Annotated in this window: 113 protein-coding genes, 2 tRNA genes and 1 pseudogene (2 of these 116 running past the window's edge); 57 read left to right on the forward strand and 59 right to left on the reverse strand. The window is 70.6% G+C overall.

The window, feature by feature from the left end; genetic code table 11:
- On the forward strand, window positions 1-799 hold the 3' end of the coding sequence (locus DV20_RS01895; protein WP_043775814.1) for an ABC transporter ATP-binding protein. The gene continues 800 nt to the left of window position 1, outside the view; 799 of the gene's 1,599 nt are visible here — the last part of the coding sequence; the start codon falls outside the window, past its left edge; it ends in the stop codon at window positions 797-799.
- Between the two features lie 417 nt (window positions 800-1,216).
- A complete protein-coding gene (locus DV20_RS01900) occupies window positions 1,217-2,038 on the forward strand; it encodes an ECF transporter S component (RefSeq protein ID WP_043775817.1) in 822 nt (273 codons plus the stop codon).
- On the opposite strand, the gene DV20_RS01905 is transcribed toward DV20_RS01900, so the two are convergent.
- Window positions 2,029-2,883 (reverse strand): 3-hydroxybutyryl-CoA dehydrogenase, encoded by an 855-nt coding sequence (locus DV20_RS01905; RefSeq protein ID WP_268747379.1) that lies wholly within the window; start codon window positions 2,881-2,883, stop codon window positions 2,029-2,031. The two genes, DV20_RS01900 and DV20_RS01905, sit on opposite strands and share 10 nt — an antisense overlap.
- A 121-nt stretch (window positions 2,884-3,004) precedes the next feature.
- On the reverse strand, window positions 3,005-3,199 hold the full coding sequence (locus DV20_RS01910) for a DUF3073 domain-containing protein (RefSeq protein ID WP_043775821.1): 195 nt from the start codon (window positions 3,197-3,199) through the stop codon (window positions 3,005-3,007).
- Between the two features lie 207 nt (window positions 3,200-3,406).
- On the opposite strand from DV20_RS01910, the gene DV20_RS01915 reads away from it, so the two are divergent.
- A complete protein-coding gene (locus tag DV20_RS01915) occupies window positions 3,407-4,303 on the forward strand; it encodes a hypothetical protein (RefSeq protein WP_043775822.1) in 897 nt (298 codons plus the stop codon).
- 133 nt (window positions 4,304-4,436) lie between these two features.
- Here the strand turns inward: DV20_RS01915 and DV20_RS01920 are convergent, their stop codons facing one another.
- Genes DV20_RS01920 through ygfZ form a run of 3 tightly spaced genes read right to left on the reverse strand, consistent with a single transcriptional unit; the run spans window position 4,437 to window position 7,106 of the window.
- Window positions 4,437-5,369 (reverse strand): asparaginase, encoded by a 933-nt coding sequence (locus tag DV20_RS01920; protein WP_043775824.1) that lies wholly within the window; start codon window positions 5,367-5,369, stop codon window positions 4,437-4,439.
- Complete coding sequence (locus DV20_RS01925) at window positions 5,366-5,926, reverse strand: RsiG family protein (protein ID WP_043775825.1); 561 nt, start codon at window positions 5,924-5,926, stop codon at window positions 5,366-5,368. Before DV20_RS01925 ends, DV20_RS01920 begins: the two co-directional genes overlap by 4 nt.
- A gap of 49 nt (window positions 5,927-5,975) precedes the next feature.
- Window positions 5,976-7,106: a CAF17-like 4Fe-4S cluster assembly/insertion protein YgfZ gene (gene ygfZ, locus DV20_RS01930; RefSeq protein ID WP_043775828.1), complete on the reverse strand. Its 1,131-nt coding sequence runs from the start codon at window positions 7,104-7,106 to the stop codon at window positions 5,976-5,978.
- A gap of 32 nt (window positions 7,107-7,138) precedes the next feature.
- Between ygfZ and DV20_RS01935 the strand changes: the two genes are divergently transcribed.
- Complete coding sequence (locus DV20_RS01935; protein WP_043775829.1) at window positions 7,139-7,987, forward strand: aminodeoxychorismate lyase; 849 nt, start codon at window positions 7,139-7,141, stop codon at window positions 7,985-7,987.
- Here the strand turns inward: DV20_RS01935 and DV20_RS01940 are convergent.
- The 9 genes from DV20_RS01940 to DV20_RS01980 form a co-directional block, all read right to left on the reverse strand.
- Window positions 7,966-8,391, reverse strand: coding sequence for a hypothetical protein (locus tag DV20_RS01940; RefSeq protein WP_200876334.1), 426 nt, complete (start codon window positions 8,389-8,391; stop codon window positions 7,966-7,968). The genes DV20_RS01935 and DV20_RS01940 overlap by 22 nt on opposite strands.
- A gap of 98 nt (window positions 8,392-8,489) precedes the next feature.
- The gene (locus tag DV20_RS01945) at window positions 8,490-9,335 is read right to left on the reverse strand and encodes a 5-oxoprolinase subunit C family protein (RefSeq protein WP_407638310.1); all 846 of its coding nucleotides are present in this window, start codon (window positions 9,333-9,335) and stop codon (window positions 8,490-8,492) included.
- A complete protein-coding gene (locus tag DV20_RS01950) occupies window positions 9,332-9,928 on the reverse strand; it encodes a 5-oxoprolinase subunit B family protein (protein WP_043775835.1) in 597 nt (198 codons plus the stop codon). The genes DV20_RS01945 and DV20_RS01950 overlap by 4 nt, the downstream gene beginning before the upstream one ends.
- 4 nt (window positions 9,929-9,932) lie before the next feature.
- On the reverse strand, window positions 9,933-10,547 hold the full coding sequence (locus DV20_RS01955; protein WP_043775837.1) for an FABP family protein: 615 nt from the start codon (window positions 10,545-10,547) through the stop codon (window positions 9,933-9,935).
- Between the two features lie 230 nt (window positions 10,548-10,777).
- Window positions 10,778-11,089 (reverse strand): DUF1416 domain-containing protein, encoded by a 312-nt coding sequence (locus tag DV20_RS01960; RefSeq protein WP_043775841.1) that lies wholly within the window; start codon window positions 11,087-11,089, stop codon window positions 10,778-10,780.
- The gene (locus DV20_RS01965) at window positions 11,089-11,925 is read right to left on the reverse strand and encodes a sulfurtransferase (protein ID WP_043775843.1); all 837 of its coding nucleotides are present in this window, start codon (window positions 11,923-11,925) and stop codon (window positions 11,089-11,091) included. Before DV20_RS01965 ends, DV20_RS01960 begins: the two co-directional genes overlap by 1 nt.
- Before the next feature lie 28 nt (window positions 11,926-11,953).
- Window positions 11,954-12,385 (reverse strand): DUF4395 domain-containing protein, encoded by a 432-nt coding sequence (locus DV20_RS01970; RefSeq protein ID WP_043775846.1) that lies wholly within the window; start codon window positions 12,383-12,385, stop codon window positions 11,954-11,956.
- A 269-nt stretch (window positions 12,386-12,654) separates the two neighbouring features.
- The gene (locus DV20_RS01975) at window positions 12,655-13,083 is read right to left on the reverse strand and encodes a TlpA family protein disulfide reductase (protein ID WP_043775849.1); all 429 of its coding nucleotides are present in this window, start codon (window positions 13,081-13,083) and stop codon (window positions 12,655-12,657) included.
- A gap of 10 nt (window positions 13,084-13,093) precedes the next feature.
- On the reverse strand, window positions 13,094-13,993 hold the full coding sequence (locus DV20_RS01980) for an LmeA family phospholipid-binding protein (RefSeq protein ID WP_084093272.1): 900 nt from the start codon (window positions 13,991-13,993) through the stop codon (window positions 13,094-13,096).
- A gap of 152 nt (window positions 13,994-14,145) precedes the next feature.
- On the opposite strand from DV20_RS01980, the gene DV20_RS01985 reads away from it, so the two are divergent.
- From DV20_RS01985 to pstB, 6 genes are all read left to right on the forward strand, one after another.
- Complete coding sequence (locus tag DV20_RS01985; protein WP_043776054.1) at window positions 14,146-14,895, forward strand: winged helix-turn-helix transcriptional regulator; 750 nt, start codon at window positions 14,146-14,148, stop codon at window positions 14,893-14,895.
- 70 nt (window positions 14,896-14,965) lie between these two features.
- A complete protein-coding gene (gene mshD / locus DV20_RS01990) occupies window positions 14,966-15,895 on the forward strand; it encodes a mycothiol synthase (RefSeq protein WP_043775853.1) in 930 nt (309 codons plus the stop codon).
- 226 nt (window positions 15,896-16,121) lie between these two features.
- Window positions 16,122-17,252, forward strand: coding sequence for a phosphate ABC transporter substrate-binding protein PstS (gene pstS / locus DV20_RS01995; RefSeq protein WP_043775855.1), 1,131 nt, complete (start codon window positions 16,122-16,124; stop codon window positions 17,250-17,252).
- 198 nt (window positions 17,253-17,450) lie between these two features.
- Window positions 17,451-18,374: a phosphate ABC transporter permease subunit PstC gene (pstC, locus tag DV20_RS02000; RefSeq protein WP_043775857.1), complete on the forward strand. Its 924-nt coding sequence runs from the start codon at window positions 17,451-17,453 to the stop codon at window positions 18,372-18,374.
- 2 nt (window positions 18,375-18,376) lie between these two features.
- Window positions 18,377-19,297 carry a phosphate ABC transporter permease PstA gene (gene pstA, locus DV20_RS02005; RefSeq protein ID WP_043775859.1) on the forward strand — a complete coding sequence of 307 codons (921 nt, stop codon included), beginning with the start codon at window positions 18,377-18,379 and terminating at the stop codon, window positions 19,295-19,297.
- Window positions 19,298-19,307: 10 nt separating this feature from the next.
- A complete protein-coding gene (pstB, locus tag DV20_RS02010) occupies window positions 19,308-20,084 on the forward strand; it encodes a phosphate ABC transporter ATP-binding protein PstB (protein WP_043775860.1) in 777 nt (258 codons plus the stop codon).
- 77 nt (window positions 20,085-20,161) lie between these two features.
- Here pstB and phoU read toward each other — a convergent pair whose 3' ends face one another.
- The 13 genes from phoU to dusB form a co-directional block, all read right to left on the reverse strand.
- A complete protein-coding gene (phoU, locus tag DV20_RS02015; RefSeq protein ID WP_043775863.1) occupies window positions 20,162-20,827 on the reverse strand; it encodes a phosphate signaling complex protein PhoU in 666 nt (221 codons plus the stop codon).
- An 83-nt stretch (window positions 20,828-20,910) separates the two neighbouring features.
- Window positions 20,911-22,293: an LCP family protein gene (locus tag DV20_RS02020; protein WP_043775864.1), complete on the reverse strand. Its 1,383-nt coding sequence runs from the start codon at window positions 22,291-22,293 to the stop codon at window positions 20,911-20,913.
- Window positions 22,294-23,967: 1,674 nt separating this feature from the next.
- The gene (locus DV20_RS02030) at window positions 23,968-24,642 is read right to left on the reverse strand and encodes a GGDEF domain-containing protein (RefSeq protein WP_043775865.1); all 675 of its coding nucleotides are present in this window, start codon (window positions 24,640-24,642) and stop codon (window positions 23,968-23,970) included.
- Between the two features lie 120 nt (window positions 24,643-24,762).
- Entirely contained in the window at window positions 24,763-25,326 is a 564-nt protein-coding gene (gene idi / locus DV20_RS02035; RefSeq protein WP_043775867.1) for an isopentenyl-diphosphate Delta-isomerase, read from the reverse strand.
- 87 nt (window positions 25,327-25,413) lie between these two features.
- Window positions 25,414-26,247, reverse strand: a complete 834-nt coding sequence (locus DV20_RS02040; protein WP_043775868.1) for an alpha/beta fold hydrolase — start codon at window positions 26,245-26,247, stop codon at window positions 25,414-25,416.
- Between the two features lie 10 nt (window positions 26,248-26,257).
- Window positions 26,258-26,788, reverse strand: a complete 531-nt coding sequence (locus DV20_RS02045; RefSeq protein WP_043775869.1) for a cysteine hydrolase family protein — start codon at window positions 26,786-26,788, stop codon at window positions 26,258-26,260.
- Window positions 26,785-28,218 carry a purine-cytosine permease family protein gene (locus DV20_RS02050; RefSeq protein ID WP_043775872.1) on the reverse strand — a complete coding sequence of 478 codons (1,434 nt, stop codon included), beginning with the start codon at window positions 28,216-28,218 and terminating at the stop codon, window positions 26,785-26,787. The genes DV20_RS02045 and DV20_RS02050 overlap by 4 nt, the downstream gene beginning before the upstream one ends.
- Window positions 28,215-29,090, reverse strand: a complete 876-nt coding sequence (locus tag DV20_RS02055; protein WP_043775875.1) for a PfkB family carbohydrate kinase — start codon at window positions 29,088-29,090, stop codon at window positions 28,215-28,217. Before DV20_RS02055 ends, DV20_RS02050 begins: the two co-directional genes overlap by 4 nt.
- Entirely contained in the window at window positions 29,087-30,082 is a 996-nt protein-coding gene (locus DV20_RS02060) for an ADP-ribosylglycohydrolase family protein (protein ID WP_043775877.1), read from the reverse strand. The genes DV20_RS02055 and DV20_RS02060 overlap by 4 nt, the downstream gene beginning before the upstream one ends.
- The gene (locus DV20_RS02065; protein ID WP_043776059.1) at window positions 30,079-30,771 is read right to left on the reverse strand and encodes a GntR family transcriptional regulator; all 693 of its coding nucleotides are present in this window, start codon (window positions 30,769-30,771) and stop codon (window positions 30,079-30,081) included. Before DV20_RS02065 ends, DV20_RS02060 begins: the two co-directional genes overlap by 4 nt.
- A gap of 32 nt (window positions 30,772-30,803) precedes the next feature.
- A complete protein-coding gene (locus tag DV20_RS02070; RefSeq protein ID WP_043775880.1) occupies window positions 30,804-31,451 on the reverse strand; it encodes a VC0807 family protein in 648 nt (215 codons plus the stop codon).
- A gap of 99 nt (window positions 31,452-31,550) precedes the next feature.
- Window positions 31,551-33,170 carry a glycoside hydrolase family 27 protein gene (locus tag DV20_RS02075; protein ID WP_043775883.1) on the reverse strand — a complete coding sequence of 540 codons (1,620 nt, stop codon included), beginning with the start codon at window positions 33,168-33,170 and terminating at the stop codon, window positions 31,551-31,553.
- Window positions 33,171-33,566: 396 nt separating this feature from the next.
- Window positions 33,567-34,706, reverse strand: a complete 1,140-nt coding sequence (gene dusB, locus DV20_RS02080; RefSeq protein WP_043775886.1) for a tRNA dihydrouridine synthase DusB — start codon at window positions 34,704-34,706, stop codon at window positions 33,567-33,569.
- Window positions 34,707-34,786: 80 nt separating this feature from the next.
- Here dusB and DV20_RS02085 point away from each other — a divergent pair, with 80 nt between their 5' ends.
- The 3 genes and pseudogenes from DV20_RS02085 (at window position 34,787) to DV20_RS02095 (ending at window position 38,110) form a co-directional block, all read left to right on the forward strand.
- Entirely contained in the window at window positions 34,787-35,752 is a 966-nt protein-coding gene (locus DV20_RS02085; RefSeq protein ID WP_084093275.1) for a Gfo/Idh/MocA family protein, read from the forward strand.
- A gap of 44 nt (window positions 35,753-35,796) precedes the next feature.
- A pseudogene (locus DV20_RS02090) lies at window positions 35,797-37,654 on the forward strand (DUF2339 domain-containing protein).
- Between the two features lie 66 nt (window positions 37,655-37,720).
- Complete coding sequence (locus DV20_RS02095) at window positions 37,721-38,110, forward strand: TIGR03667 family PPOX class F420-dependent oxidoreductase (RefSeq protein ID WP_043775888.1); 390 nt, start codon at window positions 37,721-37,723, stop codon at window positions 38,108-38,110.
- A gap of 1 nt (window position 38,111) precedes the next feature.
- Here the strand turns inward: DV20_RS02095 and DV20_RS02100 are convergent, their stop codons facing one another.
- A complete protein-coding gene (locus DV20_RS02100) occupies window positions 38,112-38,669 on the reverse strand; it encodes a superoxide dismutase family protein (protein ID WP_043775890.1) in 558 nt (185 codons plus the stop codon).
- A gap of 125 nt (window positions 38,670-38,794) precedes the next feature.
- Between DV20_RS02100 and DV20_RS02105 the strand changes: the two genes are divergently transcribed.
- Window positions 38,795-39,283 carry a DUF6328 family protein gene (locus DV20_RS02105; RefSeq protein ID WP_043775893.1) on the forward strand — a complete coding sequence of 163 codons (489 nt, stop codon included), beginning with the start codon at window positions 38,795-38,797 and terminating at the stop codon, window positions 39,281-39,283.
- On the opposite strand, the gene DV20_RS02110 is transcribed toward DV20_RS02105, so the two are convergent.
- A complete protein-coding gene (locus tag DV20_RS02110; RefSeq protein WP_043775895.1) occupies window positions 39,259-39,642 on the reverse strand; it encodes a VOC family protein in 384 nt (127 codons plus the stop codon). The genes DV20_RS02105 and DV20_RS02110 overlap by 25 nt on opposite strands.
- A gap of 80 nt (window positions 39,643-39,722) precedes the next feature.
- On the opposite strand from DV20_RS02110, the gene DV20_RS02115 reads away from it, so the two are divergent.
- On the forward strand, window positions 39,723-41,540 hold the full coding sequence (locus tag DV20_RS02115) for a LamG-like jellyroll fold domain-containing protein (protein ID WP_043775896.1): 1,818 nt from the start codon (window positions 39,723-39,725) through the stop codon (window positions 41,538-41,540).
- Between the two features lie 98 nt (window positions 41,541-41,638).
- On the forward strand, window positions 41,639-43,843 hold the full coding sequence (gene helR / locus DV20_RS02120) for an RNA polymerase recycling motor ATPase HelR (protein WP_084093276.1): 2,205 nt from the start codon (window positions 41,639-41,641) through the stop codon (window positions 43,841-43,843).
- 44 nt (window positions 43,844-43,887) lie between these two features.
- On the opposite strand, the gene DV20_RS02125 is transcribed toward helR, so the two are convergent.
- Window positions 43,888-44,364 carry an Lrp/AsnC family transcriptional regulator gene (locus tag DV20_RS02125; protein WP_043775902.1) on the reverse strand — a complete coding sequence of 159 codons (477 nt, stop codon included), beginning with the start codon at window positions 44,362-44,364 and terminating at the stop codon, window positions 43,888-43,890.
- Between the two features lie 279 nt (window positions 44,365-44,643).
- Between DV20_RS02125 and DV20_RS02130 the strand changes: the two genes are divergently transcribed.
- Window positions 44,644-46,194 carry an APC family permease gene (locus DV20_RS02130; protein WP_043775904.1) on the forward strand — a complete coding sequence of 517 codons (1,551 nt, stop codon included), beginning with the start codon at window positions 44,644-44,646 and terminating at the stop codon, window positions 46,192-46,194.
- On the opposite strand, the gene lysA is transcribed toward DV20_RS02130, so the two are convergent.
- The 5 genes from lysA to DV20_RS02155 form a co-directional block, all read right to left on the reverse strand.
- Window positions 46,172-47,515 (reverse strand): diaminopimelate decarboxylase, encoded by a 1,344-nt coding sequence (gene lysA, locus DV20_RS02135; protein ID WP_043775907.1) that lies wholly within the window; start codon window positions 47,513-47,515, stop codon window positions 46,172-46,174. The genes DV20_RS02130 and lysA overlap by 23 nt on opposite strands.
- A gap of 231 nt (window positions 47,516-47,746) precedes the next feature.
- Window positions 47,747-47,929: an RGCVC family protein gene (locus tag DV20_RS02140; RefSeq protein WP_043775909.1), complete on the reverse strand. Its 183-nt coding sequence runs from the start codon at window positions 47,927-47,929 to the stop codon at window positions 47,747-47,749.
- Window positions 47,926-48,924 carry a fatty acid desaturase family protein gene (locus DV20_RS02145; protein ID WP_043775912.1) on the reverse strand — a complete coding sequence of 333 codons (999 nt, stop codon included), beginning with the start codon at window positions 48,922-48,924 and terminating at the stop codon, window positions 47,926-47,928. Before DV20_RS02145 ends, DV20_RS02140 begins: the two co-directional genes overlap by 4 nt.
- A gap of 507 nt (window positions 48,925-49,431) precedes the next feature.
- Window positions 49,432-50,337 carry a dihydrodipicolinate synthase family protein gene (locus DV20_RS02150; protein ID WP_043775915.1) on the reverse strand — a complete coding sequence of 302 codons (906 nt, stop codon included), beginning with the start codon at window positions 50,335-50,337 and terminating at the stop codon, window positions 49,432-49,434.
- Complete coding sequence (locus DV20_RS02155; protein ID WP_152603609.1) at window positions 50,334-50,969, reverse strand: GntR family transcriptional regulator; 636 nt, start codon at window positions 50,967-50,969, stop codon at window positions 50,334-50,336. Before DV20_RS02155 ends, DV20_RS02150 begins: the two co-directional genes overlap by 4 nt.
- Window positions 50,970-51,037: 68 nt before the next feature.
- Between DV20_RS02155 and DV20_RS02160 the strand changes: the two genes are divergently transcribed.
- The 5 genes from DV20_RS02160 to DV20_RS02180 all read left to right on the forward strand — a co-directional run bounded on the left by DV20_RS02160 (window position 51,038) and on the right by DV20_RS02180 (window position 55,973).
- Window positions 51,038-52,264 carry an extracellular solute-binding protein gene (locus tag DV20_RS02160; RefSeq protein ID WP_200876335.1) on the forward strand — a complete coding sequence of 409 codons (1,227 nt, stop codon included), beginning with the start codon at window positions 51,038-51,040 and terminating at the stop codon, window positions 52,262-52,264.
- Window positions 52,261-53,310: an ABC transporter ATP-binding protein gene (locus DV20_RS02165; protein ID WP_043775921.1), complete on the forward strand. Its 1,050-nt coding sequence runs from the start codon at window positions 52,261-52,263 to the stop codon at window positions 53,308-53,310. Before DV20_RS02160 ends, DV20_RS02165 begins: the two co-directional genes overlap by 4 nt.
- The gene (locus tag DV20_RS02170) at window positions 53,307-54,200 is read left to right on the forward strand and encodes an ABC transporter permease (RefSeq protein WP_013230680.1); all 894 of its coding nucleotides are present in this window, start codon (window positions 53,307-53,309) and stop codon (window positions 54,198-54,200) included. Before DV20_RS02165 ends, DV20_RS02170 begins: the two co-directional genes overlap by 4 nt.
- Window positions 54,197-55,024, forward strand: a complete 828-nt coding sequence (locus DV20_RS02175; protein WP_043775923.1) for an ABC transporter permease — start codon at window positions 54,197-54,199, stop codon at window positions 55,022-55,024. The genes DV20_RS02170 and DV20_RS02175 overlap by 4 nt, the downstream gene beginning before the upstream one ends.
- Before the next feature lie 106 nt (window positions 55,025-55,130).
- Window positions 55,131-55,973, forward strand: a complete 843-nt coding sequence (locus DV20_RS02180; protein WP_043775925.1) for a MerR family transcriptional regulator — start codon at window positions 55,131-55,133, stop codon at window positions 55,971-55,973.
- On the opposite strand, the gene thrS is transcribed toward DV20_RS02180, so the two are convergent.
- From thrS to DV20_RS02195, 3 genes are all read right to left on the reverse strand, one after another.
- Window positions 55,903-57,120: a threonine--tRNA ligase gene (gene thrS / locus DV20_RS02185; protein ID WP_051735756.1), complete on the reverse strand. Its 1,218-nt coding sequence runs from the start codon at window positions 57,118-57,120 to the stop codon at window positions 55,903-55,905. The two genes, DV20_RS02180 and thrS, sit on opposite strands and share 71 nt — an antisense overlap.
- A gap of 159 nt (window positions 57,121-57,279) precedes the next feature.
- On the reverse strand, window positions 57,280-57,903 hold the full coding sequence (locus DV20_RS02190) for a dihydrofolate reductase family protein (RefSeq protein WP_043775926.1): 624 nt from the start codon (window positions 57,901-57,903) through the stop codon (window positions 57,280-57,282).
- Between the two features lie 76 nt (window positions 57,904-57,979).
- Window positions 57,980-58,447 carry a heme-degrading domain-containing protein gene (locus DV20_RS02195; protein WP_043775927.1) on the reverse strand — a complete coding sequence of 156 codons (468 nt, stop codon included), beginning with the start codon at window positions 58,445-58,447 and terminating at the stop codon, window positions 57,980-57,982.
- 86 nt (window positions 58,448-58,533) lie between these two features.
- Here DV20_RS02195 and DV20_RS02200 point away from each other — a divergent pair, with 86 nt between their 5' ends.
- Entirely contained in the window at window positions 58,534-60,480 is a 1,947-nt protein-coding gene (locus DV20_RS02200) for a phosphocholine-specific phospholipase C (protein ID WP_043775929.1), read from the forward strand.
- On the opposite strand, the gene DV20_RS02205 is transcribed toward DV20_RS02200, so the two are convergent.
- Window positions 60,477-61,706 (reverse strand): M20 metallopeptidase family protein, encoded by a 1,230-nt coding sequence (locus DV20_RS02205; RefSeq protein ID WP_043775931.1) that lies wholly within the window; start codon window positions 61,704-61,706, stop codon window positions 60,477-60,479. The two genes, DV20_RS02200 and DV20_RS02205, sit on opposite strands and share 4 nt — an antisense overlap.
- A gap of 77 nt (window positions 61,707-61,783) precedes the next feature.
- Here DV20_RS02205 and DV20_RS02210 point away from each other — a divergent pair, with 77 nt between their 5' ends.
- The 4 genes from DV20_RS02210 (at window position 61,784) to DV20_RS02225 (ending at window position 63,075) form a co-directional block, all read left to right on the forward strand.
- Window positions 61,784-62,266 carry a tRNA adenosine deaminase-associated protein gene (locus DV20_RS02210; protein WP_200876336.1) on the forward strand — a complete coding sequence of 161 codons (483 nt, stop codon included), beginning with the start codon at window positions 61,784-61,786 and terminating at the stop codon, window positions 62,264-62,266.
- A 23-nt stretch (window positions 62,267-62,289) separates the two neighbouring features.
- Window positions 62,290-62,718 carry a nucleoside deaminase gene (locus DV20_RS02215; RefSeq protein WP_043775935.1) on the forward strand — a complete coding sequence of 143 codons (429 nt, stop codon included), beginning with the start codon at window positions 62,290-62,292 and terminating at the stop codon, window positions 62,716-62,718.
- A gap of 26 nt (window positions 62,719-62,744) precedes the next feature.
- Window positions 62,745-62,954 carry a CsbD family protein gene (locus DV20_RS02220; protein WP_235190678.1) on the forward strand — a complete coding sequence of 70 codons (210 nt, stop codon included), beginning with the start codon at window positions 62,745-62,747 and terminating at the stop codon, window positions 62,952-62,954.
- A gap of 33 nt (window positions 62,955-62,987) precedes the next feature.
- Window positions 62,988-63,075 (forward strand) — tRNA-Ser (locus DV20_RS02225).
- An 89-nt stretch (window positions 63,076-63,164) separates the two neighbouring features.
- Here DV20_RS02225 and DV20_RS02230 read toward each other — a convergent pair.
- On the reverse strand, window positions 63,165-64,139 hold the full coding sequence (locus DV20_RS02230) for a tyrosine-type recombinase/integrase (RefSeq protein ID WP_051735757.1): 975 nt from the start codon (window positions 64,137-64,139) through the stop codon (window positions 63,165-63,167).
- 32 nt (window positions 64,140-64,171) lie between these two features.
- Between DV20_RS02230 and DV20_RS02235 the strand changes: the two genes are divergently transcribed.
- The gene (locus DV20_RS02235; RefSeq protein ID WP_152603610.1) at window positions 64,172-64,912 is read left to right on the forward strand and encodes an XRE family transcriptional regulator; all 741 of its coding nucleotides are present in this window, start codon (window positions 64,172-64,174) and stop codon (window positions 64,910-64,912) included.
- Here the strand turns inward: DV20_RS02235 and cutA are convergent.
- A complete protein-coding gene (gene cutA / locus DV20_RS02240) occupies window positions 64,847-65,188 on the reverse strand; it encodes a divalent-cation tolerance protein CutA (protein ID WP_043776068.1) in 342 nt (113 codons plus the stop codon). The genes DV20_RS02235 and cutA overlap by 66 nt on opposite strands.
- Before the next feature lie 70 nt (window positions 65,189-65,258).
- Between cutA and DV20_RS02245 the strand changes: the two genes are divergently transcribed.
- The 3 genes from DV20_RS02245 to DV20_RS02250 all read left to right on the forward strand — a co-directional run bounded on the left by DV20_RS02245 (window position 65,259) and on the right by DV20_RS02250 (window position 67,540).
- Entirely contained in the window at window positions 65,259-65,543 is a 285-nt protein-coding gene (locus DV20_RS02245) for a hypothetical protein (RefSeq protein WP_152603611.1), read from the forward strand.
- A 1,033-nt stretch (window positions 65,544-66,576) separates the two neighbouring features.
- Complete coding sequence (locus DV20_RS46955; protein ID WP_268747380.1) at window positions 66,577-66,702, forward strand: hypothetical protein; 126 nt, start codon at window positions 66,577-66,579, stop codon at window positions 66,700-66,702.
- Between the two features lie 55 nt (window positions 66,703-66,757).
- Entirely contained in the window at window positions 66,758-67,540 is a 783-nt protein-coding gene (locus DV20_RS02250) for an SDR family oxidoreductase (protein ID WP_043776069.1), read from the forward strand.
- On the opposite strand, the gene DV20_RS02255 is transcribed toward DV20_RS02250, so the two are convergent.
- Together DV20_RS02255 and DV20_RS02260 are read right to left on the reverse strand one after the other, a co-directional pair.
- Window positions 67,533-68,105 carry a hypothetical protein gene (locus tag DV20_RS02255; protein WP_043775941.1) on the reverse strand — a complete coding sequence of 191 codons (573 nt, stop codon included), beginning with the start codon at window positions 68,103-68,105 and terminating at the stop codon, window positions 67,533-67,535. The genes DV20_RS02250 and DV20_RS02255 overlap by 8 nt on opposite strands.
- Window positions 68,102-68,470, reverse strand: coding sequence for a hypothetical protein (locus tag DV20_RS02260; protein WP_235190679.1), 369 nt, complete (start codon window positions 68,468-68,470; stop codon window positions 68,102-68,104). Before DV20_RS02260 ends, DV20_RS02255 begins: the two co-directional genes overlap by 4 nt.
- 308 nt (window positions 68,471-68,778) lie before the next feature.
- On the opposite strand from DV20_RS02260, the gene DV20_RS02265 reads away from it, so the two are divergent.
- Together DV20_RS02265 and DV20_RS02270 are read left to right on the forward strand one after the other, a co-directional pair.
- Window positions 68,779-69,699, forward strand: a complete 921-nt coding sequence (locus DV20_RS02265; protein WP_043775945.1) for a TauD/TfdA dioxygenase family protein — start codon at window positions 68,779-68,781, stop codon at window positions 69,697-69,699.
- A 16-nt stretch (window positions 69,700-69,715) separates the two neighbouring features.
- Window positions 69,716-70,162, forward strand: coding sequence for a limonene-1,2-epoxide hydrolase family protein (locus DV20_RS02270; RefSeq protein WP_200876337.1), 447 nt, complete (start codon window positions 69,716-69,718; stop codon window positions 70,160-70,162).
- A gap of 291 nt (window positions 70,163-70,453) precedes the next feature.
- On the opposite strand, the gene DV20_RS02275 is transcribed toward DV20_RS02270, so the two are convergent.
- Window positions 70,454-71,371: a CapA family protein gene (locus DV20_RS02275; RefSeq protein WP_043775949.1), complete on the reverse strand. Its 918-nt coding sequence runs from the start codon at window positions 71,369-71,371 to the stop codon at window positions 70,454-70,456.
- Between the two features lie 126 nt (window positions 71,372-71,497).
- Between DV20_RS02275 and DV20_RS02280 the strand changes: the two genes are divergently transcribed.
- The 6 genes from DV20_RS02280 (at window position 71,498) to DV20_RS02305 (ending at window position 77,177) form a co-directional block, all read left to right on the forward strand.
- Window positions 71,498-73,963: an endonuclease/exonuclease/phosphatase family protein gene (locus DV20_RS02280; protein ID WP_043775951.1), complete on the forward strand. Its 2,466-nt coding sequence runs from the start codon at window positions 71,498-71,500 to the stop codon at window positions 73,961-73,963.
- 134 nt (window positions 73,964-74,097) lie between these two features.
- Window positions 74,098-74,640 carry a hypothetical protein gene (locus DV20_RS02285; RefSeq protein WP_043775952.1) on the forward strand — a complete coding sequence of 181 codons (543 nt, stop codon included), beginning with the start codon at window positions 74,098-74,100 and terminating at the stop codon, window positions 74,638-74,640.
- Complete coding sequence (locus DV20_RS02290) at window positions 74,637-75,839, forward strand: putative T7SS-secreted protein (protein ID WP_043775955.1); 1,203 nt, start codon at window positions 74,637-74,639, stop codon at window positions 75,837-75,839. Before DV20_RS02285 ends, DV20_RS02290 begins: the two co-directional genes overlap by 4 nt.
- Window positions 75,839-76,411: a hypothetical protein gene (locus DV20_RS02295; RefSeq protein ID WP_235190680.1), complete on the forward strand. Its 573-nt coding sequence runs from the start codon at window positions 75,839-75,841 to the stop codon at window positions 76,409-76,411. Before DV20_RS02290 ends, DV20_RS02295 begins: the two co-directional genes overlap by 1 nt.
- Window positions 76,408-76,752 (forward strand): hypothetical protein, encoded by a 345-nt coding sequence (locus DV20_RS02300; protein ID WP_043775958.1) that lies wholly within the window; start codon window positions 76,408-76,410, stop codon window positions 76,750-76,752. Before DV20_RS02295 ends, DV20_RS02300 begins: the two co-directional genes overlap by 4 nt.
- Window positions 76,740-77,177: a YbaB/EbfC family nucleoid-associated protein gene (locus tag DV20_RS02305; RefSeq protein ID WP_235190681.1), complete on the forward strand. Its 438-nt coding sequence runs from the start codon at window positions 76,740-76,742 to the stop codon at window positions 77,175-77,177. Before DV20_RS02300 ends, DV20_RS02305 begins: the two co-directional genes overlap by 13 nt.
- Here the strand turns inward: DV20_RS02305 and DV20_RS02310 are convergent.
- From DV20_RS02310 to DV20_RS02330, 5 genes are all read right to left on the reverse strand, one after another.
- Window positions 77,174-77,578: a hypothetical protein gene (locus tag DV20_RS02310; RefSeq protein ID WP_043775960.1), complete on the reverse strand. Its 405-nt coding sequence runs from the start codon at window positions 77,576-77,578 to the stop codon at window positions 77,174-77,176. The two genes, DV20_RS02305 and DV20_RS02310, sit on opposite strands and share 4 nt — an antisense overlap.
- Window positions 77,575-80,307 carry an FtsK/SpoIIIE domain-containing protein gene (locus DV20_RS02315; RefSeq protein ID WP_043775962.1) on the reverse strand — a complete coding sequence of 911 codons (2,733 nt, stop codon included), beginning with the start codon at window positions 80,305-80,307 and terminating at the stop codon, window positions 77,575-77,577. The genes DV20_RS02310 and DV20_RS02315 overlap by 4 nt, the downstream gene beginning before the upstream one ends.
- A gap of 33 nt (window positions 80,308-80,340) precedes the next feature.
- Entirely contained in the window at window positions 80,341-80,586 is a 246-nt protein-coding gene (locus tag DV20_RS02320) for a hypothetical protein (RefSeq protein ID WP_003056173.1), read from the reverse strand.
- 5 nt (window positions 80,587-80,591) lie between these two features.
- Entirely contained in the window at window positions 80,592-80,852 is a 261-nt protein-coding gene (locus tag DV20_RS02325; RefSeq protein WP_003056176.1) for a hypothetical protein, read from the reverse strand.
- Window positions 80,853-81,301: 449 nt separating this feature from the next.
- Window positions 81,302-82,000, reverse strand: a complete 699-nt coding sequence (locus DV20_RS02330) for a GAF and ANTAR domain-containing protein (protein ID WP_043775967.1) — start codon at window positions 81,998-82,000, stop codon at window positions 81,302-81,304.
- 1,134 nt (window positions 82,001-83,134) lie between these two features.
- Here DV20_RS02330 and DV20_RS43595 point away from each other — a divergent pair.
- The gene (locus tag DV20_RS43595) at window positions 83,135-84,730 is read left to right on the forward strand and encodes a GmrSD restriction endonuclease domain-containing protein (protein ID WP_160169693.1); all 1,596 of its coding nucleotides are present in this window, start codon (window positions 83,135-83,137) and stop codon (window positions 84,728-84,730) included.
- A 1,287-nt stretch (window positions 84,731-86,017) separates the two neighbouring features.
- Here DV20_RS43595 and DV20_RS02335 read toward each other — a convergent pair.
- Together DV20_RS02335 and DV20_RS02340 are read right to left on the reverse strand one after the other, a co-directional pair.
- Window positions 86,018-86,959 carry an NAD(P)-dependent oxidoreductase gene (locus DV20_RS02335; RefSeq protein ID WP_043775969.1) on the reverse strand — a complete coding sequence of 314 codons (942 nt, stop codon included), beginning with the start codon at window positions 86,957-86,959 and terminating at the stop codon, window positions 86,018-86,020.
- Window positions 86,956-87,816, reverse strand: a complete 861-nt coding sequence (locus DV20_RS02340; RefSeq protein ID WP_043775971.1) for a GntR family transcriptional regulator — start codon at window positions 87,814-87,816, stop codon at window positions 86,956-86,958. The genes DV20_RS02335 and DV20_RS02340 overlap by 4 nt, the downstream gene beginning before the upstream one ends.
- Window positions 87,817-88,010: 194 nt before the next feature.
- Between DV20_RS02340 and DV20_RS02345 the strand changes: the two genes are divergently transcribed.
- The 10 genes from DV20_RS02345 to DV20_RS02390 all read left to right on the forward strand — a co-directional run bounded on the left by DV20_RS02345 (window position 88,011) and on the right by DV20_RS02390 (window position 96,159).
- Window positions 88,011-88,304 (forward strand): hypothetical protein, encoded by a 294-nt coding sequence (locus DV20_RS02345; protein ID WP_051735758.1) that lies wholly within the window; start codon window positions 88,011-88,013, stop codon window positions 88,302-88,304.
- Window positions 88,305-88,474: 170 nt separating this feature from the next.
- Entirely contained in the window at window positions 88,475-88,672 is a 198-nt protein-coding gene (locus DV20_RS02350; protein ID WP_235190682.1) for a hypothetical protein, read from the forward strand.
- A 1-nt stretch (window position 88,673) separates the two neighbouring features.
- Window positions 88,674-88,991: a hypothetical protein gene (locus DV20_RS02355; protein WP_043775972.1), complete on the forward strand. Its 318-nt coding sequence runs from the start codon at window positions 88,674-88,676 to the stop codon at window positions 88,989-88,991.
- On the forward strand, window positions 88,991-89,194 hold the full coding sequence (locus tag DV20_RS02360; RefSeq protein WP_043775975.1) for a hypothetical protein: 204 nt from the start codon (window positions 88,991-88,993) through the stop codon (window positions 89,192-89,194). The genes DV20_RS02355 and DV20_RS02360 overlap by 1 nt, the downstream gene beginning before the upstream one ends.
- Window positions 89,194-90,099 carry a hypothetical protein gene (locus tag DV20_RS02365; RefSeq protein WP_051735759.1) on the forward strand — a complete coding sequence of 302 codons (906 nt, stop codon included), beginning with the start codon at window positions 89,194-89,196 and terminating at the stop codon, window positions 90,097-90,099. The genes DV20_RS02360 and DV20_RS02365 overlap by 1 nt, the downstream gene beginning before the upstream one ends.
- The gene (locus tag DV20_RS02370; RefSeq protein WP_051735760.1) at window positions 90,099-92,372 is read left to right on the forward strand and encodes an FtsK/SpoIIIE domain-containing protein; all 2,274 of its coding nucleotides are present in this window, start codon (window positions 90,099-90,101) and stop codon (window positions 92,370-92,372) included. The genes DV20_RS02365 and DV20_RS02370 overlap by 1 nt, the downstream gene beginning before the upstream one ends.
- 233 nt (window positions 92,373-92,605) lie before the next feature.
- On the forward strand, window positions 92,606-92,965 hold the full coding sequence (locus DV20_RS02375) for a hypothetical protein (RefSeq protein WP_043775978.1): 360 nt from the start codon (window positions 92,606-92,608) through the stop codon (window positions 92,963-92,965).
- 35 nt (window positions 92,966-93,000) lie between these two features.
- On the forward strand, window positions 93,001-94,167 hold the full coding sequence (locus tag DV20_RS02380; RefSeq protein ID WP_051735761.1) for a DUF3631 domain-containing protein: 1,167 nt from the start codon (window positions 93,001-93,003) through the stop codon (window positions 94,165-94,167).
- Between the two features lie 320 nt (window positions 94,168-94,487).
- Entirely contained in the window at window positions 94,488-94,787 is a 300-nt protein-coding gene (locus DV20_RS02385; protein WP_043775980.1) for a helix-turn-helix domain-containing protein, read from the forward strand.
- A gap of 13 nt (window positions 94,788-94,800) precedes the next feature.
- A complete protein-coding gene (locus DV20_RS02390; protein WP_043775981.1) occupies window positions 94,801-96,159 on the forward strand; it encodes a tyrosine-type recombinase/integrase in 1,359 nt (452 codons plus the stop codon).
- 91 nt (window positions 96,160-96,250) lie between these two features.
- Here the strand turns inward: DV20_RS02390 and DV20_RS02395 are convergent.
- Together DV20_RS02395 and DV20_RS02400 are read right to left on the reverse strand one after the other, a co-directional pair.
- Window positions 96,251-96,335, reverse strand: a tRNA-Ser gene (locus DV20_RS02395).
- 44 nt (window positions 96,336-96,379) lie between these two features.
- On the reverse strand, window positions 96,380-97,123 hold the full coding sequence (locus DV20_RS02400; RefSeq protein ID WP_043775984.1) for a PP2C family protein-serine/threonine phosphatase: 744 nt from the start codon (window positions 97,121-97,123) through the stop codon (window positions 96,380-96,382).
- A 77-nt stretch (window positions 97,124-97,200) separates the two neighbouring features.
- On the opposite strand from DV20_RS02400, the gene DV20_RS02405 reads away from it, so the two are divergent.
- The 4 genes from DV20_RS02405 (at window position 97,201) to DV20_RS02420 (ending at window position 103,661) form a co-directional block, all read left to right on the forward strand.
- Window positions 97,201-98,895: an HsdM family class I SAM-dependent methyltransferase gene (locus DV20_RS02405; RefSeq protein ID WP_043775986.1), complete on the forward strand. Its 1,695-nt coding sequence runs from the start codon at window positions 97,201-97,203 to the stop codon at window positions 98,893-98,895.
- Between the two features lie 8 nt (window positions 98,896-98,903).
- The gene (locus tag DV20_RS02410; protein WP_043775989.1) at window positions 98,904-99,794 is read left to right on the forward strand and encodes a serine/threonine-protein kinase; all 891 of its coding nucleotides are present in this window, start codon (window positions 98,904-98,906) and stop codon (window positions 99,792-99,794) included.
- A 139-nt stretch (window positions 99,795-99,933) separates the two neighbouring features.
- Window positions 99,934-100,578 carry a L,D-transpeptidase gene (locus DV20_RS02415; RefSeq protein WP_043775990.1) on the forward strand — a complete coding sequence of 215 codons (645 nt, stop codon included), beginning with the start codon at window positions 99,934-99,936 and terminating at the stop codon, window positions 100,576-100,578.
- A gap of 110 nt (window positions 100,579-100,688) precedes the next feature.
- Window positions 100,689-103,661, forward strand: coding sequence for a PQQ-dependent sugar dehydrogenase (locus DV20_RS02420; protein ID WP_043775992.1), 2,973 nt, complete (start codon window positions 100,689-100,691; stop codon window positions 103,659-103,661).
- Between the two features lie 16 nt (window positions 103,662-103,677).
- Here the strand turns inward: DV20_RS02420 and DV20_RS02425 are convergent, their stop codons facing one another.
- Window positions 103,678-105,198: a 3-hydroxyacyl-CoA dehydrogenase gene (locus DV20_RS02425; RefSeq protein WP_043775994.1), complete on the reverse strand. Its 1,521-nt coding sequence runs from the start codon at window positions 105,196-105,198 to the stop codon at window positions 103,678-103,680.
- Between the two features lie 37 nt (window positions 105,199-105,235).
- The gene (locus DV20_RS02430; RefSeq protein ID WP_043775996.1) at window positions 105,236-105,904 is read right to left on the reverse strand and encodes a TetR/AcrR family transcriptional regulator; all 669 of its coding nucleotides are present in this window, start codon (window positions 105,902-105,904) and stop codon (window positions 105,236-105,238) included.
- Between the two features lie 127 nt (window positions 105,905-106,031).
- Here DV20_RS02430 and DV20_RS02435 point away from each other — a divergent pair, with 127 nt between their 5' ends.
- Entirely contained in the window at window positions 106,032-106,478 is a 447-nt protein-coding gene (locus tag DV20_RS02435; protein ID WP_043775999.1) for a nitroreductase family deazaflavin-dependent oxidoreductase, read from the forward strand.
- On the opposite strand, the gene DV20_RS02440 is transcribed toward DV20_RS02435, so the two are convergent.
- The 4 genes from DV20_RS02440 to DV20_RS02455 all read right to left on the reverse strand — a co-directional run bounded on the left by DV20_RS02440 (window position 106,468) and on the right by DV20_RS02455 (window position 109,254).
- On the reverse strand, window positions 106,468-106,665 hold the full coding sequence (locus tag DV20_RS02440) for a hypothetical protein (RefSeq protein WP_043776000.1): 198 nt from the start codon (window positions 106,663-106,665) through the stop codon (window positions 106,468-106,470). The two genes, DV20_RS02435 and DV20_RS02440, sit on opposite strands and share 11 nt — an antisense overlap.
- A gap of 9 nt (window positions 106,666-106,674) precedes the next feature.
- Window positions 106,675-107,340, reverse strand: coding sequence for a response regulator (locus DV20_RS02445; protein WP_043776002.1), 666 nt, complete (start codon window positions 107,338-107,340; stop codon window positions 106,675-106,677).
- Complete coding sequence (locus DV20_RS02450; protein WP_043776003.1) at window positions 107,337-108,491, reverse strand: sensor histidine kinase; 1,155 nt, start codon at window positions 108,489-108,491, stop codon at window positions 107,337-107,339. Before DV20_RS02450 ends, DV20_RS02445 begins: the two co-directional genes overlap by 4 nt.
- A 163-nt stretch (window positions 108,492-108,654) precedes the next feature.
- Window positions 108,655-109,254 carry a hypothetical protein gene (locus DV20_RS02455; protein ID WP_043776005.1) on the reverse strand — a complete coding sequence of 200 codons (600 nt, stop codon included), beginning with the start codon at window positions 109,252-109,254 and terminating at the stop codon, window positions 108,655-108,657.
- A 168-nt stretch (window positions 109,255-109,422) separates the two neighbouring features.
- On the opposite strand from DV20_RS02455, the gene DV20_RS02460 reads away from it, so the two are divergent.
- On the forward strand, window positions 109,423-110,172 hold the full coding sequence (locus DV20_RS02460) for a response regulator transcription factor (RefSeq protein WP_043776006.1): 750 nt from the start codon (window positions 109,423-109,425) through the stop codon (window positions 110,170-110,172).
- Window positions 110,150-111,348, forward strand: the 5' portion of a protein-coding gene (locus DV20_RS02465; protein ID WP_051735762.1) for a sensor histidine kinase. Its footprint extends 310 nt past the window's final position; only the first 1,199 of its 1,509 coding nucleotides appear in the window; it begins with the start codon at window positions 110,150-110,152; the stop codon falls past the right edge of the window. Before DV20_RS02460 ends, DV20_RS02465 begins: the two co-directional genes overlap by 23 nt.

The following is a 111,348-nucleotide window of genomic DNA, read 5'->3' on the forward strand; positions in this document are numbered from 1 at the left end:
TCGTCTCCAGAAATTGTCGGTGGTGGGTCGTAGTCTCTCGGTGACCGGTTCGGCACTGGACGTGAGAGGGGTGGTGGTCCGATACGGAGATGTCCTGGCGGTGCGCGGGGTGGACCTGCGTGCCGGACCGGGCGAGGTGGTCGCGCTGATGGGACGCAACGGCTCCGGCAAGTCGTCGCTTCTCTGGGCGGTGCAGGGCAGCGGCCCGAGGTCGGCGGGGAAGGTCGACGTCGGTGGCGCGGACCCGGCATCACTCAAGCCGAAGGTGGCCCGTCGGCGCGTCGGGCTGGTCCCGCAGACCCCGGCCGACCTGCTGTACCTCGATTCGGTGGACGCCGAGTGCGCACAGGCGGACACCGAGTCGGAGGTCCCGGCAGGAACGGCCCGGGCGCTGCTGGACAGGCTCGCCCCGGGAATCGCCGGTGAAGCGCACCCCGGCGACCTCTCGGAAGGGCAGCGACTGGCGTTGGTGCTGGCGGTCCAGCTGGCGTCGGCCCCGCCGGTCGTGCTGCTCGACGAGCCCACCCGCGGCCTGGACTACCACGCGAAAAGGCGCTTCGCGGCGACCCTGCGAGAGCTGGCCTCGCAGGGCCACGCGGTAGTGCTGGCCACCCACGACGTCGAGTTCGTGGCCACGGTGGCCAACCGCGTGGTGGTCATGGCCGACGGCGAGGTGGTAGCGGACGGCCCGACCAAGGAGGTGATCGTCGCCTCACCGGCCTTCGCCCCGCAGGTGGCGAAGATCCTGGCCCCGCAGCCCTGGCTGACGGTGGACGAGGTAGCGGAGGCCTTGGCATGAGGCAGCAGGCGGAGGGGCGGGGGCGGGGGCGGGGGCGGGGGCCGAGGAAGGGCGAGGTCGCTCCGGCACTGCTCCGCGGCTCCCGGTCGGTGGCCTTTCGCGGGCGTCCGAGTGCGCAGGCGGCGGCCGCCCGTTCGGGCACGGGATCGAGGCTGGCGAGCTCGCTCCCACGCCGCTCCGCGGCTCCCGGTCGGCGGCCTTTCGCGGGTGCCCGGGTGGGGCGGTGGTGGCGTGCGTGCGTTCGGGGGCGGGGGATGGTGAGCTCGTTCCGGCACGGCTCGGCGGCTCCCGGTCGGGAGCCTTCCGCGGGTGCCCGAGTGCGCCGGTGGTGGCATGGGTGCGTTCGGAAGTGGGCATCGAGGCTGGCGAGCGTGCGCTGCGATGGCCGTTCGCCTGTGTGCCGGCGGTGACCCCGGCATGACCGACAGCCCACCGCCCCGCCCCGTCCGCCTGACTCCGCGGCCCGCGCTGGTTCTCACCGTCGCGAGCCTTCTCGGGCTGGCCATGTTCTGCTGGCCGCTCTTCGCGCACCCGCGACCCGCCGCGGCCGCGCACACCGCTGACGCGCCCTTCGTCTTCATGGCGACCCTGCCGGTGCTCATCCTCGTTGTGCTCGCCGAGCTGTCCCGTGGGGGCATCGACGCCAAGGCGCTCGCCCTGCTCGGGGTGCTCTCGGCCGTCAACGCCGGGCTGCGGCCGCTCGGGGCCGGGACCGGGGGGATCGAGCTGGTCTTCTTCCTGCTCGTGCTCGCCGGGCGGGTGTTCGGGCCCGGGTTCGGGTTCGTGCTCGGGTCGACGTCGCTGTTCACCAGTGCGTTGCTCACCGCCGGGGTCGGGCCGTGGCTGCCGTTCCAGATGCTCGCGTCGTCGCTGATCGGGCTCGGGGGTGGGCTGCTTCCGCGGAAGGTGCGCGGCAAAGCGGAAATTGCCCTGCTCGTCGGCTACGGGGTCTTCGCGGCCTACTTCTTCGGGCTGCTGATGAGCCTGTGGTCGTGGCCGTTCCTCGCCGGCGACTCCACGCCGCTCAGCTTCGTTCCCGGTGCGCCGCTGGGCGAGAACCTGCACCGGTTCGCCGTCTACACCGTGCTGACGTCGACCCTCGGGTGGGACACCGGCCGCGCGATCACGAACGCGGTCGCCATCGTCGTGCTCGGGCCGGCCGTCCTGGCGGTGCTGAGGCGCGCCGCCAGGCGGGCCGCCTTCGATGCGCCCGTGACGTTCGACCAGCGTCAGCTGTAGGAGTAGAAGCCCCGGCCGGTCTTCTTGCCGAGGAGGCCCGCGTCCACCATGCGCAGGAGCAGCGGCGGGGACGAGTACAGCGGCTCCTTGAACTCCGCGTACATCGAGTCCGCGATGGCCTTGATCGTGTCCAGGCCGATCAGGTCGGACAGCCGCAGCGGACCCATCGGGTGGGCCGTGCCCAGCTCCATGCCACGGTCGATGTCCTCGGCCGAAGCGAAGCCCGACTCGATCATCCGGATCGCCGACAGCAGGTACGGCACCAGCAGCGAGTTCACGATGAAGCCCGCGCGGTCCTGCGACCGGATGACCGTCTTGCCCAGCGCCGTCGTCGCGTGTTCCTCCGCGCGGCGGGCGGTCTCCTCGCTGGTCAGCAGCGAGGGCACCAGCTCCACCAGCGGCAGCACCGGCACCGGGTTGAAGAAGTGGATGCCGACCACCTGCTGCGGCCGGCTCGTCGCCATGCCCAGCTTCATGATCGGGATCGACGACGTGTTGGACGCGAACAGCGCGTCCTCCGCCTCGACGATCTTGTCCAGCTGGCGGAAGACGTCGACCTTCGCCTGCTCCTGCTCGAGGATCGCCTCGATGACCAGTTCGCGGTCGGCGAACTCGGCGATGTCCGTGGTGAACCGGAGCCTGGCGAATGCCGCGTCGGCGTCCTCGGTGGTCAGCTTGCCGCTCTTGACGCCGCGTTGCAGCGACTTCTCGATGCGCGCCCTGCCCGCGTCGAGCGCCGGCTGGTTCACCTCGGTGATCACGACGTCCAACCCGGACCGCGCGTGCACCTCGGCGATGCCGGACCCCATGAGGCCCGCCCCGACGACTCCAACCCGACTTACCACCGGCTCACTCCTTCATCGCAGACCCGCACGCCCTCGTCCGGACAGCACTGAGGGCAGCATGCAGCGCGCGAGGGCGGTCGCCGGGTGGTGCCCGGCTACGCCCTCGCGCGGTTACGCGTGCTCAACGACGGTACTCGTCGTACCCGTCGTCGTACGGGTCTTCATACCGGCTGTCGACAGGTTCCTCGTGGTGGTTGTCACTGGAGGAGTTACTCGACAGCTCGCGCTGCAAAGCATCGAAGTCGGTCTCGTGCGAGCTGTACTTGAGCTCACGCGCCACCTTCGTCTGCTTGGCCTTAGCCCGGCCGCGCCCCATGGCTCGACCCCCTCGCACAGGGGCGGGGCGGCCGGGGGAATCGGCGGCCCCGCATCGTCTCGACAATTCTTTCCTGCTCACACCGTACCGTGTCCGGGGGGTTGGATGCGACGTGGCACGGTGTGCCGGTCGTGACAGTGTTCGCCGGACACTGGTTACCGGCCGGTCGGTGGCGATCGGTGCAGGTAGACGTGCCACGATCTACCCGTGCTCCGTCCCTTCGTGGCTTACCTGCGGGTGTACGAACCCCTGCTCGCCCTGGGCGAACCGCCGGACGAGCGGCTGCGCGCGGCCGTCGCGGCGGCCAAGCTGCGGCGGACGGACGCGGGGGCGCGCGAGCAGGCCATGTGGCTCAAGTCACAGGTGGCGGCCCCGCGCCGGCTGCTGCCCGCCGAGCTCGCCGACGGCCGTCCGGCGCCGAGCCTGCTGACCGACGTCCTGGTCCTCGACCCCGAAGAGGTGCCGGGCGGCAAGGCCGAGCACGGCCCGCTCGTCTGCCCGCTGGAGCTGCGCGCCCGCTCGGCCGCCGCCCTGGTCACCTTCCTCGGCGACGCGCACCCGGCGCTGAAGAACGTCGTCCTCGACGAGGGCGGCTTCACCCAGGAGACGATCCGCGCCAGGACGAAGTCGGCGATGGCGGACCTGACCACGTCGGCGGCGCACACGTTGTCGACGACCTGGACCGTCCCGCTGCCGTGGTTCGTGCTGATCGAACCGGAGGAGCGGCGCCTGGTCCTCGGCAACGGCCGCACCGACCCCCGGCGCGAACTGTCCTGGCGCGCCACCCTCGCCGACGCCCAGCACCGCGCCCGCGAGGCCGGCGAGCTGCTGGAACAGACCTTCGGCGACTCCGGGCCGGGCCGCGTGCTGTTCGAGACGCGCCGCTGGCTGGACAACTTCCACGCGGACTCGGTGATCGAGCTCGACTACGGCGGCCTGGTGCAGCTGTTCACGGACCCGGTCCTGGAAGCCGACAACACGGCCGACGAGGTCCACGACATCCTGGACGCCCTGCGCTCGGGCAACGTCGAGGAGCTGGCCGAGCTGTTTTCGGACCTGCGCGAGTTCTGGGGCGACGTGGCCGCCCGCGAGCACGCCAACTAGTGGACAACCGCCCCGCCCGCCGCCCCGTCCGGCCCGGAACTGTCGGTGCCCACCGGTAGCGTTGAAACCGGGGGCTGCTCAGCGGCCGCAAACCCGGCTGAACAGCGGAAAGCCCGGCGCGATCGCGTGCCGGTCAGCGCAGTTCGGGCACCCGGATCTCCCCGACCGGCTGCCCGCCACCCGAAACCGCGGGCCGCGCCAGCTCCGCCAGCCCCGACACGTCCGCCCCCAGGTACCGCAGGGCCTCCACCGCGAGCGGCGCACACGCCCGCTTCGCGCCGTCGTCCATCTTGATCGCCACCGCGAACCCGTCCGGCAGCGCGAACGCCTGGACCCCTTCGGCGCCCGCCTTCGCGATCAGACCCTCCACACCGGACATCAGCGCCGTGTCCTCGCGCCCGGTCCCCGCCACCAGCCACGGGTGCGCCCGCATCGCCGACGCCACCTCCGCCGCGGGGCCGTCGGAAGCACCGGCGATCCGGCCGAACGCGCGGGCCAGCCCGGTCAGGGAGAACGCGAACAGCGGCGCGCCGCACCCGTCGACACCCGTGTGGGCGATCGGCTCGCCGGTCAGCTCCGCCACGGCGCCGGCCACGGCCTGCTGCACCGGGTGGCCGGGCGCCGCGTACCCCGCGACCGGCCATCCCGCCCGGACGCACGTCGTCAGCATCGCCGTGTGCTTGCCCGAGCAGTTCATCATCACCCGGCGCGGCTCGGCCGCGTCGCGCATGCTCGGCACGTGCAACGGGAAGTCCGGCGGGCACGCCAGGTCCTCTTCGGTCAGGCCGGCCGCCGTGAGCAGCTCCAGGACCCGCTTCACGTGCCCGGGCTCGCCCGAGTGGGACGCGCACGCCAGCGCCAGCTCCTCGCCCGTGAAGCCCAGCCCCGCGCGCAGCATGCCGACCGCCTGCAGCGGCTTGTTCGACGACCGCGGGTACACCGGCGAGACCACGTCGCCCAGTGCCAGCCGCACGCCGCCTTCCGGGCCGGTGATCACCAACGCCCCGCGGTGGACGCTTTCGACGAAACCGGAGCGGACCACCTCGGCGAGCACGGGGTTGGTCACTCGCCGCGGCCGCCCTCGTTCTCCAGCAGCTCGTCCACAGTGGCCGATCCCTGTTGGTAGCGCTTCGCGATCTCCGCGTTCAACGTGTCCATCACGCCTTGAACCTCGCGGCGGAACGACGACACCGACAGCTCTTCGCGCGCGTACGTGTCCAATGCGGAGGCGAGCTTCTCGTCCGACAGGGACTCGACGTCGGTCAGGTCCGTGTCGCCGATCAGGGCCTCCGCGTGCCGGCGGTGCTCGCCGGCCCGGGACGGCTCCAGCTGCTGGTGACGGCCCGAGCCCGCCGCCGGGCCCAGTGCGTTGTCGGCCAGGATCGTCGCCAGCTGGTCGACGACGCTCGCGCCGCCGGAACTGCGCCGGGCCTGCTCCGCGCGCACGATGTCGATCCGGGCGTGCAGGAGACGGCGCAGGTAGGACAGGTCGGTCTCTTCCTGCGCGGCTTCGTCGCGCCGCTCGCGCAGCACCTTCAGCGGCAGTTCACCCAGGCCGCTGAGGTACCCCGGGCCGAGCACGCGGTCGATCCGCCGCCTGCCGCCGGGCCGCACTTCGATCACAGCGCAGTTTATCCCGGTTGAGCGTGATCTCGCTGTCAGGGGCTTTCGTTCAGCCACGGAGTTGGGCCGCGGCCGCACGCCCCGGCGCGGGCGGTTCCGCGGGCACCGAGTCGGGGTCGATCGCCGCCTGGACGAGGTTGTCCTCCGAGCCCGCCAGCAGCTCCGCGCCCACCGGGGTCGAGCGCTTGACCAGCGCCAACGCGATCGGGCCGAGTTCGTGGTGCTGGATCACCGTGCCGATCCGGCCGACCGTCCGGCCGTCCAGCAGCACCGGGTCGCCGGTCTCCGGGGTGACCTCGGGCGAACCGTCGAGGTGCAGCAGCAGGAGGTTCCGCGGCGGGCGTCCCACATTGTGGACCTTCGACACCGTCTCCTGGCCGCGGTAGCAGCCCTTCGCGACATGCGCGGCCGAGCCGACCCAGCCCACCTCGTGCGGGATCGTGCGGTCGTCGGTGTCGACGCCCAGCCGCGGCCGCACCGACTCGACGCGCAGCGCGTCGAACACCCAGCTGCCCGCCGCCCGCGCGCCGGCGTCGGTCAGCCGCTTCCACCAGTCCGCCAGCGCCGCGCGCGGCACCGCCAGGTCGACGCTCGACCGGCCCGGCCAGGGCATCCGACGCGCGAACCCGCCACCCGGCAGTGCCGCCACGGCGTACGGCTCCGGGCCCACCTCGGCGCCGGCCGCGCTCAGCACGCGCTCGGCGTCCGGGCCGAGGACGGTGAGCAGCGCGAGCTCGTCCGTGGCGTCCCGGATGTCCACCTTGGACCAGAACTTCATCGCCTCGAGGTACTCGCGCAGGGTCTGCGGGCCGCCCTTGGGCAGCGCGCTCGTCACCCGCGAACCCCGGTCGGAGTCGAGGTACACCGTGCCGTCGAGGTGCGCGAGCACCATGTGCGTTTCGACACGGCCCTGGCTGTCGAGCACCAGCGCCTCGGTGCCGGAGCCCTCGGCGAGCCCGGTCACGTGCTGGGAGATGACCAGGTGCAGCCACGACAGCCGCTCTTCGCCGGACACGGCGAGGAATTCGCGGTGCGAGCGGTCGATCACGACCACGCTGCGCGAGGCCGTGCGCTGCTCCGCGAAGGGGTCGCCCCAATGCCAGGGGACGCCGGCTTCGGGGTGGTCGTCGGGCGGGGGGATGGATCCGGGCACGTCCAGCAGCGGCGAGCGGTACGGCATACCGTCCAGCCTAGGCGCAGTACGGTGTCCGCATGCGCGTGCTCGTCTTCCTGGACGGAACCCCGGCCGACCCCGACGTGGCCCAGATCAAGGTCGACGACCTCGGGCTGATGCGCGGCGACGGCGTCTTCGAGACGATCCTCGTCGCCGACGGCCGGCCCCGGGAGCTGCGGCCGCACCTCGAGCGGCTGGCCCGCTCGGCGGCCATGCTCGACCTCCCCGAGCCGGACCTCGCGGCCTGGGAGCGGGTCGTCTCGCTGGTGCTCGAGAAGTGGGCCGGCGGACCGGAAATGGTGCTGAAACTGGTGTACACGCGGGGCTCCGACGGCGATCCGGCCGCGGTGCCGACCGGCTTCGCGCTGGGTTCGGAGGTCGCGCCGTCGATCCTCAAGGCGCGTGCCGAAGGCGTCGCCGCGATCACCCTCGAACGCGGGTTCCCGCCGGATCTGGCCGAGCGGGCGCCGTGGCTGCTGCTGGGCGCGAAGCCGTTGTCGTACGCGATGAACATGGCCGGCGTGCGGGAGGCGGGCCGCCGCGGTGCCGAAGATGTGATTTTCACCGCGGCCGACGGTTCGATCTTCGAAGGCCCGACCTCGACCGTCGTGCTCGCGAAGGGGCGGACGCTCTACACGCCGCCGTCGAGCATCGGGATCCTGCCGGGCACCACCCAGGCCGCGCTGTTCCGCGGCGCCGAGAAGGCCGGCTGGGCGGTCAAGGTGGAGCCGCTGACCGTGCGCGACCTCGTCGAAGGCGACGGCGTGTTCATGGCCTCCAGCGTCCGCAAGCTGACTCGCGTGCACACGCTCGACGGCGAGCGGCTGCCCGATTCCGAAGCTGTGTACGCCGAGCTCGTCGCGGCCTACGAAGGCGAATACGCCTGACCCTGGGTGATCCGGACGACGGCCGGGGCGACCTCTTCGGCGCGGTAGGCGGCGATCTTGTGGTGGCCGTCGATGATCAGCTCGCTCTCGCCGTCGGCCAGCAGCACCGCGACCGGCCGGTGCCCGGTGCGGATGGCCGTGCGGTAGTAGCCGACGCGGGATTCGTCCGACGGCGGCCAGGCGTCGGTCGGCGTCAGCAGCTGGTCGTCCCGCAGCCGTTCCGGGCCGCTCACCCGGTAGTCGCCGTCGACGAGCAGGTCGAGGACCGGCCCCAGCGTGGTGGCCAGCGGACGGCGCAGCTGCCCGGTGGCCAGCGCGATCCGCAGCGACTGCGGCAGCTCCGCCCGCGCCCGGGTGTTCACGTCGAGAAAACCGGTGCCACCGCTGATCGTCACCTGTTCCACACTTATGAGGACGGGTGGCGAAGCGAAAGGGTTCCAGCCCCTACCCGGACGGGTGCACCCCGTGATCCGGGTCTCACCCGCGCGGCGGTACGCCTTGCTCAGGAAGGCCGGAACCGGATTCGGGTACCCGGCCGAGCCTGCGCGAGCGCGCTCAACGCGGCCTTCTCGACGACGGCGGCAACGGGATAGCCGCCGGTGGTCGGGTGGTCGGCGAGGAACACCACCGGCAGCCCGTTCGGCGGCACCTGGATCGCGCCGGTGACGACGCCCTCGCTGGGCAGCTCGCCCTCGACGGCCCGGCGCAACGGCGTCCCGTCGAGGCGCAGGCCGACGCGGTTCGATTCGGCCGTGACCGTCCACCCCGCCGAGAGCCCGCCGGCGGGGTCGTCGAACCAGTCTTCGCGCGGCCCGAGCGTCACCGGCACGACGAGCTCGTCCGGCGCGCGGACGGGCACGACGACGTCCGCGCCCACCGGGATCCCGGGGTCGCCGAGCGGGAGCACGTCCCCGGCGCGCAACGGCGGCGGGCCGATGCCGGACAGGACGTCCCGGGACCGGCTGCCCAGTACCGGCTCCACCGCGACGCCCCCGGACACGGCCAGGTAGCAGCGCAGGCCCGCGGACGGCGTGCCCAGCGTCAGCGCCTGACCGGCGCGCACCGCCAGCGGCGCGTGGGAGCCGACGGGACGGCCGTCGACCCGGACGTCGACCGCCGGGCCGGTCACCGCCGCCGTCACCGCGGCGGTGAACCGCACGGCGAGGCCGCCGAGCAGGGCCTCGATCCCGGCGGCGTCCTCGGCGTTGCCGACGAGCCGGTTCGCCAGCCGCAGCGACGCCGTGTCGAGTGCCCCGGAAGGCGCGACGCCGAGGTGGGCGTAGCCGGGCCGGCCCAGGTCCTCGACCAGCGCGTACCGCCCCGGGTCGAGCACTTCCAGGCGCCTCACCGGACGCTCCGGAAGCGGACGCGGTCGCCCGGCGCGAACAGCGCGGGCGGGTCCGCGCGGGGGTCGAACAGGGTCGCCGACGTGTGCCCGAGCAGCCGCCAGCCGCCCGGCGATTCGCGCGGGTAGACGCCGGTGAACTCGCCGGCGAGCCCGACCGACCCGGCCGGGACGCGGGTCCGCGGGGACTCCAGGCGAGGCTGCCGGAGCGGCGACGGAAGCCCGGTCAGGTAGCCGAAGCCGGGGGCGAACCCGGTGAACGCGACGGTGTAGACGGCCTCGGTGTGCATCGAGACGACGGCGTCCGGCGAGACCCCGGCGTCGGCGGCGATCAGGGCCAGGTCCTCGCCGTCGTAGCGGACTTCGAGGGTCACTTCGCGGGGCTCGTCCGCGGGCGGGTGCGCGAGATCGGCGGCTTCGAGCAGGGCCCGCACGGCCGCGACGGCCCCGACGACGAGCAGGCTGCGCGCGCCCGGCACGAGGTCGACGACCCCGGGCGGCCGGGCGGCGAGCACGGTCGCGTGGGCGGCCCGCATCTGCTCCAGCGAGTCGCAGTCGAGCAGGGCGGCGTCCTCGCCGCACCGCCGCCAGCGCACGGCGTCAGCCGGCGACGCGGTGCAGCAGGGCCGAGGTGTGCGGCTGCATCTCCTGGCCCACCATCGCGCGTTCCTCGACGTAGCCGAGGGAGCCTTCGATCAGGCCGTACAGGCGCTGGGCCGCGGTGACGTCCTTGGCCGTGGCCGTGCGGATCACCGCGTCGGTGCCCAGCTCCCACGACGTCTGGTTGCGCGGCTTGCCGTAGTACAGCTCGACGATGCCGGTGTTGTGGGTGAGCAGCAGCTCGATCGTGTCGTCGGCCTGCGGCCGCCAGAACCCGGACTCGCGGGCGGCGGGGCGGATGACGTTGCCGTCGTCGTCCAGCAGCCACGCCCGTGACTCGTGGATCAGGAACGGGCGGCCGTCGTGCGAGATCGTCAGCTGCTGCGCGAACTTGCGCGGGCCGTCGATGGTCGGGTAGTCGACCTCGCCCTCACCGCGCCAGACGCCGACGAGCGGCAGCAGCGCGAGGCAGGCGTCGTTGAGGTTCGGCCCCTCGCGCAGGTTCGCGGTGTCGTTGGGGATGGGCAGGTCGTCCCACAGCGGGAGGTTGCGCGAGCGGGTGCTCTCCGCGCGCCTTTCCGCTGCCACGATGGCTTCGTCGCCGCTGGCGGTCATGGGTCAGCGCTGGTCCGCGTACAGCCGGTAGACGACGTATACGGCGAACCAGGTGATCGCGATGCCGGCGAGGACCAGCAGAGTCGTAAAGAAGGCTTCCACGCCCCGCAGAATAGTCCGCCCGGTCCCGGACGGCCCTGCGCAGGGTGGCCGCGGTGAGCACAGTCACCCGGCCGGAACGCCGCGAAGGCCTCCCCGCCGGAGCAGGAAGGCCTTCGCGGAAAACGAACTCAGCCGACGGAGATGGCCAGCTGGTGCAGGCCGGGGCCCTCGGCGGTGACCGAGGCTTCGCCGTTGCCGGTGCGGTGCAGCGCGCGGACCGTCCACTCGCCCGGGGCCGCGTAGAAGCGGAAGTCGCCGTCCGCCGAGGAGACCACCTCGCCGGTGAAGTCGCCGCCGCCGTCCAGGAGCCGGACGAACGCGCCGCCGACCGGCCCGTTCGCGCCCGTCACCTTGCCGGCGAGCACGACCTGCCCGCGGGTGTCGAAGTCGGCCGGCGTGGCCTCCTGGACCGGTGCGCCGCAGCTGTCGTCAACCGCCATCACTTGGCTCCCAACTCGACCGGCACGCCGACGAGCGAGCCGTATTCCGTCCACGAACCGTCGTAGTTCTTCACGTCCTCGTAGCCCAGCAGCTCGTGGAGCGCGAACCACGCGATCGAGGAGCGCTCGCCGATGCGGCAGTAGGCGATGGTGCCCTTGCCCTCGTCGATGCCCTCGTCCTTGTACAGCTCCTTGATCTCTTCCTCGGTCTTGAAGGTGCCGTCCTCGTTGGCGACCTTCGCCCACGGCACGTTCAGCGCGCCGGGGATGTGACCGGGCACCTGGGACTGCTCCTGCGGCAGGTGCGCCGGGGCGAGCAGCTTGCCGGAGAACTCGTCGGGCGACCGCACGTCGACGAAGTTCTTCGAGCCGATCGACTGGACGACCTCGTCGCGGAACGCGCGCAGCGAGAGGTCCTGGTCCTTCGCCTGGTACTCGGTGCGGTCGCGCTTGACCTCGTCGGAGTTCAGCTCGCGGCCGTCGAGCTCCCACTTCTTGCGGCCGCCGTCGAGCAGCTTGACCTTCTCGTGGCCGTACAGCTTGAAGTACCAGTACGCGTACGCGGCGAACCAGTTGTTGTTGCCGCCGTAGAGGATCACCAGGTCGTCGTTGGAGATGCCCTTCTCCGAGAGGAGCTTCTCGAAGCCCTCCTTGGAGACGAAGTCGCGGCGCACCCCGTCCTGCAGGTCGTTGCGCCAGTCGAACTTCACCGCGCCCCGGATGTGGCCGGCGTCGTAGGCGGTGGTGTCCTCGTCGACCTCGGCGAACACGACGCCGGGGGTGTCCAGGTTCTCCTCGGCCCACTGGGTGGTGACCAGGACGTCTTCACGGCTCATGAACTGGACTCTCTTTCTGGGTTGATCTTCAGGACGCGCGGGCGGGGCTGAAGCGTTTGATCAGCAAGTACATTTCGCAGCCGAGGCAGAAGTCGAAGGCCGCGTTGAGGAAGGCCGCGAACAGCGCGAACGCCGTCGCGACGATGCCGAGCGGGGTGATCCCCGCGGCGAAGCCGATGGTGCCGACCAGTGCGAACACGAACCCGACGGCCTGGGCGAACCGCAGCGGCGCCGCGTCCTCCCGCTCGTCGGTCGGGCGGAGGCGCGGGGCGACGAGCGCGCGGTAGACGATCGAGTACGGCGCCGGCTTCAGGCCGACGAAGGCGCCGATGGCGAACACGACGGTCTGGATCGCCAGCAGCGGCCACCACTGGGTGATCAGCACGACCGCGAGCACGATCGTGGTCAGGATGGCGGCGAACCGCGGGCCTCGCGGGTCGACGGCCGGTCCGGCGGGCATTCGTTCCTCCGGCTGGAGCTCCAGGGGGTGCGTGCGAACGGCACGCGTCAGCGGTATCAGGGCTGGTGGGGGACCGGATCGAGAGGTTCAGCGCCGGTCGGACCGGCCACGACACAGGCTGCTGCGGACGCGGCAGAGGTCGACTGCGCGTCGCTGCGTCAAGAAGGTGGTCAGCCCGGTCACGGGTGCGAGGGTACCCAGAGCTCCCTCAGGGTGGGAACCACGTTCATTCCTTGGGACGATTCCCGTTTTCTGGGACAACTCCCTGGTCAGGGTGTCCGCGTTGTGAGATGCGGCCGCAGGGCGTCCAGCAGTTCCGGCCCCTTGGGGACGCCGCCGACGCGCAGCAGCTCCCGGCCGTCCGGGGTCAGCGCGATCGTGGTCGGCGTCCGCAGCACGGACAGCGACTGCGCGACCTCAGGGGAGTTCGTGACGTCGAGTTCGACGTGGTGCAGGCCGGCCGTCCGCTCGGCCAGCGGCGCGAGCACGGCCTTCGCGTGCCGGCAGGGCGCGCAGAAGGTGGTGGAGATCTGGACCAGCGTCACCGCGGACGCCGGGTCGAGCACGTCGGTGACGGGGGCGGGCAGCGCGCGCACGGCGGGTTTGGCCTTCCGGACCCGGCCGTTGCGGGCCTTGAGCAGCGCGCCGACGGCCCCGGCGGCCACCAGCGTCGCCACGAGCACCCACAGCCCCGTCACCGCACCGCTCCTACTTGCTCAGGTCCGCGAAGGACACGTTCGCCGCCTTGCCCTTGATCGTCACCGATCCGCTCTGCACCCGCACGCCGGTCGGGGTGACCGACAGCGGCAGGTCCTTCGTGCTGATCGACGCGTTGAAGTTCGGCATCAGCGCCTTCTGCACGGCCGCGGGGACCACGGTGGTCTCCTGGTCGTTGCCGAACTGCAGCCGCTTGGGAAGGAAGTTGATCGTGCCCTTGGCGGCGTCCGCTTCGATCATCGCGAAACAGAAGATTTCCAGATCCTTGCCCGCGAACGGAAGGTGTCCCGAAATGCGGACACCGGTGCTCGACTCGTCCTGGTCGGGCTGGCCCTCGGTCGTCTTCGTCGTGGTCGGCGCGGGCTCGCTCTGGCCGGCGTCGCCGTTTTCGACGTATTCGGTGGTCGACGGCTCGATCCGCAGGTCCTCGATCTTGTCCAGCGGCGCGAGGCGGGCCAGGTCGGCGGCCTTGATGGTGACCGAGCCGGTCAGCTCGCCGATGGTGATCGCCTTCGTGTTGCCGTTGGCGAGGTCCGACAGCGGCGCCGTGACGTTCTCCAGCTCGGCGTTCACCGCGACGTCCTGGAGCTTGCCCGCGACCGGGACGCCGGCGGCGGACACGCTGATGTGACGGTAGTCACCGCCGAGGGCCTGCGTGAGGAACGGGAAGCCGTGGATCGTCACCGACGGGTCGTCGCTCAGCTGCAGCTGCGTGCGGGCCTTCTGCGAAATCATGTGCTCGGCGTACGCGGCGGCCCCGAAATCGGCGCCGACCAGCAGCAGCACCAGCACGACCAGCGCGATCACCCAGCGGCGGGCCCGGCGGCCGCGGCGTCGTGCGTCCGGCCTCGGTGCGGGTCGGTCGTCCCGGGTCACGGGCCTGCTCACCATCGCTTCCGTACTCCTGTTCGTCGGGGACACCCGGATTCCGCCAGGTGTGATCGATCCAGCAAGGGTTAGGTGCCCGGCCGCTCAGCCGCTATTCTCACTTAGCACCGACCACTGCCGCTGTGCGGCGACGACTCGAGAAGGCGGTGCGGCTGATGAGCCTGGACCTTCTGGTACTGACTGCGGAGGCCGACGCCACTTCGGTGCTTCCCGCGCTGGACCTGCTGCCGCACACCGTACGCGTCCGCGCTCCCGAGGTGACGGCCCTGCTCGACGCGGGCCACCGGGACGTGATCCTCCTCGACGCCCGCAGCGACCTGGCCTCGGCGAAGAGCCTCTGCCGCCTGCTCAAGGGCACCGGCGAGGACGAGGCGGCCACCCCGATCATCGCGGTCGTCGGCGAAGGCGGGCTCGTCGCCGTGAGCGCCGAATGGCGCACCGACGACATCCTCCTGCCCACCGCCGGTCCGGCCGAGGTCGACGCCCGGCTGCGGCTGGTGACGACCCGCGACGGCGGTTCCGCGCAGGTCGACGCCGAGCTGCGGGTCGGCGAGCTGGTGATCGACGAGGCGACCTACACCGCCCGTCTCCGCAAGCGCACCCTGGAGCTCACCTACAAGGAGTTCGAGCTGCTCAAGTACCTCGCGCAGCACGCCGGCCGGGTGTTCACCCGCGCCCAGCTGCTGCAGGAGGTCTGGGGCTACGACTTCTTCGGCGGCACCCGCACGGTCGACGTGCACGTCCGGCGGCTGCGCGCCAAGCTCGGCCCCGAGCACGAGCAGATGATCGGCACCGTGCGCAACGTCGGCTACAAGTTCGAGCGGCCGGCCAAGAGCGGCGGCCCGCGGCCGAACGTGCCCGCCCAGGCGGAGGCACCCGCCGACACTGCCGAACTCGCCCACTGATCCCCCTTTCGCGCACAGAAGACGTCTCGCACAGCCGTCGCGTTGCGTCCGCCCCGGGTACGGTCGCAGGGTGAGCGGAGACGGCGAGTGGCGCCAGGAACTGGACGAACGGCAGCTCGAGGACGTGCGGCGGCTGCTGCTGGCCGTGCGCGAAGCGGACGGGCGGCCCGAGGTCGGCCCCGAAGGCCCGCTGCCCGGCGAGTTCGACGGCGGTGAGCACCTCGTCGCCTGCATCGAGGGCGAAGTCGTCGGCTACGCGCACCTCGACACCACCGGCGACTCCTTCGGGCACCAGGTCGCCGAGCTGTTCGTGCACCCCGCCCACCGCAACCGCGGCTACGGCGCCAAGCTGCTCCAGGCACTGGACGAGCGGGCCGCCGTCGGCTTCCGCGTCTGGGCCCACGGTGACCACCCGGCCGCGCAGCGCCTGGCCCGGAAGACCGGCCTGGAGCGCAAGCGCGAGCTGCTGATCCTGCACGTCGACGTCGAGGGCGCGGACTGGCCCGAGCCGGTGCTGCGCGACGGCGTCTCACTGCGGACGTTCGTCACGGGCCAGGACGAGGACGCCGTGGTCCGGGTCAACGCGCGGGCCTTCGACTGGCACCCCGAGCAGGGCGCCCTGACCGCCGACGACGTCCGCGCCGACGAGCGGCGGCCGTGGTTCGACCCCGGCGGCTTCTTCCTCGCCGTGGAAAAGAACACAGCGAACGGCAGCTTGGAAGACACAGTCATCGGCTTCCACTGGACGAAGGTGCACGAGCCCACCCCGGGCCGGTTCGGCGGCGAGCGCGTCGGCGAGGTGTACGTCGTCGGCGTCGACCCGGCCGCGCAAGGCGGCGGGCTGGGACGGGCGCTCACGCTCGCCGGGCTGCGGTACCTCGCGGGCCGCGGGCTGCGGCAGATCATCCTCTACGTCGAGGGCGACAACGCGCCGGCGCTGGCGGTCTACAGCAAGCTCGGGTTCACGCGTCACGAAACCGACGTCCAGTACGGTCGGTGACCACTATGGACACCGCGCGAACACCTCGTCACGGTGCGCGAACGCGCAGGTCACGGCCGGGACACGGCACCCTTTCCGGCTAGTAGCACTGCTCACATCGGCGGCCTTGTTCACTTTGCGTTCATCTGGACAGGGGCGACCGTCCACCAGGGCTGCCTAATGTCCGGATCCGGCGCGGCAGCACAGCCGCGACGACCCGGTCAAGCTCCTGATGGAGGAAACAGCAGTGAAGATCATGCGGCCCCTGAGCGCGGTGGGCATCGTCGCGAGCGCCGCCCTCGTGCTCGCCGCCTGTGGTTCCGACCCCGCGGCGACCAACAGCAGCAGCTCGAACTCGGCTTCGGCCCCCGCTGCGACCGGTACCGCCGATGTGGAGTGCGGTGGCAAGAGCCCGCTCTCCGCCGAAGGTTCGTCGGCCCAGAAGAACGCCATCGACATCTTCACGCAGCAGTACGGCAAGAAGTGCTCCGGCCAGCAGGTCAACTACAACCCGAGCGGCTCGGGCGCCGGCGTCAAGCAGTTCAACGCCAACCAGATCGACTTCGGCGGCTCGGACTCGCCGATCAAGGACGCCGACGCCGAGGCGGCCAAGAAGCGCTGCGCCAGCGACGCCTGGAACATCCCGCTGGTCGTCGGCCCGATCGCGGTCGCCTACAAGCTGTCCGGCGTGGACAAGCTGGTGCTGACCCCGTCGGTCACCGCCAAGATCTTCAGCGGCGGCATCACCAAGTGGAACGACCCGGCCATCAAGGCCGTCAAGGGCAACGAGAGCCTGAACCTGCCGGACAAGCCGATCCAGGTCGTCTCCCGCGCCGACGAGTCGGGCACCACCGACAACTTCCAGAAGTACCTTGGCGCGGCGGCGAAGGCCGACTGGACCAAGGGTGCCGGCAAGAAGTTCAACGGTGGCGTCGGCAACGGGGCGCAGGGCTCCAACGGCGTCGCGACCGCGGTGAAGGCCTCCGACGGCGGCATCACCTACGTCGAGGGCGCGTTCGCCAAGGACGGCCTGACCCCGGCCCTGATCGACAGCGGCTCCGGCGGCGTCGAGCTCTCCGCGGCGAACGTGGCCAAGTCCCTGGACGCGGCGAAGTTCCTCAAGGACGGGTCGAACGACCTCGCGCTCGACCTCAACGGCATCTACGCCAGCAACACCCCGGGTGCCTACCCGCTGCTGCTGACGACCTACGAGATCGTCTGCTCGAAGTACGCGGACCCGAACGTCGCGAAGGCCGTCAAGGCGTTCCTGACGGTGGCGGCCACCGACGGCCAGCAGCCGCTGTCCGCCAAGGGCTACGTGCCGATCCCGCAGTCGCTGCAGACCAAGGTCCTCGCCGCGGTCAAGGCCATTTCCTGAACCGGCGTTGCGACTGATATCCGAGTGATAGAGGCTGGTCAGAAGTAGCTGATGAGCGAGTCATCCTCGACGCGAACGCCCACCGGCGACCCCGGTGGGCGTTCGTCGTCCGTCACGACGCCCCCGGAGGTCCCGATTTCGGAGCAAGCAGCCCCGCCGGCGGAGACACCACCGCCCGCGGCCGAGAAACCGAAGAAGGTGCGGCCCGGTGACCGCATCTTCCAGAACCTGACCACCGGGGCCGGGATCTTCGTCGTCGGCCTGATCGGCCTGATCGGGCTCTTCCTGCTCATCCAGGCGATCCCGGCGCTGCAGGCCAACAAGGCCGGCTTCCTGACGAACCACGGCTGGTCGACCAGCGATCCCGCGAACATGTCGTTCGGCATCCTGGACCTGCTCGAGGTCACGGTGGCGACGTCGCTCGTGGCGCTGGTCATCGCGATGCCGATTTCGCTGGGCATCGCGCTGTTCCTGACCCAGTACGCGCCGCCGCGGCTGGCGCGCCCGTTCGCCTACGTCATCGACCTGCTCGCCGCGGTGCCGTCGATCATCTTCGGCCTCTGGGGCATCCTCGTGTTCGCCCCGGCGATCGAGCCGTTCACGCAGTGGATCAACGAGACCTTCTCGTGGTTCCCGCTGCTGGCGCCCGGCAACGTCGCGCCGAGCGTGCGCGGCACGATCTTCACCGCCGGCATCGTGCTGGCCGTGATGATCCTGCCGATCATCACGTCGCTCTCGCGCGAGGTGTTCGAGCGGACGCCGACGCCGCACATCGAAGGCGCGCTGGCGCTGGGCGCCACCCGCTGGGAGGTCATCCGCACCACGGTGCTGCCGTTCGGCAAGGCCGGCTACGTCGGCGCGTCCATGCTCGGCCTCGGCCGTGCGCTGGGTGAGACGATCGCGCTGGCCGTCATCCTGCTCATCCCGCAGGGCAAGAACTTCGACTGGAGCCTCTTCGACGGCGGCGCGACCTTCGCGTCGAAGATCGCCGCGAACTACAGCGAGTTCAACAACGAGGTCTCGGCCGGTGCCTACATCGCGGCCGGCCTGGTGCTGTTCGTGCTCACCTTCGTCGTGAACTTCGCCGCGCGGTCCATCATCGGCGACAAGAAGGGGGACTGAGCATGTCCGTCACCTCGCTCGAAGCGCCCGCGTCGACTCCGGCGTTCCAGCAGGTCAGCCTGGCCCGCAAAGTCAAGAACGGGCTCGCGACCACCCTGGTCTGGCTGTCGTTCCTGATCGCCGTCGTCCCGCTGGTGTGGGTGCTCGTCACGGTCGTCGTCGACGGCATCACGCGCATCCCCTACAGCAACTGGTGGACCGAAGACTTCGGTGACGTGCTGTCCGACGAAGTCGGCGGTGGTGTCCTGCACGCGATCATCGGCACCCTGCTGCAGGGCCTGGTGTGCGCGATCATCGCGGTGCCCATCGGCATGCTCGTCGCGATCTACCTCGTCGAGTACGGCCGCAACGGCAAGCTCGCCAAGGCGACCACCTTCATGGTGGACATCCTCTCCGGTGTCCCGTCCATCGTGGCCGCGCTGTTCATCTACGCGCTGTGGATCACCACGTTCGGCCTGCCGCGCAGCGGTTTCGCCGTGTCGCTGGCCCTCGTGCTGCTGATGATCCCGGTGGTCGTCCGCTCGTCGGAGGAGATGCTGCGGATCGTCCCGGACGACCTGCGCGAGGCGTCGTACGCGCTGGGCGTGCCGAAGTGGAAGACGATCATGAAGATCGTGCTGCCGACGGCGCTGTCCGGCATCATCGGCGGCGTCATGATGGCGCTGGCCCGCGTCATGGGCGAAACCGCGCCGCTGCTGGTCCTGGTCGGTTATTCGGCCTACACCAACTGGGACATCTTCAGCGGCGAACAGGCCGCCCTGCCGCTGCTGATGAACAACGAGCGCGTCAGCAACCCGATGGAGCCCGGATCGGTCGGCTTCGACCGGATCTGGGGCGCGGCACTGACCCTGGTGCTCATCATCGCCGTCATCAACCTCCTCGCCACCGTGTTCGCGCGCCTCGTCGCCCCGAAGAAGAAGTGAGCTGTTCCTGATGGCCAAGCGAATCGATGTCAAGGACGTCGACATCTACTACGGCAAGTTCCACGCCGTGGACGGCGTCACCCTGTCCGTGCCGCCGCGCAACGTCACCGCCTTCATCGGCCCGTCGGGCTGTGGCAAGTCGACGGTGCTGCGCACCCTCAACCGCATGCACGAAGTCATCCCCGGCGCCCGCGTGGACGGTCAGGTGCTGCTCGACGGCGAGGACATCTACGCGTCGTCGGTCGACCCGGTCCAGGTCCGCCGCACGATCGGCATGGTGTTCCAGCGCCCCAACCCGTTCCCGACGATGTCCATCAAGGACAACGTCGTCGCCGGCCTGAAGCTGGGCGGCACCAAGGGCAAGAAGACCCTCGACGAGATCGCCGAGCGCGCCCTGCGCGGCGCGAACCTGTGGAACGAGGTCAAGGACCGCCTGAACAAGCCGGGCGGCGGCCTCTCGGGTGGCCAGCAGCAGCGGCTCTGCATCGCCCGCGCGATCGCGGTCCAGCCGGACGTGCTGCTGATGGACGAGCCGTGCTCGGCACTGGACCCGATCTCGACGCTCGCGATCGAGGACCTGATCGGTGAGCTGAAGAAGGACTACACGATCGTCATCGTCACGCACAACATGCAGCAGGCGGCCCGGGTTTCCGACCAGACGGCGTTCTTCAACCTCGCCGGCGTCGGCCAGCCGGGCCGGCTGGTGGAGCTGAACGACACGGAGAAGATCTTTTCCAACCCGGACGAAAAAGCCACCGAGGACTACATTTCCGGCCGCTTCGGCTGAGTCCACGTTCGGTTGAGTCCACAGTGGAGCAACAAAAAGCCCCCGGCTGCGGCCGGGGGCTTTTTCGTTGCGGTGGATCAGATGTCGTCGTCGGTGCCGTACCCCGGCATCTTGCCGGTGACGACGAAGATCATCCGCTTCGCCACGGAGACCGCGTGGTCGGCGTAGCGCTCGTAGAAGCGGCCCAGCAGCGTCACGTCGACGGCGGAGGCCACGCCGTACGGCCATTCGCGGTCCATGATGACGGTGAAGAGGTGGCGGTGGATGTCGTCCACCTGGTCGTCGTCGGATTCGAGGCTCTTGGCGGCTTCGACGTCCTTCGACTTGATGACCTGCTCGGTCTGGCGGGCCAGCTTGACCGCGACCTCGCCCATCTCGGCGAAGTACGGGCGCACCGAGTCCGGCAGCACCGGGTCGGGGTGGCGGCGCCGCGCGGCCTTGGCCACGTGCAGCGCCAGGTCGCCCATGCGCTCCAGGCTCTCCGCGGCGTGGATCGCCGCGAGCACCGTGCGCAGGTCGGTCGCCACGGGCGCCTGGAGGGCCAGCAGGGCGTACGCCTGCTCCTCGCACTGGGCGCGGGCGTCGTCGACCTTCGAGTCGTCGCTGATCACCTGCTCGGCGAGACTGAGGTCGGCCTCCAGGAGGGCGCGCGTGGCGCGCTCCATGGCGTCGGCGACCTGGACCGACATCGAGGCCAGGTGGTCGGCGAGCTGTTCGAGTTCGACATGGTAAGCCTCACGCATGGCCCAACCCTACGGCCAACCGTGGCCGAATACCGCATCGCCGGGTGAACCGCACGTGAACCCGCTCTAACGATCCTCGCGGCTCAGCCCGTGGAGGTGCTCTTGCGGGTGGTCGTCGACTTGGAGCTGCCGCTGCTCTTCGGCTTCGAAGTGCTGGTCGGCGGCGCCTGCTCGCCCACCGGCACCGGCGCGTTCGGGTCGGGCAGCGGGGTGTTGTTGCGCAGCGCGTCGAAGAGGGCCTTCGTCTTGCTGAGGACGAGCACTTCGTTGCCGCGGTTGTTGGCCATGCCGACCGTCGGGACGGTGAGGAAGGTGATCTTCGACGAGTCCAGGCCCTTCATCGACTGCGCCAAGGTCATCATCTGCTTGACGCCGAGGTTGTCGCCGAAGGTCGCCTTCGCGAAGGCCGTGATGAAGTCGCTGAGCTTGCCGGGGTCGAGCACGACGTCCGACGACATGACCTTCTTCAGCAGCGCGCCGATGAACTCCTGCTGCCGCTTGATCCGGCCGTAGTCGGAGGTCGGGTCGCCCTTGACGTGCCGCGCGCGGACGAAGTTCAGCGCCTGGTCGCCGGAGATCGTGACGTCGCCGGTCTGCAGCAGCACCTTGCCGAGGATGGTGTCGTCGATCGGGATGTCGGTGTGGATGGTGACGCCGTGCACCGCGTCGACCATCTCCTTGAAGCCGTTGAAGTCGATGCCGACGAAGTGGTTGATCCGCAGCCCGGTGATCTGCTGGACCACCTTGGTGACGCACGACGGCCCGCCGACCGCGTACGCGGTGTTGAGCTTCGCGATCTTCTGCGCGGGGACCTTCTCGTCGGTGTTCTTGCTCTGCACCGGGTCCCAGCGCTGGCACTCCGGCCGGTTGATCTCGAGGTCGCGCGGGAAGGAGGTGACGACCACCCGCTTCCGGTCGGCGGGGACGTGCGCGACCATCACGGTGTCGCTCCGCGCACCGGGGGTGCTGTCGGCGGTGCCGACGCCTTCCTCGGCGGAGGCACCGTCGCGGGTGTCGGAGCCGACCATCAGGAAGTTCTCGTCGTTGGCCTGCGCGTCGGCGTCCTGGATGTCGGCGGAGTTCTCGTCGAGCGCGGAGACCTGGGTGAACTTGGCGTCGAAGTAGGTCTGCGCACCCCAGGCACCCCCGATCCCGAGGAAGACGAGCCCGGCCACGACGGCGGCGGCGATCCGCCCGAACCGCTCGGCCTTCCGCGGCCGCTCTTCCGGCAATACCACCGGCGCGGCTTCTTCTTCGGCGGACGGCGGCCCGGTGGTGACAACGCGCTGCAGGGCGGTACGGGTGCTTTCGATGAGCGAGGCGGGCGAGAGACGTTCACGGCGTTCCCGCCGCTTGGCCTCTTCGGCTTCCATCTCATCGTGCGCGGCGGAGAACCGGGCGAGGGTGTGATCGATCTTGCGGCGGTACTGGGTCGCCTCGTCGATCGCTTCCATCTCATCGGTCATGGTCAGCGGATCAAGCGCGGCCCGCGGAGGGACCTCGGAGCCGGCGGCTTCGCCCGGCGCCGCCGGGCGGCGGCCTGCGGGGTCATCCGCGTCGGCCGGTGCTGCGGGGCGGCGGCTTGCGGGGCCATCGCCGGTGGCGCGTTCGCCTGGGCGGCGGGGTGCGGGGCTGTCCGGGGTGGAGCGCAGGGGTGCGGCCGCGTCGGCGGGAGCTGCCGGGCGCCGGGAGGCGGGGCTTTCCGCGGCGTAGCGGGGCGCCGGACCGTCGGCGGGTGCTGCGGGGCGGCGGCCTGCGGGGGCGTCGGCGGTGGGGCGGCCGGGTGTGGCGGCGTCGGCGGGCGCTGTGGGGCGGCGGCCTGCGGGGCCGTCGCCGGCGGGGCGGCCAGGTGTGGGCGCGTCGGCGGGCGCTGCTGGGCGGCGGCCGACGGGGCCGTCCGCGTCGGCGGGCGCTGCGGGGCGGCGACCTGCGGGGCCATCGCCGGTGGCGCGTTCGGCGGAGCGGCGGGGTCCCGGGCTGTCCGGGGTGGAGCGCACAGGTGTGGCCGCGTCAGCCGGGCGCCGGGAGGCGGGGCCTTCCGCGGTGTAGCGGGGCGCCGGACCGTCGACCGGCGGGGCGGGGCGGCGGCTTGCGGGGGCATCTGCGGTGGGGCGGCCGGGTGTAGCCGCGTCGGCGGGCGCTGCGGGGCGGCGACCTGCGGGGCCATCGCCGGTGGCGCGTTCGGCGGAGCGGCGGGGTCCCGGGCTGTCCGGGGTGGAGCGCACGGGCGTGGCCGCGTCAGCCGGGCGGCGGGAGGCGGGGCCTTCCGCGGTGTAGCGGGGCGCCGGACCGTCGGCCGGCGGGGCGGGGCGGCGGCCTGCGGGGCCATCGCCGGTGCGCTGAGGGGCACCCCCCTCGGCGGCGCGGCGAGGCCTCGGGCTGTCCGGCGCCGGCCGCTGAGGGGCGGCAGCGCCCGGGCGGCGAGGCGGCGGGCCGTCCGCCTGAGGCGCGTCGGCCACGGGGCGGCGGAGGCGCCGAGGCGGCTGCGGTGCCGCCGACGTCTGCTGGGGGCCCGGGTTGGCCGCCGGGGGGCGCCGCTGGAGGGGCGCCTCGGGCTGCGGGGCCGCCGCCGTCGTGCGGCGGGGCTGGCGGGGGCGGGGGGTGCGTGGTTGACGGTTGGCGTCCGTGGGTACTGGGTCTTCAGCGGCACCCTGCGCCGGGCGGGGAGCGCGCGGCGGCGCGGGCCGCGACGGGGCCTGAGCGGCCGGTGGTTCGGCGGGCCGGGCGCGGTGTCCCGGCTGGTCGGGGCGGTCCTGCTGCTCGCGGGGCGGTACCGGGCGGACGCCGGTGGTCTTGGCGACGACGTCGGAGACGCTGATCCCGCCCTGGTCCTCCATCGACCGGCGCCGTCCGGACCGGGGCCGCGCGGGACCGTCGAGGCGGTGACCGGTTCCCGGGCTGTCGAGCTCGTCCGGCACTCGGTCTCCTTTCGCGCGATCGAAGGGGGTGGCTCCTACTTGGCCGTCTTCCCCCGCAGGAGGTGATCGTTCCCGCGGCGGTTTTCGTTATCGTACGGATACCCCCCGTTCGTGACGACACCCTCCCGGAATTTTCTTCACCTTGAGTCGACGAACGGCCGGTGTGCGTCGACTAACGGGTGACAGCCCCTTGTCGGCGGACAGAGTAATGCCGCCTTTGTGTTACTCAGAGTGGGTTATTAACTGTGTCGTTTGCGCGTCGTGATAGGCGACTTTGTTGCGTCCCGCGCGTTTCGCCGCATAAAGCAGGACGTCCGCGCGGCGCAGCTGGCGTTCCGGCGACGCCGGCGTGCCGTCCTCGTGCGCCAGGCCGGCGCTGATGGTCACCCGCAGGCCCGGCTGGAGGTCTGACCAGGGATGACGGGCGACGCGCAACCGCGCGTCGTCCACGACCCGGACGGCCCGCCCGGCCTCGACCCCCGGCAGCCACAGCACGAACTCCTCGCCGCCGTAGCGGGCGCAGAAACCGTCCGGCGGGAGGTTTTCCTGGAGCAGATCGGCGACCTGGCGCAGGACGCGGTCGCCGACGAGGTGACCGTACGTGTCGTTGATGCTCTTGAAACGATCGAGATCGACCAGCGCGAGCGCCAGCGGCGGCCGGTCGGTGAACGGTCCGTACAGCCGCTCGTCGAGGTAGCGGCGGTTGTAACTCGACGTCAGCGCGTCACGGAGGCTGCCGTCGCGCGCGATGTCCAGCGCGGACCGCAGGTGCTGGTAGGCGCGCTGCCAGTCGCCCTGGGTGGCGAAGAGGCCGGCGACGGCTTCGTGCAGGCGGAGCAGGTCCGGCGGCTGCGCGCTGACCGTCCGGCCCCGCGCGCCTTCGCCCTCGGCGACCATCCCCACCTCCACCACCCCTTGGTTGTCGTCGTGGGGACGGCCGCCCTTGAGGTGCCGGTGTGGACGAAGATGAATTTCGCTCAAACGGGACAGCGTCGATTACTCTCCGGAGTGATCGGCTCAAAGCCCGGAGAACGGCTCGATCCCCTTGAGCTGCGAGTACTGGTCCTTCGCCCAGTAACTCACATTAGCCGTCACATCGTTCAGTAGCTCGCGGTAGTCGATCCAGGTGACCCAGCGCCAGTCGCCGACCTCCTCCGGGTTCGGCGCCGGCTCGGCGTCGGTCCACGCGGCGAACACCGGGCAGAACTCGTTCTCGACGATCCCCTGGAACGGCGGCGTCCGGTAGCGGTAGTTCGGCAGCACGCAGTGCAGGTCCGACAGCGAAGGCAGCCCGAGCTCGTAGTCCGCGCGGCGGCGGACGGCGTCCTCGAGCGCCTCGCCGGGCGCGGGGTGGCCGCAGACGCTGTTGGTCCAGACCCCTGGCCAGACCTTCTTGTGCAGGGCACGCTGGGTGATCAGCAGGGCGTTGTCGCTGCGACGCAGGACGTAACACGAAAAGGCCAGGTGCAACCGGGTGTGCTCGTGGTGACTGGCCAGCTTCGGGCCGGTCTCGCCGGTGGGCACGCCGTCTTCGGTGACGAAGACGACCTGCTCGGTCTCGGGTTCGATCGCGGTATCCACGTGCCCCAGTGAACACGAAGCCTCGCGGTGCGCCGTACCGCGAGGCGGGTGGGTTAACGGCGATCCGCCCGGCGGGGTGACGGGCCGTCACCCCGCGTTGAGGTGCTCCACGAGCAGCGTAGTGACGGCTTCCGGTGCTTCCTCGGGCGCCCAGTGCGTGACGTCCTCGAGCATCTCGAACCGGTAGGGCCCGGTGACCCAGTTCACGGTGTCGAGCGCGGCGGTGGAGCCGAACGCTACGTCCTCGGTGCTCCAGACGTACAGCGTCGGCACGGCGATCTTGCCGATCTTCCCGCCGGGCCGCCCGGCCCGGTACCAGTTGAGGGCGGCGGTGAGCGCCCCCGGTTCGGACAGCCGCTGCACGTAGTCGTCGACCTTCGAGGGCGACACACGCCGGTCGAACATGTCACGCAGCGCCCGGGCGTCGTTTTCCAGCATCCGCCGCTCGGTGACGCGGGTCTGCCGCCACTCGGTCATGTACTGCGTCCGCAGGTGCTGGTCTTCGTCGGTCTTCATGGCTTCGGCCAGCGCGGCGGGGTGCGGCGTGGAGACGACGGCGAGGCTGCGCAGCCGCTCGGGGTGCGCGTCGGCGGTCCACCAGGCGACGGCGCCACCCCAGTCGTGCCCGACGAGGTCGAACTTCGGCCACCCCAGCGCCTCGGTGATCGCGACGACGTCCCCGACGAGGTGATCGATGGAGTAGTCACCGGCCTGCTCCGGCCGCACGCCCGGCGAGTACCCACGCTGATCCGGCGCGACGGCCCGGAACCCGAGCACCCCGAGGGTGGCAACCTGGTGCTCCCATTCGATCGCGGCTTCGGGAAAGCCGTGCAGCAACAGCACGGGCCGCCCATCCTCAGGCCCGGCGGCGATGGCGTCGAAGGAACCGGCCTCGGTGGGAATGCTGATGTGGTCGATCACGCAGCCGAATCTACTTCGCGAGCACCTCCTCGGTGGTGGCGACCTGTACCAGCGGGGCGTACAGCCTCATGATGTCCAGTGCCTTCGCGTGGCTCTCGTCGTCCGCGCCGGCGCATGCGTCGGATACCACCGTGACCGCGACGCCGGCGTCGGCGGCCGCCAGGGCTGTGGACAACACGCAGCAGTCCGTTGAGACTCCGGCGAGGACTAGGCCTGCGCCGCCTACTCGGGTGGCCATTCGGGGGTTCCACTTGCCGAACGTTGTGGCGTCCACTGTGGATAGCGGCTGGAACGGGGCGGCCAGCTGGTACAGCGGGGCGTCCGGTGGCTGGAGGGCGAACGGCCACTGCTCGTAGTACCGGCGCCATGCTCCTTCCGGGCGTGGAGGCGCGATGAACCGCGTGAAGACGACGTCGTCGCCGAAAGCCGTGGCCAGGCGGTGGATCCGGGGGACCACCTCGTGGAAGCGGGGGGTGAACCAGGGGCTGGCCGGGTCCGCGAAGACGTTCTGCAGGTCGATGACCGCCAGGATCCTCTTCACGCCGCCTCCTGGGTGCGGACTCGGTGCCGCGTCAGCAACGTCACCAGGAAGCCCAGCGCCAGTGCCAGCAGGACACCGAGGTTCGCGAATGCCCACGCGCCTTCGCGGCCGCCCAGTCCGAGCGGTTCCAAGAGGTAGCCCTGCCACTTCAGCCAGTCCGCGGACGTGTTCGTCACCAGGCCCCAGCCCAGCGCCGTGGCCACCAGGACCAGGGCGATCGGGCCGAGGCGGACGTCGCCGTAGCGGCCTGCCGGGTCGAACAGCTCGCGCTCGGCGTAGTCGCCTCGGCGCAGCAAGACGTCCGCGAGCATCACGCCGCACCACGCCGCCACCGGGACGCCCAGTGTCACCAGGAAACCCTGGAACTGGCCGAGGAATTCGCCGCCGATGAAGACGATGTAGATCGTGCCGAGGATCATGAGCACGCCGTCGACCAGCGCCGCCGCCGGGCGGGGGATGCGCAGGCCCGCCGAGAGCAGCGCCAGGCCCGACGAATAGATGTCCAGGACCGCGCCGCCGACCAGGCCCAGCACCGCCACGATCGCGAAGGGCACCAGGAACCACAGCGGCAGCAACGTCGTCAGCGCGCCGATCGGGTCCGCCGCGATCGCCTTGTTCAGGTCCGGGGACGAGCCGGCCAGCAGCAACCCGAACACCAGCAGCACCACCGGTGCCACCGAAGCGCCGAACGTCGTCCAGCCGACCACGCCCCGGCTCGACGACGAACGCGGCAGATAGCGCGAGTAGTCCGCGGCCGCGTTGACCCAGCCGAGGCCGAAGCCGGTCATCAGGAACACCAGTGCCCCGACCCACTGCTGGGCCGAGCCGGACGGCAGCGCGCTGACCGCCTCCCAGTGGACATCGCCGGCCACGAGGATGACGTAGACGACCGTGAGCACGCCGGTGATCCAGGTGATCCACGTCTGCAGCTTCATGATCGCGTCGAAGCCGAGCACGCCGGCCGCGACGGTCAGCGCCGCCACCACGACCAGCGCGACCACCTTCGTCGGCGTCCCGCCGCCCCAGCCCAGGCGCTCGAACACCGTCGCCGTGGCCAGTGTCGCCAGCGCGGCGAGCACCGTTTCCCAGCCCACCGTCAGCAGCCACGAGATCGCCGACGGCAGCCGGTTGCCGCGCACGCCGAACGCCGCCCGCGACAGCAGCATCGTCGGCGCCGACCCGCGTTTGCCCGCGATCGCGATGAACCCGCACAGCAGGAACGAGAACAGGATGCCGACGACGCCGGCGACCAGCGCCTGCCCGAACGAGATGCCGAAGCCGAGGGTGAACGAGCCGTAGCTCAGCCCCAGCACCGACACGTTCGCGCCGAACCACGGCCAGAACAGCTGCCGCGGCCGTCCGCGCCGCTCGGCGTCGTCGATCACGTCGAGGCCGTTGGTCTCCACCTCGAGCCTGCGGGAACCGGTCATCGCATGGCCTCCACCAGCTTGTCGATCTCTCCCCGGTCCGGCGCGGTCGCCGGGCCGCGCCGGGTCACCGAAAGCGCGGCCGCCGCGTTGGCGCGCACGGCGGCGTCGACGACACTACTGCCGCGCAACAGCTCCGCGGCCAGCACGCCGCAGTGCGTGTCGCCGGCGCCGGTGGTGTCCACGACGTCGACCGGGAACCCGGGGACGTCGGTGATCCGGCCGTTTTCGTGCACACGACAGCCTTTCGCGCCTTCGCGAATGACGGCCACGGACGGCAGCTCGCCCAGCACCTCGGCTTCACGGGCGGTGCAGCTCAGGATGTCTACGATGGACAAAATGGCATGGAGGTCTCCAGGGTCGATGTCGGTGATGAGCGGGCCGGGGTCGAACAGGATCTTCGAGCCGGGCAGCCGGGGCAGCCACTCGATGAGGGCCGCGCGATTGATCTCGTGCAACCAACTGTATCCGCTCACGTACACGACGTCGTCATTCTTTGGGGTGACCCGGTCGAGCAATTCGGCGCGCAGCCGTCCTTCGGCGCCGGTGCCGGTCGCGAAGGTGCGCTCACCGGTCGCGTCCACCAACACGACGACGACCCCGGTGTCCACTTCGGACACTGGTTCGTGCGCCAGTTCCACGCCTTCGGCCGCGAGGGCGGCTCGCGCGAGATCGCCGAAGCCGCCGATACCGTGGCTGCCCGCGTAAAGCACCCGCGCGCCGGATCGCGCGGCGGCGGCCATGACGTTGAAACCGCCACCGGGCAACAGGTTCGTCGACGACGCGAGGACGTCGCCGCCGAGCGGCGGCAGCGCCGGCACCGCCATGACGAGGTCGACGACGACCTGCCCGGTGTGCACCAGCCGCCCGGTCATCGGCGGCGCAGCTTCAGGAGTTCGTCGACGATCGGCCCGAATTCGAGCCGGTTTACGGCGAGCACGGTCTCGACGACATCGGGGCGGAAAGCGCCGACACCGTGCGCGGCCCCGAGCATCGCCCCGCAGATCGCGGCGACCGTGTCGGTGTCGCCGCCGAGCCCGGCGGCCAGGCGCAACGCCGACGGCGGGTCGTCGCCCATGGCCTCGGCCAGCGCGAACGCGGCGACGACGGACTCCTGCGACGCGACCGAAGTGCCGATGACCCGCGCGACCGCGTCGGCGACGGCGGCCGGTGCCATGCCGCGCACCCACTCGCGCGCCCAGCGGATCCGGGCGGCGATCTCCCCGCCGGGTGCCCAGTGCCCGCGTTCCCCGCCGACGACGGCGGCGCGCTCGCCCGCGTCGAGTGCTTCGGCCACGCTCGCGCCGTCGACCCCGGCGGAGACCGCGGCCGCGACCGCGGCGGCCGACGCGATGCCCAGGCTCGTGTTGTGCGTGACCCGCGCGGTCGCGGCGACGGCGTCGACCAGCCGGTGCAAGTCGTCCGGCGGCGTGGCGATGCCGACCGGCGCGACCCGCATGGCGGCGCCGTTGGTGGTGCCGGTGCGGCCGGCCTCGTCGGCCGGGACGCCGTCCTGGAGCCGGGTGAGCGCGCGTTTGGTGGACGGCCCGAGCAGGTCCGCGGAGCCGCGGCGGACCATGTCGGCCTCCCAGATCAGCAGCGCGTCGGCGAAAACGTGCGGCTCGACGACGCCGCGGCCGTCGATGAGCAGCCGGGCCAGCAGGACGGCCTGCTCGGTGTCGTCGGTGACCGAGCCGGCGGGCATCGACGGCGCGACCGGTTGCTCGGCGACGGCGGTGAGCAGGCCGGTGACCGGCCCGTAGGTGGCGGCGATGGCGGCGCGGGACATCGACTGCGTGGGCATGCCGAGCGCGTCGCCGACGGCCAGCCCGGTGAACGCGCCGAGCGCCCGGTCGCGCGCGGTCATCGGTGCCCGAAGGTGAGGTGGAACTGGAACCGGTCGGGGTCCAGCAGGCTGACGACGCGCTCGACGAGCCGGCCTTCGAGGTCGACGGACGTGCGCTCGGCGCGGAGGAAGAGCTCGCCGGCGCTCCGGCCGAGGAGCCCGGCAGCGCACGCGTCGAGGCGTTCGGTGCTGATCCACTGGTCGCCGCCGGCGGAGATCCGCCCGGCGGCTTCGAGGGTCTTGGTGAGGGAGCCGTCCCGCAGGCCGGTCTCGGGGAGGCGGGCGAGGGGCCCGACGGCGGGCACGGTGGCGGTTTCGAGCGAGATCCCGCGCTCGTGCTCCCGCCGCAGCCGCCGCACGGCGACGTAGGACGGCCCGCCGAATTCCTCCTCGAGCGCCTGGTCGGTGACGGTCTCGATGCCGAGCAGCTCGGTGGTGACCGGCGCGCCGGCGTCGGCGAGGGCGCGGGCCCAGCCGATCCGCTGGTCGAGCTGGACGCCGTCGAAGATGACGAACGATCCGACGCCCGCCTGGGTGGAGATGAGCTCGAGCTGCTGGAGCTCGGACAGCGCGCTGCGGACGGTGCCGCGGCTGACCTGGTACCGCAGGGCGAGCTGGTTCTCGCCGGGCAGGCGTTCGCCGTGGGCGAGGCGCCCGGAGCGGATCAGGTCGGTGAGGTCGCCGACCAGCTGCTGCCGCTTGCTGTACATGTCCACACCTGTACACCCGGCGTTGTCGCAGGTCAAGCGGCCACGAGCGGCCTCGCGTCGGCGGCGATCAGCTTGCCGGCCTTTTCGGCCACCTTGCCGGAGACGACCATGATCACCGCGAACGCGCCCGCGAAGATGACGGTGCTCAGCCAGACCATGGTGGAGACGGGCAGCGTGAAGGCGCCGACGATGCGAACCGCGCTCTCCAGCGCGAAGCCGATGCCCCAGATCACGCTGCAGCGCCGCAGGATGCTGTCGAATTCCGGGGTGCCGCTCAGGCGTTCCCACGCGGCTTCGTTCTCCGCCTTGCCGCGGGTGAGGAAGGGGCGCATCGTCTTGGTCATGATCGGGGCCGCGGTGCACGCGGAGACGAGGATGACCAGGCCGGTGACGCCGCTGCCGAGCGAATCCTTGGCGATCATCATCCGGGCGTCACCGGAGACGAAGGTGAGCAGCATGCCGACGACGTTCGTGACCAGGACGACCAGGGCGAGGCCGTTGAGCGTGCGGTCCTTGGCGAACTGGTGGAGCGTCCGGGCCAGCGGGAAGACCCCGGCCAGGGCGAGCGCGGTGAAGTCGCTCGCACCGAGGGAGTGGAGTCCGTAGTAGACGCCGAGCGGAACGGCGATCTCGATCGCGAGGGTCTTGACCAGGGAGCTTCCGGGCTGGTTCGTCGTCATGGGAAAAGCTTGTCGTGGCGGACGGCCCGGGAAGGATGTCGTCCGCCACGACTTCGGGCTGACAGATGTCATGGTGCCGGAACGGGAGAGCCGCGTGGCTCAGGCCGCGGGCACCGTCCACTGCTGGTTCGCCTGGCCGTTGCAGGCCCACAGGAGCAGCTTGGTGCCGTTCGCGGTCCCCTGGTTGCTCGCGTCCAGGCACAGGTTCGACTGCACCCCGGCGATCGTGCCGTTCGCGTTCACGGTCCACTGCTGGTTGGTCTGGCCGTTGCAGTCCCAGATGACCACCGGTGTCCCGTTGGCCGTGCCCTGACCCGACGCGTCGAGGCACTTGTTCCCGTAGACGGTCAGCTGCCGGCTCGCCGTGCGGGTCCAGGTCTGGCCCGGCCCGCCCTGGCAGTCCCACAGCTGCAGCTGGGTGCCGTTCGCCGAGGTCCCGTTCGGCACGTCGAGGCAGCGGCCGGACTGCTTGCCGGTGATCGCTCCGCCGCCCGTGGGCGTGCCGTCGGATCCGGTGACCGTGAGCAGGACCGCCTCCCCGGCCGGGACCGAAGCCGCGTAGCTCGAAGCGAAGGTGCCGCGATCGGCCCCGGCCCACACGTCACGCACGGCGGCCGAGCCCGTCAGGCCGAGGGAAGACCACCGGGCGGTGATGGTCGCGGCCGAGCCGGTGCGGTTGAGGAGCACGACGGCCCGGCGACCGGTCCCGGACAACACCTTCTGGTAAACCTGGAGCCCCGAAGCGTCCTCGGCGACCTTCGTGCCCTGCCGCCCGAGCGAGTCCTGGTCGATGGCGATCATTTCCCGGTTGGTGAGCGCGGCTTTCGTGGCGGCGGTCATCTCGCCGGGTTTGTTGCCCGCGATCAGCGGGGCGCCCGAAATCGCCCACAGGCTCAGGTGCGTGCGGTTCTGCGCGTCGGAGAAGCCGGGCAGGCCGGCGACGAGCATGTCAGGGTCGTTGTAGTGGCCGGGACTCTGCGCGCTCGCGTGCTGGGCGGCGTCGAAGTTGGCCAGCACGCGCGACATCGAGGGCCGCTCGCCCCAGTAGATGATGTCGCCGCTGGTGCGCCACAGGTTGGCGATGCCGGGTGCCCAGTTCCACGGCTGCTGGCCGCCCCACTCGCAGACGGAGAACACCATCGGCCGCCCGGTCTGGGCGGTGGCGCGCGCGATGGAGTCGCTGATCGCGGTGTAGGCGTTGCGCGCGTTGAGCCCTTCGGCCGAGCCGCCGCACCAGTCGACCTTCACGTAGTCGAAGCCCCAGCGGGAGAACTGGAGGAAGTCCTGGTCGTAGTGGCCTTCGGCGCCGGTGCCGGGGTAGGCGGGGTGCCCGGTCGGGTAGTAGTAACCACAGCCGTTGCGGCCGGCGTCGGTGTAGATGCCGGCTTTCAGCCCTTTGCTGTGGATGTAGTCGGCGATGGCGGACATCCCGCCGGGCCACTTCGCGGTGTCGACGGTGATATTGCCTCCCGCGTCGCGGGAGCCCGTCCACCAGCCGTCGTCGATGTTGACGTACTCGTAGCCCGCGTCCTTCATACCGGAGGACACGAGCGCGTCCGCCTGCCGCTCGATGACGGTGTGGTCGATCGTCCCGGCGAAGGAGTTCCAGGAGTTCCACCCCATCGGCGGCTTGCTGATCGGAGCCGCCGCCGCGGCACTCGACGGAGCCGCCAAGACCACGGCCAGAGCGGACAGCAGGCCGGTGATCGCCGCGAGCACTTTCAATTTTGTCCATGAAGGACGGAAAGATGGCGGCGCTGGAGCGGTGGGTGAGGACGCGTGCGACAACTTAACCCCCATCAGCATTGACGGCGAGTCGGACGGAATGTGAACGCTAACACAAAGGCGCTTTTTATTGCGCCGCACCGTGAAATTTTCATTTCCTGGCCCGTTGTGACGGGCTCGTCGAGATGAGGGCTCGGCGGCAAACGGGGGGCGTTTTGCCGCCGAGCCGAACTGTCGGTGATCGGGCCGGTCGGGGGGCGTGCCGGACCGATCACCTCAGCGTCAGACAAGAGGGCGTGCCGCGGCGACCATGACGTCCGGGACCGGAGATCACCGAAACGGGTGACGCGCGGCCGCCGAACCCGGCGAGGCGCCGGTCTGGTCTCGGGCTCAGCCGCCCGAGTGCATGTCTTCCGCCTCGGGGACGCAGTCGTCGTCGGGGTCGTCGAGCCAGCCGTGTGGCAGCGTGACCTTGCCCGGGGAGCCCTGGCGTCCGCGGGGGCCGGTCGCGGCCGCCGGGAAGGGCGCCGAGTGGTCGAGCTGGGCGATCAGGTCGACGAGCTGGTCCATGGACGACAGCATCGCGAAGCCGCGGCGCAGCTCGGAGCCGACCGGGAAGCCCATCAGGTACCACGCCATGTGCTTGCGGATGTCGCGCATCGCCTTGTCGTGGCCGTCGTGCTCGATGAGCAGTTCGGTGTGGCGGCGGAGCACGGCCGCGACCTCGCCCAGGTTGGGCGGGGTGGGCAGCGGACGGCCCTGGAACGCGGCTTCGAGCTCGCCGAACAGCCACGGCCGGCCGAGACAGCCGCGGCCGACGACCACGCCGTCGCAGCCCGTCTCGTCGACCATGCGCAGGGCGTCGTCGGCGGAGAAGATGTCGCCGTTGCCGAGCACCGGGATGCCGGTGACGGCTTCCTTGAGCGCGGCGATCTTCGTCCAGTCGGCCTGGCCGGAGTAGCGCTGCGCGGCGGTGCGGGCGTGCAGGCTGACGGCGGCGGCGCCCTCGGCTTCGGCGATGCGGCCGGCGTCGAGGAACGTGTGGTGGTCGTCGTCGATGCCGATGCGGAACTTCACCGTGAACGGCGTGTCCCCGGCGGCCTTCACCGACTCGCGCACGATGGCTTCGAACAGCTTCCGCTTGAACGGCAGCGCGGCCCCGCCGCCCTTGCGCGTCACCTTCGCGACCGGGCAGCCGAAGTTGGAGTCGACGTGGTCGGCGAGGCCCTCGCCGACGATGATCCGGACCGCCTCGGCCATGGTCTTCGGGTCGACCCCGTAGAGCTGCATGGACCTGGGCTTTTCGTCGGCCCCGAAGGTCATCATGTGCATGGTCCCCGGGTGCCGCTCGACGACGGCGCGGGCGGTGATCATTTCGCACACGTAGATGCCGGCGCCGTACTCGGCGCACAGCTGCCGGAAGGCGACGTTGGTGATGCCGGCCATGGGGGCGAGCACGACCGGCGGATCGACCTCGTAGGGGCCGATCTTCAGGGCGGGCTTGCTCAAGGTCGCGGTCACACCCTCCATTGTCGCTGGTGGTGTTGGTCACACCCAACCAGGGTCGCCGCGTCACCATCGCCTCTCCGGACGGCAATAGGGTTCCGCCCATGACGAACACGCCCCTGCGCTGGGGAATCATGGGCACCGGCGGAATCGCCGGCGCCTTCGCCCAAGACCTGCGGCTCACCGAGTCCGGCGTGGTCGCCGCGGTCGGGTCGCGGACGGCGGACAGCGCCGAGCGGTTCGCCGCCGAACACCGCGTCCCCGCCCGCCACAGCAGCTACGAAGCCCTCGCGAACGATCCGGACGTCGACGTCGTCTACGTCGCGACGCCGCATCCCCTCCACCACGCCAACGCCCGGCTCGCGCTCGAAGCCGGGAAGCCCGTGCTCGTCGAGAAGCCGTTCACGATGAATGCCGAGGAGGCCCGGGACCTCGTCGACCTGGCGCGCGGCAGGGACCTCTTCCTGATGGAAGCCATGTGGACGCGCTTCCTGCCGCACATCCGGCACGTCCGCGAGCTCCTGCCGAGCCTCGGGGACGTCGTCACCGTCGCCGCCGATCACGGGCAGTGGTTCGCCGAAGACCCCGCCTTCCGGCTGTTCGCGCCCGAACTCGGTGGAGGCGCCCTGCTCGACCTGGGGATCTACCCCGTTTCGTTCGCGTCGATGGTCCTCGGGGCGCCTGAGCGGGTGGCCGCCATGGCGACGCCCGCCTTCACCGGGGTGGACGCCCAGATGTCGATGCTGTTCGGGTACTCCGGCGGCGCGCAAGCCGTCCTGACCTGCACCTTGAGCGCCGTGTCGCCGACCACCGCGACGATCGTCGGCACCGAAGCGCGCATCGAGATCGACGGGCCCTTCTACGCCCCCGCCTCCTTCACCGTCATCCCGCGCGAAGGCGAGCGAAGCCGCTTCGAGTACGTCGACGAAGGCCGCGGCCTTCGGCACCAAGCCGACGAAGTGGCGTCGCGGCTGGCCGCCGGGGAGACCGAGAGCCCGCTGATGCCACTGGCCGAGACCGTCTCGATCATGACGACCATGGACCAGGTGCTCGCCGCGACCAGGACGTGACCCGGGATTGAGTAGTGCTACGGATCCGCAGGTGGACGCGCTGCGTGACCCTGTCCGGTATGACCACCGAAGCAGATGTGCTCCTCCGGCTCGCCGGCGAGATCGACGACCTGGGGCGTCGTCTCGCACTGGTGGGCTCCGAACTGCGGACCGTCCGGGCCGCGCAGCCCGAGCCGGCGCCGCAGCCCGAGCCGGCGCCGCAGCCCGAGCCGGCGCCGCAGCCCGAGCCGGCACCGCAACCGCGACCTGAGCCGGCGCCGCAACCCCAGCCGGCGCCGGTCCCCTGGCCGCAGTACCAGTGGCAGCCACCGCCCCAGCAGCAGTACGTCCCGCCGCCGCAACCGCCGTACGCCCCGTCCTACCAGCCCGTTCCCCGGCAGACGCTGGGCGAGAAGCTCGGCAGAAGGCGCCGGCAGCCGGGTGCTCGCCTGGGTCGGCGGGGCCGTGACGCTGCTCGGCGTCGTCCTGCTGCTCGTGCTCGCCGTGCAGCGGGGCTGGCTCGGGCCGCTGCCGCGGGTGCTCGTCGGCGCCGGGTTCGGGCTGGCGCTGGCCGGCACCGGCGTCTGGCTGCACCGCAAGCCCGCCGGCCGCACCGGGGCCTTCGCGCTGGCCGCCACCGGGATCGCGACGCTCTACCTGGACGTCGTCGCCGCGACCACGCTGTACGAGTTCCTGCCGGTGTTCGCCGGGCTCGCCGCCGGGCTGGCGGTCGCCGTGGGCGGGCTGCTGGTCGCCGTGCGCTGGGAGTCGCCGCTGCTGGCCTCCGCCGTCGTCGTCGGCTCTGCCGTCTGCGCACCGATGATCGTCCGCGGGTTCACCCCCGAACTGGTCACCTTCCTGCTGATGATCCAGCTCGCGACGGCGCCGGTGCAGCTGCGCCGCGACTGGTCGTCGCTGACCCTCTCCGCCGGTGTCCCGCCGCTGCTCGCCTCCGTGATCAGTTCGGCGTGGCTCGGCGGAGGCGGCAGCTGGGCCAACACCGCCGCGGCCGGCGGTGCCGGGCTCACCGGTGTCGTGCTCGCGCTGATCGTGCTGCGCCGCCGCGAGAACGACCCCGCGGCGCTCTCGCTGCTGGCCACCGCCGTGCTGCCGATGCTCATCGCCGCGGTGCTGCTGCCGAAGGCGCAGGCGGTGCCGGTCACCGCCGGGGCGGGCGTCGTGCTGCTCGCCGTCTGGGCGGGCCGCCGCTGGTGGCCCGGGTTCGGCGGCCAGGTGGCCGGGCTGGCCGGGCTGCTGGCGCTCCTGCAGGCGACGGTCACCCAGTTCGACGGCCCGGCGCGCGCCGGGGTCCTGCTCGGTGAGGCGCTGCTGCTGGTCGTGGCCGCGGTGGGCGGCCGCAACCGGGGCGCGCTCGCCGCCGCGCTCGGGTTCGCGGCGATCGGCGGCCTGCTCGGCGTGGTCTTCGACGTCACGCCCGCGCTGCTGATCGTCCCCCGCACTCACGCCGCCGCCGAGGTGACCGGCGCGCTCGTCGTCGCGACGCTGATCCTCGCCGTGTCCGTCGCGCTGCCGTGGGCCGCGGCCCGGCTGGCCGTGTTCCGCGGCCCGGCCGAAGACCTGCCGATCTGGCTGCTCGCCGGGGTTTCGGCGCTGTACGGCGCCGCCGGGGTGGTGCTCTGCGGCGCGCTGCTGGCGGTTCCCGGCCGGACCGGGTTCCTCCTCGGCCACGCGCTGATCACGGTGTCCTGGACGATCGCCGCGCTCGTGCTGCTCCTGCGCGGGATCGACGTCGTCGCGCTGCGGGTGACGGGGCTGATCCTCGTCGGCGCCGCGGTGCTCAAGCTGGTGCTGTTCGACCTGTCGGCGCTCGACGGGCTGGCCAGGGTCGGCGCGTTCCTGGGCGCGGGCCTGGTGCTGCTGGCCGCGGGGACGCGGTACGCGCGGCGGGTCGCCTCGCGGTAGCGGGGAAGAATTGTCGGTGCTCCGTGGTTACCTGGATCACCTGACCGACGACCAGGGGGCACCGACATGCCACAGCCGAAGCTCGCCGACCGCGCGGGCGAATCGATCGCCTGGCTGACCACAGTCACGCCGAAGGGACGGCCCGCACCACGGCCCGTGTGGTTCGTCCTCGACGGCGAGGACATTCTGCTGTTCAGCGAGCCGGACACCGCGAAGCTCCGGCACATCGAGGCGAACCCCGACGTGAGCTTCCACCTCAACAGCGACGAGCACGGCGGCTCGATCCTCGTCGTGACCGGGAAAGCCCACGTCGAGGCGGGCAAGGCGTCGGAGACGCCCGGGTACCTCGACAAGTACGGCGCCCACTACGCGGCGCTCGGCTTGACCGTGGCGGAGTTCGACGCCAAGTACTCTGTCCGCGTCCGCGTGGTGCCCGAGCGCTCCTGGGGGTTCTGAACTAGAAGCCCACGTCCAGGCAGGCGAGCCGGGTGCCGGCCGTGCCCGCGTGGCCGGGGCCGGTGTGCGTGGCGGTCTCGTGGACGACCACGGACTTCGCCCGCCGGTCGCCGAACACCCAGTCCACTGTGGACCGGGCGAAGCCGGTGCCGTCCCGGTCGGTGGTGAAGTCGAGCCAGATCTCGTTGCGGGGGTTCGCGTACGCGGGGTCGACCGACGGCTTCACCGGGTCCGGTGCGTGCTGGAAGTGCGGTCCGGCGGCGTCGCCGGTGGCGCCGCACGGCTGGGCGTGCGCGTGGGCGCCGTAGGCCCGTCCCGGCCGCAGGCCGGTGACGAGGAGCGTGGTGGTCGTGCCGGCGGCCGCGAGGCCGGAGACGCGCGCCCGGGCGCCGGCGGGGACGAGGTCGGGGCGGTACGTCACCGCGTGTGCGCCGGGGGCATACGCGGTGAACGTGCCGTGCGCGGTCACGAACCGGACCGGTGACGACGCCGCGGCCGCGGCGCCGGGAGCGAGCACGGCGACGGCGGCCGCGGCGGCGAAAGCGGGGAGAAGGCGCATTTCCCCTCTTTAGCGAGTCGCCCGCGGAGCCGCCATGATCATCACTCGAATGAGTGACCGATTTGGTGGAAAAGTCACGGTTTCCTCAGTGGGTGGACCGCCCCGGCCGCGGTTAAGGTCGTTTCGTGCCCGAACACACCGGCGAAACCCGCAACGAGCAGCTCACCCGCAACGTCGGGGAGCTGCTGCAAGAGCTGCGTGTCGCGCAGGCGGGGGTGCAGATCCTCTTCGGCTTCCTGCTGTCGGTCGTGTTCACCGACCGGTTCCACGACGCCAGCGGGTTCGAGAAGTCCCTGCACCTGTCCGCGGTGGCGCTCGCGATGGCGGCCACGGCGCTGCTGACCGCGCCGGCGGCGTGGCACCGGCTGCTGTTCCGCACGGGCAGCCGGGAACGGATCCTGACCGTCGGCAACCGGCTCGTCCTGGTCGGGCTGGTCTGCCTGGCGCTGGCGATCACGTCGACGGTCGCGCTGATCGCCAAGGTCGTCTACGGCGAGATCGCGATGGCGATCATGGCCGCACTGTGCCTGCTGATCTTCGGGATCCTGTGGTTCGTCATGCCGATGCGGATGCACCCGGCCAACGGCGATCAGCCGACGGGCCCGCCCAGGTAGAGCGTGTCCTCCTGGACGAAGCAGAGCGGGTTGCCGAAGGGGTCGTCGGCGTAGAACGACCGCTCGCCCCAGAACTGCGTCTCGATGGCGTCGTCCACCCAGCGCGGTCCGGCGGCACGCACCCGCTCGAACGTCTCCTCGACGTCCTCGACCGCGAGGTAGACGATCCGCGGGTCGCGCTGCGGGCGTGGCTCGCGGTGTTCGAGCGGCCCCTCGACGCACGCCAGCACCACGCCGCCGCAGGTGAAGTAGTGCCGGTTGGTGGCGATCCGCTCGCCCGGATCGCCGAAGACGGCCGCGTAGAACGCGACCGCGACCGCGATGTCGTCGACGGGCTGGATCAGCCGGAACAGCCTCATGGCGCGGACCCTACCGCTGTTCATCCGGTGTTCGGCAGCAGTTGCCGGGGTGGTCGGAAGCCGCCCGTAGCTTCCCGCCCGTGACTGACACTTCTCGCCGGACCTTCCTCCTCGGCGCCCCGGCCGTCGCCGCCGCCGCGACCCTGCCGAACGTCCTCGGCGCCCCCGCCGCCCCAGCCACCGGCCGGCACCGCCCGGACACCGAAGACCCGCGCTTCACGCTCGTGGTCATGCCGGACACGCAGTACCTCTTCGACGAGGACCGCGGCGACGCGGCCCCGCTGGACGCCTCGCTGCGCTACGTCCTCGACGAGAGTGACGACAACGTTGTCTTCCTCGCCCACCTGGGTGATCTCACGCAGAACGGCCGGGCAGACGAGTTCGCCCGCATCGGCCGGTCGTTCCAGGCTCTCGACCGCCGCCGGTTCCCGTACAGCACCCTCGCGGGCAACCACGACATCGACGGCTCGAAGGACGACCAGCGCGGCCCTTCGCCGTACCTGGACGCGTTCGGCCCGCAGCGCCAGCGCAACTCGCCGACGTTCCGCGGCGCTTCGAAGGACGGCTACAACACCTACCACGTCTTCCGCGGCGGCGGCCGCGAGTGGCTGCTGCTCGCCCTCGACTGGCGGCCATCGGCGGGCGGCCTGAACTGGGCGAAGCAGGTCCTCGCGCAGCACCCCGGGCTGCCGGCCATCCTCACCATCCACGAGCTGGTCTGGGCCGACGACAACGCCCAGGCGCAGTTCTCGACGTTCGGCGAGCACGTGTGGAAGGAACTGGTCGAGGGCAACGACCAGATCTTCCTGACGCTGAACGGGCACTACTGGCCGACCGGGCGCACCGTCCGGAAGAACGCCGCCGGGCACGACGTGCACGTCCACATCACCAACTACCAGGACCGCTACTACGGCGGCAGCGCGATGGTTCGGCTCTACCAGTTCGACCTCGCGCGCGGCGTGATCGACGTCCGGACGTTCTCGCCGTGGCTCGCCGCGCAGGACCACCTGAGCGAGCTGCAGCAGCAGGAGGTGGAGCGCAGCGGCGCGGCCGACTACTTCAGCCTGGAGATCGACTTCGCCGAGCGGTTCAAGGGCTTCGCGCCGGTGCCGGTCCCGCCCGCGCGGCCGGCGAGGCAGCTGGTCATCCCCGGTACCGTCGCGTACTGGCGCTTCGAAGGCGGTCAGGACGGCAAGGCGGTGCCGGACGACGTCGTCGTGCGCGACCAGACCGGCCGCGGCAACGACCTCACGCGCGTCACCGCGCCCGGGAGCGGGCCGGACGCGCTGAAGTACTCGAGCGAGTTCTCGCCGCGGCAGCCGTCGCGGGCGAGCCTGCGGTTCGACGGCGGCCGCGACCCGAGCCGCGGCGCGTACCTGCGCACGGTCGACGCGGCGCCGATCAACAAGCTGAAGTTCGAGCGCGGGTACACCGTCGAGGCGTTCTTCCGGTTGCCGGCGAACTTCAAGGACGGCCACCACGGCTGGTGCGGCCTGTTCGCCCGGCAGGGCAGCGGCGCGGCGGCGGGCAAGACCGGCGACGACCCGCAGGAGTCGGCGGCCACACTGTCCCTTTCGGACAGCGGCGAGCTGCAGTGGGCGGTGTACCCGCTCAACCAGAACCGGACGTCGACGAACTGGGGGCACGAGCTGCCGGTGGAGAAGTGGTGGCACGTCGCCGTGGTGAACGACGGACGGCGCACGACGATGTACGTCGACGGCTGCCCGGTGGTCCGGAACCCGGCCACGCCCGCCGTCGGGCTCGCCGATCCGGGCGGTTCGTGGCTGGTCGGCGCCTCGTCCTACGGAGGCAGGGTCGACCGGAGTTTCGCGGGGTTGCTGGGTGACGTGCGGGTGGTGGACCGGCCGCTGAACCCGCGGGAATTCATGCTGGGCTGAAGCCCTTGACAGCGGGTGGACAATAAAAAATCGGCGTGCCTTCCGAAAACGGAAGAACCCGCCGAACCTGTCAATAGTCTAACCGCTGTGAGGGGAACTTGTCAAATCCGGGGTACGACGAGGAATTGCGGGAAGAACGGGCCTACGTCGCCGCGCTGTACGAGCGGCTCGACCGCGAACGCGCGGCGGCGCGGGCCCGGTACCACGGCGCGCTGGGCCAAACCGGGGTGACGCCTGGGGAGCGGGAGGTCGACGTCCGGTGCCGGGCGCGGGAGGCGGCCCGGCTGGACGTCGCCGACAACGGCCTTTGCTTCGGCCGGCTGGACGCCCTTTCGGGCGAAACCACTTACATCGGCCGGATCGGCCTGTTCGACGCGGAAAACGACTACGAACCGTTCCTGCTGGATTGGCGGGCGCCGGCGGCGCGGCCGTTCTACGTCGCCACGGCGGCGCGGCCGGAAAACATGCGGCGCCGCCGTCAGTTCCACACGGTGGGCCGCCGGGTCCTCGATTTCACCGACGAGGTGCTCGGCCGTCCCGGCGACGCCAAACGCGGGGACGCGGCCCTGCTCGCGGCGGTCAACGCGCCCCGCGGCGAGGGCATGCGGGACATCGTCGCGACGATCCAGGCCGAGCAGGACGAGATCATCCGCCTCGGCCATGCCGGAGTGCTGGTGGTGGAGGGCGGCCCCGGCACCGGCAAGACCGCCGTCGCCCTGCACCGGGTGGCGTACCTGCTCTACACGCGGCGCGAGCGGATGTCCCGCGGCGGGGTGCTCGTCGTCGGGCCGAGCCCGCTGTTCCTCGACCACATCGGCCGCGTGCTGCCGTCGCTCGGCGAGTCCGACGTCGTCTTCCTGACCACCGGCGACCTCGTGCCCGGGCTGCGCGTCACGGCCGAGGACCGGCCGGAGGTGGCGCGGCTCAAGGGCTCGCTGACGATCCTGGACGTGCTGGCCGCCGCGGTCGCCGACCGCCAGGAGCTGCCCGCCGAACCGGTGCCGGTCGAGCTGACCGACGTCACCGTGGAGGTCGACGCCGAGCTCGCCGCCGAGGCCCGTGCCGCGGCGCGCGCGTCCGGGCTGCCGCACAACGAAGCCCGCGCGGTCTTCCGTGCGCACGCGGTATCACTCGTGGCCGAGCGGGCCGTGGCGAAGATCGGCGAAGGCTGGCTGGACCGAGAGGACCGCGGGTTGTGGGCGGACCTGCGTGCCGACGTCCTCGCCGAACTGGCGGCGCACGAAGCGCTCGACGTCGTGCTCGACGCGCTGTGGCCCTCCCTGACGCCGGAGACGCTGCTGGCGGGGTTGTACGAGTCCGCGCGCCGCATCGAGGCCGCCGGGGCCGATCCGGCGTTGTTCCGGGCGGACGGCACCGCCTGGACCGTGTCGGATGTGCCGTTGCTCGACGAGCTCGTCGACCTCCTCGGCCGGGACGAAGCCGCCGAACGTGCCGCCGCGCGCCGGCGGGCGGAAGCGGAAGCCGAGTACGCCGCCGGCGTCATGGACCTCATGCAGCTGGACACCGAAGAGCTGGACGAGGACGTCCAGCTGGTCGCCGGGGATCTGCTCGACGCCGTGGACCTGGCCGGGCGGTTCACCGAGCGCGACCCGCGCGACCTCGCCGAGCGGGCGGCCGCGGACCGCGACTGGACGTACGGGCACGTCGTCGTCGACGAGGCCCAGGAACTGTCCGAAATGGACTGGCGGGTGCTGGTGCGGCGCTGCCCCAGCCGTTCGTTCACCATCGTCGGCGACCTCGCCCAGCGCCGTTCGGCGGCCGGCGCGACGGCGTGGGGCCCGGTGCTCGCGCCGTACGTCGGCGACCGCTGGGTGTACCGGCGGCTGACCGTGAACTACCGGACCCCGGCGGAGATCATGGCCGTCGCGGGCGGGGTGCTGGCCCGGTTCGCGCCGGACGCGCGGCCGCCGGAATCGGTGCGGGCGAGCGGGGTCCGGCCGTGGTCCAGACGAGTGGCGGACGACGAGCTGGCCGGCGCCATCGAAGACTTCGTCCGCGACGAGGCCGGCCGCGACGGCACCAGTGTCGTGATCGGTCCGCCGGGGGTGCCGGGAACGATCCCGGCCGCGGCGGCGAAAGGACTGGAGTTCGACGCCGTGCTCGTCGTCGAACCGGAGCGGATCCTGGCCGCGGGCCCGCGTGGCGCGGCGGAGCTCTACGTCGCGCTCACGCGCGCCACGCAGCGCCTCGGGGTGCTGCACCGGGATCCGCTCCCGGCGGCGCTGACCGGCCTCGCCGAGGCCGGGGTGCCCGCGAGGTCCGGGCACCGGCGGTTCCTGTAGCGGGCGGGGGGTGGCGGGCGGCGGTACCCGTCATCCCCGCACCGCTACGCCGTGAGCCGGCCCCAGGAGTAGTTCTGCTTGGCCAGCTTGAGGTACACGAACAGTTCGGTCCCGGACACGCCCGGGATCTTGCGCACCTCTTCGCCGAGCACCTCGAGCATGTGGTCGTCGTCCCGGCAGACCAGCTCGGCCAGCAGGTCGTACCGCCCGGCGCACAGCACGACGTAGTGCACGTTCGGCAGCTCGGACAGCTTGTCGGCGACGTCGCGGGGATCGACGCCGTCGACGTTGATGCCGACCATGGCCTGGCGCGTCAGGTCGACGTTGGCGGGGTCGGTCACCGCGACGATCTGCATCAGGTCGTCGCGCAGCAGCCGCTGCACGCGCTGGCGAACCGCTCCCTCCGAAAGCCCGACCGCCTTGGCGAGCGCGGTGAACGAGGCCCGGCCGTCCTTCTGGAGCAGGTCGATCAGCGATCTGTCCGTATTGTCCAGCGCGCGCGCACGTGTTTCGTCACCCATGCCGTCCCTCCCTGTGTTTCGGCATGTGATTTGTCAAGTGCGCAGCGTATCGAGACCAGGCCAGAAAGCGAGCCCTCCGCGCCAGCTTCGCGCGATTCGACGTGCACGCCGCGCTCAGCCGAGGAATCGGTGGTCAGGGGCGGAATCGACGAGGCTTTCCGAGGCGGTTTTGTGCGCCCGCGCACAGCAGCACGCGCCGGCCGTCCGGCGGCAGGTACCGTCTGGCGGCTTCCCCTACCGGCGACCCCGGCTTTCAGCGACTTTCAGGAGGAGAAACGCATGTCGGAGGCCGTGGCGCTCGGCGTCGCCCCCGCCGTTCCCGCGAAGGGACTGCGCGGCGGCGCGCTGGGCATGGTGTCGTCGATGGTGATCGGGATGTCCTCGACCGCGCCGGCCTACTCCATCGCGGCCACGCTCGGGCTGATCGTGCTGGCCGGCACCGGGTTCCAGGCGGCCGCGTTCGTGCTGCTCTCGTTCGTGCCCGTGCTGTTCGTCGCCTTCGCCTTCCGCGAGCTGAACACCGCGGAACCCGACTGCGGCACCAACTTCACCTGGGCGGCGCGCGCGTTCGGCCCGCACGCCGGGTGGTTCACCGGCTGGGTCGTCACGGTCGCGCAGCTGCTGGTGATGAGCAGCCAGTCCGCGCTCACCGGCCGGTACACGCTGCTGCTGTTCGGCGCCTCCGACGCGGCGGGCAACCGGTGGGTGACGACGGCGATCGGGGCCGCCTGGCTGCTGGCGCTGTGCTGGCTCTGCCACCGCGGGATCGAGGTGTCCGCGCGGGCGCAGTGGATCCTGCTCGGCGTGGAGCTCGCCGTCCTGGTGCTCTTCTCGGTCGTCGCGCTGGTCCGCGTCTTCGAAGGCACGGCCGGGCCGCAGGCGTCGCTGCCGCGGCTGGACTGGCTGTGGCCGGGCGGGGTTTCGGCCGGCACCGCGGTCTCGGCGGTGCTGCTGGCCGTGTTCATCTACTGGGGCTGGGAAAGCTCGCTGTCGGTCAACGAGGAGTCGGCCGATCCGCGCCGCGCGCCGGGCCGCGCGGCCGTGCTGTCGACGGTGTTGCTGGTGCTGAACTACCTGCTCGTCACGGTGGCCGCGCTGGCCTTCGCCGGGGTCGGCAGCGAGGGGATCGGCCTGGCCAACGAGGCCAACTCCGAAGACGTCCTGGCCGGGCTGGGCGGCGCGGTGTTCGGCGACGGCGCCGGCGGCAAGGTCCTGGGCGTGCTGCTGATCGTGTCCGTGCTGACCAGTGGCGCGGCCACCAGCCAGGCGACGATCATGCCGGCGGCGCGCACGACGTTGTCGATGGCCAGCCACGGCGCCTTGCCGCGGGTCTTCGGGCGCGTGCACCCGCGGTTCCGGACCCCGACGGTGGCGACCTGGGCGTTCGGCCTGGTCTCGCTGGCCGTGTACGTGCTGCTGGCGCTGATCAGCGACAACGTGCTCGCCGACTCGGTCGACGCGGTGGGGCTGACCATCGCCATCGAGTACACGATGACGGCGCTGGCCTGCGTCTGGGTGTTCCGCCGGACGCTCTTCGCGAGCGTGCGCAACTTCGTGCTGCGTGGGCTGCTGCCGTTCACCGGCGGGGTGTTCTTCCTGGCCGTGCTGGTGTTCGCGCTGCTCGAGTACGCGCGGCCGGACGCGGGCGAGACGACGGTGTTCGGCATCGGCGGCGTCGCGGTGATCGGCGTGGTGTCGATCGTGCTCGGGGTGCCGCTGATGTTCGCCGTCCACCGCGCCTGCCGCGACTTCTTCGCCGGCCGCCGCCTGCCGCGCGGCTTCGTGCCGCGTGGCGGCGAAAGCATCGTCAGCCCAGATCGCGCCGGCTGAGGTCCTCCTCGGTCTCGCGGCGCACCAGCAGCGTGGCGACGCCGTTGCGGACGCCGACCAGCGGCGGGCGGCCGACCTGGTTGTAGTTCGAGGCCAGCGAGTGGTGGTACGCGCCGGTGCACGGCACGGCCAGGAGGTCGCCCGCGTGCAGGTCGGCCGGCAGGCTGATGCCGTCGGCGAGGACGTCGCCGGCTTCGCAGTGCCGGCCGACCACGGTCATCGGGACGCGCTTCGCCTTCGACCGCCGTCCGACCAGGCGCGTCGTGTAGCGGGCGCCGTAGAGGGACGGCCGCGCGTTGTCGCTCATGCCGCCGTCGACCGCGACGAACGTGCGGCTGCCGCGCTTGACGGCGCACACGCGGTACACGGTGATCCCGGCGGGCCCGACGATCGCCCGGCCGGGCTCGATCGTCAGGCGGGGCAGGGGGAAGCCGTGCGCGGCGCACTCATAGGCCAGCGCCACGCGCAGGCGGCGCGAGTAGCCGCCGAGGTCGAACGCGGGCTCGCCGCCGACGTACGGCACCGCGTGCCCGCCGCCGAGGTCGAGCTCCCGCAGCGTGACGCCGTGCGTGTCCCGGACCCGGACGAGCACCTCGGCCATCCGCCGCGCGGCGGCCTCGTACCGGTCGATCCTGGTCACCTGGGAGCCGATGTGGCAGTGCAGGCCGGTCAGCCGCAACCCGGGTTGGGTTTTGATTGCTTCGACGGCGGCGTCGACGTTGTCAGGCACGCCGTCGAGGAGCGAGAAGCCGAACTTCTGGCCTTCGGCGCCGGTGCTGATGGCGGCGTGCGCCCCGGCCGCGACGCCCGGCGTCACCCGGATCAGCACCTGCTGTGCGCCGTGCGCGAGCGCACCGAGCTGCTCGATCTCGTCGAGCGAATCGACGACGATCCGCCGGACGCCGTAGCCGAGCGCGGCCTTCAGGTCCTCGGGCGTCTTCGCGTTGCCGTGCAGCAGCATGCGCTCCGCGGGGAAGCCGACAGAGCGTGCGACGGCGATCTCGCCGGCGGAGCAGGTGTCGAGCGACAACCCCTCTTCGGCGACCCAACGCAGTACGGCTCGCGTACACAGCGCCTTGCTCGCGTACGCGACTTCGACGTCCGGGAGCGCTTCGCGGTACTCGCGAGCGGTGTCGCGGACCTGCTGTTCGTCGATGAGGTAGGACGGCGTCCCGAAGCGGGCGGCGAGGTGGCTGACGGGCGCGCCGGCGAAGAGCAGCTCGCCGTCTTCGCCGAGTCGGGTGCTTCGCGGCCAGACTCCTGGCTCGAGGTGATCGGCGGCTTCGCAGCCGAGGCTGGGAAGAAGCTCGCTGAGCGTCACGGGTGCCTCCGGGCTTCGCGGCGGATCGGACTCCGTCAGGACACCCCCGCGGACGGGCCCGGAGATCACCCGTGAATGCCGTCCTGACGGCTTCGGTGGGTCCGCTTACTCTTTGTTAACGCGCGAGTAACTTGGGTCACACCCTGGTTGACCTGCGCAGATCGCCTACCGTGCCGCCGACCGATGGTGAGCTTGGCCGGGCGGCGCGCCTCGTGCGGCGGCCGGATTCGGTCAGTGCGCCCGGTGGTCCGCCGCCGAGCCGCACACGCAGCCGCGGTCGGCCGCCTGTCCGGCCGTGGTCGCGGCGCAGTAGCGGCGCGCGATCGCGTCGTGCGTGCCGAGGGGGTGCGGGCAGCTGGGGCACTGCGTGCCCGAACGAGGCACCTCCGTCGATTCGGGCCTCGGCGCCGTCACGGTGTCGCCGTCCGAAGGGGTTCGCCGACCGTGTGGAGGTGCTGCAGCACGTACCCGTACGAGCGGGCCCAGCCGCACTCGGCGTAGGAAATGCCGTGCCGGGCGCAGAAGTCCCGGACGATCACCTGCGCGTGCTTGAGGTTCGGCCGGGCCATGCTCGGGAACAGGTGGTGCTCGATCTGGTAGTTCAGCCCGCCGAGGGCGAAGTCGGTCACCCGGCCGCCGCGGATGTTGCGCGAAGTCAGCACCTGCTTGCGCAGGAAGTCGAGCTTGTGCCCGGCCGTCAGCATCTCCATGCCCTTGTGGTTGGGCGCGAACGAGCAGCCCATGTACAACCCCCACAGGAACTGGTGCACCAGGATGAAGATGATCCCGGTCAGGGGCGACAGCACGATGAACACCGCGGCGAGGTAGGCCACCAGGTGCCCGATCAGCAGCGCGGATTCCAGCCGGTGCTTGCGAACGTCCCCGCGCCACACCGCTTTCACGCTCGAGACGTGCAGGTTGAGGCCTTCGAGCAGGAGGAGCGGGAAGAACACGAAGGCCTGGTACTTCGCTATCCAGCGCAGGAAACCGCGCTTCCGCGAGCCCTGCGCCTTGCTGAACGCGAGCGCGGCGATGTCGACGTCCGGGTCTTCGTCCTCGTGGTTGGGGTTGGCGTGGTGACGCGCGTGCGTCCCGATCCACCAGCCGTAGCTCAACCCGGTGAGTCCACCGTGGACCAGTCCGGTGGTGTCGTTGGCCCGGCGGCTGCGGAAGATCTGCTTGTGCCCGGCGTCGTGGCCGATGAACGCGAGTTGCGCGAAAACCATCGCGAAGAAGGCGGCGAGGAACAGCTGCCACCACGAGTCGCCGAGGTAGGCGAAGGCCACCCAGCCGCCGCCGAACGCGGCGAGGTTGAGGCCGATGCGCACCGCGTAGTAGCGGCGTCGCCGCTGCAGGAGCCCTGCGTCCTTGATGAGCCGGGACAACTCGGCGAAATCGCTGCCGGGCATAGCAGGTTTGTCGGAAATTTGCGTGGAACTCATCGAAGTACCGCTCTGGTTAAGTCGTAACGGCTTGTCCAGCAACGGTTTCCAGCCCTGACGGGGTCTGGGTCCGGTTCGGGAAAGGGCACTGGGGCCTGGTCGCGGTGGTACCGCGTCCTGGACACAGCCTCCCATCCGGCGCTCTCCTTGGCAATTCCCCGTTGACCACCGAAGAGGTGTACAGTCAGCCACATCGGGATGACGGTGACCCGCCACACACCCGAGGCCGTCCGGCCGGTTCGACTGGCCGGAGACAGGAGTCGCAGCCGGGTTCGCGAACCCGTTCGTCTCGCAGCCGTGCCGGCCGATCGACCGGCGAGCAGCCGCCCGCAGTCGCACACAGCGACGCCCGGGGCGCCCAACCAGGTTGCTACAGCGAAGTTCGTGTCCAGGAGACCCCTGTCAAGGGGTGGCTCGTCGACGAGCCGGGGTTCGGCAGCGCCGCCGCCCCCCGACCCGCCGACGAGCCGCCACTCACAAAAGTCCCCATGACGTAAGCAATCCGGAAAGCTGCTCCCGTTCCGCGCCGGTCAGCAGCCGGCTCGGCGGCCGGACGTCGGGGCGGCACAGGCCGAGCCGGCCGAGTGCGTCCTTGACCACGCTGACGTTGTTGGCGTTGCCGTTGGCGGCGCGGAGTTCCTCGAACGGCCGGATCCGCTCCCAGACGGTCATCGCCGCCGGGTAGTCCCCTGTGGACAGTGCGTGGAACATCCGCAGCGAGATCGCCGGGTCGACGTTCACCAGCCCGGACGTGAAGCCGGTGGCGCCGACGGCGAAGTAGCCGGGCGCGGAGAGTTCGGCCAGCCCCGCGATCCACACGAAGCGGTCGAAGCCCGCGTCGCGGGCGACCGAGCCGAAGCGCACCGGGTCCGGCACCGCGTACTTCACGCCGATGACGTTCGGCGCCACCTCGCCGAGCGCGCGCAGCTGCTCGCCGGCGATCGCCGGGTTGCGGACGTAGAGCACGACGCCGAGTTCCGGGACCGCCGCGGCGATCGCCGCGTGGTAGTCGACCCAGCCGTCGCCGGAGATGTACGGGTGCACCGGCTGGTGGATCATGAGCATGTCGGCGCCGGCGTCCCGCGCGTGGACCGCGGCCCGCGTCGCCGACGCGACGTCGTGCCCGATCCCGGCGAGCACGCTCGCCCGGCCGGCCGCGGCCTCGACGGTGACCTCCAGGCACTGCCGCGCCTCGCTCGCGTCGAGCGCGTAGAACTCGCCGGTGTTGCCGTTCGGCGTCACGACCTCGATGCCGCCGGTGATCAGCCGGTCGACCAGCTTCGCGTACGTGTGGCCGTCGACGGCGCCTTCGGCGTCGAACGGCGTGACCGGGATGGCCACCACCCCGGACAGCCGTCGCCTCTGCTCCTCGAACGTCATCGGGTCCCCTTCGGATCGCCGGTCTCGGTGGTGCGTTCGCCGGGCAGCCCGAAGGCGACCCGGTCGAGGAAATCGGTGATGTGCTTGCGCAGCAGGTGTTCGGCCTGCCGGGCGTGGCCGCTCTCGGCGGCGTTCAGGATCGCCCGGTGTTCGGCCGCTTCCCCCGGCCAGGCGGGACTGATGCCCCAGCCGGTGACGGTGATCAGCGCGGCTTGGTCGCGCAGCCCGTCGAGGACTTCGACCAGCAGCGGGTTCCCGCACCCGGCGTAGAGCGCGCGGTGGAACAGCCGGTTGGCGAGGCTGGCCTTCGCGCGGTCGCCGGCCGCCGAGCCGGTCTCGACCCCGGCCAGCACCTGCCGGGCTTCCCCGAAGTCCGCGCCCCGCTCGACGGCCTGCCGGACAGCTTCGGGCTCCAGCAGCGCACGCAGGTCGTACACCGCGTACGCGCTCTCGGCGTCCATGACCCAGACAGCGACGCCCTTGTACGTGCTCATCGTGACCAAACCGGAACCGGCCAGGCTCCGCAGGGCTTCGCGCACCGGCGTCTTCGACACCCCCAGCAGGGCGCCGACCTCGGCTTCGACGAGCGTTTCGCCCGGCTCGAACTCGCGGCCTCGGGGCCGACGAAGCACTCGCCACTGGCATGTCCGATCTGATATACGATGCGACATACAACATTATCACGGGCCGAGGAGCAGCCATGCAGCGTCGCACCGGCTTCCGATTCCGACGAGTGTTGCTGGCGGTGAGCGTCGTCGCCGGTCTGGCGGCGTGCGGCGCACCCGGCGGCGACGGCGGCCAGGCGGCGGATCCCCAGGCCGTGCCCGACAAGCCGGGCAAGCCGGTCGAGCTGAACATCCTCGACGTCGCGGGCAACCTGCAGCTGACCAAGCAGATGATCGAGAACTTCAAGACCGCGCACCCGGAAGTCCTCGCGAAGGTCACCTATTCGACGGCACCCGCGCCGAGCATGGCGGGCAAGCTGAAGGCCGAGCAGGACGGCGGCGTCGCCCAGACCCACCTCGTCCTGAGCGGCACCGACGGTCTTTCCGCCGGCATCGCGAACGGCACCCTGGCCAAGGTCCTGCCGGACTTCTCGAGCCGGTTCCCGAACCTGATGCAGAACTACCTCGAGCCCGCGGCCAAGATGCAGGAGCTGGCCAACGGCTACGGCATCGAGGTCGTCTACTACCCGTCGGGCCCGCTCCTGGAGTTCAACCCCGGCGCGGTGCCCGCCGCCCCGACGTCCCCGCAGGAGCTGCTCGGCTGGGCGAAGGCGCACCCGGAGAAGTTCCAGTACGCGCAGCCGTCGAACTCCGGCCCGGGCCGGACGTTCCTGATGGGCCTGCCCTACCTGCTCGGCGACAAGGACCCGAAGGACCCGGCCAAGGGCTGGGACAAGACCTGGGCGTTCCTGCAGGAGCTCGGCAAGTACGTGAAGTACTACCCGTCGGGCACCACGGAGACGATGAAGAACCTCGCGTCCGGCTCGGTGGACATGATCATGTCGACCACCGGCTGGGACATCAACCCGCGCAAGCTCGGCACGGTGCCCAACACGGTCAAGACCGCGATCATGCAGCCGATGCACTGGGTCACCGACGCCCAGTACGCCCTGATCCCCAAGGGGCTGTCGCCCGACCAGGAGTCGGCGATCCTGCAGCTGGTCTCCTGGATGCTCAAGCCGGACCAGCAGGCGATCGCCTACGACGACGGGTACTTCTACCCCGGCCCCGCGGTCAAGGACGTCACCCTGCAGATGGCGCCGCAGAAGAGCCAGGACACGCTCCGGCAGTTCGGCCGCCCGGAGTACGACCAGTGGATCGCGCAGTACCCCAAGGAGACGTCGCTGCCCGCCGAGCAGCAGGTCAAGGCGTTCGACAAGTGGAACCAGCTGGTCGGCGGCTCGAAAGTCGGCAAGAAGTGACGTTCGGGCAGCTGCGGCTGGACGGCGTCTCGCGCAGCTTCGGCACCGCGAACGCCCTGCGCGGCCTCGACCTCACGATCGCCAGGGGCGAGTTCGTGGCCCTGCTCGGCCCGTCCGGCTGCGGCAAGTCGACGGCGCTGAACTGCCTGGCCGGCCTGCTGCCCCTGACCGAGGGCAGCATCTGGCTCGACGACACCCGCATCGACGGGCGGCCACCGGAGCAGCGCGGGTTCGGGATGGTCTTCCAGAACTACGCGCTGTTCCCGCACATGTCCGTCCGCGCCAACGTCGGGTTCGGCCTCAAGATGCGCAAGGTCGGCCGTGCCGAGGCCCGCCGGAGGATCGACGAAGCGCTCCGCCTGGTGCAGCTCACCGAGCACGCGGCGAAGTTCCCCGCGCAGCTGTCCGGCGGACAGCAGCAGCGCGTCGCCATCGCCCGCGCCGTGGTGCTGGAGCCACCGGTCGTCCTGATGGACGAGCCGCTGTCCAATCTGGACGCCAAGCTCCGGCTCGAGATGCGGATGGAGATCCGCCGCCTCCACCAGACGCTCGGCTTGACCACGGTGTACGTCACCCACGACCAGGAGGAGGCCTTGTCGCTGGCCGACCGCCTCGTGGTGCTGCGCGAGGGCGCGGTCCAGCAGGTGGGCACGCCCGAGGAGGTCTACGCCCAGCCGGTGAACAGCTACGTCGCGTCGTTCATGGGCTACCGCAACCTCCTGGACGTGACGGTCACCGCCACCGCGGGCCCCTTGGCCACCGTCGAGGGCGACGGCATCCGCCTGACCGGCGCCAACCGCGGCGCCCTCACCGAGGGTTCGGCGAAGGTGGCCATCCGCCCGGAGGACTTCGTCGTCGGCGACGGCATGGAGAACGCCCTCGACGTCACGGTCGAGATCGTCGAGTACCACGGCCGCGAGCTGTCGGTCTCGGCCCGGCTGGGGACCGGGATGCCGGTCTACTTCCGGACGGACAAGCGCCTCGCCCCCGGTGACACCGTGAAGATCGGCGTCCCGGCCGAGCGGGTCCTGGTGTTCGCGCCATGACCGCCGTGGCGACCGCTCGCCCCGCGCTGCGGCACCGTCTCGCCGAACGCGGCATTGACCGCACCCTCCTGCTCCTGGTGCCCGGCCTGCTGGTCACTGCCTGCCTGTTCCTGTACCCCTTCCTCTACGGCCTCCAGCTGTCGTTCGCGCCGCGCAAGGGCGGCGTCTTCGCGAACTACGCCCGGTTCTTCGGCGACCCCTACCTGCGCAACACGATCTGGACGACGCTCGGCATCGCCCTCCCGGCGACCTTCATCAACGTGCTCGCCAGCATCCCGATCGCCTACGTGATGCGCGGCCGCGTCCGCGGCAAGCGCCTCCTGACGACGATCCTGGTCGTGCCGATCACGCTCGGCACGGTGCTCACCGCGCAGGGCCTGATCATGTACGGCGGGCCGGCGGGCTGGCTGAACAAGGTGCTCACCGTCCTCGGCGTCACCGACCAGCCGCTCCCGCTGATCCACAACTACACCGGCGTGCTGCTGTCCCTGGTGATCACCGGCTTCCCGTTCTCCTTCCTGCTCACGTTGTCCTACCTCTCGGGCATCGACCCCTCCCTGGAGAAGGCGGCCGCGACGCTCGGCGCCAACGGCGTCCAGCGCTTCCGGCGGATCACGCTGCCCCTGCTGGCACCCGGCCTGGCGATCACCTTCTGCCTTTCGTTCGTCATGGCGTTCTCGGTCTTCCCGAGCGCCCAGCTCGTCGGCGACCCCGCGAACGAGACCCGCGTCATCTCGATCGCCGCCTACCACGCCGCGTTCGAGGAGTACGACTACTCGATGGGCTCGGCCGTCGCGATGCTCATGGCGGTGGTCATGCTGATCGTGATCGGCCTGGTCATGGCGTGGCGCGGCACGCTGTACCGCGGAGCGACCGGAGGCAAGGGATGACCGGTTGGGTCGCGCGTCCCGGACGTTGGGTCGTCTGGGCCGTCGTCGGGTTCTTCTTCGTCAACCTCGCGGGCGTGGTGCTCTCGGTGGTCGTCGACTCGTTGGGCACGCAGTGGTTCGGCACCTGGCTCCCGGACGGCTTCACCACCCACTGGTACGCCGACGCCTGGCGCGAGTTCGGCCTCTCGGACGTCCTCCTCACGACGGCGATCGTCGCGCTGGTGGTGATCGCCGTGTCGGTGGCGGTCGGCGTCCCGGCCGCCTACGCGCTGGCCCGCCGCTCGTTCCCCGGCAAGCGCCTGGTGATGCTGCTGTTCGTGCTGCCGATCCTCATCCCTCCCATCACGTACGGCATCCCGCTGGCCACCGTGCTCTACAAGTTCCACCTGGCCGGCACGATCACCGGCGTCATCCTCGCCAACCTCGTGCCGTCGGTCCCGTTCGTCGTGCTGACGATGACGCCGTTCATCGAGCAGATCGACCCGAAGATCGAGGCAGCGGCCCGCATGTCCGGCGCGCGGACCGGCTCCGTGTTCACCCGCATCCTCGGCCCGCTGCTGCTGCCCGGCATCCTGGCCGCGTCGATACTGGTGCTGGTGCGCACGGTCGGCATGTTCGAGCTGACGTTCCTCACCGCCGGCCCGGACTCGACGACCCTCGTGGTGGCCCTCTACAACTCCGTGTTCGCGGCCGGCATCCGCGCCAACCAGTCCGTCGACGCGATGGCGACCATCTACACCGCTTCCATGCTCGTGCTCCTTCTCGTCGCGTTGCGGTTCGTGAACCCGACCCAGCTGGTGACCCGGATCCGGGAGGAACCCTGAGCCCGTGTGATCCACATTACCGCGATTCGTCGAACATGTGATCGACACGATCGAGCGAATCCCCAGGTCTTGCGCCTCCCCCGAGGGGAGCTGCCAGGCTGGTGGCATGCGCTATTCGATCGGCGAACTCGCCCACCGGACCGGGCTGACGGTCAAGGCCGTCCGGTTCTACTCGGATCGCGGCCTCGTGCCGCCGTCCGGGCGCAACGCCGCAGGCCAGCGCCGTTACGACGACGCGGCGCTCGCCCGGCTCGACGTCATCCGCGTCTTCCGCGACCTCGGCGTCGACCTCGCCACGATCCGGCGAGTGATCGACGGCGAGGCCACCGTCGCGGAGGTCGCGGCGGAGCACGCCGCCGCGGTGGAGGCGCAGATCGGCGTGCTGCGCCGGCGGAGCGTGGTGCTGCAGGCGGTGGCGAACCGCGATTCGCCACCCGAGGCGGCGAGTCTCGCGCACCAGCGGGCCCTGTTGTCCGAAGTGGAGCGGCAGTGCCTGGTCGGCGACTTCCTCGCCGACGCCCTGGGTGATCGTCCCGAGCTGGCGGGGGTCGCCCGGACGTTGACGCCGGAGCTGCCCGAGAACCCCACTCCCGAACAGGCCGAGGCGTGGATCGAGCTGGCCGCGCTGATGCGGGACGCGGAGTTCCGCGCGAACCTGCGCCAGCTGGCGGACGGTCACGAGGGCGACTTACGTCGTGACCTGGCGGCCGAGGTGCGGGACGCCGTCACCCCGGCTGTCGTGGCCGGGATCCCGCCGAGGTCTCCGGCGGCCAAGGCGATCGTCGACGGTCTCGGGCGGGATCCCGGCGAGCTGCGGGAGTGGCTCGACGTGGCCGCCGATCCGCGCCGCGAGCGTTACCTGGAGCTTTTGGGGGTGATCAACGGCTGGGCGGCACCGGAAAGCCTGGCTCCTGCCTTCGACTGGCTGGCCGAGGCGATGGCGGCCTGATCGCCTCCCGGATCGACGCCAGCGCGTCCTCCGCCGGTTGGGCGTCGAGACGGTGTCCGTCGCGAAGCCGCACGGAAAGCTGCCCGGCGGCAGCCTCCTGCGGCCCGAGCACGGCCTGGAACGGCACCAGCCGCCCGTCGCGGATCCGCGCGCCGAGGCTGCCCTCCGACGCGATTTCGGCCCGAACGTCACCGCAGCGGTCCAGGACTTCCCGCGCGTAGGGCAGTTCGGCGGCGGACACCGGCAGCAGCCGGAGCTGCACCGGCGCCAGCCAGGCCGGAAACGCGCCGCCGTGCACCTCGATCAGCTGGGCCACCGCGCGTTCGACGCTGCCGATGATGCTCCGGTGCACCATGACCGGCCGGTGCTTCGCCCCGTCCGCGCCGACGTACTCGAGGCCGAACTGCTCGGGCTGGTGGAAGTCGACCTGGACGGTGGACAGGGTCGATTCGCGGCCGGCGCCGTCGGCGATCTGGACGTCGATCTTCGGCCCGTAGAACGCCGCTTCGCCCTCGACCGCGTCGTACGGGAGGCCGTCGAGGACCGACCGCAGGATGGCCACGGCGCGGTCCCAGTTCCCGGGCACGTACTTCCCGCCGGGACCGGGCAGGGAAAGCCGGAAGCGGGCCGGGCTGATGCGGAGGGCGTCGTACGCCCGCCGGATCAGGGCCAGCGCGGCGGCGGCCTCGGCTTCGACCTGGTCGAGGGTGCAGAAGACGTGCGCGTCGTTGAGCTGGATCGCGCGCACCCGGCTCAGCCCGCCGAGCGCACCGGACAGCTCGGCCCGGTACATCCCGCCGACTTCGGCGATCCGCAGCGGCAGCTCGCGGTAGCTGCGGCCACTCGAGCGGTAGATCAGCGCGTGGTGCGGGCACAGGCTGGGGCGCAGCACGAGCTGCTCGCCGCCGACGTCCATGGGCGGGTACATGTCGTCGCGGTAGAGCGACCAGTGCCCGGAGATCTCGTACAGCTCGCGTTTGCCCAGCACCGGCGAATGGACGTGCCGGTACCCCGCGCGCCGCTCGAGGTCGCGGACGTACTCCTCCAGGCTGTGGCGGACGATCGCGCCGTCGGGCAGCCAGTAGGGCAGGCCGGCGCCGATCAGCGGGTCGGTGCCGAACCGGCCGAGCTTGCGGTGGTCGTGCATGCGTGGACTCCCTCGTGGACGGCGAGGCGGGTGACCACAAGACGAAGCCCGGGGCAACCGCCCCGGGCTCGTGACATCGTTCAGCGCGCCGGGACACTCTCCGGCGTCGTCGTCAGTGCGCGCTTCATGGATCGACAGTAGCAACCGCCGCCAATTCCTTTATTCCTCCGGAAGCCGGAACGTGTCGAACCGCGGCTTCCCGGCGGGCCGCAGCACGAGCACGTTCACGCCACCGGAGGTGGGCCGGGTTTCGACGTGCTCGAACGCCTTCGGAGCGACGCCGTCCGGGAAGAGCCGACGGCCCTTGCCCAGCACGACCGGGTACAGCCACAGCCGGTACTCGTCCACCAGGTCGTGCGCGATCAGCGTCTGCAGCAGGGCGCCGCTGCCGTGCACCTGGAGCTCGCCTCCCAGCCGCGACTTCAGGTCGCGGACGAACTCGACGACGTCGCCGTCCACGATGGACGTGCCGGACCAGGCCGGGTCGGTCAGCGTCCGCGACACCACGTACTTCGGCAGCGCGTTGAGCCGGGACGCGACCGGGTCGGCGGGGTCGGTGACCTTCGGCCAGTGCGCGGCGAAGATGTCGTACGTCCGCCGTCCGAGCAGGAAGGCGTCCGCGCGGGAGAACCATTCCGCGACGAGCCGCCCCATGTCCTCCTCGTAGAACGGCGTCACCCAGCCGCCGAGGTCGAAGCCGCCGGAGGTGTCCTCCTCCTGACCTCCTGGCGCCTGGTAGACGCCGTCGAGGGTCAGGAACGTCGTCACGGTGAGTTGGCCCATGGTTTCTCCTTCGGGTCGGGCTGCGCTGACCCGTCGAACGAGGGCCCGCCGATTCGACAACCCGGCCGGAAGAAGTTCAGGAGTTCAGGAACAACTCCAGCTGCTCGACGACGAACGCGTGGTCGTCGGCCTGCGGGAGCCCGGACACGCCGACCGTGCCGACCGGCCCGACCCCGCGCACCAGCACCGGGAAGACGCCGCCGTGGGCCGCGTACAGGTCCAGGTCGAGGCGGGAGTGCTCCTCGAACGAGCCGCCCTTCGCGCGGAACTGCGTCCCGATCAGGAAGGAGCTGTGCCCGTAGCGGTCGACGACGCGGCTCTTGCGGTCGATCCAGGCGTCGTTGTCGGCCGATGTCCCGGGCAGCGCGGCGTGGAAGAGCCGCTGGCCGTTGCGGCGGATCGAGATCGTCACCGGCAGCCCGCGCTCCCGGGCGGCCGTCAGCAGCTGCTGGCCGAGGGCGAGGGCGGTCTCGTTGTCGAACTTCGTGAACTGGAGGCGTTCCTCCTGCTCGGCGAGCTGGGCGAGGCGGTCGGCTTCGGTCATGGACCTATTAAATCAACACTGTTGTGTAATGACTAGTGGTGAACTGGACGACCATGACGTCCGTACAACAGGCGAGGAGGTGGGGCATGGGCCGGATCCGTCGTCGCACGGTACTCGGCGGCGCGGCCGCGGCCACGGTGGCCGCGCTGCCGGTCGCCTGCGCCCCGGCGCCGCGGAAGGGCACGATCGAAGACGTCCGCCACGTCGTCGTCCTGATGCAGGAGAACCGGTCGTTCGACCACTACTACGGCACCATGGCCGGCGTACGCGGCTTCGGCGACCGTGCGGCCCTTCGCGACGTCTTCCGCCAGCGGGGCGACACCGGCGGCCCGGTGCAGCCGTTCCGGATCGACACGTCCGTTGTGGACGGTCAGGACCTCGGCGAGCTGCCGCACGACTGGAACAGCACGCACCGCGCGTGGAACAACGGCGGCTACGACCGCTGGGTCGCGGCGAAGAGCCCCATGACCATGGGGTACTTCACCGGCGAGGACCTCCCGTTCCAGCACGCGCTGGCGCGCGCGTTCACTCTGTGCGACCACTACTTCTGCTCGATCCAGGGCCCGACGCACCCGAACCGGCTCTACCACTGGACCGGCACGATCGACCCCGGCGGCCTCGCCGGCGGCCCGGTGACGCACAACGCGCCGGACTACGAACCCTCGTTCCGCTGGACGACCTACCCGGAGCGGCTGGAGGCCGCGGGCGTCTCGTGGCGGATCTACGCGAACGACGAAGAACGCGGCGTTCCCGAGCACTTCGTCGGCGACTACGGCGACAACCCGCTCTGGCTGTTCCAGAACTTCCACGACGCGCTGTACTCGATGGACCCGCTGCAGCAGCGGCTGGCCGAACGCGGGAACCTGCGCGAGAAGCTCAAACCCGACTCGGGCAAGGGGAAGGACCTCGACCACGTGCTGGCCGAGTTCCTCGCCGACTGTGCGGCCGGGACGCTGCCCGCCGTGTCGTGGGTCGTGGCTCCCTACGGCTACTGCGAACACCCGGCGGCACGGCCGGTCGACGGCGCTGCCTACCTCCAGCGCATGCTCAAAGCGTTGTGGGACAAGCCGGAGCTGTGGGAATCGACCGTCGTCTTCATCAACTACGACGAAAACGACGGCTTCTTCGACCACGTCCTCCCGCCGACGCCGCCGCCCGGCACCCCCGGCGAGTACCTGCCGGGGAACCGGCCGGAGAAGGGCGAGCCGTCCGGGCCGCCCGTCCCGATCGGGCTGGGCCCGCGCGTGCCGATGACCGTCGTCTCGCCGTGGAGCCGCGGCGGCTGGGTGAACTCGCAGGTCTTCGACCACACGTCGGTGCTGCGGTTCCTGGAGACCTGGACCGGCGTGCGCGAGCCGAACATCTCGGCCTGGCGCCGGGCCATCTGCGGCGACCTGACCAGCTGTTTCGACTTCCGCGCGCCGGACACGAGTATCCCGCTGCTGCCCGACGCGGACGCGTTGCGCGCCGAAGCCGACCGGACGCAGAGGCGGCTGCCGAAGCCCGGGCTGGGGCCGGCCGCGCTGGTGCAGGACCCCGGGACGGCGAAGGCGCGACCGCTGCCGTACCAGCCGGTCGCCTGGGTCCAGGCCGCGCCAGGCGCCCTCAAGCTGCACCTCGCCAACCACGGCACGCAGGCACTGCAGCTGGCCGCGTACGCCTACCACGCGGGCGGGACGTCGCAACGCTTCGACGTCGGACCGAAGAGCACGCTGACCGGCGAAGTCGCGCACGGCGGAACGTACGACGTCGCCATCCACGGCCCGAACGGCTTCATCGTCGAGGCCTCGGGCGGCCTGGACCTCGACGCCGCCGTCACGTTCAGCGGCACGCCCGCGCTGCGGGTCACGGTGACCAACCGCGGCCCGTCACCGGTCACGCTGAACGACGTCACCCTCCCGCCCGGTGGCGCGCACGACTTCCCGGTGCCGACGAGCCACGGCTGGTACGACGTCACGTTCGAGACGCCGGGGTGGCGCCGCCGCTTCGCCGGTCACCTCGAGGACGGCCGCCCGTCGCGGACCGGGCCCTAGCGCAACGCGTCCAGCGCGAAGGCGGCGAGCATCGCCACCCCGCTCGGCATCGCGTCCTCGTCGAAGAGGACGCGGTTGGAGTGGTTCGCCGCCGCCTCCGCCGGGTCGACGCCGGGCGGGCACGCGCCGAGGAACGCGTACGCGCCCGGAACGCGTTGGAGGACGTAGGAAAAGTCCTCGGCGCCCATCAGCGGGTCGGGGAGCAGCTCGACGTTGTCCGGGCCGAGCACGGCCGCGCCCAGCTCCAGCACCTCGGCGGCGATCCGGTCGTCGTTGACGGTCACCGGGTAGCCCGGCTCGACGTCGGCGACCACGCGGCAGCCGTAGGCCGCGCCGACCTGCTCGCACACCTTGGGCAGTTCGGTGCGGACCAGCGTGCGCGTCTGCTCGGACAGCGTGCGGATCGTGCCCTCGAGCTCGGCGGTCTCCGGGATGATGTTCGTCGTCGTGCCGGCCTGGATCCGGGTCACCGAGAGCACGGCGGGGTCGAACACGCTGACCCGCCGCGTGATCATCGTGTGCAGCGCCCCGACCATGGCCGCGGCCGCCGGCACCGGGTCGATCGTGTGTTGCGGCGCGGAGCCGTGGCCGCCCTTGCCGGTGACGCGCACGTGGAACGAGTCCGCCGACGCCATCAGCGGGCCGGGCCGCAGCTGCAGCAGCCCGCTGCGCGCGTTGGCGAGGATGTGCACGCCGAACGCGCGCTCGACCCGCGTGCCGGCCGCGTCGAGCACGCCCTCGTGGATCATGAAGCGGGCGCCGTGGTGACCCTCCTCACCCGGCTGGAACATGAACACGACCGACCCGGTCAGCCGGTCCCGGCGCTGCGCGAGCAGCCGCGCCGCCGAGGCCAGCATCGCGACGTGCGTGTCGTGCCCGCACGCGTGCATCGACTCGGGGTCCTCGGACGCGAAGTCGAGGCCGGTTTCCTCGGTCAGCGGCAGCGCGTCCATGTCGCCGCGCAGCAGCACCGCCGGTCCGGGCCGGGCGCCGCGCAGGACCGCGGTCAGCGACGTCGTGGCCTTGCCCTCGGTGATCTCCAGCGGCAGGCCGTCGAGGGCTTCCTTGATCGCCGCCTGGGTGCGCGGCAGGTGGAGGCCCTGTTCCGGGTGGCGGTGCACGGCCCGCCGGAGGGCGATCGTGCGGTCCTGCAGCGCCCGCGCGTCGTCGAGGAGCCCGTCGAACGGCGTGCCGGGCAGGGTGGGCAGGTCAGTGGGGCCGGTCATGGTCCCGATAGTGCCGCATGCGGCGCTTCAGGCGCACCGTGCGTGCGCCGGACCGACAGGCGGAATACGGTGTGCGCATGGCGGTGGAAGAGCCGGTCACGGGCTTCGCGGTGGCTGTGGTCCGGGAAGACGGTCAGTGGCGGTGCAGTGCGCTCGACCCGGGGGCGTTGACCGAGCTGGACGCAGCGATCACTGAACTGGGAAAACTACGTTCCACCGGCGCGAGCTTCGGGCTGCTGGCGGTCGACGACGAGTTCTTCGTCATCGTCCGGCCGAGCCCGCGCGGGCCGTCGTTGCTGCTCTCGGACGCGGCGGCGGCGCTGGACTACGACATCGCGGCGGACGTCCTCGACGTCCTGCGCGTCGACCCCCCGGACGAGGAGGACGACTCCGTCTGGCCCGAGGGCGACCTGGAGATCCTCGCCGACCTCGGGCTACCGGGGCCGGAGTTGGAGGTCATCATCGGCGAGGTCGACCTGTACCCGGACGAGCAGCTGCAGATGGTCGCGCAGCGCTGCGGGTTCGGCAGCGAGTTCGCCAAGTTCCTGGACGAGCTCTGAGACGCCCGTCCGACACCGAGGCCGTGGAGGCCGCGCTGGAAGCGGCGCGCGCCCCCGGCGCGGACGTGCCGATCGGCGCGGTGGTGTTCGGCCCCGACGGCGTCCCGCTGGCGGCGGCCCGCAACGCCCGCGTCGAGCTGGGCGACCCCACGGCCCACGCGGAGATCCTCGCGCTGCGCGCGGCGGCGGCCGTGGTGGGCGACGGATGGCGCCTGGAGGGCTGCACGCTGGCGGTGACGCTGGAGCCGTGCACGATGTGCGCGGGCGCGCTGGTCCTGGCCCGCATCGCCCGGCTGGTGTTCGGGGCGTGGGAGCCCAAGACGGGCGCGGTGGGGTCGCTGTGGGACGTCGTGCGCGACCGCCGGCTCAACCACCGTCCGGAGGTGCACGGGGGCGTCCTGGTGGACGAGTGCGCGTCGGTCTTGGAGACGTACTTCACGATGCGCCGCTGATTTTTGGGTACTCCCCAGGTATGACGATGAAGCACAAGATCCAGCAGGCAGTGGGCTGTGCTCGCGAGAAGGCCGGCGTGGCGACCGGCAACCGCCGTCTGGAGGCCTCGGGCCGCGCCCAGCGCCGGTCGGCCCAGCTCCGTTCCGCGGCATCGGACGTCCGCCTCCGCGCCCGCCGAGTGGCCCGCGAGGCCCAGGTCAGGCTGCGCGGCGGCCGGCCGGCCGACCCCAGGTGAAGCCCCCTTCGGCCCTCCGGTATAGTTCTCGGCGGTGGCGTGTCCGAGCGGCCGAAGGAGCACGACTCGAAATCGTGTGACGGCTAATCCCCGTCCGTGGGTTCAAATCCCACCGCCACCGCTCTCAACAGCGAAAACGCCGGACCTCCCTTCGCGGGAGGTCCGGCGTTTTCGCTGAGGGTCTCAGTTTGGGTCTCAGTTGGCCTCTGATCAGACGGGTACCAGGGCTCCTTCCGGGCCGTCTTCGTCCTCGTCTTCGTCATTCGGAGCGGCCCACATGTGGGCGCCCACCTGCTCCGCCACCGACGTCACCAGCTCGGTGTTGACGTGCATGTACCGCTTCGCCACGGCCGCATTGGACCAGCCCATCAGCTCCATCGCCGCGGGCAACGGCACCTTGAGCTCCAGCAGCACCGTGGCGGCGGTGTGCCGCGCGTCGTGGAGCCGCGCGTTGCGCACGCCTGCCAGGCGCAGCAACGCTTTCCACGCCCGGTTGTCCGGCGTCGGGTGCGTCGGCCGGCCGATCGGCGTGGCGAACACCCAGTCACCCTCCTCCCACAAGTTGGCCGCCGCTTCGCGCTCGTCCTCCTGCTGGCCGCGGTGCGCCTCCAGGGCCTCGATCACGGGCCGGGGAAGGCCGATGACGCGGCGCCCGGCCCGCGACTTCACCTCACCGACGACCAGGCCGCCGCCGTACCGCTCTGGGCAGTAGGCGCCGTGCTCGTGCCCGCACGGCTTGTCGGGCGTGCACCCGTGCTGCCAGTTGAGTTGCTGGATCGAGCGGCGGACGGTGAGCGTGCCGGAACCGCGCCGCACAGGGCACTCAGCGGCGGTGAGCGTGCGGCGGCACGCTTCGCCACGCGCACACCCGTGCTTCCACGTAATCGTCACGTCGGACCACTTGAGCCCGAGCGCTTCGCCGCGCCGGAGCCCGAGCGACAGCGCGATGATGAACCGCGCGCCGTTACGGATTTCCCCGGCGGCGGTGATCAAGCGCCGTGCTTCGTCGCGGGAGAACGGCACGATCTCCTCTTCCACTACGCGCGGCGCTTTCGCGATGCGCGCGGGATTCTCCGTGATGTGCCGCCGCCGCACGGCTTCGTTGAGCGCGGCCCGGACGGTCCGGTGCGCGAGGTGCGCTGTGGACGGCTTGAGTCCTTTTCGGAGAATCTTCTGGTACGCCAACTCACTTTTCGGGCGAGACTCGGCGTGCGCTGTTGACCCTTTTTGGTGAGCAGGCGCAACAGGCCGGCTGGGCGGCATTCGATGCTGGCTGGAACGACGACGCTAAGAGTCTGTTTGAGCGCAGTTTCAAAGCGGCCAACGAAGGAGGCAACCCCGAATTGGCTGGTAATGCCCTATGTCTCCGCTCATATCAGCTGATTTCCCTGGGGCAGGCTGCGACGGATTTGACGGACAAGTCCTTGGAAGTCGCGGCCAGGTCGGCGCAGCCCGCAGTTAAGTCGTTGCTGTACCAGCGCGGGGCCTGGACGTACGCGGTTGCGGGGAACGCTGAACGGACCGCGTTCGCGCTTGGCCAGGCCGAGGAAGCCCTCGGGAACAATCATGTGCCAGCAGAAGCGCCAGACTGGGCGAGCTGGGCTCACAGCCAGACCGAACTGGAAATCATTGCAGGGCGCTGCTGGACGGAGCTTCGCCGCCCGCTCAGGGCCGTTCCGGCGCTTGAAGCGGCGATGGCGAAATACGACGACAGCCACGCACGAGACAAGTCGCTCTACCTCTCGTGGCTGGCCGACGCGTACTTGGACGCGGGCGAGGTCGAGCACGCGGCTACGTCTCTCGGTAGGGCGTTCGACCTGTCCTCGAACGTGGCATCAGCGCGGCCTCAGCAACGACTCGGGGCGGTGCTCGACCAGTTCGAGGACCACAAGTCAGTGGCCGGCGTCGCCGACCTGCTTGCTCGTCGTCCGGCGAACCCAGTCCAGGTAGGGCGCTAACCCGGCCGCCAAGGGCAATGCCGTGATCTCCGGGTTCGTCCACTCGTGGCGCTCGACCAGGTGCTGTTCGAGGTCCGCATAGGCGTCCGCGGTCGTCTTGAGTAGCACCTGCCACTCGTCGCCAGTACCGAATTCGCCCTGATGCCAGAACACGCTGGTCACCGGCCCGACCACCTGAGCGCCAGCTGCCAGACGCGCCTCAACGGCGCTTCGAGCTAAGGTCGTTGCCGCGTCCTTCGAGGGGGCCGCTACCTGGACCTGCCACACGTCCGTCATGAGGGCGAGGGTACCGGCGGGGCGAGGCGAACGCCGTGACAACCTGGCTGCCGCTGGCACAATGATTCCCATGACAAGCAGCAAGCGAGCCGTGTACGTGGTGCACGACCGCACCACGTCCGCCCAGCCCGGGATCCTCACGACCGCGTACGAGTCCGTCGAAAAGGCGATCGCGGACCTCAACGGCTTTCGTGCCCAGCAGCCCGACAACCCTGGCCCGCTTGTCTGGTCCACCGGCCCCGGCTGGGCCGACGGCCGCGATGCAAAGGGCAACACGGTGTTCTACGTCTTCGGCCTGGCGGTCCAACCCGACAACGAGCCGGCCTACTTCGAGAAGTTCACCCGCAGGTCGTGACCGGCGCAGACCCAGTCCCCTTCCTCCCAGAGGTGCATTCACGGGTCAGCTACCTTCGTTGCCCCCCGAACGAGTGAACGACTGTCGATGAGGCAACGGGAGATGTCGGTGAGGCGTATCCCTTGACGGGGCGCTGAACCAGTCAGGCGCGGGGGAAGGGACGGAATGGTGAAGACGTTCGCACGACGGGACATGGGCATAGTGGCGGGCACCATAGGCGCCGGGGGAACAGCGAAGCGAGCGACCGCAACCGTCGCCGCACTCGCCGTCGCCGGCGGCGTGGCGTTGGCAGGAGCGCCGGGGGTGGCGGCCGCTGAAGACCCAGGGATAGTCCGGCTTTCCTACTACGCAACCTCGTTCGTCGGCAGTGTCAACTGGTTCAACAGGTCCGTTCGAATCGATGGCCAGCTCCGTGCCCTGCCGGGCAGCTGTCGACGGGTGTACGTGCAAACATTCGACTCCGGCCATTGGCAATTGGCCGCCCGAAGCACCAGTCTCCAATGCGGGACGTCCGAACAACACATCACCGTACCCGCTGATGTTCCAGGCGGCGCCGCATTCGTCTGGGTCATCCTCCAAGGACCCGATGATTCCCTGCTGGACAGCTGTGAGGCCCAACCCGGCTCCGAATACTGTGAGTAATGGCGAGCTCGCGCCACCGGTCGATGGCCGCGCATGCTGTCCGGTGTCGGGCCGGCCCCCCCAGGGGCGGAACCTGCTCCGTTGCTGACCTCCGGTTCACTCGTGGCCATCTCCGGGGGTCTCAGACCGGGTCTCAGTTCGTGCCCGTTCGGCGCGACCGCTGGTGTTGCAGAGGTCGCGTTGACCTGCGGGAATGTACCCCTTCGAACCACTTCGAACAGGTAGGCTCGGAACTCGAAATCGTGTGACGGCTAATCCCCGTCCGTGGGTTCAAATCCCACCGCCACCGCTCTAGGTGCAACGTTCAAGCCCCCGGTTGAGATCACTCGGCCGGGGGCTTGGTCGTCTGGCTGTCCCGCAACGCCTGCTGACGAGAACACGGCGACGTTGCATGAAGCAGCTGGACCTGTTGCGCCAGTTCATCCGCGTTGCCCAGCAGGCCGAACGGGCCGCCGAAGATCGGGATCGCACGCCGTCCTGGGAGACGGCGGCGCTTGATGCCGTCCGCTTGACTTGAAGGGCTCTTGAAGTGTGACCGTGGTCGGCACCAGCTGATCAACCAGGAGCGCACCATGACCGTTCTCGTCACCGGGGCCACCGGCCACACTGGACGGCACGTCGTCGCCGGGCTGAAGGCCGCCGGCGTTCCCGTCAGGGTCCTCGTCCGGGATCCCGCGAAGGCGCCCGAAGGCGTCGACGTCGTTCAAGGCGACATCGCCGATCCCGGCGAAGCCGCCGAAGGTGTCGACGCCGTCTACCTGCTTTGGCCCTTCTTCACCGCCGACGGCATCGAAAAGGCCGTGAAACCCTTCAAGGGCAAGAAGATCGTCTACCTCTCCGCCATGTCCGCTGAGGACGGTGGCGTCTGGGGAGACGTCGAAGCCGCCATCGAACAGGTCACCGACGACTGGACTTTCCTCCGCGTCACCGGGCTCGCCACGAACGCGCTCGCCTGGGTGCCGCGGCTCGGCACCGGGGTGGTGCGGGCCGCGCACGGGCAGGCGAAACGGTCGGTCGTCCACGAACGTGACGTCGCCGAAGTGGCTGTGAAGGCGCTCACCGAGGACCACGTCCGGCAGACCTACCTCGTCACCGGCCCGGAATCCTTGACGCAGGCCGAACAGGTCCGGCTCATCGGTGAAGCGCTCGGAAAGCCTGTCCGGTGGGAAGAACAGCCGCCGGAAGAGGCGAAAGCGGAACTAATTCCCCATCTAGGGGCGGAATTCGCGGCCGGCGCGGTGGATTACTGGGCATCACTCGTCGAGGACCCGGAACCGGTCTCACTCGACGTCGCCCGCGTCACCGGGCATCCGGCGCGGCCCTTCGCGGAATGGGCGCGCGAGCACTTCAGCTGAGCTCGACCGCCGGCGCCGTCAACGGTTCCAGCTCGGTCGCGAGCGAAGACAGGGCGGCGATCTTCGCGGAGACGGCGCGGATCACCGCCGTGCACGTGGCGCTGACTTCGCTGACCACCTCGGCCGAGCGGTCGCCCGCCAGCACCGCCGAGACCGAGGCCGACGCCGCCGAAGCGAGTGCGCACACCTCGTCGGACGCCGCCACCGCCAGCTCGTCCAGGCGGTCGGCGATGCGGGCGCCCAACGCCGCCGTCGAAGTGGCCACGCGGGCCGCCGCGGCGTACTGACCGTCCACTGTGTCCGCCCACGTGCCGAACGTCTCGCTGCTGCCGCCGGTTTCGGCGCGCTCGACACCGGCGCGGAACTCCGCCTGCGCCGACGTCACCACCTCGGCGCCGGTGCCGACCGCCGCGGCGGACGTGCGGATCGACGCCGGTGAGCAGTCCAGGTGCCGCAGGGCCGCGACCGGGTCGGCGACGCCGAGCCGCCCGGCCGCCGCGCGCAACGCCGACAGCTGCGCCGCGGCCGACGACAGTGCCGGGTGCTCGAAGACCTCCGAGGTCACGGCGCCGCCGCCAGCCGGCCCCGGAAACCGGTGCTGCGGTTGCTCACGGCCGCCATGCGCAGCCGGCCCGCCAGGTCCGACGTCGCGTCGCCGAGGACGCGCGCGTCCGCCTCGCGGGCCGCCAGCGCCGTGGCCCAGCGCGCCGCCAGTTCGCGCGCCTGTGGCGAGATGCCGAACGGCGTCGCGTCGACGCGGGCTTCGGCGAACCGCCCCGCGGCCTTGTCGTCGGCGGCCGCCGCCTGGTCCAGCAGGTCGGCCGACGTCCGCAGCCGGTCCGCGTTCTTCAGGGGGTTCCGGGTCGCGAAGCCCCCGGCCCGGAGCTCCGGGTTGTCACTGCCGATCCGCGAGCCTCTGCCTTCCGGCATGGGGACCTCCGTCGTCAAGGGCGCTCACCCGATCGGGGAAGATCTTGCCTCATGCTCCCGAGCCGCCCTCATCGCGGTGACCTGCGGCGTTGACGGCGTTCCACCAGGTGGACGTCTTGACCGCGCGTCGGGAAGAAAGCGACCATGAACACATGCCCGCCACCTCGGAAAGCACGCCGATCCGGGCCTTCGCGCGGTCGATCGGGGAAGGCGTCGTGGCGCTCCTGCTGCGCCGCGGCCGCCTGGGTTCGCCGCCCGCCTGACGCGAACCCGCGTCCGAATTCCCCGAAAACCCTTGGAGCACAACCATGTCCGTAGTTCTTCCTGCCCGGATTCAGCTGCGCGAGGCGGTCACGCCCGCGGATGGCATCGTCGAAGGCCCGCGGATTCTCCGGGAACCGCAGCGGCGGACCTACGAGCGGTTCACCCTCCGCCCGCTCGGCCGGGTGATCGGTGCGGAGGTCGACGGCGTCGACCTCGGCGCGCCCGTGGGCCCTGACCTGCGCGAAGAGCTCAACCACGCCCTGCTCGAGTGGAAGGTGCTGTTCTTCCGCGACCAGGACATCACCTCGGCGCAGCAGCGCGCCTTCGCCGCGAACTGGGGCGAGCTGGAGACCAACCCGTTCATCCCGAAGGGCGACGACGACGCCGTCACGCGCTTCGAGCGCACCGCGGCCATGCCCGGGTACGAGAACATCTGGCACACCGACGTCACCTGGCGGCCCGACCCGGCGCTCGGCTCGGTGCTGCGGCTGATCGAGGTGCCGCCCGTCGGCGGCGACACGATGTGGGCCGACATGGCCGCCGCCTACGACAACCTGCCCGAAGACGTCCGCGCCCGCATCGACGGGCTCACTGCGGTGCACGACTACCTCCCCGGCTTCGACCGGTTCTCCGATCCCGCGCTGCTGGCGCGGTGGCAGGACCGCTTCCCGCCGGTGGAGCACCCGGTGGTCCGGACGCACCCGGAGACCGGGCGGCGCACCTTGTTCGTGAACCAGGCGTTCACCACGCACATCGCCGGCCTGGACCGGGCGGAGAGCGACCGGCTGCTGCGGTACCTGTTCCTGCAGGCTCACACGCCCGAATTCCAGGTCCGGTTCAGCTGGCGGCCGAACTCGGTCGCGTTCTGGGACAACCGCGCGACGCAGCACTACGCGGTGAACGACTACCACCCGCACGTCCGGATCGCGGAGCGCGTCGCGATAGCGGGCGACCGGCCCTACTGAGCCGTAGCCTGAGGTCATGACCGATGAACCCCGGGCAGTGGTGACCGGTTTCCTCAAGGCCCTCGAAGAGCTCGACGTCGACCGGGCGCTGACGTTCGCGGCGAGCGACATCGTGTACCAGAACGTGCCGCTGCCGCCCGCCCGCGGCCTCGCGGCCGTCGAGAAACAGCTGCGTGTCATGGCCAAGTACGGCTCCGGGTTCGAGGCGCGGACCCACCACATCGCCGCGGACGGCAACGTCGTGCTCACCGAACGCACCGACGTGCTGCGCCGCGGGGCGTGGGAGGCGGAGTTCTGGGTGTGCGGCACGTTCGAGGTCGAAGCGGGCCGGATCGTGCTCTGGCGTGACTACTTCGACTGGACGACGGTGCTGGCCGCGAGCGCGAAGGGTGCCGGGCGGGTCGCGCTGGCCGGCGCGCGCACGCTCCTCGGCCGGTACAAGGGGAGGCAGGCGGTGCGCTAGGCCCGGTGTTCGCCGCGGTCGTGGTCCCGAAGGTCCACGACCGCGGCTATCCCCAGCACCAGCACGAACACGCAGCTGAGAACGATCAGCCCCCACATGATCATTCTCCCTCCCCCCGTGTCGTGCCGACCGCGAGCTGTCGGGGAGTGGTCTGTGCCACTTTTCCGGCGGCTCACGCAGACCGTACCGCCGCCGGACGCCGGTTGTTCCGGCCCTTGACCTTCATTTAAGGCAGATGCGCCGGATGGGTGACAAGTCCGTGTCCGGCTGTCACAGAACGACCGCGATCCGTTATGTGCCAACGGGAACCGATGCGATTCCGCTCTGGACGGTCACCGACGTCGACCGCAAGGCCGACACCTCCGCGACGTACCGCAGCACTTTGTCCGCTTCGTCCCCGGCGAGCGGCTCGCACCCGTGGCCCGCGGTCCGCCGCACCGGGATGAGCTCGAGCCGCGGTTCGTCGCCGAGCATGCACCCGGCCAGCAGCCCGTCCGACCGGTCGGCGGCGAGGTTGCCGAGGCCGTAGAGGATCGGCCGGCCGCGGTGGACCTCGACGGCCTGGATGGTGTGCGACCCGTGCCCGGCGACCAGGTCGGCGCCGGCGTCGATCGCCGCCTGCCCGTAGGTGACCTGGTACTCGGCGAGCTCCACGCCCGGCAGGCCCCAGTGCATCGAGACGACGACGTGGTCGTGGCCGCTCTTGGCCCGCTCGATGTCGGCGATCATCCGGTCCAGGTGCTCGGGCACCGGTGTGGTGCGGACGAGCGGCGGGCGGCCCGGGATCTCCGCGACGTGCGGATCGGGCTGGTACGCCGTCGTCGCAAACGCTTGCGCGATGGCCGGGAAGTCCGACTGGGTGGCGAAGGGGCGGCGGAGTGACGTGTACGCCAGGAAGGCGACCGTCTCGCCGGAGCGTTCGACCACCGCCGGTGCGTGCGCGGCGTCGAGGTTCGCGCCGGCGCCGCAGTACGCGATGCCGGCGTGGTCGAGGACGCCGAGGCCGGCGGCGGGGAGGGGGACGTCGTTGGCGCACGAGACGACGTCGACGCCGATCGATTTCAGCGCTTCGGCCGCCGCCGCGTCGACGTGGCCTTCGAGGTTCACGAACCGGAGGTCGGCGCCCTTGAGCAGCGGTTCCAGCTGCGCGAAGGCCGGCGTCGCGCGGCCGGGGAGGGTGACGTCTCCGCCCAGTACCAGCGTGATCACGAAACCTGCTCTGCCGAGTGAGTGACGACGAAAGTAGTTGTTACGAATCGTTGCACCTTTGTCTTCCTCCTCCTCACTTGTTCGGGGGACTATGCCACGACTGTTCAAGCACAAAGGGGACTCAGGGTGACCAAGACCCACAGATCCAAGGCTGCCTTCACGGTGGCCGTCGCGTCGGGCCTGGTGCTCGGCGGCGTGGCCGCACCGGCCGCGCTCGCCGCACCCAGCGCCGACGCGGTCATCGCCGAGGTCTACGGCGGCGGCGGCAACTCCGGCGCGACGCTCACCAGCGACTTCGTCGAGCTCGCCAACCGCGGCGCCGCCGCCGTGAGCCTGGCCGGCTTCAGCGTCCAGTACCTGCCCGGTTCGGCGAGCCCGTCGAGCGCCTGGCAGGTGACGCCGCTGGCCGGCAGCGTCGCCCCGGGCGGGCGCTACCTCGTGGCCGAGAGCAAGGGCTCCGGCGGCACCGTCGCGCTGCCGACGCCGGACGCGACCGGCACGATCGCGATGTCGGCCACCGCGGGCACGATCGCCCTCGTCTCCGGCACCACCGCGCTGACCTGCAAGACCGTGGCCGACTGCGCCGCCGACGCGCGGATCAAGGACCTCGTCGGGTTCGGCGCGGCGACCGTGCGCGAGGGCAGCCCGGCCGCGACGCCGTCGAACACGACGTCCGTCGCGCGCGGGACGGCGCTGGCCGACACCGACGACAACGCCGCCGACTTCACCGCCGGCGAGCCGACCCCCACCAACACGGCGGGCGAGTCGACCGGCGGGGACCCCGGCCCGGCGCCGACGCCGGCGAAGATCCACGAAATCCAGGGCACCACGCGGATTTCGCCGTTCAAGGACAAGAAGGTCTCCGGCGTCACCGGCGTCGTCACCGCGACCCGGACCTTCGGCTCGCAGCGCGGGTTCTGGCTCACCGACCCCACCCCGGACAGCGACCCGCGCACCAGCGAGGGCCTGTTCGTCTTCACCGGCTCGACCAGTCCGGCCGTCGCGACCGGCGACGCCGTGACGGCGACCGGCACCGTCCGCGAGTTCTACCCGGACGCGCCCGCGACGTCGAACTTCCAGTCGCTCACCGAGCTGACGGGTGCGGAGTGGACGGTCGGCTCGCACGGGAACGCCCTGCCGGCGCCGACGGTGCTCAACCCGGACACCGTCCCGGTGACGTACGCGCCGTCGCCCGGCGGGAACATCGAGCCGCTCGCCCTGGAGCCGGCCAAGTACGCGCTGGACTTCTGGGAGGCGCACGAAAGCGAGATCGTCTCGGTCGCCGACGCGCGGGTCGTCGGCCCGACGAACTCGTTCAACGAGCTGTACGTGACGACCAAGCCGGACCAGCACCGGTCCGTGCGCGGTGGCAGCGTCTACCTCGGGTACGACCAGCTCAACAGCGGCGTCATGAAGGTTTCGTCGCTGATCCCGTTCGCCGAGCGGCCGTTCCCGAAGCTCAACGTCGGTGACGTGCTGACCGGCACCACGTCCGGCCCGGTCGAGTACGACGACTTCGGCGGCTACACGCTGTTCGCCAGCGTGCTCGGCACCGAGAAGGACAACGGGTTGCAGGGCGAAACCACGCGCAAGCAGCGCTCCGGGGAGCTCGCCGTCGCGACGTACAACGTCGAGAACCTGTCCCCTGTGGACACCCAGGCGAAGTTCGACCGGCTCGCCGACGCGATCGTGACGCACCTGGCGACGCCGGACATCGTGAACCTGGAAGAGATCCAGGACAACAACGGACCGGCGAACGACAGCGTCGTCGCCGCCGACCAGACGCTGCAGCGCTTCACCGACGCGATCGTCGCGAAGGGCGGCCCGCGCTACGAATGGCGTGAGATCGACCCGGTCGACGACGCCGACGGCGGCCAGCCGGGCGGCAACATCCGGGTGGCGTTCCTGTTCAACCCGGCCCGCGTGTCCTTTGTGGATCGTCCGGGTGGGACGCCGACGACGGCCGTCGGTGTGGTGCGCGAGCACGGCAAGGCGCACCTGACGGTGTCGCCGGGCCGCGTCGACCCCGCGAACGAGGCGTGGACGGCCAGCCGGAAGCCGCTGGCGGGCGAGTTCGTGTTCAAGGGCCGCACGGTGTTCGTCATCGCCAACCACTTCAACTCCAAGGGCGGCGACCAGCCGACGCACGGCCGGTTCCAGCCGCCGGCGCGCAGTTCCGAGGTGCAGCGGGCGAAGCAGGCGACCGTGTTGCGCGGATTCGTCGACTCGGTGCTCGCGGCGGACAAGAACGCGAACATCGTCGTGGCGGGTGACCTGAACGACTACCCGTTCTCGCCGGCGGTCCAGACGCTCACCGCGGGTGGCGCGCTGAAGGACCTGATCGCGTCGGTGCCCGAAGCCGAGCGGTACAGCTACGTGTTCGAGGGCCAGTCCCAGGTCCTGGACCACATCCTGGCGTCGCGCGCGCCGCGCGGGGTGGACTACGACGTCGTCCACATCAACGCGGAGTTCGCCGACCAGGCCAGCGACCACGACCCGCAGGTGATCCGGTTCCGGCCGGCCGCGGGCAACCCGGTCGAGGACGGGCTTTACGACTTCCTCGACTGGCTGGACCAGCTCTTCGGCAAGTAGCTCTTCTCGTTGCGGCAAGGCCACTCCCGGGCCCGGGGGTGGCCTTGTTCGCGTTTGACTCTTTTGGGTGACGAGGAAACCGCGGAGCGTGGACGGTCGTCTTACGGTTGACGGGACCACAAGGGGAGGGTGGCGTGGACGGCTACGCGGTGAAGGTCGACGAGCTGGGCAAGCTCATCGACGACCTCGGCACGGCGGCGGACCGGATGGCGGACGCCAACAAGAAGCTCGGCGGCGGTGGCGCGTTCGGGTCACTGGGGACGGCTGAGCTGGGCAAGGCGGGGGTCGAGTTCGAGGAGGCCTGGGGGTACGGGATCGGTCGCCTCGGCGAGGCCGCTTCCGGGATCGCGGAGCGGCTGAAGGAGGCGAAGGAGAAGTACGAGCAGATCGAGGCCCAGTTCGGCGGTGAGCTGGGGAAGTTCGGTCCGAGCCCGGTCGGCGGCGGACACCCGGGCGGCGCGCGGGGGCACTACCCCGTGGTCGGGCAGCCGGCCGTGGGGCCGGTCGGCGGCGGGTACACCGGCGGGGTGCCGGGCATCGACCGCCTGGCCGAACCCACGAGCCGCGAGCGTGGGGCGCCGGGCGTCGACGGACAGCCCGGAAGCTCCGGTGACAGCCCGGTCGGGGGCGGCGCGACCGGCGGCATCACCGACCTCCTGAACGGACTCGACCGGTGAGCGCCCGCGACTTCCCGGCCCTGGGCTTCGACCCGGCGCCCGGCGACCTCGACGGCCTCACCGACCTGGCGGGCAAGTACCGCGCGGTGAGCACGGACCTGACCGAAGCCGACGACGCGCTCCGCCGGATCGTCCGGAAGCAGGGCGTCTGGCAGGGCGAGGCAAGCGAGGCGTTCGCGCGTCGCCTCGGTCCGCTGCCGCGGTACCTCGAGGCCGCGGCGAAGTCGATGGGGCAGGCGGCGGACGCCCTCGAAGGGTGGTCCCGCGACCTCGGTAACTTGCAGAAACGAGCGGCGGACCTGGAGGCCCGGGCGGAAGCGGCGGCCCGCGCGGCCGAGCAGGCCCGGGCCAACCCGGACCTGGCGCTGGCGAACCGGACGTTCCCGGACCACCAGTCCCTGCAGATCGCCCAGCGGCTCCTGGACAACGCCGGTCAGCAGCTCCAGGCCGCCATCGATGGCTGTCAGAACGTCCAAGACGCGGCGAAGCAGCTTCAGCGGGAACACGCGGACGCGGCGGGCAGGGTCGCCGAGCAGCTGCGGAGGGCCAAGGAACTGGCTCCGGACGAGCCGGACCTGCTCGACAAGCTCGGCCACGCGGTCGGCGGGGCATTTGTCGACTTGTCGAACACCCTCGCCGACGGGGTCGACGAGGCGTGGAACTTCCTCCAGGACCACGCCGAGCTGCTGTCCAAGGTCTCGGACGTGGTGGGTGACATCGGCAACGGCCTCGGCGTCTTGAGCGACGTCCTCCCGCCGCCGGCCGGCGAGCTCACGAGCCTCGTCGCCACCACGTTCGGCCTGGGCGCACTCGGTGGCCACGCTGTCGCCAAAGCCGCCGGAGCCGACGTCGCCCCCGAGACCTTGGCCTTCGACGTGGCGGGTGCGGTGACATCGCTCGCCGGGATGAATCCGATGATGCCCGACGTCGTGATCAAGGGCGCGACCTATGGCGCGCTGGCCGGCCAGCTGAGTGCCGAAGCCGGGTGGGGGACGGACTTCGAGAGCCCTTGGGACGACTTCCAGAACTACTGGGTGCCCAAGGACATGGGCCAAGCGGCCATCGTGGCCGGCACGCTCGTCGCGGGTCCTGCTCCGTGGGCCGTGGTCGCGGTGAGCAACGCGGCCGATGCCGGGGTACAGGCCGACAACGCGCCGGAGCGTCGGCGTCAGCGCGCGGAAGACGAGGTGTGGAACTGATGCCTCTGGAAATCGACCTGCCGCCCGGGTTCGCCGGTATGCCGGTGGGCGCCGACGACAAGCTCAACCGCGGGCACGCCTGGATGATCGCCGAAAACCTCACGTCCGGAGCGAGTGTCGAGGACTTCGGCCGCTACCTGATGGCCCTCGTGCCGACCATGCAGGCGAACGGCATCCGGGTCTTCGGCAAGTTCGCCGTCGGGACCCGGAAGGGTGATGTCGCGACCCTGACGCTCGGCGTGGCGCAGTGGCCGGAAACCGCGCCCGGTAGCCGTGACGCCCTGGTGGCCGCGATGGCCGAGGAGTACCGCGGCCGGCACAAGCGGGCGGTGGTCCAGCCGGTCCGGCTCCCGATCGGCCCGGCGATCGTCGCCATCAGCGGGGGCGAGTTCCACCTGCCCCGACAGGACGTGCGTACCCAGATCAAGGCGGAGTACCAGATTCCGCTGCCGGACGGCCGGTCCGTGGTGATCCTGTCCGTGGTGGCGGAGTCCGAGGACGCCTGGCCCGCCGTCGCGGAGGCGACGGCGAAGGTGGCTTGGAGCCTTCGAAGCGCGGAGACGGCGCCGTGACGGTGTTGGCCACGCGCTCGGAGAGCGTGGGCCCGCTGCTGCTCCTGCTGCTCTGTACCGTCGTGGTCGGCGGCCTCGTGGCCGCCCACGTGACGTTGCTGGCCATCCGGATGAACCGGGCTTCCCAGCCGCGCGAACAGCAAATGGCGCGGCTGGCCGCGCAGCTGGACGGCCGCGGCAGCGTGAAGATCCGGATGATCGAGTTCGGCATCGGCAGACCGGATCTGCTCATGGTCGCGCGAAGCCGGGGTTACGCGCTGATCGAGCACCAGTTCGGGAAGTACTACGAGTTCGTCTACGCACCGCACCGGGCGGGAACGGTGGCGCCGTGGTCGCTCTGACCCTGGCCGCCGGCCAGTTCCGCACTCGCGACAACCAGGGGGAGGCCATGAACAACGCACAGCTCATCGAGGAAATGCGCTGGCAGCTCCGGCAGATCGAAGACCGCAAAGCCGAGAACCAGCGCCTGCTGGCGGACATCGCGGGCCGCGACCACGCCACCGTCACCTCGCCGGACCGGTCTGTCACCGTGCTCGCCGGGCCCGGGGGTGTCGTCAGCGAAGTCCGGCTCGCCCCCGAAGCCATGCGGTTCGACGCCGGCACGCTCAGCCGGACCATCACCGCCGCCATCCGGGAAGCCGTGGCCTCCGGGGCGCCGCTGCGGCAGCCGCCGCGACCGGCACCGCCGCAGGCGCAGCCGCAGCCGCCGCGCAAGCAGGCTCCTGCGGACGACGACGATCCCTACGACACGGTGTTCGACGTCTAAGCCGGCGGTGGCTGCTCGCCCCGCTTCGCGGCCGCCCGCTTCGCCCGCCAACCCAAACCCAAGACGGCCTGCACCAGCTCCTGGTAGCTCGGCTTGACCTCCTCGAGGTACCGCTCCAGGTAGGCCGCTCGGGCCGTGGGGACCGGGCGCGGGTTGTCGCCCGGGGTGAGCCACGGCAGGCCCTGGATGTTGTGCAGCGCCATCTTCCACCAGCGCGTCGCGCGCTCGGCCGCGCGGGCCTCGCGCTCGACCGCCACCTCGATCGCGGCCTCGGCCGCCTCGATCTCCGCTTCCAGGGCCTCCGCCCGGGCCAGCTCCCACTCGCGCAGGTTCTCCGCGGAACCGCGGGAAAGGGCGATGATCTCCTTGTACCGCATGGCCGCGGTGGCGTCGTCGGTCATTGCGCGTTCTCCGGACGCTGGAACGGGATGATCACTTCGGGCGCGCCGTGGGTGGTGCGGTCGAAGAACAACGCGCGGCCCGGCCGCGGCGACCAGTGCACGACCTGGCCCGCCGCGAACGGCGAGAGCTCGTTGCCCTGGACGTCGAGCGCCGCCCACGTGCCGATGTCGTCGGTGCCGCCGAAGCCCAGCGTGTCCTTGAGGCGGGCGATGCTGCGCCACCAGCCGATCGTGTGGATGCCGTGGCCCGGCCCCTGCTTGAGCACCACCCGCAGGTGGTCGAGACCGCTCTTCAGCTGGCCGACCGCTTTCGCTTCCAGCGACGGCAAAGCCGCGTCGACGCCGTACAGCAGCAGCACCTTCGCGCCGCCGGACATCGAGCCGGTCATCGACTCCAGGACGCCGGTCAGGTCCTCCACCAGGGAGGCCGCGTGGTGGTGGTCGTCGCGAAGCCGCGAGGCCAGCTCCATCGCCGCGTCGGCGCACGACTCGATCGGGCAGCTCAAGATGAACTCGACTTCGCCCTCTTCGTACTGCCGGGCCAGCGACCGCGCCGCCGAGTCCATGATGGACAGTGCTTCGGCGGTCGCCGAGCCGAGCACGGCGACGTTGCGGCCCGGTGCGCGCGGCAGGTCGACGCCGCACGCCGTCTCGGTCACGTCGATCGACTGGCCGAGCAGGGCCCGCGGCTTCGAGCTCCGCTTGAGGTCGAGGTACGCCGGGAACTGCTCCAGGACCGGCTGGTGCGCGCCGTCGAACAGGCGCGGCCGCGGGTAGTGGCCCGCGTACGCCTCCCACAACCGGCGTTGCAGCCGGACGAACACGTTCTTGCTGCTCGCGTCCGGGATGTGGGCCAGCTGGTTGCCGTGCGCGACGCCGGAGTCGTGGTTGATCACCGCGTGCCACTTCGGCGCCGCCACCGCCGCGTTGTTCGTCTCGGCCAGCACGCGCCGTGCCTTCGGCATCGCGATCCGCAGCGTGCACTGCTCGAACACCGCCGGCTTGCCCCAGAACGCCTCGATGCCGGCGACGTCCTGGCTGGCCAGCACGAGGTGGATGCCCTGCGACCGGCCGCGCCGCGCGATGTCTTCCAGCAGCTGGGTCGCCGTGGCCGTCACCTGGTCGCGGCCGGCGAACAGGTACTGGAACTCGTCGATCACCGCGACGATCCGCGGCCACTGCCCGCCCGGATCGGCTTCGCGGAGGTCGGCCAGGTTCGTGACCTCGTGCTCCTTCGCGGCCGCGGACCGGCGCCGTAGCTCGTCGGCGAGGAAGCGCAGCAGCGCCAGGCCGAACTCGCGGTCGGTGTTGACGTTGACGCCGACGAGCCGCGCGTGCGGCAGCCAGCTCGCGTCCTTGCGGCCCGGCGCCAGCCCGGCGAACGAGACACCTTCCTTGAAGTCCAGCAGGTACAGCGCCAGCTCGCTCGGCGTGTACCGCGCGGCGAGGCTGCCGAGCAGCGCGTACAGGAAGTTCGTCTTGCCCGAACCGGACGGACCGCCGATCAGGGCGTGCGGGCTCGCGTCCCCGATCACGACCTCGATCGGCTCGCCCTCGAAGAACCCGACCGGGGCGCGCAGCTCCCGCGCCGAGTTCTCCTGGCCGAGCTCGGCGGGCAGGAGGTCGTCGAACGACCGCGGCCCGCCCTGCTTGGCGATCAGCGCCTTGGCGATCTTGTCGACGGCCCGGATGACCTGCGCGGACGGCATCCCGGGGTCGAGGTCGACGACCAGGTCGGTGCCGGTCATGCTGCTGATCGCGTGCCGGTCGTCGACCAGGCTCAGCGTTTCGACCGGCGCGCTCACCGCCGTTGGCACGTCCACCATGATCAGGCAGATGCCGGCGGCCAGCGCGCCGCTCGCGACCCGCTTGAGGTCGCGGGCGCGTTCGGGTTCGAGCGTCTCGCCGTTGCCGTAGAGCACGACGATGCGGTACGGCTCGCCCCGCTGCCCGGTCTCCTGCCGCATCTCCCGCAGCGAGGTGTACCCGGCGGACATGCAGCTGGCGTGGATGCGGCGGATGTGCCCGGCCAGCTCGTCGAGCAGGTCCTCGAGGCGGCCCGGGTCGTACAGCGACAGCGCGCTGGTGTGGCTGAGCGGGTAGAGGTCGGGCAGGATCGCGGTCAGCTGCCCGATGTCCCACAGGTGCACGCGCACCGAGCCGGGTTCGAACGTCGACAGCACGCGGACCAGCAGGTTCTGCACGATGCCGTCGATCACCGGCCGCGTTTTCGGTGCCGACGTGATCGCCAGGTGCGACTCGTCGAGCAGCGGGACGGCGACGTCGAACGTGCGGGTCGCGTCACCGCCGGCGGCGGTGGCGGAGCCGACGCGCCACAGCCCGGGCGAGGTCACGCCGGGGTTGTGCCCGACCGTGCCGAGCCAGTCGCCCGCCGGCAGCCCGGCCGGGCCGGGTGCGTTCTGGGCGACCAGCTCCCGCAGCGTGGCGGGACCCTGGCTCCAATCGGTGTAGAAAGCGCTTCGCACACTGCCGAGCGCGCTGAACACCTCGTGCGCGGCGGGGTGCCGGGACCACTCGTTCTGCTGCTCGGCACTGGCGTGGTTCATGCCGACCTTGACGATCTCCTGCTCCAGCCGGAGCTTGGCGAGATCGGCCTCCGCGGCTTGGCGCGCCCCGGCCGCCGCTCCCAGCACCAGTCCGATCTGATGGCGGACGCGGTCCAGTGCGGTTTCGACCCGGTTGCGTTGCTCGGCTGCTTTGTTGGCCATCGGCGTCCCCAAGAAAGGTGTCCCCTAGAAGGATTACAGGCGCGACCGGTATCCGCTCACCAAGTCCTCGGCGGCGTGCAGGCGGACGAGGAGCTGGTCCAGCCCCTCGCCGGCCTGTGCGTACTGCGAAGGAAGCCAGGGATCGGCCTTGGCCTGGGCATCCACGAGAGCTTGCCGTGCTTCTCCGAGCAGGCTTGTGGCCCGTTCGGAGTGGGCGCGCGCGTCGGCGAGCCCGGTCACGGCAGCGGTGAGCAGCTGGTGGAGTTCGGCGAGCGTCATCCGGCTTACAGACGCGCCGAGTAGGAGTCGGCGGAGGAAATGCTTGCTTGGACGGTGCTCTGCAAGCCGTTGATGCCTTGCAGGGCCTCCGCCAGGAGTCCGTGCGCCTGGCTCACTTCGTGCTGGCTGCTCCCCTGCGTCGCCTGTGCGAGCGACTGCTGGGCTTCTTCGAGAGACTGCGCTGCCTGCTGCAGGGCGGCGATGCTCGCGGACGCCTTCTCGTTGGCGAGCGCGATGCCAGCGCGGATCTCTTCGACTCCGGCCATCGGGCCTCTACTCCTCGAAAATTCGGTGTCGTACGGGGACGGATTCCATTGAAACAGATCCAGCGACTCAGCGTGATCATCAGACTTTGCCGAGTGATCGCGGGTCCGGAATCAGCAAGGCCCCGGACGTGGGAACGTCCGGGGCCGGGCCGATCACGGTCTGTGCGGGGGTCGTCCCGGCGCCAGTACCGCAGACTGAAGTCGCTGGCCATCGCTACCCCAGGTCAGAGCGGTTTTCGTGCCACTGCTGGCCTTTCTCGACAGGGGCGGGCGAGGTGCTGGTGAGACTAGCGCGACCGGAGTAACGGCCTTCGGTCAGCCCTCTTCGTAACTCCACGTACAGGCCAAGAATTTCCCAGCACCGAAGGCATTTTCACGGTCAAGTGGGCCGAAAGTGCCGCGCAACCGTGCCCTGGGCATACCGACGGTGGGTCGCGCGAGCCGGGTGATCACAGGCCCCGGCGGTGTTCGACCAGCCACGCGGCGACCTGGTGCAGCTTCATGTTGGCGTCCTGCGAACCCTCGACGAGCATCCGGAACGCCGCGACGGCGTCGACGTCGTGGCGTTCCATCAGGATGCCCTTGGCCATGCCGATGACGTCCCGGCTCTCGACCGCGGCGCTCAGCTGGGCTTCGGTCTGGGCGCCGACCAGCGCGATGGCGGCGTGCGCGGCGAACAGCTTGCCGTCTTCCCGGGTCCGGCGATCGAACGCGTCGCGTGCTCGCGAGTAGAGGTTCAGGGCGCCGAGCGTGGTGTCGCTGACGAACAACCGGTAGGACAGCATCGAGCGCACGCCGAACTCGGCCGCCGCGGTCGCGAACTCCGCCCATCGGCCTTCGGTGGCGAGGTCGCCGGTGCTGAAGACCTCGCGTTCGGCGATGGCGTCCAGGCACGGCCCCTGCTTGACGCGGTACTGGACCTCGTCGATGGCCGAGACGACGGGGTTGGTCGGGGCGACCGTCCGGATGGAGCGCTTGTGTTCCACGAGCGAGATCCCGGCGAACTCGGCCCCGTCGACGTGGTCGACCGCCGCCTTGACGATCGCGGCGAGGGTGGACTCGACATCGGGTTCCGCCTGCAGCGTCCGGGCGATCGCGCTCAACGTCGCGCCCAGACTGGTGTCCGAGTGGTCGGAATGATCGTTCACGATCGGCGCCCCTGTCCTGCCGGTCCGCGTTTCGAAGTACCAGCTTAGCGACGCGAAGGGCGGCGTTCATCTCGACGGATGGCGCCGGGGGAGACGGAAAACGCCGGGTGCCCCGAAGTGGGGCACCCGGCGTTTCACCTGGTTACTGCGGCGGAGGATACAGGATTCGAACCTGCGAGGGCGTGAACCCAACACGCTTTCCAAGTCTGCACACGGCTGTACGCGGGGGGTCACCGAAGACGAAAGCCCAGGTCAGCCCGCTATCGGCCAGTCGGTGAACGCCGGCGAATCGGGGCGAACGAGACTAGAACTGAGACTACGACCGACCCGCAGGACCACTCAACTCGGTCTCAGCGGGCCGTCAGCCGGCTCTGGGGCGACGAGGCCTTTCTCCTCGCGAGGTGACCGCGTGGAGCCTCCAGCAGGCACTCGTGGGGCGACAGCCGCTCTCCTGGCGGACGCCCCTGGCATTGCCACACGCCCCGGCGGCGTCGTGAGTGTCAGTCCGGATGATGTGACCATCTCAGTGCGCTGACGTCACGCAGGTCAAGATGCTGTCTCGCGAGACGATCGGGACTGAACCATCTGAGGTCGCTCACTCGTTCGGGCCGACTGGCCGCCGCGAGGCTAGCGTGGCGCGCCGAGCTCATCCGCGCACGGACTCGCGGTGTGGGGGCATGTCCCCGGCCGTGAGGCAGCGCGACAACTCGTTGGGCGATGAAGCTGGAGCCTGAGCCCGCCAACTACCTGCCTGAGCCCGCCAACTACCTGCACCCGTTGAGGACTGCACTCGCCGGATAGTTCGTCATGCAGGAGATTCGACGGGCGTGGTCGGGCTCAACTACGCCTCGCTGGCCCGAGTAGCTGCGCCACCTGGTGTTCGTCAACTCGGCCGCGCGAATGCTCGCTGGGAGCTGGACGTTAAGCTATTTTGTCCCTTTGAACCTGGCAGGCGGGAGCGGAAGTGAGTGAAGGACGGCGGCCCTTGGCGGGGCCTCGCGACGGTCAGACATGGGCTACCCCTACTACGCCTGCGATAAAAGACATACTCGGCGAGATTGACCGAGGTCGCCTCGCCTTGCCCGACTTCCAGAGGAGCTTTGTTTGGGATCCCGCTGACACTCAGAACTTCTGGTGTCCATTATAGCTCGCTATCCGGCGGGAACACTGCTTTTTTGGGAGCAAGACGATAACCAGATCAGGGCGCGCCCCTTTGAGGGGTATGAAGTCGAAATCAAGAAAAACCCAGTTCTAGTGTTAGACGGCCAGCAGCGGCTAACTGCGATAATACAGGCACTTGCGGGACAAGGCTCTCACTTATTCTACGCGGATCTAAAGAAGCTTGAGATTGCCCACCGCGAGGGGTCGGAGGAGCTGGACGCCAGTCGGCTAGACGATGTAATCGTCTACCGAGAAGTTAAGGCGAGGTCGAAAGCCAAGCGGCCGCCTGCGGGCCGTCGAGAAGAGGCTGAGCAGAATCTCTTTCCGCTCAGTCTGGTCGGCGGAGACGACACGGAGGATTGGGTTGATGAAATCGAAACCCTCGATATCTACGAGGACAATAAGGCGGAGCGGAAGCGGGTTCAGAAGCTCATCAAGGACTACCTGCGTCCGATCCGAGAGTATCGTTTTCCGGTCGTTGAACTTCCTGGCTCAACCCCACTCGACGCCGTCTGTCGAATCTTCGAAACGCTAAACCGAACTGGCATCAAGCTGACGGTATTTGAGCTACTAACAGCTAGGTTTTGGCCTGCGGGGATCGACTTGCGTGGAGCGTGGGAGGATGCAAAAAAGAAACATCCAATCCTTGTCGAGTATAAGATCGATCCCTATAGCTTGCTGCAAGCAGTTACTCTGAACTCCACGCGAGCGAAGTGGCGGAAAACCTCAGTAAAGAGTAGGCCAACTGCTTCTGCGCAGCGGAGCGACGTGCTGGAGCTCGGGCCTGCCGAATTCAACGAGTATTGGCCCCAGGTTGTCAGCGGAGCTGCGAAAGCTCTCACTATGCTTCGAACGGATTGCGGTGTTCTAAGTCCCAAATGGCTTCCTTATTCCATGCTTGTCGTGCCACTGGCGGCCGCATGGCATCTGGTTGATCAGAAGAAGGGGGCGAATGTTGCCGCAGCAAAGGCAAAGCTTCGCCGCTTCTTCTGGTGTTCGGTATTTATGCGCAACTATGATCAGGGAAGCAACAGTCAGGCCGGTCGCGACTTTGTTGACATCGAAGGGTGGCTGTCCGGAGAGGGGGTTCTTCCCGAGGCTGTCAGTGACTTCGTCGTTCCGAGCGATACGCTAGACACGGCGAAGGTAAATTTGCAAGCACTGTACAAAGGCGTCATCGCCCTCACGTTGAGTACGGGTGCTCGTGACTTCCACACTGGTTCGCAGATTGTCTCTGAGTCATTGCAAAAAGAATCGATCGATGCTCATCATGTTTTCCCAAAGGCATTCTTGCAGGAGTTTGGCCCTCGGGATGCGCCCGCTGAATTGATCCTCAATCGAGCATTGATTGACTCAACAACGAATCAGCGGCTTGGCAGGACGGGTCCTTCGAAGTACTTCGAAGTGATCGAAGAGTCGCTCGGACAAGAGCAGTTGACAACAATCCTTGATTCACAGCTCCTGCCGTCGGACGAGAATTCAGGTCTGTTTGTCAATGACTACCAAAAGTTTCTTGACGAGCGCAAAGAGATAGTGATTGAAGAGATAAAGCGAGTTACATCTTCGTAGGGCGCAGAGGTGGACAGGGTTGATCGTATATTCGCAATGCGTCCGACCCTGTGTCCATCGATCGTCGGGAGGCTTTGCGGGGACGTAGCTCGGTAAGGATGCGGATTGCACTAGCGTGGGAGCTGTGATACCTGTGGGATCCTCTGGACAGGAACTCGTAGACGGCGAACTCGTAGCCACTCGAATGATTCGATCAGACGATGATTTCCCGACGCAGGAAGTGCCCCCTGTCGTCGAGAAGTCGGCGCGAATCGGCGATTGGACGATATCCTTTCGTGCGGGTCCAATCCTTGATGAAGTAGCGCGCTCAATCGCCGTATACGATAAAGGTCGCAGTGTATATCTGAACTACTTGTTTGGGAGCGGCGTGAGCGGCGTCTCTGCAGATTCCTCATTAGAGGAAATTTTCGAGAGGCGAGATAGTGAGATATCAGGTGTGGTGGATGCTTACTCGCTTCCCGAAGATTGGAGACGGCCGGGAGGCTTGTACAGCACTGTCATTGTATCGCGAAGTATCAAAGTCGACCTATCCCGATGTATTCCCACTCGCTACTTCTGGTTGTCGGAAGAATACTCGATAGACCTTCTAAAAAAGTATGTGACGCCCGTTGAAGAGATGGTGGGTTTAGTGGTAGCAAGAATGCTATTGGCCCCGCCATTTCGGATGACTGGCCCGGTCTACGATGGGGTTCCCCGGTTCATGGTCTCAGTGCCAGGTCGGGAACCGACTCCTCCTGTCAGACTCAGTCTGAGTGCAAAAGCAACTGTGGGAAGGTCTACCTGGGAACACGCTGAAGAGTCCCTGCGTGCGCGGCCGCTTGGCTTCGAGACTGATATCTCTTCCCAGAAGATCAAAGCGATAAGCAGGATTGGCCAGTGGAACCTGAACGCCTACAACGAAGAAGACCCTTTCCGGAGATTCTTGTGGAGCTACGCTGGTCTTGAAGGCGTTGTAGATGCTGTCGCGAACGCGGGGAGGGGCGCGATGGCGCAATCACTCTCTGCGCGATCGGGTTTGGGGGAAAATGTTATCTCTGAACTGCTATGGCCTCGTGATGTGCGTGAGTCCGATCCTAATCGCTCTCTTCGCTTCCGGTTTGCCTTGACGGCGGCCTTGCTTAGTCCTGAAACAGCGGATGATGACGTTGAAACCTTCGCTGAGTTGAATCGATATAGGAACGGTGTGCACGGACGTCTGGTCTTGGACGCTACAGTGCCGGCTCCTGAAGCATTCAATTTATTTGAACGCTACAGTGTGCTTGCTGTCGAATTTCTATCGAACTGTTCTTAAGTCTGCAAATTCTTCTTTGCGGCGTTAGAGGGTAGACGGCCAGCGAGGAATGTCTCGATCTGCTGTGCGGCCACTGTGTAGCACAGGGTGTTAGTCCCGGGGACGGTTCTCGCGGAATGCGGGCTGATTATGACGCCAGTGCATGTCCATAGCGGGTGATCTTCGGGAAGTGGCTCCGGCTCTGTGACGTCGAGCGCTGCGCGCAGACGCCCTGTTCGAACCTCGGCTAAAAGCGCGTCGGTGTCGACGATCTTCCCTCGCCCGGCGTTGATGAGAAGAGCATCATCGTCCATGGCCGCGAGAAGATCCCTATCGACTAAGTTTCGAGTTTCGTCGTTCAGTGGAGCGGTGATCACCACAATGTGATGCCCTCCGATGAGATCGAAGATCTCGGAGGCGGCGTGAATACCATTGCGGCTTTTGCTTGCGACGAGCGTGGATTCCGTGCCGAACGCTGCAAACAGGCGCGCGACGGCTGTACCGATGCTGCCGGCTCCGACGATAAGAGCCCGCTTGCCGTGCAGGGTGTCAGCGGCGAACTTGCGGTGCGCCCATGTGCGCTTGTCCTGGAACCGAACCAACGCCGGCCATTGGCGGTACTGAGTCAGGGCGGCCGACAGCACCCATTCGGAGACCGGTCCTGCGTGTGCTCCCCGGGCGCCGGCGAGGACGACGCCTTCCGGGACTTCGTGCACCCACTCGTCCGTGCCGGCCGCCGTGAGTTGAACCATCCGAAGGTTGGGCATCTGCCCCATTAACGGCATGGGGCGGTTGGTGCCCCGGTATGGCGGCACGAAGATCTCAGCCTGACGTTGACGGTCGTCCAAGTTCGTGGTCGTGGGGTCATAGGGGATGACCTCAACGGCGTTGAGCTGGCTGAACAGTTCATGGGCGACCAGGTCGTCCGTCTCGTTGCTGACGAGAATGCGAGTTGTCACTGCTGGTCAGCGTCCTTGCTCAGCAGGGAGCTGACGAGGCTCCGTGCCTGGTCCTGGAGGGGCTTGCTGGATGCTGAGTTGTCGATGACGACGTGGGGAGCGGGTGGCCGTAACTCGAGGTCGATACCGGCGATGTAGTCGTCCCAGTTGGCGAGCTTCTGGGCATCGCGCGCGGCGCCACGGTGGCGGACGTACGTGTGCATCGTGTCCGCATCGCAGAAGACCCAAGCGAACGAGACCTTGGCACCCATCGCTGCGCACGTCGCCTGAATTCGTTCCGCCCAGGCCGGGTCGGAGAACTCCTTGACGAACGGCGCGGTCACGATCGCGCTGTTGCCGCACTGGACGTTCTCCGTCATGGCGCTGATCAGCGCCTCGTACTCGCGCGGTCGAATCTTGTTGACGTACATGTCGGACTCGCGGTCGTTGGGCGAGAGTCCGAGCAGTTCCAGTGCCGCTTCGACCACAGGGCGGGTCAAGGTGTCCTTGTCGAGCATCGGCCAGCCGGTTTCACGCGCGACGATGCGGCCCAGTTCCGTTTTCCCACTGCCGGCGTAGCCGCCGACCACCAGGACTTGCGGTGAGCTCGGCTTTGGGCGCGCTTCTGCGGTCACGTGCGGCGCATTCACGACGCGGCCAGCGCGCGGCTTGCTGGTGATGAGCCCCTCCTTGATCAGCACGTCCATCGCTTCGTTGATTGTGAACGGGCTGACGTTCCACTCGCTAGCGAGCTCGCGAGTCGACGGCAGCGGCTGACCGTCGCGGAGGCGGCCAGCCTCGATGTCATTCCGGATGTTGCGGGCAACTTGCTGGTGCAGCGGTTCGGACCGCCGGACTCCAGAGCGCGGCCGAGACATCGGATAGCTCCTTCGGTTCGCCGTGGAGACCAACCATCTGATTGGTCAACAGGTCAGACCCTACCAGATGACTGGCTGCGTTCTGGCTGCTCAGCGCGCCAACGCTACTCCATTCGAGTCAATCAGTTGACTGGTAAAAAAACCAACTGTTAGGTTTGTGGTGTTCCGCAACACACCCCCCTGGAGGGAACATCATGAAGGCCGCACACATCACCAACCGAGTCGTCCGGACCGCTGTTGACGGTGTTGACGTCGGTCAGGGCCACTGCCCGGACGGCCTGGCCGAATCGGTGATTGACGCGTTGATCGCTGAGGTCGATCAGGAGTTGGCTGCTGCGTCGACCGTGGCGCAGACGCGTACTCGCCACACATTCACCGACGCGCAGCACGCCCACCGGACGCGCCGGCGGACCGACCGCGCCACGCTGCGGGTGCTGCCGGTGCGCCTGGACGCCGCTACGTCGGCACCGGAGGGCGAGGCCGCATGACCGTCCGACTCGGGTTTCTCGCTGCTCTCGCCGCATTTGACCCCGACACGGCGGCTCACTCCGCCAAGAACGCGCACGCCGCGTCGGGTCTCCCGATCAACCACCACGCAGGTAGCTACTCGGAGAGGTCTCCCATGGTAGGCACCCTCACCCCTCGCGCAATCGAGCGTTTGGCGATCCGCCGATACACCGACCAGACCGGCCAGTCCTGGGCCAAGGCCCCGGCCGCCACGCGCCGGGCATGGCTGGCGGAGGCGGAGCCGGTCATCCGCACCGAACACGGCATCGCGCTGGACGCGGTGTGGCAGGGCGGGGGCTGGCAGGCCCCGGGCCAGGTCGACCTCTTCGACGTTCCGGAGGTGGCCTGAGATGTCCGCACAGGTGCTGATGGTCCTTGGCGGTCTCGCGCTGGTCGGCGTGTTCGCCGTGTGGCGTTCCGGCCGCAAGTCCGCGATCCGGGCCCGGACGGGCGTTCGCGAGATCACGCGCATGACCGGCAACACGATCCGCCTGGTCCTGGCCACGGCGATCATCGCGTTCGTTCAGTGGCTGGTGATCGTGAAGATCCAGAACACCACCGCCACGTGGATCGCGCTGGTCGTTCCGGCGCTGCTGGCCGCCGCGACGATCGTGCGGCTGATGGCCATCACCGAAATCGTCCACACCACCCGTGGGGGTCGTCGCTGATGCGCGGCAAGAAGAAGACCGATGACGAAGCCGCCTCCTGCGCGGTGGTCCACCTGATGCTCTCCAGCGTGAAGCCCGAGGTCCGACAGGGCGTGCTCTCGACGCTGACCGACGACCAGCGCCGCCAGGTCCTCAACGCGGAACTGGAAGGCCGCGCGGACCAGTGGGAGCGCAAGAACGGCACGAAGTGGGGGGAGAGCTGATGAGCACGGAAGCCCTGGTTGCGCAGGACGCGAAGCACCAGCCGCTGTCGGAGGCGGACAAGCTGGCCCAGGACGCGGCCACCGCCGCGCAGGTGCGGCGGCTGGCCAACCACCCCGATGTGGTGGCGCTGCGGGTGGAGAAGGTCCGCACGCAGATCGACGCGGTGATCTGGCTCGGGATCTTCCTCGGGCTGGCGTTCACGATGGTCAACGTCCAGTCCTTCGCCGCCGCCGGCGCGGCCACCTGGTCGCTCGGGTGGCTGGCCGGGTGGCTGCTGGACCCCATGGTGTCGCTGGTGCTCGTGGCGGTGCTGCGGGCGGAGCAGGTGACCGCTCGGTACCAGGTCGAAACCGGGGCGTGGGCGCACCGGACGAAGTGGTTCGCGTTCCTCGCCACGTACGTGATGAACACCTGGAAGTCCTGGACGCACCTGGATGTGGCCGGGGTGGTGCTGCACTCGGTGCCGCCGGTGCTCGTGTTTCTCGCGGCGGAGACCGCGCCGGTGCTGCGGGACAAGCTGACCGAAGCGGTCATGGCCGCCGCCGGGACGGCGTTCACGGGAGAGCAGCCGGCCGACGTTCCGTCCGTCGTGCCCGCGGCTCCGGCGGAGGACGGCGCGGAGGAGAAGTCCGCTCCGGTCGCCCGGCCGCGTCGGCGTCCGGCTCGCAAGCCGGCCGCGAAGCCCGCTCGGAAGCTGCGCGGGGACTACCTGGCCGACGCCCGCGCCGCGTGGGCCCCGGGCATCGAGATCACCCCGGCCTGGGTCCGGTCCGTGTGCCCGGAGATCTCGCGCGGCACCAGCAAGAACGTCGCTGATGACCTGATCGCCGAAACCGCCCGCCCGGCCGTCGCGCCGGTGCCCACCGACCAGTCCGTGACCGTCGACCAGGAGGAGGCCGCCTGATGTCCACCACCGCCGACCACACCCCCGAGTCCGTGAACGGACCCGACCCCGAAGGGCCCCACGTCGTGAACAGCACGCCCGACCCGTCCACGAACACCCCGGCCGACGCGACCGTGAACGCCACCGGCGACGGCGCCGTGAACACCGCCACCGACACCGCCGTCACCCGCGCCGGGAACGTCGTCCCGATCCGACCCGACACCGCACGCACACCGGAGGAAATCCCGGAGCAGGACCGGCCCGCCGCCGACGACGCGGCGGAGCCCGGCACGGTCGTCCGGCTGGTCGACCCGCCCGCGACCAAGGCGACGTGGTGGGAGTCCGCCGGCAATGCCACCGCCCGGCCGCTGGTCGCGCGCTGGCTGACCTCCGCCGAGGAGTTCAAGTCGCGGGCCCGGTTCCTGGTCCGCTACGCCGCCCACACCTTCGCATTCCATGCGCTGCGGGTGCCGGTGTACGTCCCGACCGCGTTCCTGCGCTCGTTTGGCGCGACCGGCCGCCTGGTCGCCCGGCTGCGCGCGTGGGTGTTCGACGCGGAGTCCCACCCGGTGCGGATGAACGCCCGCGACCGGTCCGACGCGGAGCTGTACATGAAGCTGCGCGAGATCCGCAACGAGACCGTGCGCCGCCGCATGGGACCGGTGATGGTCGGCGTGGTCGTGCTGCTGGCCATCGTCTACCTGTGCATCACGTTCGTCACGCCGTTCTGGAACTGGACCGGCCTGGTCGTCGCGATGACGCTCGTGGGCTGGTGGGGCGCGCCGGCGGACAAGCCGGTCGCCGGCCGCGCCGTGGACTCGGTCAAGACACCCAAGCTGACGTCGTCGATGATCGAGGACGCGCTCTGCTCGCTGGGCATCGGTGGCCTGAACCAGGCTTACGCCAAGGGCAAGCGCATCGAGTTCCCGAACCCGATCGCCCGCGACGGCGACGGCTGGCGCGCCGACGTCGACCTCCCGTTGGGGGTCACGGCCGGCGACATCATCGCCAAGCGCGACGAGCTGTCCTCCGCGCTGCGCCGTCAGATCGGGTGCGTGTGGCCCGAGGGGGACGCGAAGGTCCACGAAGGACGGTTGGTGCTGTGGGTCGGCGACGTCGACATGTCGAAGGCCAAGCAGAAGCCGTGGCCGCTGGCCAAGCCGGGCGCGACGGTCGACCTGTTCAAGGCCCAGCCCTTCGGCACCGACCAGCGCGGCCGCTGGGTGCCCATCACCCTGATGTTCGCGTCCATGGTGATCGGCGCGGTCCCGCGCATGGGCAAGACGGTCACGCTGCGGGAACTGCTGCTAATCGCCGCCCTCGACCCGCGCGCCGTGCTCTACGCCTACGACCTCAAAGGCACCGGCGACCTCTCGCCCCTGAGCCAGTGCGCGCACGGCTACGGCGTCGGCGATGACCCCGAGGACATCGAACGCATGGTGGTGGAGATGCGGGAGCTGCGGGAGGAGATGCGCCGCCGCACCAAGGTGATCCGCAACCTGCCCGAGTCCGTGTGCCCGGACAACAAGGTCACCCCGGAGTTGGCTGCGCGCAAGGACCTGCGGCTCGCGCCGATCGTGGTCGGGGTGGACGAGTGCCAGGTGTGGTTCGAGCACCCCGAGCACGGCGAAGAGCTGGAGGAGATCTGCACCGACCTGGTCAAGCGCGGCCCTGCCTTGGGGATCACGCTGATCCTGGCCACGCAGCGCCCGGACGCTAAATCGCTGCCCACCGGCATCTCCGCCAACGCCATCCTGCGGTTCTGCCTCAAGGTGATGGGGCAGCAGGCCAACGACATGGTTCTCGGCACCAGCCAGTACAAGTCCGGCGTCCGGGCCACGATGTTCGCCCGCTCCGACCGGGGCATCGGCTACCTCGCCGGCGAAGGTGACGACGCGCAGATCGTGCGCAGCGTCTACAAGGACGCCACCGACGCCAAGAAGATCGCCGCCGGCGCCCGCGCCCGCCGCGAAGCGCTGGGCAACATCACCGGCTACGCCGCCGGTGAGGCCGTCGACGTCGAGACCGCACGGCTGGACCCGCTGGCCGACACCATCGCCGTGTTTCAGCGCGGTGAGGACAAGCTCTGGTCCGACGCCATCGTGACCCGGCTCGCCGAGCTGCGGCCCGGCCAGTACCGGGGCTGGACCGCGCAGAACCTCGCCACCGCGCTCAAGCCCTACGGCGTCAAGCCCAAGCAGGTGTGGAGCACCGACCCCGACACCGGCAAGGGCGCCAACCGCAACGGCTACACCCGCGACGCCCTCACTACCGCCAAGAACAACCGCGCGTAACCAATCCTGAAGGCTAGGGGCGGTGCGCGTCCTAGACCGGACCGCCCCTAGACCTAGACCCCTCCTCTAGACACCCGCAGCAGTCGTGACCAGCGCACTAGCGCCCTAGAACCACCTCGCTCGACCTGCGGAAACACACGGAAAACCAGGCTAGCGCCCGCGCCACCCGGCCCTAGCCCTGGCTGAACACGCCCACACACCGTCACTGCATGTGACCGACGTGAGGACCCGCCTTGACCGCGCACACCACCGCCGCCGACCCGGCCACCCGAGTCACCATCCCCTTCACCGAGTACCGCACGCTCACGCTCGACGCCGCCGCCTGGCGACTCCTGGCCGCCAGTCCGCACGTCGCGGAACTGCTCGCCGAATGGGTTGAGTGGGACCGCCGTCGCACGCTGCGGGAGACCTCCCACGCGGTGTCGGCCGCCGCCGACTGGCGCGCCCTCGCCTCCGCGCCGACCTACGCCGAACTCGAACGCCGCCGCGCCATCGCCACCAGGCCCACCCTGACACCGCACCAGATCCGCGCACAGACCGCCGCCTCCTGGGCCCGGGTCGACGCCTGGATCGCCACGCGAGAGGCCGCCTGATGACCACCACGACACCGACCGACAGGGGAGCACCGATGGGCACCTACGACCTCGAACCGTCCACCCCGGACGGCGCCGCCCTGCTCAACTCGCTGCGAGCCGCGCTCACCCGCTACGTGGCCCTGCCCAACCCCGAGACCGCCGACGCCATCACGCTCTGGATCGCCGCCACCCACGCGCAACCGGCGTGGGCCCACGCCCCGCGCCTGGTCATCCGCGCGCCGGAGAAGCGCTGCGGGAAGTCCCGGCTGCTCGACATCGTGGAAGCCACCTGCCACAACCCGTTCATCACCGTCAACAGCAGCCCGGCCGCCGTCTACCGGTCCATCTCGGACGACCCGCCCACGCTGCTGGTCGACGAAGCGGACACGATCTTCGGACCCAAGGCCGAGGGGAATGAGGACCTGCGGGGGCTGCTCAACGCCGGGCACCAGCGCAACCGACCGGCCAAGCGCTACGACGCCTCGACCAACCGCGTCGAGTCCATCCCCACGTTCGCCATGGCCGCCCTCGCCGGCATCGGCGCCATGCCCGACACCATCGAAGACCGCGCCGTCATCGCCCGGATGCGCCGCCGCGCCCCCGGCGAAACCGTCGCGCCGTACCGGCACCGCCGCGACCGGCCCGCCCTGCGCGCCCTCGCCGACGACCTGCGCGCCTGGCTGCGCGCCGACCTCGCCACCCTGGAAGCCGCCGAACCGGAGATGCCCGTGGAAGACCGCGCCGCCGACACCTGGGAACCCCTGGTGGCCGTCGCCGACCACGCCGGAGGCGACTGGTCCACCCGTTCCCGTGCCGCAGTCACGACCCTCACCGCCGCCGCTGACGAGGACAACGACGGCTCCGAACGCGTCCGGCTGCTGACCGACTGCCACGCCGCGTTCGGCGCCTCCCCGGAGCTGCCGACCGCCGAACTGCTCGCCCGCCTCAACGCCGACCCCGAAGCCCCATGGTGCGGCTACGGGCCCACCGGGCTCACGCCCGCGAAGCTAGCGAAGATGCTGCGGGAGTACGGCATCCGCTCCGGCAACATCCGCCCCGACAACGGCCCGCAGGCCAAGGGCTACACCCGCGCCGACTTCACCGACTCGTGGGCGCGCTACTGCCCCGACCTGCCCGCCGCGCCGCCACCGCCCCCGCAGCGCTCCGACGAGGACACCATCGGCGACGTGACCCCGTTGCGCCGCGCACGCTCCGCCTGACACAGGCCAGAGGGGGTAGTCGTCCCAGCCGTCCCAAGCGTCCCCGCCCAGCTCAGCCCGGGGACGGCTACCCCACCTGGGACGGCTCCACCCGTCCCACACACCCGCCAGCCGTGACAGCTCGAATCCGCCGCAACCCGTCCTTGGGACGGCTCCAGCCGTCCCACGAAAACAGCCGTCCCAGGGCTGACCTGCGACGGGACGGCTGGGACGGCTGGGACGGCTACCCCCTCAACACCGACAACCGACCACATCGGACCCCAGGAGAGCCCCATGCGCATCGCCACCACTAACAGCACGACCCGAAGGGCTCACGACCAATGGCTACCGCCAACGACATCGCTCAGCTCGCCGCCAGTCTCGCTCAGCTCGCCGAACGTCTTGCCGCCCACGACGACGCCCCACGGCCGGCACCCCGACCGTTGCCGCCGCGAGTGCTCCTGACCGTCGAAGAGGCCGGGGAACGGCTCGGTATCGGCCGCACGACGGCCTACAGCTTGGTCCGCTCCGGCGCGTTGGAATCCGTCCGCATCGGCCGGCTCCGCCGCATCTCCGTATCCGCCATCGACGCGTTCGCCGCCCGCCTGGTCGCCGGTTCCGGCGGCGAGGCCGCCGCCTGAGGAAGGACTTTCAATGGCAAGGAAGAAGCGCCCCGAGGGCACACGCGCTCCCAACGGCGCGAGCAGCGTCTACTTCAGCGAGAGCGACGGCCACTGGCACGGCCGCGTCACGGTCGGCCGCAAGGACAACGGGAAGCCGGACCGCCGCCACACGATGTCGAAGGATGAGACCAAGGTCCGGAACAAGGTGCGGGAGTGGGAGAACGAGCGCGACGAAGGGCGCGTTCGGAAGGCTGGACAGAACTGGACTGTTGAGTCCTGGCTGACGCACTGGCTTGAGAACATCGTCGCGCCGCCGACCATCACCGAGAACGCGTGGGACGCATACGAGGTGGCGTGCCGCGTCCACCTCATTCCGGGCGTCGGTGCGCACCGTCTCCAGCGTTCTCACACGGGCGACAGGCTGGAACCCGATCACCTGGAGAAGCTCTATCGCAAGATGATGCGTGAGGGCTCCGCCGCCGGCCGGGTGCATCAGGTTCACCGCACCCTCCGTACCGCGCTCAAGGAAGCCAAGAAGCGCAAAATCATCACGGACAACCCGGCGGAACTCGCTCGTGCCCCGAAGGTGGAGGAGCAAGACTACGAGCCGTACGACGTCGACGAGATCCAGCGCATCCTGGAGACCGCCGACCGCAGGCGGAACAGTGCCCGTTGGGCCATCGCTCTTGCTCTGGGGCTGCGCCAGGGCGAAGCGCTGGGCATTCAGTGGGCGGACGTGAACTGGGACCGCTGGAACCGGCCGTGCAAAAAGCACGGGTCCCCGTTCTGCGCCACGTGTTTCGAGCACCACGCGCCCGAAATCGGCGTGCGACGGAACCGGCTCCGGCCGAAGTACAAGCACGGTTGCTCGACGCCGTGCGGCCGCAAGTTCGCCGGCTACTGCCCACAGCGCGTTTCAACCCGACGGGAGACGGCGCCCACGAAGTCGCGGGCCGGTAAGCGGTACATCGGGCTGCCCAAGCAACTCGCGCTGCTGCTGGTGCGGCACCAGGCGGCTCAGGCCCAGGAACGCGCCCTGGCCGCTGACCTCTGGGAGGAGACCGGCTACGTCTTCACCAAGCCGACCGGTCAGCCGCTCGTGCCCAACACCGACTACCACCACTGGAAGGAGCTGCTGCGGGAAGCCAAGGTGGGGGAGCGGCGGCTTCACGACGCCCGGCACACCGCCGCGACGGTGCTCCTGCTGCTGGAGGTCCCGGAGCGGACCGTCATGTCCATCATGGGGTGGTCCAGCACCGCCATGGCCGCGAGGTACCAACACGTGACCGACCGCATCAGGCGGGGCGTGGCCGGCCGGGTCGACGGACTGCTCTGGGCACCGCCGGACGACGCGGCGGACGACGGCGACCAGACGCCGGAGGTGGCCTGACCAGGGGCAACTGAGACTAGAACTGAGACTAAGACGGAAAACGCCGGGTGTCCCGAAGCGGGGCACCCGGCGTTTTGCCTGGTTACTGCGGCGGAGGATACAGGATTCGAACCTGCGAGGGCGTGAACCCAACACGCTTTCCAAGCGTGCGCCTTAGGCCGCTCGGCCAATCCTCCGCAGGAGACGATACCGGATGGTCTCTGTCGCCTGCGAAGGTGGGTCAGGGCGTGACGTCGGCGACCACGCACGTGATGTTGTCCGGGCCGCCGCCTTCGTTGGCCAGGCGGATCAGCTCCGGGATCACCTCGGCCGGCTCGGTGCCGGCCGCCAGGACGTCGCGCAGGGTTGCCTCGGAGACCGGGCCGCTGAGGCCGTCCGAACAGAGCAGGTAGCGGTCGCCGGGCTTGGCCTTGAACGTCCAGATGTCCGGGTCGCCGGAGCCCGCCGTCATCAGGGCCTTCATCAGCAGCGAACGCCGGGGGTGCGACTCGGCGTCCTCCGCGGCGACCCGGCCGTCCTCGACCAGGGCCTGCACCAGCGTGTGGTCGCGGGTCAGGCGGCGCAGGCCGCCGTCGCGCAGGAGGTAGCCGCGGGAGTCGCCGATGTGGGCCGCCGCGAACTCGGCGCCGTCGAAGAGCAGGGCCGTCAGCGTGGTGCCCATGCCTTCGGTCGCCGGCTCCTGGGACGCCACTTCGTGCAGCCGGGCGTCGATCGACTTGACCACGCCGGCCAGCGTCGCGGCCAGGTCCACGTTCGCCAGGTCGATCCGGCGCAGGTCGACCTCGAGCTCGCGCAGCACGTCGACCGCCGTCGCGCTGGCGACCTCGCCGTGCGGCTGGCCGCCGATGCCGTCGGCCACGGCGAGCAGGCGGGAACTCGCGTAGACCGAGTCTTCGTTGACCCGGCGACGCTTCCCGACATCGGACCCGGCGGCGTACCGCAGGACGTACCGATCGTGTGTCATGCCCCCATAAAAGCACTGGTTGACTGAGTTCACAAGCGCCTCGGCTGAATGGAGCATCCTCCGATAGAGTCCTCGCCATGGACGACGACGCCACGGTCAGCGCGGCCGACATCGCGCGGCTCGCCGGGGTCGGCCGGGCCGCGGTCAGCAACTGGCGCCGCCGCTATCCGGACTTCCCGCCGCCGGTCGGGGGCACGGCGTCGAGCCCGCTGTTCGGCCTCTCCGCCGTCGCCGGCTGGTTCCGCGCCCGCGGCAAGAAGTTCGAGCTGAGCGCCGGCGAACGCGCGTGGCAGCGCTTGCGCGCCCTGGGTGACGACCTCGACCTCGCCGAGCGCGTCAGCCGCGCGGGCGGCTTCTTCGCCTTCCAGGCCGGCCTTTCCGACACCTTCGACGGCCGGCTCGACGACCCCGAGCTGCTCACCCTGCTCAGCGAGCTGACGCACCAGGCGGGGCCGGTCGAAGCGTTCGAACTGCTGTGCCGCCGGTACTTCGAGGCGCACTCGCGGCGGTTGTCGGCGACGCCGGAGCCGATCGCCGAGCTGATGGCCCGGCTCGTCGGCCCGGTGTCGACCATCCTCGATCCCGCGTGCGGCTTCGGCGCGCTCGCGCTGGCGAGCGGCGCGAAAACCGTGCTGGGACAGGACAGCGACCCGATGACGGCGTCCATCGCGGCCCTGCGGCTGCGGTTGCGCGGCATCGAAGCCGAGGTGCACGCCGTCGACGCGCTGCGCGAAGACGCTTTCGCCGGCCGGACCGCCGAAGCGGTGTTGTGCGACCCGCCGTTCAACGAACGGGCCTGGGGACACGACGAACTGGTCGGCGACGCGCGCTGGGAGTACGGCCTGCCCCCGCGCGGCGAACCCGAGCTCGCCTGGGTGCAGCACTGCCTCGCGCACGTCGAACCCGGTGGCACGGTGGCGATCCTGATGCCGGGCGCGGCGGCCGGGCGGCGCAGCGGCAAGCGCATCCGCGGCAACCTGCTGCGCGCGGGCGCCGTCCGCGCGGTCGTCACGCTCGCCCCGGCGGGTCCCGACCTCTGGCTGCTGCGGCGGCCGGCTCCCGGCGAGCGCGCGCCGTCCACCGTGCTGCTCGGCGAAGCGGGCGATGAACTGTCCACAGTGGAAGAGACCTGGCGGGAGTTCGGCGCGCACCCGGAATCCGGGGTCCGGATCATCGACCTGCTCGACGACGACGTCGACCTGACGCCGGCTCGCCGCCGCACCAGGGACGAGGACCCGGGGCAGGCCTTCCAGGCCGTGCGGACCCGGTTCGCCGAGCTGGTCCCGCAGCTGCCGCCCCTCGAACCGGCGGACGCCGAGCCGGCGTTCACGACGATCGGCGAGCTGGTCAAAGCCGGCGTCGTCGAGGTCAGGCACGCGCCGGTCCGCGCGGACGCCGAACACCCGCTGGCCGAAGCGGGTGACGTCGTCGCGTCGGTGACTGGCATCGCGTACGTCCACAATGGACCACCGCGGCCGGTGGGGGCCGGGCTCACCGTGTACCGCGTCGACCCCGCCCGGCTGGACGCGGACTTCCTGGCCGGCTGCCTGCGCGCGGCCGACCTGCCGGCCGCGTCGGCGTCCACCCGGATCGACGGCAGGCGCGTGCGGATCCCGCGGCTGCCCATCGCGCTCCAGCGGGAACACGGCCGCGTCTTCCGGCAGCTCGCCGAGTTCGACGAAGTGCTGCGCGAGGCGGCGGAAACCGGCCGTGAGCTGGTCCGGCTAGGCTTCGCGGGACTTGTCGAAGGACGGCTCCAGCCGGGCCGATAGGGGAACGGATGCTGATCGCCGACCGCTACGAGCTCGACGAGCTGCCGCTCGGCCGCGGCGGGATGGGCGCGGTGCACGGCGGGTACGACCGCAGGCTGGGCCGCCGCGTGGCGATCAAGCTGCTCAGGCTGCCGGGCCGGGACGAAGAGCTGGAGGCCCGCTTCGCCCGCGAAGCCCGCATCCTGGCGACGCTCGACCACCCCGGCGTCCCGACGCTGTACGACTACGGCACCCACGACGACCGGTTGTTCCAGGTCATGCAGTTCGTCGACGGTGTGACCGTGGCCGACCTGCTCGCCGAGCACGGGCCGCTGCCGGTGCCGTGGGCCGCGGCGATCGCGGCGCAGGCGTGCGCGGTGCTGACCGCCGCCCACGCGCTCGCCGTCTGCCACCGCGACCTCAAGCCGTCCAACCTGATGCTGGGACCCGACGGCGGCGTGAAGGTGATGGACTTCGGGCTCGCCGTGCTCCGCGAAGCCGACGCGGCCCAGTTCACGCGGGCCGGGCAGCTGCTGGGGACGCCGTCGTACATGGCGCCCGAGCAGATCCAGCGGGGCGGCGCCGAACCGCGCAGCGACCTCTACGCGCTGGGCTGCGTGCTGCACGAGATGCTCACCGGGCGGCGGCTCTTCGACGGGCCGACCGCGTACGCGGTGTTCGAGCGGCAGGTCAAGGAGCTGCCTCAGCCGGTGCCCGGCGTCCCGAAACCGTTGAACGCGCTGCTCGCCGAGATGCTGGCGAAGGATCCGGAAGCCCGCCCGGCCGGCGCCGCCGTGCTGTACGACCGGCTCGGCGTCTTCGTCGGCGGGCTGCCGCCGCTGCCGGGGTTCCTGGTGCCGCCGTCGGTGCCCAGCCCCGGCCGGATGTACGCCCGGATGCTGGGCCGCGTCAGCGGCTGAGCGTGCGCAGAACGCCGTAAACCCGCTGGTAGACGCCGGCTGCCCAAATCGTGACCTTCGCCGACGAACCTCGAACGGGTGAACGCCGTCTTTACCGGTGTCCAAACGCGATGATCGAGACAGCTGGGGGTACCGGATCGTGAAGAGGCTTCTGGCGGGAGCGGCCGCGCTGGCCACCGCGTTCGTGCTGGCCGCCTGCTCCGGCGGGGGCGCGGCCGGTGGTCCGAACGCGGGCGGCGGGGCCGTCGCCGCGGGGACCGGCGGCGGGACGCCGACGACCGCCAGCACCACGCCCACCCCGGCGTCGACGAGCGCCACCCCGACCCCGACGCCCACCCCGGCGTCCACGAAGCCGACGCCGACCAGCACCTCGGCCAAGCCGAAGCCCAAGCCGGCGCCGAAGCCCGCGGCGGACCCGGGCGTCCCGTGCGCCGCGGCGGCCGCGGCCCCCGGCACCGCCGCCTGCGTCGACATCTCCGCGCACAAGGCGTGGCTGCTGCAGGGCGGCAAGGTCGTCTACGGCCCGGTGCCGATGCTGCCCGGCCGCAAGGGCTACGCGACGCCGACCGGCACGTTCCACGTGCTGTCGAAGGAGAAGATGCACCTGTCGAAGGAGTTCGACAACGCGGAGATGCCGAACTCCGTCTTCTTCTACCCGGGTGACGCCTTCCACACGGGCAGCCTCTCGGTGTATTCGCACGGCTGCGTTCACCTGTCGCCGGGCGCGTCGCTGAAGTTCTTCAACACGCTGCACATCGGCGATGTCGTGCAGGTTGTCCCGTAAATCGCTACGAGCCGTCACGTGGCGTAGGTCACGTTCGAATGACGTAATCCGGCTTGGTGCAACTGGCCCCCTTCCCGCTGCGACACAAGATCGCGTGGGAAGGGGGCCAGATGGCTCTGCGGAAGCTTCGTGTGCTGCTCGCGACGGTCCTGCTCGGTGCCCTGCTGCCCGTGGTGTCTCCGGCCGTGGCGTCGGCGGCGACCCTTCCGCCGGGGTTCGTGCTCCTGGACACCGACACCGGGCTGGGTCCGTACGAGCTCACGGACGTCGCGTACCTGCCGGACAACTCCGTCCTGGCCACCGGCAAGGACGGCCGCGTCCGCTGGCTGCCGGTCACCGGCGCCGGCCGGACGATCGCGACACTGGCCGTCCGCGCCGACGAGGACCTCGGGCTCGTCGGCCTGGCCGTGGCACCTGACTACGCGACGTCGCGAGCCATCTACCTCACCCGGTCGATCAACACCGCCACCGGCTTCGTCATGCGGCTTTCGCGGTTCACCGTGACCGTGGACGCGACGGGCGCGCCGGCCGGCCTGGCCGGCGAACAGCCGCTGTTCGAGGTGCCGGGCAGCTTCAACGTCCACGGCATCGACGGGGTCATCGCCGCCGCGGACGGCACGCTGTGGCTGTCCATCGGGGACAACAGCGACTACCGGATGGTGGACCCGGGCGCGCTGCGCGCCCTGGACGTCGACCAGCCCTACGGCAAGATCCTCCACCTGACCGCCGGCGGCCAGGGCGTGCCGGGGAACCCGTACTTCGACGCGGCCGACCCGGGCTCGACCGCGAGCAAGGTGTTCGCGCGCGGCTTCCGCAACCCGTTCCGCTTCGGGCTCGACCCCACTCTCGGCGTGCCGGTGGCCGGCGACGTCGGCTGGAGCAACTGGGAAGAGGTCGACGTCGTCCAGCGCGGTGCCAACCACGGCTGGCCGTGCTGGGAGGGTAGCCACGCGACGCCGGGCTACAGCGGCCTCGCGGGCTGCGCCGGCGTGCCGAACCAGCCGCCGATCCACGAGTACACGCACGGCACCGGGGCCATGAACGGCAACAGCGTCACCGGCGGCATTGTCTACAGTGGATCGAGCTACCCGGCGGCCTACCGCGGCTCGTACTTCTTCGGCGACTACGTGTCGAACAAGATCTGGACGCTGCGGTACGACGACCAGGGCCGGCTCACGCAGGGGCCGGAGAACCCGCCGGTGTTCACCGGCATCGGCGGCCCGGTGAAGTTCGCGGCGGCGCCGAACGGCGACATCGCCTACGCCGACATCCTGTCCGGCAACCTGCGTCGCCTGAGCTACTCGGCCGGCAACACTCCGCCGGTCGCCAAGGCCACGACGTCGACCAACCCGGACACTCGCACGGTGTCGTTCGACGGCTCGGCTTCGGCCGACTACGACGGCGACGCCCTCGGGTACGACTGGGACTTCGGGGACGGCGCCACCGCCGCCGGTCCGAAGGTGTCGCACACCTACGCGGCGGGCACCACGTTCACCGCGAAGCTGCGGGTCCGGGACCCGCTGGGCCTCACCGGCGAGGCCGTGATCGCGGTCGCGCCCGGCAACCGCACCCCGGTGCTCACCCTGACCTCGCCCGGGGCCACGACGTTCGCCGTGAACCAGCCGGTCACCGTGGGCGCCACCGCGACCGACGCCGAGGACGGCGCCCTGCCGATCACCTGGACCACGGCGGTGCGGCACTGCCCGAGTGAGGCGACGTGCCACTCGCACCCGGGCATCGGCGGGACCGGGGCGAGCTTCTCACAGTCGTTCACCGAGCACCCGGACTCGCGGATGGAGTTTACCGCGACGGTGACCGACAGCGCGGGCGTTTCCACGGCCAAGACGTACACGGCGATGCCGCGGCAGCACCGGATCACGCTGCGCGGCACGCAGCCGGCGGCGCTGGGCATCCCGGTGGCGGGCGGGGCCGGCACGGCCATGGTCACCGAAGGCGCGTCCTTCGACGTCGAGGCCGCGCCGCTGGCCATCGACGGCGTCTCGAAGTTCTCCGGCTGGCAGGGCGGTCCGGCGGACACCACGTGGATCGTCACCGTCGGCACGACCGACCTGACCCTGATCGCGAACTACGCGACCCCGATCGACCAGCGCTACGACGCCGACGCCGCGTTGCGGGCGAAGCTCGGCGCGCCGACGGCGGCCGAGACCACGGACGGCCCGGTCCACTACCGCGTCCACGCGAACGGCCGGCTGTACTGGAGCGCCGAGACCGGCACCCGGTACGTCACCGGCCCGGTGCTGGACAAGTACCTCGCCCTCGGCGGGCACGCCCGCTACGGGCCGCCGTCGGCCGACACCGCCACGACGCCGGACGGCGTGGCCCAGTACAACCACTTCGTCGCCAACGGGACGGTGAGTTCGATCTACTCGACGGCCGCGACCGGTGCGCGCCTGATTTCCGGGGAGATCCGGAAGACGTGGGCGGCGCTGGACTACGAGCGTGGCCTGGGTTATCCGACGACGGACGAGCTGGCGACGCCGGACGGAGTCGCGCGGTACAACCACTTCCTCAAGGGAAGCGACGCCGGGTCGATCTACTACACGGTCGCGACGGGTGCGCACGCGATCCACGGCGAGATCCGGAAGAAGTGGGCGGCGCTGGACTACGAGCGCGGCCTGGGTTATCCGACGACCGACGAGCTGGGCACGCCGGACGGCGTGGCTCGCTACAACCACTTCCTCAAGGGCGGCACCGCCGGGTCGATCTACTACACGACGGCGACGGGTGCCCGCGCGATCTACGGCGAGATCCGGAAGAAGTGGGCGGCGCTGGACTACGAGCGCGGCCTGGGTTACCCGGCGACCGACGAGCTCGGCACCCCCGACGGCCGCGGCCGCTACAACCACTTCACCCTCGGCGGCTCCATCTACTACACGACGGCCACCGGCGCCCACATGGTGAAGGGCGAGATCCGGAAGCGCTGGGCGGCGCTCGGCTGGGAGTACTCCTACCTGCACTACCCGAAGTCGGACGAGTACCGGACGAGCGTGGGCTACCGCAGCGACTTCGAGGGCGGGTACATCAGCTACACCTCCACCGGGGCCCGCGACTACCGCGGGTGATCCTTCCTCCGTCCTCTTAGGACGAAAGCAGGTCGGCCGGGGTCGTTCCCGGTGTCGTCAACGGCAGGCCGAGGGCGACGCGCTCGGTGAGCCACGGGCTCGGCCGGTAGCGGGGGTCGCCGGTGGCCGCGGTGAGGCCGCGCAGGATGCGCAGCACCACGTCGCCGCCGACCAGGTCGCCCCAGGCCAGCGGGCCGCGCGGGTAGCCGAGGCCGAGGCGGACCGCCGTGTCGATGTCCGGTGCGGTGGCCAGGTGCTGGCCCGCGATGAAGCAAGCCGTGTTGACGATCGAGGCCAGTAGGCGCTGCGCGATCGGGGCGGGGCCGTCGCGGACGACCGTCACCGGATGGCCGGTCGCGGCCAGCGCGCCCCACGCGGCGCGGCCCACCGCCGGGTCCAGGCCGGCGTGCACCGACATCGTCAGCCGGCGTTCGTAGCCGCCCAGCGGGTCGACGCCGGCGACGCGGTCCAGTGGCAGCCCGGCCCGGGTGGCGGCGTCCACCGTGGACTCGCCGTACAGCGGCACGAGCAGGATCGCGTCCGGGTAGGCGTCGGACACCACGTGCACCCCCGCGGACGACAGCGCCCGGGCGAGGTGCTCGTCCGCGGTGAACACCGGGCTCGACGGCTTCGGCGGGGCGGTGGCCTCGTCGGCGACCTGCTGCTTGCCGTCGGCGTAGGAGTAGAAGCCCTGGCCGTTCTTCCGCCCGAACAACCCGGCGGCCACGCGCGGCCGGGTCAGCCACGACGGCCGCAGCCGCGGGTCGCCGTGGAAGCCGCTCCAGATGCTTTCCAGGACGGCGTGCGAAACGTCGAGGCCGGTCAGGTCCAGCAGCTCGAACGGGCCGAGCTTCAGGCCGAGCACGTCCCGGGCGATGCGGTCGACGTCGGCGGGCTCGGCCAGCGCCTCGGCGAGGATCTGCAGCGCCTCGGTGTTCAGGCCGCGACCGGCGTGGTTGACCAAGAAACCGGGCGCGTCCTTTGCGAGCACCGGCTCGTGGCCCCAGCTCTTGACCAGTTCGAGCGCTTCGCCCGGCAGCCAGCCGTGCGTGCGGGCGCCGGGCACGACCTCGACCAGCCGCATCAGCGGCACCGGGTTGAAGAAGTGCAGGCCGAGCAGGCGGCCGGGCTCGGCCAGGCCGGCGGCGATCTCGGTGACCGACAGCGAGCTCGTGTTCGTCGCGAAGATCGTCTCCTGTGGACAGACGCGCTCGAGGCTCCCGAACAGGGCTCGCTTGGTTTCGAGGTCTTCCCGGACGGCTTCGATCACGAGGTCGACCCCGTCCGCGGGCGCGTCGGGCGCGTCGACGGCGACCAGCCGGCCCTTCACGGCCTGGGGTTCGGTGAGCTTGCCCTTGGCGGCGAGCTTGTCGACCATCCCGCCGACGTACTCGATCGCCTCGGCGACGGCTTCGGGCCGGACGTCGGCCAGCTCGACGGTCACCCCCGCGGTCGCGGCCAGCTGGACTATCCCGCGGCCCATCACCCCGGTGCCGATCACCCGGATCCTGCCGACCTTCCCGGCCCACCCCGTCACGTCGTGCCGCCTTCCGCCGTTGGACTCCCGCCTCAGCCTAGAGGCCGACGAACTCCGCCATCCGCCTCGCCGAGTGCGCGAAGAACGCGTCGGCCGGGTCGACGCTGCCGACGTACTGGCCGAACAGGTCGAAGCTGATCGCGCCGAACAGCTGGGTCCACGCCATGAGCAGCCGGGCGACGGTCTCGGGGCCGGCGATGATCCCGAGCACCTTCGTGAGCGTCTCGGCCTGGGCGCGCAGCTCGGGCGGGACGTCGCTTTCGGCCCGGACCTCGGTGTTCGTGAGCACCTTGACCAGGGCGAGCGCGACGCGGGAGGCGGGGACGACGGTGTCCTGCGGGGCCGCGTACCCGGGGATCGGGGAGCCGTAGATCAGCGCGTACTCGTGGGGGTGGGCGCGGGCCCAGGCGCGCGTGCCCTGCCAGATCGCCAGCCAGCGGTCGCGGGGGTCGCCTTCGCCCGGGTCCGCCTGCTCGGCCGCTTCGCCGATCGCGTTGTAGGCGTCGACGATCAGGTCGGTCAGCAGCCGGTCGCGGCTCGGGAAGTACCGGTAGATCGCGGACGACACCATGCCCAGCTCCCGGGCCACCGCGCGCAGCGAAAGCCCGTGCGCGCCGACCTCGGCGAGCTGGCGGCGGGCCTCGTCCTTGATCTCCTGGGTCAGTTCGGCGCGGGCGCGTTCGCGTGCGGTGCGGGTGACGGTCATGCGGATCAGTGTGCCACGACGAGAGCACCGCACGGAACTGAGAGCAGTGCTCTTGACAGTGTGCGGCGCTCTGGTGTTCACTGCTCTTAACCGAGAGCACTGCTCTCCCAAATCTTCGGAGGCCATCGTGACCGAGACCCGCTACATCAAGCCCGCCAAGTCGACCAACGTCTTCAACGAGGTGGTCGCGAAGCTGACCAAGCTGGGCGTGAGCGTCTGGGGGAGCCGGGTGCTGACCGTCGTCGGCCGCAAGAGCGGCGAGCCGCGCTCGGTCCCGGTCAACCTGCTGACCGTCGACGGCGTCCGCTACCTCGTCGCCCCGCGTGGAGAGACGCAGTGGGTGCGCAACCTGCGCGCGGCCGGCCAGGGCACCCTCCGCGTCGGCCGCCGGGTCGAGACGTTCACCTTCCGCGAGCTGGCCGACGACGAGAAGCCGGGCATCCTGCGCGCCTACCTCAAGCGCTGGAAGTTCGAGGTCGGCGTGTTCTTCGACGGCGTCGACGCCAAGGCCTCGGACGACAAGCTGCGCGAGATCGCGCCGGGCTACCCGATCTTCGAGGTCTTCACGAAGTAGGTTTGCGCCGCGTGAGGTTGGCGGCGACCAGGACCACGCCGACCAGGAACGCGGCCAGCCCGATGAGGAACCACAGCTTCTGCCCGGTCATGAAGCTGCCGGTGACGACCCCGATGCCCTGCAGCACCCAGACGGCTCCGACGAGCACCAGCACGACGCCGACCGCGAGCGTGATCCACCGCCTCATCGGCCCAGCTTAGGCTCCTCGCTCGTCCGGCACGAGCTTGTGGCGGTAGGCGTAGACGACCGCGTGCACCCGGTCCGGCAGCCCGAGCTTGCTCAGCACGCGGGACACGTGCGTCTTGACCGTCTCCTCGCCGACGTGCAGCTGCCGCGCGATCTCGGCGTTGCTGCACGCGTTGGCGAGCAGCAGCAGCACCTCCCGTTCGCGGGAGGTCAGCCGGGCCAGCTCCGGGGGTTCGGCGGCCGCGGGTTCGAGGACCGCGGCGAACTTCGCCACCAGCCGCCGCGTCACCGAGGGGTCGATCAGCGCGTCCCCGCGCGCCGCCACCCGCATCGCCGCGACCAGTTCCTCCGGCGCCAGGCTCTTCAGCAGGAACCCGCTCGCCCCGGCCCGCAGCGCGCGGTAGACGTACTCGTCGGCGTCGTAGGTGGTGAGCACGAGGACGCGGGTGTCGTTGCCCGGCGCCGCGAGGATCGCCTCGGTCGCGGCGAGGCCGTCGAGGCGGGGCATCCGGACGTCGAGGACGGCGACGTCCGGGCGCAGGCGCGCGGTCTCGGTGACGGCTTCGCGGCCGTCGGACGCCTCGCCGACGCAGGTGAAGTCGGGCTGGGTGTCGAGCAGCGCGCGCATCCCGGAGCGGAACATCGCGTGGTCGTCGGCCAGCAGGACGCGGATCATGTGCTCTCCACCGGGAAGGTCGTGCGCAGCTGCCAGCGCCCGCCGGTCTCGCCGTAGGACACCTGGCCGCCGAACAGGGTGACGCGCCGGCGGATCCCGGCGAGGCCGCGGTGGGCGTGCTCGCCCGCGGCCGTCCGGTCGGCGCGCAGGCCGTTGGTCACCGTGAGCACGACCTCGGTGCGGCCGTGGTTCAGCTCGACCTCGACCGGGCCCTGGCCGTGGCGCAGGGCGTTGGTGAGGGCTTCTTGGGCGATCCGGTACAGCGCGACGTCGAGGGAGCCCGGCAGTTCGCGGGGCTCGCCGCGCAGCGTCAGCCGGGTCGGCAGGCCGGCCGCGCGGACGGTCTCGACCAGCTCGTCGAGGTTGTCGAGGCCGGGCTGTTCCGCGTGGGGGTCGGCGTGCAGGAGGTCGAGCAGCCGGCGCAGGTCGGCCATCGCCGAGCGGCTCGCCGACTCGACCGCGCCGAGCGACTTCCGCGCCGGTTCGACGCCCTCGGGCAAGCTGAGCCGGGCCGCGCCGGCGTGCACGCCGATGGCGCTGACGTGGTGGGAGATGACGTCGTGCAGGTCGCGCGCGATGGTCGTGCGCTCCTCCAGGACGGCCCGTCTGACGGCTTCTTCTTCGTGTTGACGGCGTTCGTCGGCTTCGCGCTCGAGATCGGCGATGTAGGCGCGCCGGGCCGTCGTGTACCGGCCGACCAGCCACGGCAGCAGCGCGGAGACGCCGACGTTGATCGCGATGAGCCGCCAGTCGGAGGCGGTCTTCCCGCCGCCTTCGAGGCAGCCGGCGGTGACGCCGGCGAGCAGGGCACCGAGCGCGAGCACGGCGGGCCGCGGCCGCAGCCACGCCCCGGCCCGGTAGCCGGCGATGAGGATCCCGGCGTTGTCGCCGGTGACGTACCCCTGGCAGGTGCAGAGCAGGAGCGGGGCGCCGGCGAAGAGCACGGCGTGGGCGAGCGCGACCCACCCGGAGTACCGGGCGGCCCCGGCGAGCGCGGCGTTGACGGCGACGCCGCCGAGCAGGACGACCCAGGCCCGCCACCCGGCCTCGCCGAGCGGGCCGCGGAGGACGAAGAGGGACGCGTCGCCGACCACGCAGACGAGCGCGACCAGCAGCGACTGCCGTCTCAGCGACCCCCGGATGTCCTGCACACCCGCAACTGTGCCCTAACCAGGGCAGGCGAGGGACGGGAACGCCCCGATGCGGCGGAGGGGGGTGCGCGGCACCGGGGCGTCCCCTGACTGCGGGGCTGTCGGCTGTGGCTTTGCCGGCGGTCCGGAACGACTCATTCAGGACGTCGCAGCGCGGCCGGCCTCAGTTCGTCGGGCGGGGCGGGTAGTCGCCGCGGCGCTGGCCCGGCTGGCGCTGGCCCGGCTCGAAGCCCTTGCCCAGCGACGTCGCCGTCGCCGTCTGGCCCTCGACCTTGGCCACCACCGTCACGTTCGTGTCGCCCGTCTTCACGTCGCCCGTCTTCTGGGTCGACGAATCGAGCGTGTACGTCTGCTTGTAGCCGTCCTTGCTGGTCAGCGTCACCGAGGTGGCGCTCAGCTCGGTGACGTCGCCGGTCTGCAGCCGCTCGGTCGTGTAGCCGCCGCTGCCGTTCGACACCACGAAGTCGCCGTGCAGTGCCTCCCGCAACGCCGTCATCCCGCCGCCGAAGCCGCCGCCCGGCATCCCCTGGCCGCGGAACTGGCCGCCGCCCGGGCCGCCGAAGCCGCCCGGGCCCTGGGCCGTGTTGCCGGCGCTGCTCGTCCCGGCCCAGATCGCCGCGCCGCCGCCCGCCGCGATCACCACGGCGATGCCCGCCGCGATCGCCGTCTTCTTGCCGGACCAGCCCTGCTTCGGCGCCGCCGGGGCCGGGTCGCCCCAGTTGGCGCCCTCGGGCTGGGTGTTCGGCATCGGCTCGGTCGTCATCGTGTCCTCCGGAGGTGCCCACACTGGTCCCGGTCAGGTTCGCCGCCGCGGCTGTGTTTGCGCTGTGCGGAACGTCAGCCTGCGCTGTGCCTCGATCGCGCGAACCTTCACAGGGAACGCACAGCCACCACACAGCGAACACCGACGCCGAGCCGGGAAGGTGGCACCATGACCGCTATGAACGCCACGTCACCGGGCCCCGGCAAGGCCGACCTGCGCCGCGCCGACGGGAGCCCGGTCCGGGTCCTCGTCGTCGACGACGAGGCGACGCTGGCGGAGCTCGTGTCGATGGCCCTGCGGATGGAGGGCTGGGAGGTGCGCAGCGCGGGCGACGGCACCGAGGCCGTCCGGATCGCGCGCGACTTCCGCCCCGACGCCGTCGTCCTCGACGTCATGCTCCCCGACTTCAGCGGCCTCGAGGTGCTGCGCCGGATGCGGTCCGAGGCGCCCCACCTGCCGGTGCTGTTCCTGACGGCGAAGGACGCGGTCGAGGACCGCATCGCCGGGCTGACCGCGGGCGGCGACGACTACGTCACCAAGCCGTTCAGCCTCGAAGAGGTCGCGCTGCGCCTGCGCGCGCTGCTGCGCCGGGCCGGCGGCGTCACCGGCGCGAGCGGGTCGACGCTGGTCGTCGGCGACCTCACCCTCGACGAGGACAGCCGCGAGGTGCACCGCGGCGGCGACCTGGTGCCGCTGACCGCGACCGAGTTCGAGCTGCTGCGCTACCTCATGCGGAACCCGAAGCGGGTGCTGTCGAAGGCCCAGATCCTCGATCGCGTGTGGAGCTACGACTTCGGCGGCCAGGCCAACATCGTCGAGCTCTACATCTCCTACCTGCGCAAGAAGATCGACGCCGACCGCGAGCCGATGATCCACACCATGCGGGGCGCCGGGTATGTCCTCAAACCCGCCGGCTGAACCGAAGCGCGTCGGCATGTCACAGTGGTCGCTGCGGCGGCGGCTGATCGTCCAGCTCGCCGCGCTGCTGGCCCTGGTGTGCGTGGTCGTCGGCGTGGTGACGGAGTTCGCGCTGAGCGAGTTCCTGATCCGCCAGCAGGACGACCGGCTCAAGGCGGCCACCGACCGCGCCGCGCACGGCGGGGAGCGGCCGGTGTGGCCGTACGGCGACGCGCCGCCGCCGGACCCGCTGCGCGTGCTCGGCCAGGGCGAGGGCACGCTCGCCGTCGTCCAGACGGGTGCGGGGGTGCAGGCCGGGGTGCTCGACTTCAGCGCGGGGCCGCCGTCGAGGCGCAAGGCGCCGCTCAAGGGCATCACCAGGGACCAGGCGCTGACGCTGCTCGCGCTGCCGTCCGACGGGAAGCAGCGCAGCGTCGACCTCGGGGGCACCCTCGGCGAATACCGCGTCGTCTCGACGACCTCGCCGCGCGGCGAGAAGACGGTCATCGGCCTGCCGCTGAAGGACGTCAACGAGACGCTCTGGCAGCTCGGGTTCATCCTGGGCGGGGTCGCGCTGGCCGGGATCCTGGTGGCGGGCGCGGTCGGCGCGGCGACGATCCGGCGCACGATGCAGCCGCTCGACCGGCTGGCCGCGACCGCGACGCGCGTCTCGGAGCTGCCGCTGGACCGCGGCGAAGTCGCGCTGTCCGAACGCGTCCCGGAGGCCGACACCGACCCGAACACCGAGGTCGGCAAGGTCGGCTCGGCGCTGAACCGGATGCTGCAGCACGTGGCGAACGCGCTGTCCGCGCGGCACGCGAGCGAGAACCGCGTCCGCCAGTTCGTCGCGGACGCGAGCCACGAGCTGCGCACCCCGCTGGCGGCGATCCGCGGCTACGCGGAACTGACCCGCCGCGGCGGCGAGCAGGTGCCGCCGGACGTCGCGTTCGCGATGAGCCGCGTCGAGTCCGAGTCGCGCCGGATGACGACGCTGGTGGAGGACCTGCTGCTGCTCGCCCGGCTGGATTCGGGCCGCCCGGTGGTGCCCGAGTGGGTGGACCTGTGCCGCCTGGTGGCCGACGCCGTCGCGGACGCGCACGTGGCGGGTCCGGATCACAAGTGGCTGATGGACGTGCCCGGCGAGCCGATCGGCGTCCTCGGCGACGCGGGCCAGCTGCACCAGGTGGTGATCAACGT

This window comes from Amycolatopsis rifamycinica, from assembly GCF_000695625.1.
GTDB lineage: Bacteria > Actinomycetota > Actinomycetes > Mycobacteriales > Pseudonocardiaceae > Amycolatopsis > Amycolatopsis rifamycinica.

Bases quoted from the DNA above. Each gene is read 5' to 3' on its own strand.
- DV20_RS01970 (WP_043775846.1), bottom strand. From the start codon at position 12,385: ATGCCCGCCGGACCGGCCGTCGACCCGCGAGGCCCGCGGTTCGCCGCC.
- DV20_RS02445 (WP_043776002.1), bottom strand. From the start codon at position 107,340: ATGATCCGCGTCCTGCTGGCCGACGACCACGCGATGTTCCGCTCCGGG.
- DV20_RS02365 (WP_051735759.1), top strand. From the start codon at position 89,194: ATGAGCACGGAAGCCCTGGTTGCGCAGGACGCGAAGCACCAGCCGCTG.
- DV20_RS02020 (WP_043775864.1), bottom strand. From the start codon at position 22,293: ATGACCGATGAGATGGAAGCGATCGACGAGGCGACCCAGTACCGCCGC.
- dusB (WP_043775886.1), bottom strand. From the start codon at position 34,706: ATGGAGGGTGTGACCGCGACCTTGAGCAAGCCCGCCCTGAAGATCGGC.
- DV20_RS02355 (WP_043775972.1), top strand. From the start codon at position 88,674: ATGTCCGCACAGGTGCTGATGGTCCTTGGCGGTCTCGCGCTGGTCGGC.
- DV20_RS02370 (WP_051735760.1), top strand. From the start codon at position 90,099: ATGTCCACCACCGCCGACCACACCCCCGAGTCCGTGAACGGACCCGAC.
- DV20_RS02210 (WP_200876336.1), top strand. From the start codon at position 61,784: ATGGCGGTGGAAGAGCCGGTCACGGGCTTCGCGGTGGCTGTGGTCCGG.
- DV20_RS02100 (WP_043775890.1), bottom strand. From the start codon at position 38,669: ATGCGCCTTCTCCCCGCTTTCGCCGCCGCGGCCGCCGTCGCCGTGCTC.
- pstA (WP_043775859.1), top strand. From the start codon at position 18,377: ATGTCCGTCACCTCGCTCGAAGCGCCCGCGTCGACTCCGGCGTTCCAG.
- DV20_RS01980 (WP_084093272.1), bottom strand. From the start codon at position 13,993: ATGGTGAGCAGGCCCGTGACCCGGGACGACCGACCCGCACCGAGGCCG.
- DV20_RS02410 (WP_043775989.1), top strand. From the start codon at position 98,904: ATGCTGATCGCCGACCGCTACGAGCTCGACGAGCTGCCGCTCGGCCGC.
- DV20_RS01910 (WP_043775821.1), bottom strand. From the start codon at position 3,199: ATGGGGCGCGGCCGGGCTAAGGCCAAGCAGACGAAGGTGGCGCGTGAG.
- DV20_RS46955 (WP_268747380.1), top strand. From the start codon at position 66,577: ATGAAGCAGCTGGACCTGTTGCGCCAGTTCATCCGCGTTGCCCAGCAG.
- DV20_RS01935 (WP_043775829.1), top strand. From the start codon at position 7,139: ATGCGCGTGCTCGTCTTCCTGGACGGAACCCCGGCCGACCCCGACGTG.
- DV20_RS02130 (WP_043775904.1), top strand. From the start codon at position 44,644: ATGTCGGAGGCCGTGGCGCTCGGCGTCGCCCCCGCCGTTCCCGCGAAG.
- DV20_RS02345 (WP_051735758.1), top strand. From the start codon at position 88,011: ATGAAGGCCGCACACATCACCAACCGAGTCGTCCGGACCGCTGTTGAC.
- DV20_RS02380 (WP_051735761.1), top strand. From the start codon at position 93,001: ATGGGCACCTACGACCTCGAACCGTCCACCCCGGACGGCGCCGCCCTG.
- DV20_RS01960 (WP_043775841.1), bottom strand. From the start codon at position 11,089: ATGGCGGTTGACGACAGCTGCGGCGCACCGGTCCAGGAGGCCACGCCG.
- DV20_RS02385 (WP_043775980.1), top strand. From the start codon at position 94,488: ATGGCTACCGCCAACGACATCGCTCAGCTCGCCGCCAGTCTCGCTCAG.
- DV20_RS02085 (WP_084093275.1), top strand. From the start codon at position 34,787: ATGACGAACACGCCCCTGCGCTGGGGAATCATGGGCACCGGCGGAATC.
- DV20_RS02190 (WP_043775926.1), bottom strand. From the start codon at position 57,903: ATGGGCCAACTCACCGTGACGACGTTCCTGACCCTCGACGGCGTCTAC.
- DV20_RS02050 (WP_043775872.1), bottom strand. From the start codon at position 28,218: ATGACCGGTTCCCGCAGGCTCGAGGTGGAGACCAACGGCCTCGACGTG.
- thrS (WP_051735756.1), bottom strand. From the start codon at position 57,120: ATGCACGACCACCGCAAGCTCGGCCGGTTCGGCACCGACCCGCTGATC.
- DV20_RS02400 (WP_043775984.1), bottom strand. From the start codon at position 97,123: ATGACACACGATCGGTACGTCCTGCGGTACGCCGCCGGGTCCGATGTC.
- DV20_RS01900 (WP_043775817.1), top strand. From the start codon at position 1,217: ATGACCGACAGCCCACCGCCCCGCCCCGTCCGCCTGACTCCGCGGCCC.
- DV20_RS02405 (WP_043775986.1), top strand. From the start codon at position 97,201: ATGGACGACGACGCCACGGTCAGCGCGGCCGACATCGCGCGGCTCGCC.
- DV20_RS02420 (WP_043775992.1), top strand. From the start codon at position 100,689: ATGGCTCTGCGGAAGCTTCGTGTGCTGCTCGCGACGGTCCTGCTCGGT.
- DV20_RS02390 (WP_043775981.1), top strand. From the start codon at position 94,801: ATGGCAAGGAAGAAGCGCCCCGAGGGCACACGCGCTCCCAACGGCGCG.
- DV20_RS01985 (WP_043776054.1), top strand. From the start codon at position 14,146: ATGAGCCTGGACCTTCTGGTACTGACTGCGGAGGCCGACGCCACTTCG.
- DV20_RS02195 (WP_043775927.1), bottom strand. From the start codon at position 58,447: ATGACCGAAGCCGACCGCCTCGCCCAGCTCGCCGAGCAGGAGGAACGC.
- DV20_RS02430 (WP_043775996.1), bottom strand. From the start codon at position 105,904: ATGACCGTCACCCGCACCGCACGCGAACGCGCCCGCGCCGAACTGACC.
- DV20_RS01955 (WP_043775837.1), bottom strand. From the start codon at position 10,547: ATGACCGCCAGCGGCGACGAAGCCATCGTGGCAGCGGAAAGGCGCGCG.
- DV20_RS02265 (WP_043775945.1), top strand. From the start codon at position 68,779: ATGTCCGTAGTTCTTCCTGCCCGGATTCAGCTGCGCGAGGCGGTCACG.
- DV20_RS01965 (WP_043775843.1), bottom strand. From the start codon at position 11,925: ATGAGCCGTGAAGACGTCCTGGTCACCACCCAGTGGGCCGAGGAGAAC.
- DV20_RS02030 (WP_043775865.1), bottom strand. From the start codon at position 24,642: ATGGTCGCCGAGGGCGAAGGCGCGCGGGGCCGGACGGTCAGCGCGCAG.
- DV20_RS02270 (WP_200876337.1), top strand. From the start codon at position 69,716: ATGACCGATGAACCCCGGGCAGTGGTGACCGGTTTCCTCAAGGCCCTC.
- DV20_RS02260 (WP_235190679.1), bottom strand. From the start codon at position 68,470: ATGCCGGAAGGCAGAGGCTCGCGGATCGGCAGTGACAACCCGGAGCTC.
- DV20_RS02060 (WP_043775877.1), bottom strand. From the start codon at position 30,082: ATGACCGCGCGCGACCGGGCGCTCGGCGCGTTCACCGGGCTGGCCGTC.
- DV20_RS02310 (WP_043775960.1), bottom strand. From the start codon at position 77,578: ATGACCGACGACGCCACCGCGGCCATGCGGTACAAGGAGATCATCGCC.
- DV20_RS02220 (WP_235190678.1), top strand. From the start codon at position 62,745: ATGAAGCACAAGATCCAGCAGGCAGTGGGCTGTGCTCGCGAGAAGGCC.
- DV20_RS02070 (WP_043775880.1), bottom strand. From the start codon at position 31,451: ATGACGACGAACCAGCCCGGAAGCTCCCTGGTCAAGACCCTCGCGATC.
- DV20_RS02180 (WP_043775925.1), top strand. From the start codon at position 55,131: ATGCGCTATTCGATCGGCGAACTCGCCCACCGGACCGGGCTGACGGTC.
- DV20_RS02125 (WP_043775902.1), bottom strand. From the start codon at position 44,364: ATGGGTGACGAAACACGTGCGCGCGCGCTGGACAATACGGACAGATCG.
- cutA (WP_043776068.1), bottom strand. From the start codon at position 65,188: ATGACGGACGTGTGGCAGGTCCAGGTAGCGGCCCCCTCGAAGGACGCG.
- DV20_RS02250 (WP_043776069.1), top strand. From the start codon at position 66,758: ATGACCGTTCTCGTCACCGGGGCCACCGGCCACACTGGACGGCACGTC.
- DV20_RS02245 (WP_152603611.1), top strand. From the start codon at position 65,259: ATGACAAGCAGCAAGCGAGCCGTGTACGTGGTGCACGACCGCACCACG.
- DV20_RS02440 (WP_043776000.1), bottom strand. From the start codon at position 106,665: ATGAGGCGGTGGATCACGCTCGCGGTCGGCGTCGTGCTGGTGCTCGTC.
- pstB (WP_043775860.1), top strand. From the start codon at position 19,308: ATGGCCAAGCGAATCGATGTCAAGGACGTCGACATCTACTACGGCAAG.
- DV20_RS02160 (WP_200876335.1), top strand. From the start codon at position 51,038: ATGCAGCGTCGCACCGGCTTCCGATTCCGACGAGTGTTGCTGGCGGTG.
- DV20_RS02455 (WP_043776005.1), bottom strand. From the start codon at position 109,254: ATGACGACCGAGCCGATGCCGAACACCCAGCCCGAGGGCGCCAACTGG.
- DV20_RS02460 (WP_043776006.1), top strand. From the start codon at position 109,423: ATGACCGCTATGAACGCCACGTCACCGGGCCCCGGCAAGGCCGACCTG.
- DV20_RS02205 (WP_043775931.1), bottom strand. From the start codon at position 61,706: ATGACCGGCCCCACTGACCTGCCCACCCTGCCCGGCACGCCGTTCGAC.
- DV20_RS02170 (WP_013230680.1), top strand. From the start codon at position 53,307: ATGACCGCCGTGGCGACCGCTCGCCCCGCGCTGCGGCACCGTCTCGCC.
- DV20_RS02315 (WP_043775962.1), bottom strand. From the start codon at position 80,307: ATGGCCAACAAAGCAGCCGAGCAACGCAACCGGGTCGAAACCGCACTG.
- DV20_RS02320 (WP_003056173.1), bottom strand. From the start codon at position 80,586: ATGACGCTCGCCGAACTCCACCAGCTGCTCACCGCTGCCGTGACCGGG.
- DV20_RS02145 (WP_043775912.1), bottom strand. From the start codon at position 48,924: ATGCCCGGCAGCGATTTCGCCGAGTTGTCCCGGCTCATCAAGGACGCA.
- DV20_RS02360 (WP_043775975.1), top strand. From the start codon at position 88,991: ATGCGCGGCAAGAAGAAGACCGATGACGAAGCCGCCTCCTGCGCGGTG.
- DV20_RS02175 (WP_043775923.1), top strand. From the start codon at position 54,197: ATGACCGGTTGGGTCGCGCGTCCCGGACGTTGGGTCGTCTGGGCCGTC.
- DV20_RS02200 (WP_043775929.1), top strand. From the start codon at position 58,534: ATGGGCCGGATCCGTCGTCGCACGGTACTCGGCGGCGCGGCCGCGGCC.
- DV20_RS02065 (WP_043776059.1), bottom strand. From the start codon at position 30,771: ATGTACAGCAAGCGGCAGCAGCTGGTCGGCGACCTCACCGACCTGATC.
- ygfZ (WP_043775828.1), bottom strand. From the start codon at position 7,106: ATGCCGTACCGCTCGCCGCTGCTGGACGTGCCCGGATCCATCCCCCCG.
- DV20_RS02295 (WP_235190680.1), top strand. From the start codon at position 75,839: ATGCCTCTGGAAATCGACCTGCCGCCCGGGTTCGCCGGTATGCCGGTG.
- DV20_RS02055 (WP_043775875.1), bottom strand. From the start codon at position 29,090: ATGACCGGGCGGCTGGTGCACACCGGGCAGGTCGTCGTCGACCTCGTC.
- phoU (WP_043775863.1), bottom strand. From the start codon at position 20,827: ATGCGTGAGGCTTACCATGTCGAACTCGAACAGCTCGCCGACCACCTG.
- DV20_RS02095 (WP_043775888.1), top strand. From the start codon at position 37,721: ATGCCACAGCCGAAGCTCGCCGACCGCGCGGGCGAATCGATCGCCTGG.
- DV20_RS02110 (WP_043775895.1), bottom strand. From the start codon at position 39,642: ATGAGGCTGTTCCGGCTGATCCAGCCCGTCGACGACATCGCGGTCGCG.
- DV20_RS02325 (WP_003056176.1), bottom strand. From the start codon at position 80,852: ATGGCCGGAGTCGAAGAGATCCGCGCTGGCATCGCGCTCGCCAACGAG.
- DV20_RS02340 (WP_043775971.1), bottom strand. From the start codon at position 87,816: ATGTCTCGGCCGCGCTCTGGAGTCCGGCGGTCCGAACCGCTGCACCAG.
- DV20_RS02150 (WP_043775915.1), bottom strand. From the start codon at position 50,337: ATGACGTTCGAGGAGCAGAGGCGACGGCTGTCCGGGGTGGTGGCCATC.